This window comes from Rhodococcus mengyinensis, from assembly GCF_048381435.1.
In the GTDB taxonomy this organism is placed as follows: domain Bacteria; phylum Actinomycetota; class Actinomycetes; order Mycobacteriales; family Mycobacteriaceae; genus Rhodococcus_F; species Rhodococcus_F opacus_D.
Window position 1 is genome coordinate 106,898 of sequence record NZ_JBLWIT010000038.1, and the last position, 102,994, is coordinate 209,891.

Annotated in this window: 93 protein-coding genes, 3 tRNA genes, 1 pseudogene and 3 riboswitches (1 of these 100 only partly in view); of the genes and pseudogenes, 48 read left to right on the forward strand and 49 right to left on the reverse strand. The window is 68.1% G+C overall.

All coding sequences use genetic code 11. The annotated features are described in order from the left end of the window. Together ACNJ7E_RS05240 and ACNJ7E_RS05245 are read right to left on the reverse strand one after the other, a co-directional pair. On the reverse strand, positions 1 to 375 hold the 5' portion of the coding sequence (locus ACNJ7E_RS05240; protein ID WP_005244136.1) for an Rv0880 family HTH-type transcriptional regulator. It extends 57 nt beyond the left edge of the window; the window shows 375 of its 432 coding nt (coding positions 1–375); its start codon is at positions 373 to 375; the stop codon falls past the left edge of the window. Positions 376 to 408: 33 nt separating this feature from the next. After that, on the reverse strand, positions 409 to 1,863 hold the full coding sequence (locus ACNJ7E_RS05245) for an NCS2 family permease (protein WP_105414310.1): 1,455 nt from the start codon (positions 1,861 to 1,863) through the stop codon (positions 409 to 411). A 76-nt stretch (positions 1,864 to 1,939) separates the two neighbouring features. Here ACNJ7E_RS05245 and ACNJ7E_RS05250 point away from each other — a divergent pair, with 76 nt between their 5' ends. Next, positions 1,940 to 2,188 (forward strand): DUF2530 domain-containing protein, encoded by a 249-nt coding sequence (locus tag ACNJ7E_RS05250; protein ID WP_009478020.1) that lies wholly within the window; start codon positions 1,940 to 1,942, stop codon positions 2,186 to 2,188. On the opposite strand, the gene ACNJ7E_RS05255 is transcribed toward ACNJ7E_RS05250, so the two are convergent. The 3 genes from ACNJ7E_RS05255 to ACNJ7E_RS05265 all read right to left on the reverse strand — a co-directional run bounded on the left by ACNJ7E_RS05255 (position 2,185) and on the right by ACNJ7E_RS05265 (position 6,312). Continuing rightward, a complete protein-coding gene (locus tag ACNJ7E_RS05255; RefSeq protein ID WP_418339314.1) occupies positions 2,185 to 2,736 on the reverse strand; it encodes a phosphatase PAP2 family protein in 552 nt (183 codons plus the stop codon). The two genes, ACNJ7E_RS05250 and ACNJ7E_RS05255, sit on opposite strands and share 4 nt — an antisense overlap. Beyond that, positions 2,726 to 5,290, reverse strand: coding sequence for an ATP-binding protein (locus ACNJ7E_RS05260; RefSeq protein ID WP_418339315.1), 2,565 nt, complete (start codon positions 5,288 to 5,290; stop codon positions 2,726 to 2,728). Before ACNJ7E_RS05260 ends, ACNJ7E_RS05255 begins: the two co-directional genes overlap by 11 nt. A gap of 176 nt (positions 5,291 to 5,466) precedes the next feature. Continuing rightward, a complete protein-coding gene (locus tag ACNJ7E_RS05265) occupies positions 5,467 to 6,312 on the reverse strand; it encodes a DUF3027 domain-containing protein (RefSeq protein WP_280778620.1) in 846 nt (281 codons plus the stop codon). Between the two features lie 38 nt (positions 6,313 to 6,350). Between ACNJ7E_RS05265 and ACNJ7E_RS05270 the strand changes: the two genes are divergently transcribed. The 3 genes from ACNJ7E_RS05270 (at position 6,351) to ACNJ7E_RS05280 (ending at position 9,379) form a co-directional block, all read left to right on the forward strand. Then, positions 6,351 to 7,145: a glutaminyl-peptide cyclotransferase gene (locus ACNJ7E_RS05270; RefSeq protein WP_418339316.1), complete on the forward strand. Its 795-nt coding sequence runs from the start codon at positions 6,351 to 6,353 to the stop codon at positions 7,143 to 7,145. Between the two features lie 71 nt (positions 7,146 to 7,216). After that, positions 7,217 to 8,887: an MFS transporter gene (locus ACNJ7E_RS05275; protein WP_280778622.1), complete on the forward strand. Its 1,671-nt coding sequence runs from the start codon at positions 7,217 to 7,219 to the stop codon at positions 8,885 to 8,887. A 6-nt stretch (positions 8,888 to 8,893) separates the two neighbouring features. Next, on the forward strand, positions 8,894 to 9,379 hold the full coding sequence (locus tag ACNJ7E_RS05280; protein WP_283330731.1) for a DUF2771 domain-containing protein: 486 nt from the start codon (positions 8,894 to 8,896) through the stop codon (positions 9,377 to 9,379). Between the two features lie 60 nt (positions 9,380 to 9,439). Here ACNJ7E_RS05280 and ACNJ7E_RS05285 read toward each other — a convergent pair whose 3' ends face one another. Next, the gene (locus ACNJ7E_RS05285; protein ID WP_005255275.1) at positions 9,440 to 9,850 is read right to left on the reverse strand and encodes a cold-shock protein; all 411 of its coding nucleotides are present in this window, start codon (positions 9,848 to 9,850) and stop codon (positions 9,440 to 9,442) included. A 153-nt stretch (positions 9,851 to 10,003) separates the two neighbouring features. Here ACNJ7E_RS05285 and ACNJ7E_RS05290 point away from each other — a divergent pair, with 153 nt between their 5' ends. The 3 genes from ACNJ7E_RS05290 (at position 10,004) to ACNJ7E_RS05300 (ending at position 11,689) form a co-directional block, all read left to right on the forward strand. Beyond that, positions 10,004 to 10,243 (forward strand): hypothetical protein, encoded by a 240-nt coding sequence (locus ACNJ7E_RS05290; protein WP_280778624.1) that lies wholly within the window; start codon positions 10,004 to 10,006, stop codon positions 10,241 to 10,243. Positions 10,244 to 10,273: 30 nt separating this feature from the next. Continuing rightward, a complete protein-coding gene (locus ACNJ7E_RS05295; RefSeq protein WP_280778625.1) occupies positions 10,274 to 10,651 on the forward strand; it encodes a YccF domain-containing protein in 378 nt (125 codons plus the stop codon). Positions 10,652 to 10,885: 234 nt separating this feature from the next. After that, positions 10,886 to 11,099, forward strand: a riboswitch (cyclic di-AMP (ydaO/yuaA leader). Positions 11,100 to 11,107: 8 nt separating this feature from the next. After that, entirely contained in the window at positions 11,108 to 11,689 is a 582-nt protein-coding gene (locus ACNJ7E_RS05300) for a transglycosylase family protein (RefSeq protein ID WP_005255273.1), read from the forward strand. Positions 11,690 to 11,756: 67 nt separating this feature from the next. On the opposite strand, the gene ACNJ7E_RS05305 is transcribed toward ACNJ7E_RS05300, so the two are convergent. After that, positions 11,757 to 11,945, reverse strand: coding sequence for a hypothetical protein (locus ACNJ7E_RS05305; RefSeq protein ID WP_025431899.1), 189 nt, complete (start codon positions 11,943 to 11,945; stop codon positions 11,757 to 11,759). Positions 11,946 to 12,005: 60 nt separating this feature from the next. Here ACNJ7E_RS05305 and ACNJ7E_RS05310 point away from each other — a divergent pair, with 60 nt between their 5' ends. Next, positions 12,006 to 14,324, forward strand: a complete 2,319-nt coding sequence (locus tag ACNJ7E_RS05310) for a helicase-associated domain-containing protein (RefSeq protein WP_418339317.1) — start codon at positions 12,006 to 12,008, stop codon at positions 14,322 to 14,324. Positions 14,325 to 14,470: 146 nt separating this feature from the next. Next, a complete protein-coding gene (locus ACNJ7E_RS05315) occupies positions 14,471 to 15,454 on the forward strand; it encodes an alpha/beta hydrolase (RefSeq protein ID WP_280778628.1) in 984 nt (327 codons plus the stop codon). Positions 15,455 to 15,496: 42 nt separating this feature from the next. Here ACNJ7E_RS05315 and ACNJ7E_RS05320 read toward each other — a convergent pair whose 3' ends face one another. The 7 genes from ACNJ7E_RS05320 to ACNJ7E_RS05350 all read right to left on the reverse strand — a co-directional run bounded on the left by ACNJ7E_RS05320 (position 15,497) and on the right by ACNJ7E_RS05350 (position 25,670). After that, the gene (locus ACNJ7E_RS05320) at positions 15,497 to 19,255 is read right to left on the reverse strand and encodes an ABC transporter ATP-binding protein (protein WP_418339318.1); all 3,759 of its coding nucleotides are present in this window, start codon (positions 19,253 to 19,255) and stop codon (positions 15,497 to 15,499) included. After that, a complete protein-coding gene (locus ACNJ7E_RS05325) occupies positions 19,252 to 20,613 on the reverse strand; it encodes an LLM class flavin-dependent oxidoreductase (RefSeq protein ID WP_418339319.1) in 1,362 nt (453 codons plus the stop codon). The genes ACNJ7E_RS05320 and ACNJ7E_RS05325 overlap by 4 nt, the downstream gene beginning before the upstream one ends. Before the next feature lie 12 nt (positions 20,614 to 20,625). After that, positions 20,626 to 21,360, reverse strand: a complete 735-nt coding sequence (locus tag ACNJ7E_RS05330; RefSeq protein WP_280778631.1) for an ABC transporter ATP-binding protein — start codon at positions 21,358 to 21,360, stop codon at positions 20,626 to 20,628. Continuing rightward, a complete protein-coding gene (locus ACNJ7E_RS05335; RefSeq protein ID WP_418339320.1) occupies positions 21,336 to 22,193 on the reverse strand; it encodes an ABC transporter permease in 858 nt (285 codons plus the stop codon). Before ACNJ7E_RS05335 ends, ACNJ7E_RS05330 begins: the two co-directional genes overlap by 25 nt. Continuing rightward, the gene (locus ACNJ7E_RS05340; RefSeq protein ID WP_280778633.1) at positions 22,190 to 23,257 is read right to left on the reverse strand and encodes an ABC transporter substrate-binding protein; all 1,068 of its coding nucleotides are present in this window, start codon (positions 23,255 to 23,257) and stop codon (positions 22,190 to 22,192) included. Before ACNJ7E_RS05340 ends, ACNJ7E_RS05335 begins: the two co-directional genes overlap by 4 nt. A gap of 292 nt (positions 23,258 to 23,549) precedes the next feature. Further along, positions 23,550 to 24,761, reverse strand: a complete 1,212-nt coding sequence (locus ACNJ7E_RS05345) for an ROK family transcriptional regulator (protein WP_418339321.1) — start codon at positions 24,759 to 24,761, stop codon at positions 23,550 to 23,552. Positions 24,762 to 24,908: 147 nt separating this feature from the next. After that, positions 24,909 to 25,670, reverse strand: coding sequence for an LppU/SCO3897 family protein (locus ACNJ7E_RS05350; protein ID WP_418339322.1), 762 nt, complete (start codon positions 25,668 to 25,670; stop codon positions 24,909 to 24,911). A gap of 174 nt (positions 25,671 to 25,844) precedes the next feature. On the opposite strand from ACNJ7E_RS05350, the gene ACNJ7E_RS05355 reads away from it, so the two are divergent. Both ACNJ7E_RS05355 and ACNJ7E_RS05360 read left to right on the forward strand, forming a co-directional pair. Continuing rightward, positions 25,845 to 27,524 carry a DNA repair helicase XPB gene (locus tag ACNJ7E_RS05355; RefSeq protein ID WP_009477999.1) on the forward strand — a complete coding sequence of 560 codons (1,680 nt, stop codon included), beginning with the start codon at positions 25,845 to 25,847 and terminating at the stop codon, positions 27,522 to 27,524. Positions 27,525 to 27,561: 37 nt separating this feature from the next. Further along, a complete protein-coding gene (locus ACNJ7E_RS05360; protein ID WP_271210701.1) occupies positions 27,562 to 28,230 on the forward strand; it encodes a DUF3239 domain-containing protein in 669 nt (222 codons plus the stop codon). Between the two features lie 7 nt (positions 28,231 to 28,237). Here the strand turns inward: ACNJ7E_RS05360 and ACNJ7E_RS05365 are convergent, their stop codons facing one another. Genes ACNJ7E_RS05365 through ACNJ7E_RS05400 form a run of 8 tightly spaced genes read right to left on the reverse strand, consistent with a single transcriptional unit; the run spans position 28,238 to position 36,328 of the window. Continuing rightward, positions 28,238 to 28,798: a GNAT family N-acetyltransferase gene (locus tag ACNJ7E_RS05365; protein ID WP_280778637.1), complete on the reverse strand. Its 561-nt coding sequence runs from the start codon at positions 28,796 to 28,798 to the stop codon at positions 28,238 to 28,240. A 36-nt stretch (positions 28,799 to 28,834) separates the two neighbouring features. After that, a complete protein-coding gene (locus ACNJ7E_RS05370) occupies positions 28,835 to 29,824 on the reverse strand; it encodes an LLM class F420-dependent oxidoreductase (RefSeq protein ID WP_280778638.1) in 990 nt (329 codons plus the stop codon). A gap of 13 nt (positions 29,825 to 29,837) precedes the next feature. Beyond that, entirely contained in the window at positions 29,838 to 31,064 is a 1,227-nt protein-coding gene (locus ACNJ7E_RS05375; protein WP_418339323.1) for an MFS transporter, read from the reverse strand. Then, positions 31,061 to 32,404, reverse strand: coding sequence for an LLM class flavin-dependent oxidoreductase (locus ACNJ7E_RS05380; RefSeq protein WP_418339324.1), 1,344 nt, complete (start codon positions 32,402 to 32,404; stop codon positions 31,061 to 31,063). The genes ACNJ7E_RS05375 and ACNJ7E_RS05380 overlap by 4 nt, the downstream gene beginning before the upstream one ends. A gap of 25 nt (positions 32,405 to 32,429) precedes the next feature. After that, positions 32,430 to 33,305 (reverse strand): ABC transporter permease, encoded by an 876-nt coding sequence (locus ACNJ7E_RS05385; RefSeq protein ID WP_317571010.1) that lies wholly within the window; start codon positions 33,303 to 33,305, stop codon positions 32,430 to 32,432. Then, positions 33,298 to 34,134, reverse strand: a complete 837-nt coding sequence (locus ACNJ7E_RS05390) for an ABC transporter ATP-binding protein (RefSeq protein WP_005244194.1) — start codon at positions 34,132 to 34,134, stop codon at positions 33,298 to 33,300. The genes ACNJ7E_RS05385 and ACNJ7E_RS05390 overlap by 8 nt, the downstream gene beginning before the upstream one ends. Next, on the reverse strand, positions 34,131 to 35,219 hold the full coding sequence (locus tag ACNJ7E_RS05395; protein WP_418339467.1) for an ABC transporter substrate-binding protein: 1,089 nt from the start codon (positions 35,217 to 35,219) through the stop codon (positions 34,131 to 34,133). The genes ACNJ7E_RS05390 and ACNJ7E_RS05395 overlap by 4 nt, the downstream gene beginning before the upstream one ends. 38 nt (positions 35,220 to 35,257) lie before the next feature. Next, positions 35,258 to 36,328 (reverse strand): ABC transporter substrate-binding protein, encoded by a 1,071-nt coding sequence (locus ACNJ7E_RS05400; protein WP_280778642.1) that lies wholly within the window; start codon positions 36,326 to 36,328, stop codon positions 35,258 to 35,260. Positions 36,329 to 36,608: 280 nt separating this feature from the next. On the opposite strand from ACNJ7E_RS05400, the gene ACNJ7E_RS05405 reads away from it, so the two are divergent. Further along, positions 36,609 to 37,529 (forward strand): sigma-70 family RNA polymerase sigma factor, encoded by a 921-nt coding sequence (locus ACNJ7E_RS05405; RefSeq protein ID WP_054247106.1) that lies wholly within the window; start codon positions 36,609 to 36,611, stop codon positions 37,527 to 37,529. Here ACNJ7E_RS05405 and ACNJ7E_RS05410 read toward each other — a convergent pair. Further along, a pseudogene (locus ACNJ7E_RS05410) lies at positions 37,504 to 38,104 on the reverse strand (carboxymuconolactone decarboxylase family protein). The gene ACNJ7E_RS05405 and the pseudogene ACNJ7E_RS05410 sit on opposite strands and share 26 nt — an antisense overlap. A 120-nt stretch (positions 38,105 to 38,224) precedes the next feature. On the opposite strand from ACNJ7E_RS05410, the gene ACNJ7E_RS05415 reads away from it, so the two are divergent. Together ACNJ7E_RS05415 and ACNJ7E_RS05420 are read left to right on the forward strand one after the other, a co-directional pair. Further along, the gene (locus tag ACNJ7E_RS05415; protein ID WP_054247104.1) at positions 38,225 to 39,412 is read left to right on the forward strand and encodes a pyridoxal phosphate-dependent aminotransferase; all 1,188 of its coding nucleotides are present in this window, start codon (positions 38,225 to 38,227) and stop codon (positions 39,410 to 39,412) included. Further along, positions 39,409 to 40,446 (forward strand): AraC family transcriptional regulator, encoded by a 1,038-nt coding sequence (locus tag ACNJ7E_RS05420; protein ID WP_283351493.1) that lies wholly within the window; start codon positions 39,409 to 39,411, stop codon positions 40,444 to 40,446. The genes ACNJ7E_RS05415 and ACNJ7E_RS05420 overlap by 4 nt, the downstream gene beginning before the upstream one ends. Positions 40,447 to 40,453: 7 nt before the next feature. Here ACNJ7E_RS05420 and ACNJ7E_RS05425 read toward each other — a convergent pair whose 3' ends face one another. From ACNJ7E_RS05425 to ACNJ7E_RS05435, 3 genes are all read right to left on the reverse strand, one after another. Further along, on the reverse strand, positions 40,454 to 40,879 hold the full coding sequence (locus ACNJ7E_RS05425) for a VOC family protein (RefSeq protein ID WP_280778644.1): 426 nt from the start codon (positions 40,877 to 40,879) through the stop codon (positions 40,454 to 40,456). A 63-nt stretch (positions 40,880 to 40,942) separates the two neighbouring features. After that, the gene (locus tag ACNJ7E_RS05430; protein WP_418339468.1) at positions 40,943 to 41,986 is read right to left on the reverse strand and encodes a zinc-binding dehydrogenase; all 1,044 of its coding nucleotides are present in this window, start codon (positions 41,984 to 41,986) and stop codon (positions 40,943 to 40,945) included. A gap of 80 nt (positions 41,987 to 42,066) precedes the next feature. Then, a complete protein-coding gene (locus tag ACNJ7E_RS05435) occupies positions 42,067 to 42,714 on the reverse strand; it encodes a LysE family translocator (RefSeq protein WP_418339325.1) in 648 nt (215 codons plus the stop codon). Between the two features lie 145 nt (positions 42,715 to 42,859). Here ACNJ7E_RS05435 and thpD point away from each other — a divergent pair, with 145 nt between their 5' ends. The 3 genes from thpD to ACNJ7E_RS05450 all read left to right on the forward strand — a co-directional run bounded on the left by thpD (position 42,860) and on the right by ACNJ7E_RS05450 (position 46,908). Further along, a complete protein-coding gene (thpD, locus tag ACNJ7E_RS05440) occupies positions 42,860 to 43,771 on the forward strand; it encodes an ectoine hydroxylase (RefSeq protein WP_418339326.1) in 912 nt (303 codons plus the stop codon). 169 nt (positions 43,772 to 43,940) lie between these two features. Beyond that, complete coding sequence (locus ACNJ7E_RS05445) at positions 43,941 to 46,091, forward strand: MMPL family transporter (RefSeq protein WP_418339327.1); 2,151 nt, start codon at positions 43,941 to 43,943, stop codon at positions 46,089 to 46,091. 169 nt (positions 46,092 to 46,260) lie between these two features. Then, on the forward strand, positions 46,261 to 46,908 hold the full coding sequence (locus tag ACNJ7E_RS05450) for an alpha-ketoglutarate-dependent dioxygenase AlkB (RefSeq protein WP_280778648.1): 648 nt from the start codon (positions 46,261 to 46,263) through the stop codon (positions 46,906 to 46,908). Here the strand turns inward: ACNJ7E_RS05450 and ACNJ7E_RS05455 are convergent, their stop codons facing one another. Continuing rightward, on the reverse strand, positions 46,909 to 47,997 hold the full coding sequence (locus ACNJ7E_RS05455; protein ID WP_280778649.1) for a 3-deoxy-7-phosphoheptulonate synthase: 1,089 nt from the start codon (positions 47,995 to 47,997) through the stop codon (positions 46,909 to 46,911). 281 nt (positions 47,998 to 48,278) lie between these two features. Between ACNJ7E_RS05455 and ACNJ7E_RS05460 the strand changes: the two genes are divergently transcribed. From ACNJ7E_RS05460 to metE, 5 genes are all read left to right on the forward strand, one after another. Then, positions 48,279 to 49,226: an ABC transporter ATP-binding protein gene (locus ACNJ7E_RS05460; protein ID WP_283354441.1), complete on the forward strand. Its 948-nt coding sequence runs from the start codon at positions 48,279 to 48,281 to the stop codon at positions 49,224 to 49,226. Further along, the gene (locus ACNJ7E_RS05465) at positions 49,226 to 50,002 is read left to right on the forward strand and encodes an ABC transporter permease (RefSeq protein ID WP_418339328.1); all 777 of its coding nucleotides are present in this window, start codon (positions 49,226 to 49,228) and stop codon (positions 50,000 to 50,002) included. The genes ACNJ7E_RS05460 and ACNJ7E_RS05465 overlap by 1 nt, the downstream gene beginning before the upstream one ends. A 19-nt stretch (positions 50,003 to 50,021) precedes the next feature. Further along, positions 50,022 to 51,137 (forward strand): sensor histidine kinase, encoded by a 1,116-nt coding sequence (locus ACNJ7E_RS05470; protein WP_418339329.1) that lies wholly within the window; start codon positions 50,022 to 50,024, stop codon positions 51,135 to 51,137. Beyond that, positions 51,134 to 51,742, forward strand: coding sequence for a response regulator transcription factor (locus tag ACNJ7E_RS05475; protein WP_061043544.1), 609 nt, complete (start codon positions 51,134 to 51,136; stop codon positions 51,740 to 51,742). The genes ACNJ7E_RS05470 and ACNJ7E_RS05475 overlap by 4 nt, the downstream gene beginning before the upstream one ends. 123 nt (positions 51,743 to 51,865) lie before the next feature. Further along, positions 51,866 to 52,077, forward strand: a riboswitch (cobalamin riboswitch). A 127-nt stretch (positions 52,078 to 52,204) separates the two neighbouring features. Beyond that, the gene (metE, locus tag ACNJ7E_RS05480; RefSeq protein WP_418339330.1) at positions 52,205 to 54,466 is read left to right on the forward strand and encodes a 5-methyltetrahydropteroyltriglutamate--homocysteine S-methyltransferase; all 2,262 of its coding nucleotides are present in this window, start codon (positions 52,205 to 52,207) and stop codon (positions 54,464 to 54,466) included. 43 nt (positions 54,467 to 54,509) lie between these two features. Here the strand turns inward: metE and ACNJ7E_RS05485 are convergent, their stop codons facing one another. Continuing rightward, on the reverse strand, positions 54,510 to 55,517 hold the full coding sequence (locus ACNJ7E_RS05485; RefSeq protein ID WP_283330704.1) for an AraC family transcriptional regulator: 1,008 nt from the start codon (positions 55,515 to 55,517) through the stop codon (positions 54,510 to 54,512). Positions 55,518 to 55,686: 169 nt separating this feature from the next. On the opposite strand from ACNJ7E_RS05485, the gene ACNJ7E_RS05490 reads away from it, so the two are divergent. From ACNJ7E_RS05490 to ACNJ7E_RS05510, 5 genes are read left to right on the forward strand one after another with little or no spacing between them, the layout of a single operon-like run. After that, entirely contained in the window at positions 55,687 to 57,126 is a 1,440-nt protein-coding gene (locus tag ACNJ7E_RS05490) for a GntP family permease (RefSeq protein WP_418339331.1), read from the forward strand. A gap of 25 nt (positions 57,127 to 57,151) precedes the next feature. Continuing rightward, on the forward strand, positions 57,152 to 58,405 hold the full coding sequence (locus tag ACNJ7E_RS05495) for a CaiB/BaiF CoA transferase family protein (protein WP_009477976.1): 1,254 nt from the start codon (positions 57,152 to 57,154) through the stop codon (positions 58,403 to 58,405). Beyond that, positions 58,402 to 59,340 carry a hydroxymethylglutaryl-CoA lyase gene (locus ACNJ7E_RS05500; protein WP_105413003.1) on the forward strand — a complete coding sequence of 313 codons (939 nt, stop codon included), beginning with the start codon at positions 58,402 to 58,404 and terminating at the stop codon, positions 59,338 to 59,340. The genes ACNJ7E_RS05495 and ACNJ7E_RS05500 overlap by 4 nt, the downstream gene beginning before the upstream one ends. After that, complete coding sequence (locus ACNJ7E_RS05505; RefSeq protein ID WP_418339332.1) at positions 59,337 to 60,332, forward strand: 2-hydroxyacid dehydrogenase; 996 nt, start codon at positions 59,337 to 59,339, stop codon at positions 60,330 to 60,332. Before ACNJ7E_RS05500 ends, ACNJ7E_RS05505 begins: the two co-directional genes overlap by 4 nt. Beyond that, positions 60,329 to 61,321 (forward strand): glycerate kinase, encoded by a 993-nt coding sequence (locus tag ACNJ7E_RS05510; RefSeq protein ID WP_418339333.1) that lies wholly within the window; start codon positions 60,329 to 60,331, stop codon positions 61,319 to 61,321. Before ACNJ7E_RS05505 ends, ACNJ7E_RS05510 begins: the two co-directional genes overlap by 4 nt. On the opposite strand, the gene ACNJ7E_RS05515 is transcribed toward ACNJ7E_RS05510, so the two are convergent. After that, positions 61,287 to 62,072, reverse strand: a complete 786-nt coding sequence (locus tag ACNJ7E_RS05515) for an IclR family transcriptional regulator (RefSeq protein ID WP_105413000.1) — start codon at positions 62,070 to 62,072, stop codon at positions 61,287 to 61,289. The two genes, ACNJ7E_RS05510 and ACNJ7E_RS05515, sit on opposite strands and share 35 nt — an antisense overlap. A 323-nt stretch (positions 62,073 to 62,395) precedes the next feature. On the opposite strand from ACNJ7E_RS05515, the gene ACNJ7E_RS05520 reads away from it, so the two are divergent. After that, positions 62,396 to 62,863, forward strand: a complete 468-nt coding sequence (locus ACNJ7E_RS05520; protein ID WP_418339334.1) for a DIP1984 family protein — start codon at positions 62,396 to 62,398, stop codon at positions 62,861 to 62,863. 262 nt (positions 62,864 to 63,125) lie between these two features. On the opposite strand, the gene ACNJ7E_RS05525 is transcribed toward ACNJ7E_RS05520, so the two are convergent. Continuing rightward, positions 63,126 to 65,552 (reverse strand): ATP-dependent Clp protease ATP-binding subunit, encoded by a 2,427-nt coding sequence (locus ACNJ7E_RS05525; protein ID WP_418339335.1) that lies wholly within the window; start codon positions 65,550 to 65,552, stop codon positions 63,126 to 63,128. A 326-nt stretch (positions 65,553 to 65,878) separates the two neighbouring features. Beyond that, a complete protein-coding gene (locus ACNJ7E_RS05530) occupies positions 65,879 to 66,202 on the reverse strand; it encodes an arginase family protein (RefSeq protein ID WP_348539579.1) in 324 nt (107 codons plus the stop codon). A 168-nt stretch (positions 66,203 to 66,370) separates the two neighbouring features. Between ACNJ7E_RS05530 and ACNJ7E_RS05535 the strand changes: the two genes are divergently transcribed. Further along, positions 66,371 to 68,395 (forward strand): APC family permease, encoded by a 2,025-nt coding sequence (locus tag ACNJ7E_RS05535; RefSeq protein ID WP_280779167.1) that lies wholly within the window; start codon positions 66,371 to 66,373, stop codon positions 68,393 to 68,395. On the opposite strand, the gene ACNJ7E_RS05540 is transcribed toward ACNJ7E_RS05535, so the two are convergent. Then, a complete protein-coding gene (locus ACNJ7E_RS05540; RefSeq protein ID WP_280778663.1) occupies positions 68,364 to 69,980 on the reverse strand; it encodes an FAD-dependent monooxygenase in 1,617 nt (538 codons plus the stop codon). The genes ACNJ7E_RS05535 and ACNJ7E_RS05540 overlap by 32 nt on opposite strands. A 91-nt stretch (positions 69,981 to 70,071) precedes the next feature. Further along, entirely contained in the window at positions 70,072 to 70,836 is a 765-nt protein-coding gene (locus ACNJ7E_RS05545; protein WP_280778664.1) for an ABC transporter permease, read from the reverse strand. Positions 70,837 to 70,972: 136 nt separating this feature from the next. On the opposite strand from ACNJ7E_RS05545, the gene ACNJ7E_RS05550 reads away from it, so the two are divergent. Beyond that, a complete protein-coding gene (locus tag ACNJ7E_RS05550; RefSeq protein WP_418339336.1) occupies positions 70,973 to 73,294 on the forward strand; it encodes an FHA domain-containing protein in 2,322 nt (773 codons plus the stop codon). Between the two features lie 18 nt (positions 73,295 to 73,312). Here ACNJ7E_RS05550 and ACNJ7E_RS05555 read toward each other — a convergent pair whose 3' ends face one another. Beyond that, positions 73,313 to 73,900 carry a carboxymuconolactone decarboxylase family protein gene (locus tag ACNJ7E_RS05555; RefSeq protein WP_418339337.1) on the reverse strand — a complete coding sequence of 196 codons (588 nt, stop codon included), beginning with the start codon at positions 73,898 to 73,900 and terminating at the stop codon, positions 73,313 to 73,315. A 239-nt stretch (positions 73,901 to 74,139) separates the two neighbouring features. Between ACNJ7E_RS05555 and ACNJ7E_RS05560 the strand changes: the two genes are divergently transcribed. Both ACNJ7E_RS05560 and ACNJ7E_RS05565 read left to right on the forward strand, forming a co-directional pair. After that, a complete protein-coding gene (locus ACNJ7E_RS05560) occupies positions 74,140 to 75,084 on the forward strand; it encodes an alpha/beta hydrolase (protein WP_418339338.1) in 945 nt (314 codons plus the stop codon). Further along, entirely contained in the window at positions 75,081 to 76,580 is a 1,500-nt protein-coding gene (locus ACNJ7E_RS05565) for an FAD-dependent oxidoreductase (RefSeq protein WP_418339339.1), read from the forward strand. The genes ACNJ7E_RS05560 and ACNJ7E_RS05565 overlap by 4 nt, the downstream gene beginning before the upstream one ends. 60 nt (positions 76,581 to 76,640) lie before the next feature. On the opposite strand, the gene ACNJ7E_RS05570 is transcribed toward ACNJ7E_RS05565, so the two are convergent. Next, positions 76,641 to 77,564: a LysR family transcriptional regulator gene (locus ACNJ7E_RS05570; protein WP_280778669.1), complete on the reverse strand. Its 924-nt coding sequence runs from the start codon at positions 77,562 to 77,564 to the stop codon at positions 76,641 to 76,643. Between the two features lie 92 nt (positions 77,565 to 77,656). On the opposite strand from ACNJ7E_RS05570, the gene ACNJ7E_RS05575 reads away from it, so the two are divergent. The 4 genes from ACNJ7E_RS05575 to ACNJ7E_RS05590 all read left to right on the forward strand — a co-directional run bounded on the left by ACNJ7E_RS05575 (position 77,657) and on the right by ACNJ7E_RS05590 (position 82,285). Beyond that, positions 77,657 to 79,021, forward strand: a complete 1,365-nt coding sequence (locus ACNJ7E_RS05575) for an amidohydrolase family protein (RefSeq protein ID WP_283330691.1) — start codon at positions 77,657 to 77,659, stop codon at positions 79,019 to 79,021. A gap of 142 nt (positions 79,022 to 79,163) precedes the next feature. After that, complete coding sequence (locus tag ACNJ7E_RS05580; protein ID WP_317571034.1) at positions 79,164 to 80,429, forward strand: MFS transporter; 1,266 nt, start codon at positions 79,164 to 79,166, stop codon at positions 80,427 to 80,429. A 36-nt stretch (positions 80,430 to 80,465) separates the two neighbouring features. Then, a complete protein-coding gene (locus ACNJ7E_RS05585; RefSeq protein ID WP_418339340.1) occupies positions 80,466 to 81,347 on the forward strand; it encodes a fumarylacetoacetate hydrolase family protein in 882 nt (293 codons plus the stop codon). Between the two features lie 11 nt (positions 81,348 to 81,358). Then, on the forward strand, positions 81,359 to 82,285 hold the full coding sequence (locus tag ACNJ7E_RS05590; protein WP_418339341.1) for a VOC family protein: 927 nt from the start codon (positions 81,359 to 81,361) through the stop codon (positions 82,283 to 82,285). Between the two features lie 15 nt (positions 82,286 to 82,300). On the opposite strand, the gene ACNJ7E_RS05595 is transcribed toward ACNJ7E_RS05590, so the two are convergent. Continuing rightward, positions 82,301 to 82,522 carry a hypothetical protein gene (locus tag ACNJ7E_RS05595; RefSeq protein WP_317570991.1) on the reverse strand — a complete coding sequence of 74 codons (222 nt, stop codon included), beginning with the start codon at positions 82,520 to 82,522 and terminating at the stop codon, positions 82,301 to 82,303. 280 nt (positions 82,523 to 82,802) lie between these two features. Here ACNJ7E_RS05595 and ACNJ7E_RS05600 point away from each other — a divergent pair, with 280 nt between their 5' ends. Beyond that, positions 82,803 to 83,207 (forward strand): C40 family peptidase, encoded by a 405-nt coding sequence (locus ACNJ7E_RS05600; RefSeq protein ID WP_418339342.1) that lies wholly within the window; start codon positions 82,803 to 82,805, stop codon positions 83,205 to 83,207. A 35-nt stretch (positions 83,208 to 83,242) separates the two neighbouring features. Here the strand turns inward: ACNJ7E_RS05600 and ACNJ7E_RS05605 are convergent, their stop codons facing one another. Continuing rightward, positions 83,243 to 83,584 (reverse strand): histone-like nucleoid-structuring protein Lsr2, encoded by a 342-nt coding sequence (locus ACNJ7E_RS05605; RefSeq protein WP_005255167.1) that lies wholly within the window; start codon positions 83,582 to 83,584, stop codon positions 83,243 to 83,245. Positions 83,585 to 83,724: 140 nt separating this feature from the next. Between ACNJ7E_RS05605 and ACNJ7E_RS05610 the strand changes: the two genes are divergently transcribed. Next, a complete protein-coding gene (locus ACNJ7E_RS05610; RefSeq protein WP_418339343.1) occupies positions 83,725 to 83,904 on the forward strand; it encodes a hypothetical protein in 180 nt (59 codons plus the stop codon). Between the two features lies 1 nt (position 83,905). Here ACNJ7E_RS05610 and ACNJ7E_RS05615 read toward each other — a convergent pair whose 3' ends face one another. From ACNJ7E_RS05615 to ACNJ7E_RS05625, 3 genes are all read right to left on the reverse strand, one after another. Continuing rightward, entirely contained in the window at positions 83,906 to 85,315 is a 1,410-nt protein-coding gene (locus ACNJ7E_RS05615) for a CitMHS family transporter (protein WP_283354425.1), read from the reverse strand. Between the two features lie 120 nt (positions 85,316 to 85,435). Beyond that, complete coding sequence (locus ACNJ7E_RS05620) at positions 85,436 to 86,731, reverse strand: LLM class flavin-dependent oxidoreductase (protein ID WP_418339344.1); 1,296 nt, start codon at positions 86,729 to 86,731, stop codon at positions 85,436 to 85,438. 1 nt (position 86,732) lies between these two features. Next, a complete protein-coding gene (locus ACNJ7E_RS05625) occupies positions 86,733 to 87,497 on the reverse strand; it encodes a 3-oxoacyl-ACP reductase (protein ID WP_280778678.1) in 765 nt (254 codons plus the stop codon). A 48-nt stretch (positions 87,498 to 87,545) separates the two neighbouring features. Next, positions 87,546 to 87,650, reverse strand: a riboswitch (TPP riboswitch). Positions 87,651 to 87,722: 72 nt separating this feature from the next. Between ACNJ7E_RS05625 and ACNJ7E_RS05630 the strand changes: the two genes are divergently transcribed. Both ACNJ7E_RS05630 and ACNJ7E_RS05635 read left to right on the forward strand, forming a co-directional pair. Further along, positions 87,723 to 88,175 carry a MarR family winged helix-turn-helix transcriptional regulator gene (locus tag ACNJ7E_RS05630; RefSeq protein WP_007301081.1) on the forward strand — a complete coding sequence of 151 codons (453 nt, stop codon included), beginning with the start codon at positions 87,723 to 87,725 and terminating at the stop codon, positions 88,173 to 88,175. Positions 88,176 to 88,177: 2 nt separating this feature from the next. Beyond that, positions 88,178 to 88,600 (forward strand): organic hydroperoxide resistance protein, encoded by a 423-nt coding sequence (locus ACNJ7E_RS05635; protein ID WP_418339345.1) that lies wholly within the window; start codon positions 88,178 to 88,180, stop codon positions 88,598 to 88,600. Positions 88,601 to 88,620: 20 nt separating this feature from the next. On the opposite strand, the gene ACNJ7E_RS05640 is transcribed toward ACNJ7E_RS05635, so the two are convergent. Next, the gene (locus ACNJ7E_RS05640; RefSeq protein WP_280778679.1) at positions 88,621 to 89,499 is read right to left on the reverse strand and encodes an oxidoreductase; all 879 of its coding nucleotides are present in this window, start codon (positions 89,497 to 89,499) and stop codon (positions 88,621 to 88,623) included. A gap of 40 nt (positions 89,500 to 89,539) precedes the next feature. Next, complete coding sequence (locus ACNJ7E_RS05645; RefSeq protein ID WP_418339469.1) at positions 89,540 to 91,528, reverse strand: CocE/NonD family hydrolase; 1,989 nt, start codon at positions 91,526 to 91,528, stop codon at positions 89,540 to 89,542. Between the two features lie 193 nt (positions 91,529 to 91,721). On the opposite strand from ACNJ7E_RS05645, the gene ACNJ7E_RS05650 reads away from it, so the two are divergent. Genes ACNJ7E_RS05650 through ACNJ7E_RS05660 form a run of 3 tightly spaced genes read left to right on the forward strand, consistent with a single transcriptional unit; the run spans position 91,722 to position 95,133 of the window. Then, positions 91,722 to 92,621 (forward strand): pseudouridine synthase, encoded by a 900-nt coding sequence (locus ACNJ7E_RS05650; RefSeq protein WP_418339346.1) that lies wholly within the window; start codon positions 91,722 to 91,724, stop codon positions 92,619 to 92,621. Positions 92,622 to 92,666: 45 nt separating this feature from the next. After that, positions 92,667 to 94,202 (forward strand): CYTH and CHAD domain-containing protein, encoded by a 1,536-nt coding sequence (locus ACNJ7E_RS05655; RefSeq protein ID WP_418339347.1) that lies wholly within the window; start codon positions 92,667 to 92,669, stop codon positions 94,200 to 94,202. 46 nt (positions 94,203 to 94,248) lie between these two features. Further along, positions 94,249 to 95,133, forward strand: coding sequence for a universal stress protein (locus ACNJ7E_RS05660; protein ID WP_280778682.1), 885 nt, complete (start codon positions 94,249 to 94,251; stop codon positions 95,131 to 95,133). Between the two features lie 13 nt (positions 95,134 to 95,146). Here the strand turns inward: ACNJ7E_RS05660 and ACNJ7E_RS05665 are convergent, their stop codons facing one another. Then, positions 95,147 to 95,884 (reverse strand): VIT1/CCC1 transporter family protein, encoded by a 738-nt coding sequence (locus ACNJ7E_RS05665; protein ID WP_280778683.1) that lies wholly within the window; start codon positions 95,882 to 95,884, stop codon positions 95,147 to 95,149. 140 nt (positions 95,885 to 96,024) lie between these two features. On the opposite strand from ACNJ7E_RS05665, the gene ACNJ7E_RS05670 reads away from it, so the two are divergent. The 3 genes from ACNJ7E_RS05670 to ACNJ7E_RS05680 all read left to right on the forward strand — a co-directional run bounded on the left by ACNJ7E_RS05670 (position 96,025) and on the right by ACNJ7E_RS05680 (position 98,782). Continuing rightward, a complete protein-coding gene (locus tag ACNJ7E_RS05670; protein WP_280778684.1) occupies positions 96,025 to 96,807 on the forward strand; it encodes an SDR family NAD(P)-dependent oxidoreductase in 783 nt (260 codons plus the stop codon). A 26-nt stretch (positions 96,808 to 96,833) separates the two neighbouring features. Continuing rightward, positions 96,834 to 97,895, forward strand: coding sequence for a lysylphosphatidylglycerol synthase transmembrane domain-containing protein (locus ACNJ7E_RS05675; protein ID WP_418339348.1), 1,062 nt, complete (start codon positions 96,834 to 96,836; stop codon positions 97,893 to 97,895). 62 nt (positions 97,896 to 97,957) lie between these two features. Continuing rightward, positions 97,958 to 98,782, forward strand: coding sequence for an SDR family oxidoreductase (locus ACNJ7E_RS05680; protein ID WP_418339349.1), 825 nt, complete (start codon positions 97,958 to 97,960; stop codon positions 98,780 to 98,782). A 9-nt stretch (positions 98,783 to 98,791) separates the two neighbouring features. Here the strand turns inward: ACNJ7E_RS05680 and ACNJ7E_RS05685 are convergent, their stop codons facing one another. Continuing rightward, a complete protein-coding gene (locus ACNJ7E_RS05685) occupies positions 98,792 to 99,445 on the reverse strand; it encodes a TetR family transcriptional regulator (protein ID WP_128970053.1) in 654 nt (217 codons plus the stop codon). A 157-nt stretch (positions 99,446 to 99,602) separates the two neighbouring features. Between ACNJ7E_RS05685 and ACNJ7E_RS05690 the strand changes: the two genes are divergently transcribed. Beyond that, positions 99,603 to 100,454: an alpha/beta fold hydrolase gene (locus ACNJ7E_RS05690; RefSeq protein ID WP_418339470.1), complete on the forward strand. Its 852-nt coding sequence runs from the start codon at positions 99,603 to 99,605 to the stop codon at positions 100,452 to 100,454. Here ACNJ7E_RS05690 and ACNJ7E_RS05695 read toward each other — a convergent pair. Beyond that, positions 100,451 to 101,167 carry a TetR/AcrR family transcriptional regulator gene (locus ACNJ7E_RS05695; RefSeq protein ID WP_418339350.1) on the reverse strand — a complete coding sequence of 239 codons (717 nt, stop codon included), beginning with the start codon at positions 101,165 to 101,167 and terminating at the stop codon, positions 100,451 to 100,453. The genes ACNJ7E_RS05690 and ACNJ7E_RS05695 overlap by 4 nt on opposite strands. Positions 101,168 to 101,239: 72 nt before the next feature. Here ACNJ7E_RS05695 and ACNJ7E_RS05700 point away from each other — a divergent pair, with 72 nt between their 5' ends. Continuing rightward, positions 101,240 to 101,575 carry a nuclear transport factor 2 family protein gene (locus tag ACNJ7E_RS05700; RefSeq protein WP_280778690.1) on the forward strand — a complete coding sequence of 112 codons (336 nt, stop codon included), beginning with the start codon at positions 101,240 to 101,242 and terminating at the stop codon, positions 101,573 to 101,575. Positions 101,576 to 101,638: 63 nt separating this feature from the next. Here ACNJ7E_RS05700 and ACNJ7E_RS05705 read toward each other — a convergent pair. The 4 genes from ACNJ7E_RS05705 to ACNJ7E_RS05720 form a co-directional block, all read right to left on the reverse strand. Then, positions 101,639 to 101,715, reverse strand: a tRNA-Phe gene (locus tag ACNJ7E_RS05705). A gap of 66 nt (positions 101,716 to 101,781) precedes the next feature. Beyond that, a tRNA-Asp gene (locus tag ACNJ7E_RS05710) sits at positions 101,782 to 101,855 on the reverse strand. Between the two features lie 95 nt (positions 101,856 to 101,950). Then, a tRNA-Glu gene (locus ACNJ7E_RS05715) sits at positions 101,951 to 102,023 on the reverse strand. Positions 102,024 to 102,121: 98 nt separating this feature from the next. Continuing rightward, positions 102,122 to 102,778 carry a TetR/AcrR family transcriptional regulator gene (locus tag ACNJ7E_RS05720; RefSeq protein ID WP_280778691.1) on the reverse strand — a complete coding sequence of 219 codons (657 nt, stop codon included), beginning with the start codon at positions 102,776 to 102,778 and terminating at the stop codon, positions 102,122 to 102,124. Positions 102,779 to 102,994: the final 216 nt, after the last annotated feature.

Here is a 102,994-nt window from a genome sequence, read left to right on the forward strand (position 1 = left end):
CAGCTGAGCCTCGTCGAGCCCGGACAGCCGCTCGTTCATCCACGCCTCGCGGGCGTGGGTCTCGTCGGCGATCAGGGCGTGACCGGCATCCGACAGCGTGACGATGATTTGCCGTCCGTCGGTGGGATGCGGTGCCCGCTCGACCAGCCCCAGTTCGACCAGCGACGCGATGACCCGGGTCATCGACGGCGGCTGCACCTTCTCCCGAGCCGCGAGATTGCCCGGCGTCATGGCGCCGTCGCGGGCAAGGGTGGCCAGAGCCGACAGCTGGGTCAGCGATACCTGGGCGTCGACGCGACGCCCACGCAGGTGACGCGTGAGGCGCACGACAGCCAGGGAAAGGTCACTGGCGAGTGCTCGCGTATCCGTGGTCACGGGAATGACAATACGGGACCAATCGGCCGCCGTTTACGTTACTGCGTCGGTGATCGGACCGACCGCGAAGTAGGCCACGAAGAGAAGCGCCACCACCCACATCAACGGGTGAATCTTCTTGATACCACCGCTCGCAGCATTGAGGACGACCCACGACACGAATCCGACGCCGATGCCGTTGGCGATCGAGTACGTGAACGGCATGACGGCGATGGTGAGGAACGCGGGCAGCGCGATCGAGAACTGGGTGAAATCGATGTCGCGGACCTGACCGATCATCATCGCGCCCACCACGACCAGTGCCGGCGCGGCCGCCTCGATCGGCACCACCGAATACAGCGGGGTCAGGAACATCGCGGCCAGGAACAGCAGTCCCGTCACCACATTCGCGAGTCCGGTGCGGGCGCCCTCGGCGATACCCGAAGCGGATTCCACGAACACTGTGTTGGACGACGCCGACGCGCCGCCACCGACGATGGCGCCGGTGCCCTCGACGACCAGAGCCCGTCCGATGTTGGGCAGGTTGCCGTCCTCGTCGGTGAGGCCCGCTTCCTTGCCGAGCCCGGTCATCGTGCCCATGGCGTCGAAGAAGTTGGCGAGCACCAGCGTGAACACCAGCAGGCTGGCCGCGAGTACGCCGATGCGGGTGAACGCGCCGAAGATGCTGACGTCGCCGACGAGGCTGAGATCCGGAAGTTCCGCCAGCACATCGGGTGCGGCCGGGACACTGAGGTTCCAGCCGTAGGGGTTCACGCCCAGCGACGGTCCGACACCGGCGACGGCCTCGATGATCGCGGCAAGCACGGTGGTGACGACGATGCCGATCAGCAGACCGCCGCGCACCTTGCGCACCACCAGGACACCCATCAGCAGCACACCGAACACGAACGTCACGGTCGGCCAGGAGGAGATCGATCCGTTGATGCCCAGGCCGACGGGGACGGTGGTGCCCGCGGCGTCCGGGATGCGCCGCACGAACCCGGCGTCGACGAGACCGATGAACGCGATGAACATGCCGATACCGGCGGCGATGGCGGATTTGAGCTCGGCCGGAATGGCATTGAAGACGGCCGTCCGGAATCCGGTGAGCGCCAACACGACGATGATGACACCGTCGATCACCACGAGGCCCATCGCCTCGGGCCAGGTGACCTGCGGTGCGATGGTGACGGCGAGAAGACTGTTGATGCCGAGGCCCGCCGCGATCGCGAAGGGATAGTTCGCGACGACCCCGAAGACGATGCTCATCAGTCCCGCCACCAGGGCGGTGACCGCTGCCACCTGGTTGACGGGGAGGATGTTGCCGAGGACGTCGGTCTTCGCGACGGCGTCGTCGGCGGAGAAGCTGCCGAGGATGAGCGGGTTCAGCACCACGATGTATGCCATTGCGACGAACGTCACCACTCCGCCGCGAATCTCCGCGCCTACCGTCGAACCACGCTCGGTGATCTTGAAGTAGTTGTCGAGCAGTTTCGGAGCAGCACCCATTGTTCAGTCCCCATCGCCAGAAGTCGCGCGTCGCCCTTGGAGATTAGGGCACCACGGCGAGGGTAGCGTTCATTCGGTGAACGAATCCGCAGATCGCCCACCCCTCACTCAGCGCCTCGCCGACCCGCGACCTGCGCTGATACTGGGAACGCTGGCGTGGGCGGTCGCGATCGTCGTGGTGATCGTCACGGGCGACCGGTGGTCGGATGCGCTTCCGACGTGTATTGCGGGGGTTGTGGTCGGATTCCTCGGCTACGGACTGTTCGCGTTGCAGCGGCGGGCGGCCCGGCGCGGCAGCCGCGGGGCACAGCAGGGACTGCTCTAGATCTCGCTCGAGGTCAGGGCCCGGCGGGGCCGGGTACGGGTCAGCAGGATCCAGAACGCCGCCCACAGCGCGCCGAACGCCCACCCGGCGAGGACGTCGGTCATCCAGTGCGCGGCGAGGTAGACACGCGACAGCCCCACTGCCAGCGTGTACAGCACCAGCAGGAAGACCAGCGCGATCCGGACGTGCACCAGCACGACCCGGAGGGTCACGGCGACGAGAACGCTGGCGAGGATCGCGGTCATCATCGCGTGACCGGACGGGAACGAGAACGTCGAGATCTCCACCAGCCGATCGGGCAGCGGCGGGCGTTGCCGCTCGAACAGATTCTTGAGCGTGGTCATCACGGCCAGACCCGACAGCATCGCGCCGGCCACGAGGACGGCTTCGCGCCGGCGGCCCTGGAGCAGGAGGGTCGTTGTCAGGACGGTGGACACGATCCAGGCCGCGACCGTTCCGCCGCTGTGCGTGACGACGGTGACGACGTCGATCAACCACGGTGTGCGATCCCCGACGGCGCTGTCGAGCACGCTCTGGTCAAACGACACCGGCGCCCCACGTGCCTTCGGCCCACGACTCGGAGCAATGGGTGGTCCCCTGCTCGTCCACCCACCACGGGACCGCGATCTCGGTGTCGACCGCGCCCGTGAGCTTCACCGTGAGCCGGGGATGGACGACGACGGGCCCGTGCGGCAGGTCGCGGCCGAGTGCGGCGAAGGCGAGCACGGCGGCGGGTTCGCGATCCCACGAGGATTCACGGCCGGAACCGGTGACGGTGCCGCGGATGGCCGCGGACGCGAGGGGGAGGTCCAGCAGATCGGCGAGTGCCTCAGCGGTGTCCAGGCTCCCGACCACCAGGCGCGCACGCGGCACCGCGGCGGCCAGCCACGGTGCGTCCAGCACCAGGGCGTCGCCGGGGTCGACGAGTGCGCCCGTCAGGCCGCGCACGTGTTCGGGCAGGTGAAGGTCCTCGAGGTCGAGAAGATGTGCGGCCGCGGCGGCCGCGAGCAGGCTGTGTGCCCGCGCGATCACCGCGGGACTGGGTTCACGGTCAGGGTCGGCCAGTCGATCCAGGAGTAGCTGTGCGAGTTCGGGAGAGTCGACCGTCGACGGCGCCAGGGCCGCCGCGAATACTGCGGACTCCGGGTGCTCGACGGGGTCGAGCAGTCCGGCAAACGTCGCGTCGGACGGATCACGGAGCAGACCGAGCACCTGACCGTCCAACTCTGCGTTGTGACGCAGCCACCAGGCCGTGTACCCGGCGCGGTCGGCGAGCAGCGGACGCGTCGACGGGTCCCGGGCGAGCATCGTCAGCGCCTGCGGCCAGCGGTCCTCGTCCACGAGGTCCAGGTCGCGCACCGCCCCGATCTCGTCGGGGTCGTCGTCGAGTGTGTCCCACCAGCGGTCCTCGTCGTCGAGGTCGTGATCGGGACCGGTGGGGAGTTCGGCGCGCAGCACGGTGAAACCCCAGCCGACCCCCACCGCGCGGAGGGCGTCCTCCCCCACCCGCTCGGCGAACGCGACGTCCACGGACGTGAACGGTGAATCGTCCACCAGGACGTCGGCGAGAGGCGCACCGGGCAACAGCAATTCGTCCGCACCGCGCAACTCCCCGTCGACATCCGGGAGGGGCAGCTGTCCGAGCCACGACGGCAAGGTGCCGGGGTCGACGCGCCCGGCGAGTGCGAGCACCGCGGTCGACAGTTCTTCTGCCGCCGCCGCGTCGTCGGGGTCGAGGTCCTCGATCTCGGCCCGCAACGCCGGATCCGAGAGCAGGTCGACGGCGGTGGCGGTCTTCGCGCCGAGCCGCGACAGCAACGGGTGCGCGGCATCCGGGTGGACGAGCCGAGTCCAGTCGACCCCCAGGACACCGTCGATGTCGTGGCCCAGCAACACTGTTCGCGGACCGGTCACCGTGCGGCCGTCGGACAGCGGCACCGGGATCGATGCCAGTTCCTCCGCCGCGAGGGCGTCGACGGCCAGCGGTTCGAGCGCCGCATACAGGCGATGCCACCAGGACGGTGTCCGTTCGATGCCACTGAGAAGTTCGGTGAGGCGCGCCAGGCCGAGGCGGTGGGCATCGACGGCGGCCAGCGCGGGCGCCCAGCGCGGCCCGGACAGATCCGGGACGACCAGGCCGTCGACGATCTCGGCGAGGAGTTCGGCGAGTTCGTCGGTGAGCCCGGGGACCACCGACGCCCGAACCGGGGCCTTGTTCGTGCCGCCGACGGTCGGCAGCCAGGGCTGCTCCCGGAGTTCGGTGACGAGATGGTCCCGCAACGCCGAGTCCACCTCGCTGCGCGCGAACGCGGGAACGGGAACCAGCGCCAGCCGCTGCCCGGGCGGCACCGCGGCCACGAACTCGGCGTAACCGGACGCCAACTCGGCGATCGCGGCGCCGGGCAGGATGCGCCTGCGGTCGGGTTGCATGGCGATGTCCGCGACGAGGATCGCGGGTATCGACAGTTCCTCGTCCGACCGGGTGGGGGCGCGCAGGACGTCCTCCGTCACGGGTGAGACGACGCCGTCGCGGACCGGGACGAGCCAGCGTGCGCGCCCGGACTCGTACTGCCACCAGCGGTCGTCGCCGATCGCGACCTCGGTCAACCCGGAATCGAGTGGCCGTTCGCGGCGGCGGAACTGCTTGTCGCCCACGGTGATCGAGACGAGCGCCGGCAGTTCGAGCAGAAGGTCGGGCGCCTCGCGGGCCATGTAGGCGAGCAGCGATTCACCGTCCACGTCCTCGCGCAGCGTCAACACGACTTCCGACGCCGCGCCTGCGGCCGGGCGGGTTTCCGTCGGCCACGCCAGCCGAAGGGCAGGCACGTCCGCTCCCGGGTCCGCACCGTCGAGTTCCCGCAGCTCGGACCTCGTCCGTTCCGCGGAGAACAGCACCGAACCGGACGTCGACCGCAGTTCGACCTCGTCGCTCACCGACAGCACCGCCGTGAAACCGACACCGTAGCGGCCGACGGTCGTGCCGGACTTGTTCGACGCCCGCAACGCGACCAGCGCCTGGACTCCCGGCTCGTCCAGCGGCGTGCCCGTGTTGGACACGCTCAGGACGCGTCCGTCGAGTTGCACGGACAGCTCGCCGGGCACTTCGGCGCGGGCGGCGGCGTCGGCCGCGTTCTGCGCCAGCTCGGTGAGGAGCCGGTCGCGGTAGCCGGCGCGGGCCAGATCGGATTCGGCCGCCGCATCCTCCCGCAGACGGGTCGGGGACGTTCGCCACGCCAGAAGCGTCGAATCCCTCAGGGCGGCGGTGCCGAAAGGATCGGCTAGCTGGTCGATGCGGATTCCTCGGCCTCGGTGACCTCGGCAGCAGCTTCGGGCTCGTTCTCCGTTTCGGCGACGGCCCGCTCGACTACCTCGACGGCGCCGTCGTCGTAGGCGTCGAATTGCGGCGAACCGGCACCCGTCGGCAGCAGGGTGTCGGAGTGGGCGCCGCAACCGTAGGCCGCGTCGACAACGTGCCCGTCGGCGGCCATCTCGTTGCCGCACACCCCGAACGACGCGTGCAGCGAACCGGCGAGCGGGAGGTAGAAGCCGCACAGCCCGCACGTCGACGGCGCGGCCTTGGCCATCTCGGAATCGGGGCCGTAGTCGCCGTCGTGCCAGCGTTCAGCAGCGTCGACGCGGCCTTCGAGGCTCATCACCTGCTTGCGGCCCAGGCCGAGTTCGAGGGCGGTCTCGTCGATCTCGGGGTCACCCGTCGCCACATAGCCCGGGACGAGGCGGGGGTCACCGGCCGGCGGTGCCAGCAGATCGCCCGCGGACAGATCGCCGGGGCGAATGCGCTGGTCCCACGGGATCCACTCGGGTGCGACCAGCGCATCGGGTCCGGGGAGGAGGGCGAGTTCGCTGACGGTGGCATGGTCCGCTTCGGGATCGGCAGCCACCACCACCGCCCACTGCCAGCCCCGGTAGCCCGGAAGGTCCGCAACGAAACGGTGAGTCGCGGCGCACGCGTCCTCGGACGTGACGCCCAGGTAGTCGCCGACTCCCCCTTCCTGCAGTTCGACCAAGGCGGTTCGGGCGAGCTCGACGGCGTCGGTCAGTACGGGACGCGCCACTGCGCGCTCGTCGGAAGAAGCAACACTCACACCACCAGTTTGCCGCACCACCGCAAGTGCGTGCCCACCTGGGCTGTCATGCTGGTCCGATGACCGGCCGGAGGCACCTCGTCCCAGCCCTGCTCGCGGTGGCGTGGATGGTCACCGCGTGCTCCCCGCAGAGTCCCGTGGCGGCGGGCGCGTCCGGTGCGGACCTTCGTGTGGAGATCCTCCGCACCCTCGACCACGACCCGAATGCGTTCACCCAGGGACTCGAGATCGACGGCACCGAATTGCTCGAGGGCACCGGCCGGCCCGGTGAGTCCTGGGTGCAGGCCACCGACCTCGACAGCGGCACCGTCCGGACGCGCGCGGAACTGCCGTCGCCCCTGTTCGGCGAGGGCATCACGGTGAGCGGCGACACGGTCTGGCAGCTGACGTGGCGTGACGGGGTTGCCGTCGCCCGCGATCGCGCGACACTCGCCGAACAGCGGCGCGTCCCGTTCGACGGCGAAGGGTGGGGCATCTGCGCCTTGCCCGACGCACTGGTCACGAGCGACGGCTCACCCACCCTCACGTTCCGCGACCCGGTCACGTTCGAACCACGGCGCACCGTGCAGGCGGTGCGGGACGGAAACCTGCTGGGCCGCCTCAACGAACTCGAATGCGCGGACGACGGCGCCATCTACGCCAACGTCTGGACCACCGACACCTTCGTCCGCATCGATCCCTCGGACGGGCGGGTCACCGCGGAGATCGACGCCTCGGCCGTCCGCGACGCGCTCCCGCCCGGCCCGCGGGACGTCGACGTCCTCAACGGCATCGCGCAGATCCCGGGAACGGACCGCTTCCTCGTCACCGGAAAGTACTGGCCGCGCATGTTCGAGGTGCAGTTCGTTCCCTGACAGGCCGATCTGACCAGCATTGGCCGGGGTTGCTGTGGTCGCATGTCTCCCGACTAGGACAGAATTAGGGAGTGACCGGACCGCGCGAACCCTACGAGCCTGACGGCGGTCGGGCTCCTGACGAGAATTCCGGGCCCCCCGTTCATCCCGGCTACGACAAATACCCGCCCGCCGCACGCTCGGGAGGTCGACGCACACCGCTCCCTCCCCTCCATCCGGTCGGCGGCGGGCAGCGTCCCCGTTCCGACGAGGAACGGGCCGACGCCCCCAAAGCGCCGCCGATGCCGCGCAAGCTCACCGTCACCCGGGTCGCGGCGATGCGCAGCCGGGAACTCACCAACAAGGGCATCGCGACGTTCCATCGCGCGGCCAAGGCGGACGGCGCGGACAAGTCGGGGCTCACCGCGCTGACCTACGCGGTGATGGCCAACAACGCGACCGACGCGGCCATCGCCGTCGCCCTGGCGAACACCCTGTTCTTCTCGGCCGCGACGGGCGAGGACAAGACGAAGGTCGCGCTGTACCTACTGATCACCATCGCCCCGTTCGCCGTCATCGCTCCGCTGATCGGTCCGATGCTCGACCGGCTTCAGCACGGCCGTCGCGTCGCGCTGGCCACGTCGTTCGGTCTCCGGACGATCCTGGCGATCGTTCTCGTCTTCAACTTCGACAGCTGGGTGCTGTATCCGGCCGCGCTCGGAATGATGGTGCTGAGCAAGTCGTTCTCGGTGCTCAAGAGTGCGGTCACACCACGTGTGCTGCCACCGGAGATCGACCTGGTGCGGGTCAACTCCCGGCTCACCGTGTTCGGACTGCTCGGCGGAACCATCGGTGCCGGCGCCCTCGCGGGTGGTCTCGCGATGGCCACCGGGTCCGTCGGCGCGCTGTGGCTGGCGGCGGTCATCACCGCCCTCGGCGCGTACCTCAGCATGCGGATCCCGTCGTGGGTGGAGGTCACCGAGGGCGAGGTGCCCGCCACCCTCACCTACCACGGCGACGAGCACCCGACCGAGGTGCTGGGCCGCACCCGCGTGCTGCAGGCCGAAGCCGCGGCCACCGCGAAATCCGGTAAACGCAGGCAACCGCTGGGCCGTGCGGTCATCACCGGACTGTGGGGAAACAGCACCATCCGCGTGCTCACCGGGTTCCTCACGCTGTACATCGCGTTCGTCGCGAAGTCGAAGACCGACCACGAGCCGCTGGTGCAGGCCGCCATGCTCGGCCTGGTCGGCGCCGCCGCAGGCATCGGCAACTTCGCAGGCAACGCCGCGGGCGCCCGGATCAAACTCGGCCGCCCCGCCCTCATCGTGCTGCGCTGCACGGGCGCCGTGTGGATCATCGCGGTTCTTGCCGCGATCACCGACAATCTGCTGACCGCCGCCCTGGCCACCCTCGTCGCGTCGGCGGCCAGCGCCCTGGCCAAGGTGTCGCTGGACGCGTCGCTGCAGCACGACCTGCCCGAGGAATCGATCGCGTCCGGATTCGGTAGGTCGGAGACGGTCCTCCAGCTGAGCTGGGTCGTGGGCGGCGCGCTGGGCGTCCTCCTGCCCACCGAATACTGGATCGGGTTCTCCGTGGTGTCTGCCGTCATGACCATCGGGCTCGTCCAGACCGTCCTCACCTACCGCGGGAGCACCCTCCTGCCCGGGCTCGGCGGCAAACGTCCCGACCTGGCCGAACAAGAAGTGACCGAGCCCCACTCGACCCACCGGGCCGACCGATCGACAGGAAATGTGACGTAAGTGAGAATGCAGGCGCGAACCAAGAAGATCCTGGCACTGATCGTGGTGGGGCTGATGGTGGTCCTGGTGGCCTTCGTCGGAGTCCTGTACGCACTGGTCCGCAACTCCTCGCCCCGCCTGCCCGAGATCACCGCCTTCGCGCACAACCGGGCCGAGCAGATCCCCCCGCTGGCGTACTGCAACCTGTATCTCGAGGACTGCACGACCGGCGACCTCGCCGAACTCGACGTGCCACCCGGCTCCTCGCTGCAGCTGTCGCTGCCACAGGAGATCGTCGACGCGCCGTGGCGCATGCTCGTCGTCTACCAGGACGCGTCGGGGCAGGTCCTCGTCCAGGAACAGGCTCACCGCGCCGGTGAGACCCGCGCCGTGACCGTGCCCTCCTCGGAAGACCTGCAGCTGGCCGGCGTCGAGATCCAGCTGCCGTCCGCCGTCATCGACGAGCAGGGGCTCACGCAGGCCCGGGCAGCCTGGTCGATCAAGACCGCCTGACACGACACACGAAGAAGGCCCCTGCGCCGAAGCGCAGGGGCCTTCCCGTTGTCCGTCGAATCAGCTGTCGAGCTCGCGCGCGACGGCGCGGACCACCTCGGAGATGCGCTGGGCGGTCTTGCGGTCCGGGTACTTGCCCTTGCGCAGATCGGGCTGGACCTTCGCCTCGAGCAGCGTGATCATGTCCTCGACCATGCCGTGGAGTTCGTCCGGCGTGTGCTTCTTGGCGGACGGCTCCTTGCGTGCGGCGTTCTGACGCAGCGACGGCGCCGGGTCGAGCACCTTCAGGCTCAGAGCCTGGGGGCCGCGTCGACCGGCGGCCATGCCGAACTCGACGCGCTGACCGGCCTTGAGGCCCTCGACGCCCTCGGGAAGAGCGGACGAACGCACGTAGACGTCCTCCCCCTCCTCCTGCGACAGAAAGCCGAAGCCCTTTTCGACGTCGTACCACTTCACCTTGCCGGTCGGCACCGCGTTCACCCGCTCATCACTTGGAGTGCAGTTGGTTGCACTTGGTATGCAAAACAGCGCGCCCCACCTCTGGTGCGGGACGCGCAGTGCCCACAGTCTACCTTGCAGAGACCCCCTCCGGCATCCGGGTTTCCAGGCACTATCGTTGCTGGTGTGGCCCACGAACCGACTCCTTCGAGCACTCCTCAGACACCCCGGAGGGGCGACGGACTCCTGCGCGTCGCACTCGCCCTCTTCGCGGTCGGCTTCGTCGCGATCGTGGCGATCTTCCTGACCCCGGTGCTCTCCGATTCCGAACCGGGCCTCGTTCTCTATCTCATCGCCCTCGCGTGCCCGATCGGATTCCTCCTCGGAATCGTCGCGGCACTGAGGCAGGGCAGACGCTCGCGCTGACACACCCGACCACCGACCGATGGGACGATCATGAGAATTCTGCTCAACATCATCTGGCTGATCTTCGGCGGTCTGTGGCTGGCGCTGGGGTACTTCGTCGCCGGAATCCTGTGCTGCATCCTGATCATCACGATCCCGTTCGGCATCGCGTCGTTCCGGGTCGGCGTCTACGCGCTGTGGCCGTTCGGGAAGACCGTGGTCGACAAGCCGACGGCCGGTGTGGCCTCGCTGATCGGCAACGTCATCTGGTTCGTCATCGCCGGTCTGTGGCTCGCGATCGGGCACGTCGTCACGGCAATCGCCATGGCGATCACGATCATCGGGATCCCCCTCGCGGTCGCAAATCTGAAGATGATCCCCATCTCGCTCATGCCCCTCGGCAAGGACATCATCGACGCTCCCCAGTGATGTGAGCTTACTCACATAACGGCCCGGTAACGGAAGGGCAACGGCTCGGCGATACGCACGTCTTGTCGCCACTAGCTGGGAAGAGTTCCTGCGCGCCCAATGAGGCCCCGCAACAGGCGAAGACACTCCGCGTTATCAAATGGTGACACTGCGGCCTCGGCCCGTTACCGTCGTCACCGGCCGAGGAAACATCGGCCACATCCGGCCCGCCGCGCCAAACCTCGTCCCGCGGGTACCGGAGTCCCGACGAAGCATTCCAGGGACGAGGACGGGGGACCCAAAGTCCTCCAGGGAACGCAAGTTCTCAGACGGACACCGGCCCGAATGTGCCTCGCACACTCGGATCTTGGGGTGAAGCCAGACCCTCTCCAGCCAGGAGAGGCGAGGCCGGGCGACCTCTCAGCCCGAACCCGACAGCTGACCTCGCAGGCGCGTGTGGAGAGGATCTCGACCACTATGAGCGGACGCCATCGCAAGCCCACCACCACCGGCCGCACCGTCGCCAAGGTCGCCGTCACCGGCGCCATCATGGGCGTCGCCGGAGCCGCCTTCTCGGGCACCGCGAACGCGGCACCCGACTCCGACTGGGACCGCCTCGCGCAGTGCGAGTCCGGCGGAAACTGGGGAATCAACACCGGAAACGGCTTCCAGGGCGGACTCCAGTTCTCCCCGAGCACCTGGAACGCACACGGTGGCACCCAGTACGCAGCCACCGCCAACCAGGCCTCGCGTGAAGAGCAGATCGTCGTCGCCGAGAAGGTCCTCGACTCCCAGGGCTGGGGCGCATGGCCGTCCTGCTCCTCGAGCCTCGGCCTGAGCAGCGCACCCACCCAGCGCACCGCCCCCGCAACCGTGCCCGAGGCCCCCGCGGCGCCGGCACTCCCCGACCTCACGGGCGGCGTCCCCAGCACCAACGGCACCTCGCAGTACGCCGGTGTCGTCGACAGCGCGATCGAGGCCGTCAAGGCCCAGGGCATCGCGATCGATCCCCAGATCCTGCAGCTCATCGACGCGAACAAGGGACTGCTCCCGCAGTAATCCCCCGCGATTCACAGAAGAGGGGCCCTGCACCGATCCGGTGCAGGGCCCCTCTTGTGTCGTCGGGTCAGCGGTTGATCACGGTGTGCGGATGCGCGTACGGCAGCGAGTCCGCCGGCAGCGGGAACTCGGTGTCCTCGCCGAACGGGGACAATCCGCCCGCACGGCTCGACGACAGTTCGGTCACGGCGCTATCTCCATCGGCGGTTTCGGGCCACCCTGGATCCACGTACTGCTTCTTCGAATTGTTAGCCACGGTGCCATTTTGACAGGAGCATTCGGCGACGTACAGCCCAGGTCTCTAATCTGATAGTCGATGACCGACACCGACGACGCCACCGCGAGCACCAACGGCACCGCTGCCTCCCCGCGCGGCGCCGCGACCCTCGCGGACTGGCTGGCCGCGCGCAGCGACGCCGAACTGACGGATCTGCTCCGCAAGCGACCCGACCTGGCGGTTCCACCGCCTGCCACGATCGTCGTCCTCGCCGGCCGCGCCGAACAGCGGGCATCGGTGGCCCGCGCGGCCGACAACCTGACGTCGCTGGACTTCGGCATCCTCGAACTGCTGGCGCTCGAACGGGCCGACGAGGTCGCCGTGCCGCGGGCCACCCTGCAGGACGCGGTGGGGTCGAAGGCGACGAAGAAGTCCGTCGACGCCACGCTGGACGGCCTGCGGTCCGTGGGGATCGTCTGGGGGGACAAGACGTCGCTGCGCATCGTTCCCGCTGTCGTGGCCACCATCCCGTGGCGGGTCGGACGCAGCGCCGAACCCGTCGAGACGCTGGACGAACCCGGGATCACGGCCGCGCTGGCCGGACTGCAGAGCGTCGAGCGGGACATCCTCGAGACCCTGTCGAAGTCGAGTTCGATCGGACGCACCCGGGACGCCGCCCCCGGAACACCCCCCGACCGTCCCGTGCAGCGGCTCCTCGCGGCCGGGCTGCTGCGGTGGATCGACGACGAAACCGTCGAACTGCCCTATCAGGTGCGGCAGGTCCTGCGCGGGGAGGCCGTCTTCGACCCCACGTCGCTGGCCGCGCCCACCGTGACGGGCCGCAAGCACAAGCCGGCCGACATCAACGCCGCCGCGGCAGGCGAGGCGCTCGAACTGGTTCGCCACTGCGAGGACGTCGTCAAGGCTCTCGGCGAGATCCCGGCGCCCTCCCTGCGGGCAGGTGGGCTCGGTGTCCGCGAACTGCGCCGCATCGCCAAGACGTCCGGCATCGACGAGAACCGGCTGAGCCTGCTCGTCGAACTACTCTCCGCCGCGGGACTGATCGCGGGCGGCACCCCGGATCCGGCGCCGACGTCCGACAGCGGGGAGAACTACTGGGCCCCGACCACCGCGGTCGACAACTGGCTCACCGCGCCGGTCGCCCGGCGGTGGCACGCTCTGGCCGCCGCATGGCTGGAACTCCCGCGCATGGCGTGGTTCATCGGCATGCGCGATGCCAACGACAAACCGGTCGCCGCGCTGTCCGAGGAGGTGCGCGCGCCGTCCGCGCCGCGCGACCGGCAGGCGATACTCGGACTGCTGGCGGAGCTGGGCAGCGGCCACTCCGCGGATCCGGCGGAGGTCAGCCGACTGCTGGCGTGGCGCCGCCCCCGCTGGGGTGCCCGGTTGCGGGTCCACGCGGTCGAACGCACCCTCGACGAGGCCGCGACGCTCGGACTCGTCGCCCGCGGAGCGCTCAGCTCCCCCGGACGCGCACTGCTCCACGGCGGCGACGCCGAGGCCGAGATGCACGCGTCGCTGCCTGAACCCGTCGACCACGTCCTCGTCCAGGCCGACCTCACCGTCGTCGCCCCCGGACCGCTGACTCCGGACCTGCTCGAGCAGATCACCCTGGTCGCGGACATCGAGTCCGCCGGTGCGGCGTCGATGTACCGGATCAGCGAAGACAGCGTCCGGCGTGCCCTCGACGTCGGGATGACGGCCGCCGAACTGCACAGCCTCTTCGCGACCCGGTCGCGCACACCCGTCCCGCAGTCGCTGTCGTATCTGATCGACGACGTCGCGAGGCGGCACGGGCGGCTCCGGGCCGGGGTCGCGGCGTCCTTCGTCCGCTGCGAGGACCCCACCCTGCTCGCGGAGGTCCTGGCGTCGCCGGTGGCCGCAACTTTGGCCCTGCGTGCGTTGGCTCCGACGGTGGCGGTGTCGCAGGCACCGCTGCGGGAAGTACTGGGCGAACTGCGGGCGGCCGGTTTCGCGCCCGCAGGCGAGGACTCGTCCGGCGCCCTGGTCGACCTGCGCCCCCGCGGCGCCCGGGTCGTGACCCGGCGCAAGGCTCCCGCCGGCCGCACCCCGGCCGTCGCCACGGACGCCCAACTCGACGCGGTCGTCCGGACCCTCCGCGCGGGCGACCTGGCCGCGTCGGCCCGGGGATCCGGCAGCATCCGCTCCGACGGGTCGCGGGCCAGTAGCGCCGCGACCATCGCCCTGCTCAACGCGGCGGCGCGGGAACGCACCAGCGTGACCATCGGTTACGTCGACGCTCAGGGTGTGGCGACGCACCGCATCGTCGATCCTGTGAGCGTCGGCGGCGGCCAGCTCGACGCGTTCGACCCGGCGAGCGGCGCGGTCCGGCGGTTCACCCTTCACCGCATCACGTCCGTCGCCCGCGTCGACTGACCCGTGAGTACTTGTTAACCACAGGCGGTTAACAAGTACTCACGGGTCAGATAACGATTCTGCGCAAACGCCGAGGAATTCCGGGACGCGCAATACCGTGATGCTGGTATGTACCTGGCCGGGGACGACTACCAGGAGGCAGAACCGTGATTGTCACAGCAACGAAGCCGTCACAAAGTTGGTTACGAGGCGTCGTCCGGCTGATGGTTGCCGTGGTGATCCTGCCGCTGGCGTTCGTCCTCGTCGGCGGCGGAACGGCCTCGGCGGACCCGTACAGCCGTCTGCGTGAGCACTGGGTCGACGCACCCGGCGGGGTCGGGCAGATCAAGGTGCGGATGTGGCTCGCGAACAACGGCAGCAACAAAGCCCTCTACCTCCTCGACGGCCTCCGCGCGACCAACGACGTCAGCGGGTGGGAGCACGAGACCAACGCCGCGTGGCTGTCCGACCACGGGATCACCGTCGTCGAACCGGTCGGCGGACAGTCCAGCTTCTACACGGACTGGTACGCGCCCAGCAACACCAACGGTCAGCCGTACACGTACAAGTGGGAGTCGTTCCTCACCCAGAACCTGCCCGACTTCCTGGCGAACAACTACGGCATCAGCCGCACCAGCAACGCCATCGCCGGACTGTCGATGGGCGGCAACGCGGCGTTGATCCTCGCCGCCTACCACCGCGACCAGTTCACGTTCGCCGGGTCGATGTCCGGGTACCTGAACCTGTCGGCCCCGGGCATGCGTGAGGCGATCCGTATCGCGATGCTCGACTCCGGTGGCTACAACGCCGACTGCATGTGGGGCCCGCCGTGGGATCCGGCGTGGCTCCGCAACGACCCGTTCGTCGCGGCGCCCCTCATGCGCGGGCTGCCGATGTGGATCTCGGCGGGCGCCGGCCTCCCCGGCCCGCACGATCAGCCGCAATCCGCCATCGACGTCTTCAACGTCGGAACCGGCATGGGTCTCGAGGCCATCGCGCTGGCCCAGAACCGTGCCTTCCAGGTGCGGCTCGACACCCTCGGCATCGGCGCGCACTACGACTTTCCGGCGACGGGAACCCACAGCTGGGGCTACTGGCAGGACCAGCTGTGGGCCATGCTGCCGATGATGAAGGCGTCGATCGGCGCCTGACCATGGCCTCCGGCCCCGTGAGTACTTGTTAACGTCCGGCGGTTAATAAGTACTCACGGGCGGCGAAGCCGCATAGGCGTCCCAGAGTTCCCGGTAGACACCACCCCGGTCGAGCAGCTCGTCGTGTGTTCCGACTTCCGCGACCTGTCCGCCGTCGAGGACCACCACCCGGTCGGCTCGCGCCGCGGTGCTCAACCGGTGCGCCACGACGACGGTGGTGCGCCGCCGGGACAGGTTCTCGGTCGCGAGCCGGACGCGGTCCTCGGTGGCCAGGTCCAGTGACGCCGTGGCCTCGTCCAGCAGCAGGATGTCGGGGTCCACCAGTTCGGCGCGGGCGAGTGCCAGCAGCTGACGTTGTCCGGCCGACAGGTTGCGCCCGTGCTCCCCGATCGGCTGCAGGTATCCGAGGGCGAGGCCGGACACCATCTCGTGGGCCCCGACGGCTCGGCTTGCGGCCTCGACCTCCGCGTCGGTCGCGTCCGGGCGCCCGTAGGCGACGGCGTCGCGGACGGTGGCGCCGAACAGGTGCGGCTCCTGCGGTACGACTCCGAGTCGCTGCCGGAACGACGCGAGGTCGAGTGACCGGGTGTCGATACCGTCGACGCGCACCGCACCCTGCGTGGGGTCGTAGAACCGGGCGAGCAGCTTGAGCACCGTCGACTTGCCCGCGCCGGTTTGACCGACGAGGGCGACCGTCTCGCCCGGTTCGATGCGAAGCGCCACCCCTCGCAGCGCCTCTCCCTTGCCGGATTCGTACGCGAAGTGGACGTCGTCGAACACGATGCCGCCCTGGAGGCGGTCGAGGACGATCGGATCGCCTGCCTGCGGCGTGGTGGTCGGGGTCCTCATCAGCCCCCGCAGTCGACCGAGTCCGATCACCGCCTGCTGGTAGCCGTCGAACACCTGCGAAAGCTGTTGTACGGGCGCGAAGAACAGTTCGACGTAGAGCACGAAGGCGATCAGGGTGCCGACGGTGAGGGTTCCGCCGTGGATCCGCGCCGTCCCTGCGGCGAGCACCAGCCCGGTCGCGACCACCGACAGGAACTCGACGAACGGAAAGTACAGGGCCATGTACCGCTGGGCCCGTAGCCGCGACTCCCGGAAGTCCCAGGCCCGCCGGGCGAACTGGGCCGCGTTGTAATCCTCGCGCCGAAATGCCTGGGTGACGCGGATATTCGTCACGTTCTCCTGCAGGTAGGCGTTGACGACCCCGACGCGATCACGCGCCTCCGCGTAGGCGGGCACGGACTTTCGGCGGAACACCACCGTGGCCGCGACGAGGACGGGCACCACGAGGACCAGCACGAAGGCCAGTTCCGCGTCGATCACCAGGAGTGCCACCAGCACACCGGAAATCGTCAGCCCGCTCACCACCGCCGTCGCCAGACCTGTCTGCAGGAAGTTGGACAGGCTGTCGACATCGGTGGTCATGCGTGTCATGATCCGGCCGGCCAGTTCTCGCTCGTAGTACTGCAACCCGAGCCGCTGCAGCTGCGCGAACGTCTTGACCCGCAATGTGTACAGCAGCCGTTCGCCCGTCCGCCCGGTCACCCGCGCCTGGGCGATGTTGACGGCCCAGTCCAGCAGCACCACCAGAATGGTCGCGGCCGCCGCGAGGAGCAGCAGGTCGCGGGCGCCTTGCAGCACTCCCCGGTCCACCCCGGTACGGACGAGGACCGGCACCGCGATCTGCGCGACGGCGTCCAGCCCGACGAGCGCCAAGCCTGCGACCAGCGGCAGGAGGAGCGGACGCAGCAGTGAGCGGAGTCCGAACGCCGGGTCGGCGGCCCGGGCCTCGTCCGCGGCGACGTCGGGGTCTCCCGTGAGTGGCGGCAGGTCGTCGAGCCGAGCCATTACTTCGGGGCTGGGCGGCGCCGACGAGAGGATGCCGCCCGACGCGCCTCCGCGTGACGGCCCACTGGCACCCGCGGCTGCGGTCGCGAAAGCCGCTGCGGCTCTGGCATCTAACATCCCGGAAGCCTCGTCGCCGTCCTCCCGGCGCCACAGTTCGGCGGTGACACCGTCGACGTCCGGTGGCTCGTTCGACGTGTCCGGAGCGGTCACGTCGTCCGCGCTCGACAGCAGCGCGCGGAACAGGGGGCACCGCTCGTCGAGTTCGGCGCTCGTGCCCACATCGACGATGCGCCCGTGCGCCAGGACCGCGATACGGTCGGCCAATGCGAGCGTCGACCGGCGATGCGCAATGATCAGCGTGGTCCGTTCGCTGGTCGCGACGCACAGTTCGTGGTGGATGGCGGCCTCGACACGGGCGTCGACCGCCGATGTCGCGTCGTCGAGCACCAGGATCCGCGGATCGGTCACCAATGCCCGGGCGAGGGCGATCCGCTGCCGCTGCCCACCCGACAACGTCACCCCCTGCTCCCCCACGACGGTGTCGAGGCCGTCCGGCAGTGCGTCGACGAATTCCTCCGCCTGCACCACGCGGAGAGCCTCACGCACCAGTGCCTCGTCGGCATCCGGCCGGCCGTAGGACACGTTGGCGCGGATCGTCTCGGACATCAGGTAGCTGTCTTCGAAGACGACGCCGAGCGCGGAGCGCAGCGAGTCGAGCGACAGCCGGCGGGTGTCGATCCCCCCGACGGTGACCGCACCCGCGTCGACGTCGTACAACCGCGGAACAAGCATGGCCAGAGTTGATTTCCCTGATCCGGCCGCGCCGACCACCGCCACCGTCTCGCCGGGTGCGATTCGCAGGGACAGTCCGTCGAGGAGGCGATTCGACGGGTCGTATCCGAAGGCCACGTCGTCGAACACCACCTCGAGGGGACCGCGCGGCAAGTCCACGGCGCCGGGTGGGGTCGTGACGGCGGGGGCGTTGTCGATCACCTCGCGGACGCGCTCGACGCTGGCCCGGCCCTGTTGGCTCACGGTCAGCAGCGTGGCGAGCTGACGCACGGGCGAGGCGAACGACGCCAGGTACGTGGTGAAGGCGACGAACGTGCCGAGCGACAGCGTGCCGTGCAGCGCCAGCCATCCTCCGAGTGCCAGGACGAGTGCCTGCCCCAGCATCGGGACCGCTTGCAGTGCAGGGTTGTACCGGCTGGTCAGCCGTGCGACGCGCAGCCGGGAACGGAAGAGGTCCCGTGCCCGCTTCTCGAGGTCTTCGAGTTCGCGGCCTTCCTGGCCGAATCCCTTGACGACGCGCACCCCCGTGACGGCGGCTTCGACTCCCCCGGCCACGATCGCCGCCTGTTCCTGGGCATGCCAATTGGCGGGAAACAGGTCGACGCGGCTGCGCATCGAGATGAACCACAACGCAGGCAGGACGGCCAGGGCGACCAGGGTGAGGATCGGCGACAGCACGGCCATCACGGCCAGGGAGATCGCGAACATCAGCAGGTTCCCTGCCATGTGCGGCAGTAACTGCAGGAGCATCTGGATCAGCGTGATGTCCGAGATCGACCGGCTGACCACCTGCCCGGTCTGCAGCCCGTCCTGCTTGACGCCGTCCAGCCGCAGCAGGGACCGGAAGGCGTCGCCCCGCAGGTCGTACTGCACTCCGAGGGACAGCTGCCCGGAGCGGTACCGTCGCGTGTACGCGGCGGCGAAACGGAGCGATGCGAGAGCGATGAGTACCGCGATCCACGGCGCCAGTGCATGATTCGTGTCGACCGCGGCGTTGTCGATCACGTGCCGGACGGCCAGCGGAATGGTGGCGGTGGCCGCGGCCGCCACCACCGCCGCGCCGTACGCGAGAACGAGATTGCGGCGTTGGCGCAGACAGTACCCGAACAGGTACCGCAGCCAGCCGACGTTCTCCCTCGAAGCTTCCGTCGTCACTGCGCAGACACCAGCGTGGAATCCTTCTCGACCGCAAACTGATTGGCTGGCCGCGGCAAGCCGTAGTGCCCGCGCAGTGTGGTCTCGGTGTAGTCGGTGCGGAAGAGTCCGCGTTCCTGCAGGATCGGGACAACGGAGTCGACGAACTTCTCCAGCCCGGACGGCAGGACCGCGGGCATGATGTTGAATCCGTCGGCGGCGCCGTTCCGGAACCAGTACTCGATCGTGTCGGCCACCTGGAGCGGGGTGCCCGCGAACGTGCGGTGGCCGCGACCACCACCGAGTCGCCCGATCAGCTGCCGGACGGTGAGCTTCTCGCGGCGGGCGAGGTCCACGATCAGCGTGTACCGGCTCTTCGCACCCTCGATCTCGTCCTCGGACGGCAAGTCCTCGGGAAGTTCCTCGTCGAGCGGGAGCTGCTCCGGTTCGAGATTGAACCGCTGCGCCAGCTGCTTGCGGGCGTATTCCGGCGAGATCAACCTCTCCAGTTCGGCCTCGAGCTCGCGGGCCTCCTCTTCAGTGTCAGCGATGACCGGCACGATGCCGGGCAGGATCAGCACCTGCTCGGGGTCCCTGCCCGCTTTCGCGACACGGTCCTTGACGTCCGCGTAGAACGCCTTCCCCTCGTCGAGGGTGGGCTGGGCGGTGAAGATGGCCTCCGAGTACCGGGCGGCGAAATCCTTTCCGTCCTCGGACGACCCGGCCTGCACGAGCAGCGGATATCCCTGCGGTGACCGCGGCACGTTGAGGGGTCCCCGCACCGTGAAGAACCGGCCCTCGTGTTCGATGACGTGCACCTTGGCGGAGTCGGCATGGATCGCGACCTCCTTGTCCGCGACGATGGCGTCGTCCTCCCAGCTGTCCCACAGCTTGGTGGACACCTCCACGAACTCCGCGGCCCGCTCGTACCGGCTCCGGTGCGCGGGAGTGTCGTCGAGACCGAAGTTCTGTGCCGCATCGGCGCCGGCCGTGGTGACGATGTTCCAGCCGGCGCGTCCGCCGCTGACGAAGTCGAGGGACGCGAACCGCCGCGCCAGGTTGTACGGCTCGTTATAGCTGGTCGACGCGGTCGCGATCAGGCCGATCTTCTCGGTGGCCGCGGAGATCGCCGTGAGGATGATCGTCGGCTCCAGCTTGCCGCTCGGCCTGCGTTCCGGATTGCTGAACAGCACCGGGCTGTCGGCGAGGAACACCGAGTCGAACTTTCCGCGTTCGGCGGTCTGCGCCAACGAAATGTAGTGCTTGATATCGAGATTGGCGTTCGGATCGCTCTCGGGCAGGCGCCAGGCGGCCTCGTGGTGTCCGATCGCCATCAGGAATGCGTTGAGATGCAGCCGGCGCTGGGGTGACGAACTCATGGTGTAACTCCCTTACTGTGCCGCTACCTCGACGCCGAGGGCGCCGAGCAGCGTGTTGCGAAACTCGTGGAACTTGCTGTCGCCGAGCGCTCTCGGCTTCGGGATGTCGATGCTCTCGTCGACGACGATCTGCCCGCGGTCGAGAACGAGCACCCGGTCGGCGAGCGCGATCGCTTCGTCGACGTCGTGTGTGACGAGCAGGACGGTCGGGCGGTGGCGGCGGATCAACTCCTGCAGGAGGGCGTGCATCTTGATCCGGGTCAGCGCGTCGAGAGCACCGAAGGGCTCGTCGGCCAGGAACAGTCGGGGCTCGCGGACCAGCGCTCGGGCCAGCGCCACCCGCTGCTGTTCACCGCCGGACAGTTCGCTGGGCCACGCCTTCTCCCGGCCCGCGAGCCCGACTTCCGCGAGCGCCGACGTTCCCTTGCTCGTGCCGCTGCGGCCCAGTCCGAGCGTCACGTTGTCCAGCACCCTCAGCCACGGCAGCAGTCGTGAGTCCTGGAATGCCACCGACACCTCCTCGGGCACCGTGAGGGTTCCGCCGCGGCCCTCGACGTCGTAGTCGAGGCCGGCGAGCGCGCGGAGCAGCGTGCTCTTGCCGGACCCGCTCTTTCCGAGCAGGGCCACGAACTGCCCGTCGGGAATGTCGAGGTCCAAGCGGTCGAGGACGGCCTTGTCGCCGAATCCGCGGACGAGGGATCGCACCTGCACGGCGGCGGGTTCTAGCCGGCGAGCGTCTTGCGCCATGACAGCGACCGCCTTTCGATGTAGCGGAGGACGGAGTCGGACAGGAGACCGAAGATGCCGTAGACCGCGAGCCCCACGAGAATCACGTCGGACTGTCCGTAGTTCTGTGCGTTGTACATCATCTTTCCCAAACCGGTCACCGCGTTGATTCCCTCGACGACGATGAGGGTGAGCCAGGCACCGGTCACCGAGAGGCGCAGTCCCAGAAAGAATCCCGGCATCGCACCCGGCAGTACGACCTTGCGGATGAACGTGGCCCGGGACAACCCGAGGACCTCGGCGAGTTCGACGTACCGGTTGTCGATCGACGTCAACGAATTATGCGTCTGGATGTACATGTGGACGACGACACCGAGCGCGATGATCACGATCTTGAACGTCTCGCCGATGCCGAGCCAGAGGATCAGCAGCGGGATGAGGCCGAGCGTCGGGATGGCGCGTTTGAGCTGGATCGGTCCGTCGATCAGGGCGTCACCGGAACGTGTCAGACCGGCGACGACGGCCAGGGCCGTCCCGATCACCACGCCGAATGCGAAACCGGTGGCGGCGCGGCTCAACGACGCGAGGACGTGTTCCTGCAGGATGCCGGTGGAGATCAGGTCGACGGCCGTGGTGACCACGGTCCACGGCGCGGACAGCTTTCGCGCGTCGATGAGGCCGGTCAGGCTCCCTACCGCCCACACCGCGAGGAGGAGCAGGACACCGGCCAGCCGGGAGAACGGAAACGCCTTACGCAACCCGAGTCGGCGGATCTGCCGATCGGCGACGCCGAGCCTCGGGGCCTCGGGGGCGACGGTGCGCGCCGGTGCCGGCGCGGAGAGAGTGCTGGTCATCGCTGCACACCGCCCCGGTACTCGGCCGGAACAGCGTCGGCGGCGATCGTCTCGAATCGGCGGTCGAACAACTCGTTGGCATCGAACTCACTGAAGTAGCCTGCATCGGAGAGCAATTGGACGGTGTCCTGCGTCCACTCGACGGCGGCGTCCCAGTTGGCCGGGTAGACCGGGCGCTGCCCGACGGAGGCGACGATGCGCTTGCCGTCCTCGGCCGATACCTGTTCGCTCTCCACGTAGTACTTCTGGATCCAGGCGTCCTGGTTCTCCCACGCCCAGATCTCCCCGCGGGCCCAGAACGGAATGAACGCCTTGATCGCCGCGGCCTTGGCCGGGTCCTGGAGAACCTCAACCGGTGCCCAGAGCACGGTGAGCGCGTCCACGGCGTCGGTGGCCAACGCTGTGGCTCCGTCCGGCCCGTACTGGTTCAGGTACTTCGTCACCGTCGGCTCCGACAGCGGCGCGATGTCCACCTGCTTCGACTGCAGCGCGGTGAGGAACTGCGGGCTGGGGAGTTCGACGAGCTGGACGTCCTTCGTGGTCAGACCCTGCGCCTTCAGCGTTCGCAGGATCACCACACCCTGCGCCTGCCCGGGTGAGAACGCAATCTTCTTGCCCCGCAGGTCCGGCAGTTCCGTGATGTCCGAGCCGGGAGCGGTGGCCAGCCGGTACTGCGGCTGTTCCTTCTCCCGGACCGCGACGATCTTCGCGTCGAGCCCGGTGGCGTGCGCCTGGATCGGCGGGATCGCGGCGTTGGTGGCCAGATCGACCGCGTTGCCCCGGAAGGCCTGGATCACGTCGGGACCGGCACTGACGTCCGGCCAGTCCGACACGGTGAACGGGAGGTCCGCGAGCTGGCCGGTCGCCTCGAGCTGAAGCCGGGTGGTCTTGATCGACACGCTGAGCGAGGTTCCGTCCGGAACCTGATCGGGCACAGCGTCATCGAGAGCCAGACCGCCGGAGGAACCGGAGGAGCAGGACGCGAGCCCGAGCGCCACGACGCCGGCGAAGGCGGCGCGTGTGAGGCGACCATACCCGGCGGAAGACACGAGTGAACTGGACATGATTGATCCTTCGAAGGATGTGATCTCCGGTCGGGCACACCGGACGCGGTCGGTCGGGTGCCACAGTGGAGCGAGAAAGGAAGAACGGAAAGGTGTTTCGAGCGTCCGCCGAAGTCAGCGCGGAGGCGTCAGATGCGACCCGGTCGCGTGCGGCGACAACAGGACTCGGAGCGACACGAGGATGTACGCACACTGTCCGCCATGGTGGTGTTCACACCAATATCCTTGCGATCCAGCGCAATCGACGTCAACATTGCTTCCCACCGAATTAACTCCGGCCCTGTGATACACGTCACGATATGCCGGCCAACGGCCGCACGAAGCTGGTGAGAGGCGCCCGGTAGAGCTCCGCGAGGATCACGGAACCGGCGGATACCGGCAGTGCCCGCCCCGGAAAACTGGTGGACAGCACCGACCGTGACGGGTCGTCACATGTCGCCGACGACTCCCCGACTGCTCGCCGAACCGTGTCGAGACTGCCCGGAATCCGGCTCACGCCTTGGTCGCAGACGATCAGGACCTCCGGATTGAACAGATCGAGCAGCCGGGCAGCCACCACCCCCACGCCGTGCGCCCGTTCCTCGAACAGTGCCAAAGCCGCCGGCTGCCGACGTCGACCCGCGTCGAGAAGGTCGCCGAAAATCGGCCGCTCGATGATGCCGAGTTGCATCGCCCTACGCACCAGCACCCGATCCGACAGGGTGGCCTGCACGCATCCGGTACGCCCGCAGGCGCACTCCTCGACGCTGTTCTCGACGGGCACGTGCGCCACCGCGCCTGCCGCCGCGCGCGGGCCGTGGTGGACCACGCCTCCGGTCGCGAACGCGGCGTCCACCACGTTCCCGACGAAGAGCTGCACCACACTGTCCCGTGCCCTCGGCTCCCCGAACAACACCTCCGCGTCGATGAGGGCGCGCGCGTGCGAATCCATCCGCACGTCCAGACCCGTGCGGCGCTCGAGATCCGCCCGGACCGGGTATCCGTTCCACCCGGGGATCGGATGCTCACGCACCACGCCTGATTCCGAGTCGATCCAGCCACCGGCCGCGAATCCGACGCCGATCGGGACAGACACGTCACCGTGTCGGGCGGCCAGCCCCTCGAGGGTCGTCACGGCGTTCCGCAGGATCTCGGCCGGTCCGAGCCCGAAGTGCGGATCACGGGATCGGGCCAGCACCTGCCCGCGCAGGTCGAGCAACGCGGTGGTCACGTGGGTCATCGCCAGGTGGATGCCGTAGACCACGAAGCGGGTGTCGTCGAGGTCCACCGGGACGTGTGGCCGTCCCAGACCGGTGGGACCCGAGATCTCCGGCAGTTCCCGCAGCAGACCGCGTTCGACGAGCTGCGCACTGGCGGTGGTCACCGTCGCGGGTGAGAGTCCGGTTACCCGCGCGATCGTGCTGCGCGCGATCGGCCCGTGGTCGAGGACGGTGCGCAGCACCGTGCCCGCGCTGGCGCCGGAACGACCGGCACCACGCCGGGTGTCGGGCTGGGTTCGCGCCATCGTTCCCACCTTCCCCGCGCGCAGTGATTTCGGTTGATCTCGAACGCTATCGAAGAGGAACGTGCAGTTCAACGGACTCAATTCCCGTGAATTTAACTCCCTGTGAGTACTTGTTAACCACGGGCGGTTAATAAGTACTCACGGGGGCTAGCCACCCAGATTGACCTCGATGCAGTACGTGCGCTCGGGTTCGGAGAACGCGATGGGAAATGCGTTGTCGAACTCGTTGCACAGGGTTTCGTCGTTCTGGCCGTCCGCGCGTCTCACGACCTTGACGGTCTGCATGTCGGTGCAGTCGGACGGCACGATCCGGCCGTCGTCCTCGAGTAGGTAGCAGGAGTCCTCGAGCATGTTCGGAACGAGGCAGAGCGTGGTCTGCACGTCCTCGTCCTCGCTCACGAGGGTGTACGAGAAGTAGTCCTCCGCGCACTGGACGTCGCCGTCGTTCTTCTGCGCCACCTCGTACGTGGCCTCGCTGTCGGAGCAGTCCCGCTTCTCGTGTGAGGTGTCGGCCGCGGTCGTCGACGCGGACTCGAAGAAGAGGCAGTCGCCGACGTCGAGAGCGTTCTTGTCGGCGCTCTTCACGGCGAACACAGCGAACGCGGCGATAGCGGCGAGGATCACGACGGCGACGACGCCGAGGGTGATGAACAGCCCCTTCCGCGATTTCTTCGGCGGCTGCCCGTACTGGCCGGGCGGGTACTGGCCGGGCTGCTGCCCGTACTGGCCGGGCGGATACTGGCCGGGTTGCTGCGCGTACTGCCCCTGCGGGTACGGCTGCTGCGGGTACTGACCCTGCTGGTAGGGCTGCTGCGACGCACCCTGCGGGTACGGTTGCTGCGGGTTGTTCGGCGGTTCGCCGGGGACGTTCGGATCGGGACGGTTGGGGTCGTCGGGGGGCTGGGTCATCGCGAGCCTCGTCTCTGGGTCGATCCATCCGGCTGTCCCTCAATTTAGGCCCCGACCGCCCCGGATGTGCGGGTATCGGGCCGCGTCGAAGGCCGCGACGTGGCGCGGTGTCGCTCAGATCAGGACAATGGACAGGCTGGCTACATCCGGCACCGCATTTTCGAGGAGGCTTCCGTGACCGACGGACCGTTGATCGTCCAATCCGACAAGACCCTGCTGTTGGAGGTCGATCACGAACGCGCGAACGACGCCCGTCAGGCGATCGCGCCGTTCGCGGAACTCGAGCGCGCGCCCGAACACGTCCACACCTACCGGATCACCCCGCTGGCCCTGTGGAACGCGCGCGCCGCCGGACACGACGCCGAGCAGGTGGTCGATGCACTGGTCAACTTCTCCCGGTACGCGGTGCCCCAGCCGCTGCTGGTCGACATCGTCGACACGATGGCCCGGTACGGGCGCCTGCAGCTGGTGAAGAACCCGGCCCACGGTCTGACGCTGGTCAGCCTGGACCGCGCGGTCCTCACCGAGGTGACCCGGCACAAGAAGATCGCCCCGATGCTCGGTGCGCGCGTCGACGACGACACGGTGGTGGTTCACCCGAGCGAGCGCGGTCGTCTCAAGCAGTTGCTGCTCAAGGTCGGCTGGCCGGCGGAGGACCTCGCCGGGTACGTGGACGGTGAGGCGCACGCCATCGACCTGGACTTCGACGGCACGTCCCCCGGGTCCGCGGACGGCACGTGGCACCTGCGCGACTATCAGGAGATGGCCGCCGACTCGTTCTGGGCGGGCGGGTCCGGTGTCGTCGTCCTGCCGTGTGGTGCGGGTAAGACGATGGTCGGTGCGGCGGCGATGGCCAAGGCGAAGGCCACCACGTTGATCCTGGTGACGAACACGGTCGCGGGACGGCAGTGGAAGCGTGAGCTGATCGCACGCACGTCGCTCACCGAGGAGGAGATCGGCGAGTACTCGGGCGAGCGCAAGGAGATCCGTCCGGTCACGATCGCCACGTACCAGGTGATCACCCGGCGCACCAAGGGCGAATACAAGCATCTGGAGCTCTTCGATTCCCGCGACTGGGGTCTCGTGATCTACGACGAGGTGCACCTCCTGCCCGCCCCGGTGTTCCGCATGACCGCCGACCTGCAGTCCCGTCGACGCCTCGGCCTCACCGCCACCCTGGTGCGCGAGGACGGCCGTGAGGGCGACGTGTTCTCGCTGATCGGGCCCAAGCGGTACGACGCGCCGTGGAAGGACATCGAGGCGCAGGGGTGGATCGCGCCCGCCGACTGCGTGGAGGTGCGGGTGACGCTGACGGACGCCGAACGGATGTCGTACGCGGTCGCCGAACCCGACGAGCGGTACAAGTTGTGTTCCACCGCGCACACCAAGATCGCGGTGGTGAAGTCGATCCTGGAACGGCACACCGATGCACCGACGTTGATCATCGGCGCGTACCTCGACCAGCTCGACGAACTGGGTGAGGCGTTGAACGCCCCGGTCATCAAGGGGTCGACCAAGAACAAGGAGCGCGAGGAGCTGTTCGACCGTTTCCGGGCGGGCGAGATCCAGACGCTGGTCGTCAGCAAGGTCGCGAACTTCTCGATCGACCTGCCGGAAGCGTCTGTCGCCGTTCAGGTTTCGGGTACGTTCGGTTCTCGCCAGGAGGAGGCTCAGCGTCTGGGCCGCCTGCTGCGACCCAAGCACGACGGCGGCCAGGCCCACTTCTACTCGGTGGTGGCACGCGACACGCTCGACGCCGAGTACGCCGCCCACCGGCAGCGCTTCCTCGCCGAGCAGGGGTACGCGTACCGGATCACCGACGCGGACGATCTGCTGGGCCCCGCCATCGGGTGACCGCCTGCCACCGGACCGGGGCCTCTAAGCTGGGGCCGTGCGACATTTCGAGTTCACCGTCGACCGGCCCTACGCGAAGTCTGTCAACCAGACGTTCGCCGACATGCGACGCCTGCAGGTGTCGGCGATCGTGGTGGCGCTGCTGTTCGCGGCCGCCGCTGCCGGTCTGATCCTGCTCGCCCACCCCTGGTCGATCATCCTCGGTGTCGTCGTGGCGATCGCCGCACTGACGTCCGTGTGGGTGGCGTTCTGGGTGCCGAAGAAGGTCGGCAGCATCGAGGAGTTGTACGCGAAGAGCCCGCTGGTGCCTGCCGTCGTCTCGGAGGTCCATCCCCGCGCGGTCACCCTGCTGTCGCTGATCGACGTCGCGAAGCCCTCCGCGGGCCGGGCGTCGTACGCCCTCGTCACTCGCAACGTTCCGATCCGGACCGGTCAGAAGCAGAGGGTGGGCGACAGGGTGCCGTCCGTCGCACTCCTGAACGACCGCAGCACCCGCAACGACGCCGCCACGTGGGAGATGGTCAGCCCGATGCCGATCGCGTGGGGCACCCGTGACGCGGCGGTGCGTTCCCGCGCGGAAGACGCCATCGATCAGGTCGAATGGGATTTCCTGCAGAGCCGGATCCCCGAGTCCGAGCACATCCGGACCAGCCCCGAGCAGCGAGTCGCGGTGTCCGAGCACGACCTTCCGGAGGGCCTGCGCTGATCGGCCGCTAGGGCCAGCCTTCGGCCGGTTGCCGCGGGTCGCCGGCGAGCAGGGCGGCCACCCACGAATCACGGCGGACGCCGCGCTGCACGAGTCCGGCGCGCTGGACGCCCTCGAACCGGAAGCCGACCCGGCGGGCGACCGCCGCCGAGTCGAGGTTGCCGACGAACGCGCGCCATTCGATGCGTTCGAGCCCCATACCGTCCGGCCGAAACGCGAAATCGCACACCAGGTTCACCGCGGTCGTCATGAGGCCCTGCGACCGTGCCGCCGGCGACAGCCAGTATCCGATCTCCGCCGCCGTCACATCCCGCGCCATCAGACCGATCATCCCCAGCACGGGACCGTCCTCGCGTTCGCGCAGCGCCCAGGTGGGACTGCGGTCGGCCCAGCCGGACGGCACCGTCTGCCGCACGAACTGCTCGGCGTCCGAGCTTGTGTACGGCGCGGGCATCGTCGTCCACTCGGCGATCGACGCGTCGCTGCATGCCGCGCAGATCTCGTCGACGTCGGTGACGACCGGCGGGCTCAGCCACAGCGTGTCGGCGGCGAGGGTGACGACGAACATGCCCGCCACTCTATGCCCGGTAAGGCGGCCTATGGATCAACGCAGCGCGGGCAGCACTTCCTTCTCGAACAGTTCGATGCCCGACGTGTCGTACGCGGCTTCGGGGAAGTAGAAGACGCCGTAGGACATGCCCTGCTCCTTCAGCGCCGACAGTTTCTCGACGATCTGCTCCGGCGTTCCCACACCGGGCATTCCGCGGAAGGCTCCCAGGGCACCCTCGGCGGCGTCGGCGCCGACGTGGGGGGTGAGCCGGTCCTTCAGGGTGAGCAACCGCTGCTCGACCTCCGCCTCGGTGGTGCCGATCGCGACGTTGTAGTTGGCCGAGCGGGTGATGGCGTCGAAGTCGGTGCCGACGGTGTCGCAGTGCTTCCGCAGGATCTCGGACTTCTGCGCGAAGCCCTCGGGTGTGCCGTCGAAGTTGGTGTACTGCGCGTACTTTGCCGCGATCTTCAACGTCACCTTCTCGCCGCCACCGGCGATCCACAGCGGGATGCCGCCTTCCTGCAACGGAAGTGGGCGGACGATGGCACCGTCGACCTGGTAGTGCTTGCCTTCGAGGGTCGCGATGCCGTTGGCCCAGGCCTGACGCATGATCTGCACGCCCTCGTCGAGGCGACCGAGACGCACACCGGCAGAGGGGAATCCGTATCCGTATGCCCGCCACTCGTGCTCGTACCAGCCGCCGCCGATACCCATCTCGACGCGCCCGCCCGAGATGAGGTCGGTGGTGGCGGCGACCTTCGCGAGGTAAGCCGGGTTGCGGTAGCTCATCGCCGTACACATCTGGCCGAGACGCACCCGCGAGGTGACCGCCGCGAACGCGGACATGAGGGTCCACGCCTCGTGCGTGGCCTCCTCGGTCGGTGCCGGGACGGTATGGAAGTGGTCGTAGACCCACAGGGAATCCCAGGACGAACCTTGATCGGCGCGCAACGCGAAGTCGCGCATCACCGACCACTGATCCGCGGGATCGATTCCGACGAGATCCAGACGCCAACCTTGAGGAACGAACAATCCGAAGCGCATGAAACGAATGTACCTATGCTTCCTGTTTTTCGAGCGGTGAGGATCCGGGCTCCGACGCGGCCGGCGGTGGCCACGGGGAATAGACCGGGATGAACCGGAACAGGAGGCCGGCGCCGACCAGCGCCGCTCCCCCGATCGCGGCGACGGCGACCCCGAGCGGGACCACCGCGGCGAGCGCGCCGACGCCGAAGGGTCCGGCGAACATGCCGGTGTCGTGGGTGAGCCGCCAGGCGGCGAGGAATTCGGCGCGCGTCGCCGGTGGGGCGATGTCGGCGCCGAGCGTCATGATGACGCCGTTGCCGAGCCCGTTGCCGATGCCCATCACGACGGCGACGACCCCGATCGACAGGAGGTCGTGCGAGAACGGCAACGCCAGGTAGGACGCCCCGATCACCAGAAGCGAGGGCACCGCGATGAACCGGCGGCCGTACCGGTCCATCAAGTGTCCGGCCGGATACGAGCACAGCAGATCGACGGCCGCTCCGACCCCGAAGACGAGGCTGACCTGGGCGGCGTCGAGTCCGAGATGGGCAGCCCACAGCGGCAGCACCGCCTCCCGCGAGGCGCGGGCCGCACCCATCAGGAGCGAGCCGGCGCCGAGCGTGGCCAGCAGCTTCCGGTGCCGGCGCAGAATCGACGGCAGCGTCGCGTGGGTACCGGCGGTGCCTGCGTGGCGCCGCGGCGGGTCGGGGACCCTCGACATCAGCCACCCGGACAGCACGACGCCGACGAACTGCACCATGAATCCGCCCCGGGCGCCGACCACCAGGATCACGGCGGCGCCCAGCAGCGGTCCCACGAAGAAGCCGAGCCGCCACATCGCCGCGAACGACGACATCGCCCGGGCCCGCAGCCCGATCGGCACGGCGTCGGCCAGGTAGCTCTGGCGGGCCAGCCCCCACACGGCGTTGGCGAGCCCGGTCAGCAGTGCCCCCACACCCAGCATCCAGGGTGTCTGCGCGAGCAGACAGACCAGCACTCCGGCGGCGCCGACGGTACTGCCGCCGATGATGGACCGCCGCTCCCCGAACCTGGCGACGATCCGGCCCGCGGGCAGGTCGCCCAGGACGGCGCCGAGCCCGACGACCGCGACGATCAGCCCGGACACGGCCACGGACGCGCCCAGTTCGCGGGCCGTCAGTGCCATCACCGGGGCGGCGGCCCCCTGGCCGATGCCGAAGATCGCGGCGGGAACGAAGACGGTGGTGACGAGAGGTTTCAGACCGGTCTCGCCGCTCATACGCTCGCTTCGTCGACCGCACCCGCGAACCGGTTACCGACGTCCGTGAGACCGTAGTGACCGCGCAGGGTGGTCGCGGTGTACTCCGTCCGGAACAGTCCGCGCTGCTGCAGGATCGGGACGACACGGTCGACGAAGTCGTCCAGTCCGCCGGGCAGGTAGGGCGGCATGATGTTGAAACCGTCGGCCGCTCCCTGCTCGAACCACGTCTGCAGCTCGTCGGCGACCTGTTCGGGGGTTCCGGCGAACGTGCGGTGCCCACGTCCGCCGCCGAGCAGCCCGATCAGCTGCCGGACGGTGAGCGAACCGTCCGCCGCGAGGTCCTTCACCAGCTGGTAGCGGCTCTTGTTGCCCTGGATCTCGTCCAGCGGCGGAAGCGGCGGAAGCGGGGCGTCGAGGGAATGCTTCGTGAGGTCGACACCGAGCATCGTGGACAGCTGACGCAGCGAGTACTCGGGCGAGATCAGGTCGGTGAACGACTGCTCGAGCGCCTTCGCCTCCTCCTCGGTGTCCGCGATGAACGGCACGATGCCGGGCAGCACCTTCAGGTCGCCGGCATTGCGGCCGTGCTTGACGACACGCGCCTTGAGGTCGCGGTAGAACTCCTGACCCTGTTCCAGGGTGCGCTGTGCGGTGAAGACGGCCTCGGCGTACCGCGCGGCGAACTCCTTGCCGCTCTCGGACGAGCCGGCCTGCACCAGCAGCGGCCGTCCCTGGGCGGACCTCGGCGAGTTGAGCGGCCCCTTGACCCGGAACTGCGGTCCGTCGTGGTCGATGGTGTGAACCTTGCCGGGGTCGGCGAACACGCCGGTCTCCCGGTCGAGCACCACCGCGCCGTCCTCCCAGCTGTCCCACAGGGCGAGCGTGACGTCGACGAATTCCTCTGCGCGCTCGTACCGTCCGCTGTGTGCGGGGATACCGTCGACGCCGAAGTTCGCAGCCTCGTCCGCACCGGCCGAGGTCACGATGTTCCACCCCGCCCGGCCGCCGCTGATGTGGTCGAGCGACGTGAACTTGCGCGCCAGGTTGTACGGGTCGGAGTAACTCGTGGACGCGGTGGCGATCAGTCCCACGTGTTCGGTGGCGACGGCGATCGCCGACAGCAACGTGACGGGCTCGAAGATCGCCTGGGTGTTGTGCTTGATCCGCGGTCCGACGGCGAGACCGTCGGCGAAGAACACCGAATCGAGCTTGCCCCGCTCCGCGATCCGGCCGAGTTCCTGGAAGTGTGCGACGTCCAGAACGCGGTGCGCCTCGGTGCGGGGATGGCGCCACGCCGCCTCGTGATGTCCCACACCCATGAGAAAGGCGTTGAGGTGGAACTGGGAATCCTGTGACATGTGGAGTTTCTTTTCCGGTAAGTGACTAGACCCGCCAGCGGGACAGCCTGCGTTCGATCAGTACGAGAACGGCGTTGAGTGTCAGCCCGAGAACCGAGATGGCGACGATGCCCGCATACATGTTGGGGATCTGGAAGTTGAACTGGGAGGCCGTGATCAGGTAGCCGAGGCCGGCCTTGGCCCCGACCATCTCGGCGGCGATCAGCACGAGGATCGACGACGCCGCCGCCATGCGGATGCCGGTGAAGATGGTGGGAACGGCGGCGGGCAGCACGACCTTCTGGAACAGGCGCACGGGCGACAGTCCCAGCGACGACGCCGACTTGATCAGCAGCGGGTCGACGGTGCGCACACCGGAGATCGTGTTCAGCAGGATCGGGAAGGTGCACGCGTAGATCACCAGGGCGATCTTGGACTCCTCACCGATGCCGAGGATCAGGATGAACACGGGCAGCAACGCCAGCGCCGCCGTGTTGCGGAACAGCTCCAGGATCGGGTTCAGGAAGTCCGACACCGGGCGGTACCAGGCGATCGCGATGCCCAGCGGGATCGCGATCACGACCGCCACGAAGAAGCCGATCAGGGCGCGGGAGAGGCTGGCGGACACGTGCTGCCACAGCTCACCGCTCTGCACCAGGTCGAAGAATGCCTCGACCACCGTGGTGAACGGGGGCAGGAACACCTCGTCGACGAGACCGACCCGCGGAGCGATCTCCCACAGTGCCAGGAAGGCGACGATCGCGACGGACGGCTTGAGGATCCGCCAGACGACCGGACGCAGTGCCGCACCGGCACGCTGGACGGCACCCGGCTGCGGTGGGGTGGAAGCGGGCGACGGAGCCGACGTCCCGGGCGGATCGATAGCAACGGGAGCTTCCGGTGACGCGAGTGCGCTAGACATGTGCTTCCTCCTTCTCGATTACCTGTGCACGCTCCACTTCGCCGTGCAGCAGCGTCCAGATGCGGTGGCGGTAGTGCCGGAACTGCTCGTTGGACCGGACGTCCTCGCCGCTGCGGTCGATGTCGATGTCCACGAACGTCTTCACCCGGCCGGGCCGCGACGTCAGGACCGCGACCCGCTGCCCGAGGTAGATGGCCTCGTCGATGCCGTGCGTGATGAACAGGATGGTCTTGCCGGTGGCCTTCCAGATGCGCAGCAGTTCGTCCTGCAGCGACTCACGGGTCTGCGCGTCGAGCGCCGCGAACGGTTCGTCCATCAGCAGCACCTCGGGATCGAACGCGAGGCTGCGGGCGATCGCGACGCGCTGCTTCATGCCGCCCGACAGCTCGTGCGGGTACCGGTCGCCGAACCCCTTCAGGCCGACGAGCTCGAGGTAGTGCTCGGCGAGTTCGCGCCGTTCCTTCTTGGGCAGTCCCTTGGCCTCGAGCCCGAACTCGATGTTGTGCCGGGCCGTCCGCCACGGCAGGAGTGCGTACTGCTGGAAGACGATTCCGCGGTCGAGACCGGGCCCGGTCACCGGCTGCCCGTCGAGCAGGATCCGACCCGATGTGGGGGTGCTGAGCCCGCCGAGCAGGTCGAGCAGCGTGGACTTTCCGCAACCACTCGGACCGACGAGGACGAGGAATTCGCCGTCCGCGAGATCGATGTCGATGTCCTCGATCGCGGTGAACTTGTCCTTGGACCCGCGCACGTCGAACTGCTTGGTGACGTGCTCGAGGCGGAGCTTGGGCGTCTGAACCCGATCGGGGTTCGAGGCGGTGGTGCTCATTTCTGTCCTTCCAGTACTTCTCCGTCGGGCCCGCTCTCGGGCTGGAACGTGCCGTTGGCGTACGGGTTGAATTCGTTGGTGTAGAGGTCGGTTGCGGTCAACTTGCCCTCGTCGAGCTCACCGTTGCGGACGAGCCAATCGACCCAGGTCTGCAGCTCCTTCTCCTGGATCACGGCCCCGGCGACGGGAATCCCGGAGCTGCGCCAGTAACCGATGGCCTCGTCGCTCTCGTTGCGGCCACGCTTGTCGATGATGCTCTTGAACCGTGCGACGACCTCCTCACGCGGAGTGACCTGGGTCCATCGGATGGCCCGGGCCGTGCCCTGCACGAAGTCCGCGACGGCGTCCTTGTTCTTCGCCAGGAAGTCGTCGCGCACTGCGTAGGTGCCGTAGCTGAAGGCGCCGAACAGATCCCGGTCCGTGAACAGCGGCCGGATGCCCCCACGCTCCTGGGCTGTTTCGCGGAAGATGTCGTTGATGGCAGCCACGTCGATCTGACCTTCGCGCAGGGCCGTTTCGTTGTTCACCGGCGGGACGACGGTCAGCTCCACCTGCTTGATCTCGTCCTGGGTCAACCCCTGCTGGGCCAGCCACTCCCGGACCAGGAACTCGTGGTGCGCACCGAGCGTGTTCATCCCGACCTTCTTGCCGATCAGGTCGCGCGCCGAGCGGATGGGGCTGCCGTCCAGCACGAAGTATCCCGTGTACTCACCGGCGTCCGCACCGTAGGAACTCAGCACCGACGTGATCGGTGCCCCCGCGGCATTGAGCTTGACGACGGCTCCGTTGAATGCCGCGCCGAACTCGATGTCGCCGGTGGCCGCCGACTGGATGTCCTGCGGGCCGCTGGTGGTGTCGCCGACCCATTCGAGCTTGATCTTGTCGTAATACCCCAGGTCCTCGGCGAGTTCGTGGAATCCCACGTCCCCGGCCCACCCCTGGTAGCGCAGGACTGTCTTCCCGTCCTCGGTGGTGGCAGTATCCGACGAGCCGGCGCACCCCGCCACTCCCGAGGCCAACGTGAACAGTGCTGCGGTCGCCGCGAGGGCGCGCACGGCGCCTCGCCGGAACCGGGAGTGGGACATCGACATCACTTTCTTCTCGTGGGGACCTGGGGTGGAGTTCACTTGGCGGCCAGCGCTTGTCCGTCGGGGCCGCTGTCGGCGGGGTACGTGCCGTTGGCGTACGGGTTGTACTCGTTGGTGTAGACGTCGGCGGGCGTGAGCTTGCCGTCCTCGAGTTCCCCGTTGCGGACGAGCCAGTCGATCCAGGTCTCGATCTCCTTGTCGGTGATCACGCCACCGGGACCCGCCACACCCGGCGACTTCCAGTAGTCCACGAGGTCGGTGGTCTCGTTGCGGCCGCGCTTGGTGATGATGTCCTTGTACTTCGCGATCACGTCGTCGCGCGGAGTCGTCTGGGTCCAGCGGATCGCGCGGGCCGTGCCCTGCACGAAGTCAGCGACGGCGTCCCTGTTCTTCGCGATGAAGTCGTTGCGGAACAGCAGCGAACCGTAGGTGAAGGAACCGAAGATGGACTCGTCGGTGAACAGCGGGCGGATGCCGCCGCGTTCGACTGCCTTGTCGCGGAACACGCTCCCGAGCGTGCCGACGTCGATCTGCCCCTGCCGCAGCGCCTGTTCGGTGTTCACCGGCGGCACCACGGTCAGCTCGACCTGCTTGATCTCGTCCGGGGTCAGCCCCTCCCGCGCCAGCCACTCACGCACGAGGAACTCGTGGTGTGCGCCGAGCGTGTTCATGCCGACCTTCTTGCCGATCAGGTCACGTGCCGACGTGATCGGGCTTCCGTCGAGCACGTAGTACCCGTTGAACGTCTCCTTGTCGGAGCCGTAGTAGCCGATGACGGACGTGATCGGCGAGTCGGCCGCGGCCAGCTTCAGCACCGCACCGTTGAACGCGCCACCGAAGTCGGTCTGCCCGGTGGCGGCATTCTGAATGCTCTGCGGCCCACTGGTGGTGTCGCCGATCCAGTTCAGTTCGACCTTCTGGTAGTAGCCCAGGTCGGCCGCGAGTTCCGGGAACGAGACCTGTCCCGTGGTCCCCTCGTAGCGAAGTACCGTCTTCCCGTCGGCTGTCGTGGTCGTCTCCGAACTGGAGCACGCGACAGCAAGGCTGGTGAATGTGAGAAGGGCGGCCGCTGCGGCCAGAGTCCGCGCGAAACGTGGACGAATCATCGAAGGTCTTCCTAGTGTGTGTTGCCCGCCCACGGCGAAGCGGCGGGTCGTGCGAGCGCACTCCCGAACCCCGCCCGGCGGTCGCCGGACGGGTGAGCAGGACGTGCAGAAGAAAAAGGGGTGCGAAAAAGCCAGGTCAGCTACGACAGCCGAAACACTGGAACATGGCAGACTCCCTGGAGGTGGTGTGGTCGCCACACCATACGTCCGGACCCACCACCAGGGTCAACGGTTACGCACACGACGGATTTTATGTCTGGACCGCACGTAGGATATCGGCATGCCCACTGCCACGCTGGTAGACGAATTCGAGTCCCACCGGCCGCATCTGCTCTCCGTAGCGTACCGGCTGACGGGAAGCGTCAGCGACGCGGAGGACGCCGTGCAGGAGTCGTGGCTACGACTCGACGACGCGGACGCCGCGAACATCCGCGACCTCCGGCCGTGGCTCACGACGGTGGTCGGGCGGATCTGCCTCGACCGGTTGCGGTCGGCGGCGGTGCGGAGGGAACAGTATGTCGGCCAATGGCTTCCGGAACCCATCGTCACCGGACTGTCGCCGTCGGCCGAGCCGGACCCGCTGGAAGCGGTCGTCCGGGACGAGGACAACCGCCTCGCCGCGCTGATCGTGCTCGACACGCTCACCCCTGCACAACGGGTCGCGTTCGTGCTGCACGACGGTTTCGGGGTCCCGTTCGACGAGGTGGCCGGGATTCTCGGCATCGAGACGCCCGCGGCGCGTCAGCTCGCGTCGCGGGCCCGCAAGGCCGCTGCCGCAACCACACCCGCCGTCCCCGACGAGGAGCATGCGCTCGCCGTGCAGCGACTGCTCGAGGCACTCGCCGCCGGCGACCTCGACGCGGTGATCGCGGCGCTGCACCCGGACGCCCTCGTCATCGGCGACGCCAACGGCACCACGAGCACCGCCGTCAACGTCATCCACGGCGCGGACAAGTTCGCCCGCTTCTTTCTCGGCCTCATCAAGCGGTACGGGCCGGCGGTGTTCACCGTCATGCAGCCGGCCCTGGTCAACGGCCAGCTGGGCTTCTTCAGTGCCGCATTCACCGGCGACGAGGCCCACCGCAGCTCGCCGCCGCGAGTGGGTGGGTTCACCGTCCGGGACGGACTCGTCTACGCGGCGTACGACATCGCCAATCCGGAGAAGTTCGGCGGGATCAGGCTGCCGGACCATTCTTCGTGACCGCCGCATCGTCGGCCCACGGCACCCGGCACGAATCGGTGCCGAAACCCTGTTCCGTGATGCCCAGCGCCGAGTACATCCGGGCGCGCATGTTCTCGATGCCGATCTGGTAGGACAGTTCGACGACACCGGCCCGGCCGAACCGGCGCTCGAGGTCCGCCACCTGTTCGTCGGTGACCGTGGTGGGCGTCGCCGTCATCGCGTCGGCGTATGCGATGGCCGCGCGCTCGTCCTCGCTGTACGCGGGCGAGTCGGCGTAGTCGGCGATGTGCTGGAGCCGCTCCACGTCCAGGCCGTCGAGGCGTTGCAGCATCGTGCCGAAGTCCACGCACCACGAGCAGCCGATCGTCCACGCCACGCGGTAGACGGCGATCTCCCGCACGTTCGCGGGAAGCACGGTCGACGCCTTCTGCACCGCCAGCTCGTGCCGGGCCGACGCGACGAACAGCTTGCGGTGATGGGCGAGCACGGTGAACGGTTCGGGTACCTCGTCGAACTTGTGGGGCAGCATATTTGTAGGCGACCTTCACCAGCGGGCTCGCGTCCGCCGGGGCCACTGCGGGAATGCGGGGCATTGCGTCCTCCATCGTCACCGGGCGCCCTTCGCGCGCCGTCTACAGAGAAGACGAGACAGCCCTGCAGAACGTGACGCGGCCGTGTGCAACCCTCGCCGTCACACCGACTACGCTGCAGTAATGCCCGCAACGCCGCGCAACCGCACCGTCCAGCGCTTGCAGCCGTTCGCGTCCACCATCTTTGCCGAGATGACCGCGCTCGCCGTGCGCCACGACGCCATCAACCTCGGTCAGGGTTTCCCCGACACCGACGGTCCCGCGTCCATGCTCGACGCCGCGCGCCGAGCCATCGCGGACGGGCTCAACCAGTACCCGCCCGGCCCCGGCATGCCCGTGCTCCGCCAGGCGGTCGCGGCCGACCGCCTGGCCCGGTACGGGCTCGACCACGACCCCGACTCGGAGGTGCTGGTTACCGTCGGCGCCACCGAGGCCATCAGCGCCGCCATTCTGGGGCTGGTCGAACCGGGTGAGGAAGTGGTGCTGATCGAGCCGTACTACGACTCCTACGCGGCGTCTGTCGCGCTGGCGGGGGCGGTGCGCCGCAGTGTGCCGCTCGCCCGCTCCGGCACGAAGTTCGTCGTCGACCTCGACGCTCTGCGGGCCGCGATCACGCCGAAGACCCGGATGCTGGTGATCAACACCCCGCACAATCCGACCGGCACCGTGTTCACCCCGGAGGAGATCGCCGCCGTCGCGGAGCTGGCGTGCGAGCACGACCTGCTGGTTCTCAGCGACGAGGTGTACGAGCACCTGGTGTTCGACGGCCGGACGCACACCGCCCTGGCCACTCTGCCGGGAATGTACGAACGGACCGTCTCGGTGTCGAGCGCCGCCAAGACGTTCAACGTCACCGGCTGGAAGATCGGCTGGGCGTGCGGTCCGGCGGAACTGATCGACGCCGTCCGGACCGCGAAGCAGTACATGTCGTTCGTCGGCGGCGGACCGTTCCAGCCCGCGGTGGCGCATGCGCTGAGCCACGAGCAGCAGTGGGTGAAGGAACTGCGCGACAGTCTCCAGGCCAAGCGGGACGTGCTGTACGACGCGCTCGTCGCGTCCGGTCTGGAGGTCCATTCGGGTGGCGGCACGTACTACCTGTGCGCCGACATCACCGCGATCGGTGAACGCGACGGCATCGACTTCTGCCGCAGGCTTCCGGAGCGCATCGGCGTGGCCGCGGTGCCGGTCAGCGTGTTCACCGACCATCCGCAGCCGTGGAACCCGCTGGTGCGGTTCGCGTTCTGCAAGCAGGATCACGTGCTCGAGGAGGCGGCGCGGCGGCTCCGGACCCTCGGGGAGCCCGGATCGTGACTGCCCGCACCATCCCCGCCGACTTCGTGCGGCGGTCGCTCGAACTGTCGGCGCGCAGTGGGGTCGATCTCTCCCCCGCGCTGTCGGCGGCGGGAATCACGACGGCGTCGCTGGAGGATCCGCTGGCCCGGTTGACGCCGACCCAGGTCACCGCGTTCACCCAGGCGGTCTGGCAGATCACGGGCGACGAATTGTTCGGGCTTGGCCCGGCCCCGGTCCCCCGCGGCACGTTTCGGCTCGTCTGCCTCGCCCTGATCCACACCGCGGACCTGTCCGCCGCCCTCGAGCGGATGGCCGACATCCTGCGCGCCCTGCCGTCACTGCCCGCGCTGCACATCGGTCCCGGTATCAACGGCGGAACCCGGATGACCATCGACATCCGCCCGGCCGCGGCCGAACGGTCCACCGAGGACGTGCAGTCGTCGCTCGAGGCCACGCGGGTCACCACCGATTTCCTGCTGATCCTGCTCCACCGTTTCGCGGCGTGGCTCGTGGGCAAGAGGGTCCGGTTGCTGGCCGTGGAACTGCCGTATCCGGCGCCGCTGCCGCAGCTCGCCGAGAACTACGATCACATCTTCGGCGTCCCCGTGACTTTCGATTCCGACATTCCCGCAATCGAATTCGACAACGCGGTCATGCGGGCGCCGATCATCCAGACCGAGGAGACGCTCGAGGACTACCTCCGGGAGTCACCGACGCTGCTGATGTCGGAGCGTGACTACGACAGCACGGCGTCGGCGCAGGTGCGCCGGGTCCTCGAGCTGGGCATGAAAGGCCGGACGTCGACGGCCGAGGACATCGCGGAGATGCTGTCGATCAGCGTCCCCCACCTGCGCCGCCTGCTCCGGCAGGAGGGGACGTCGTTGAATCAGCTGCGCGAGGAAGTGCTCCGCGACGCCGCCGTGGCCGGGCTCCGACGCGGCGAGACCGTGGAGGACCTGTCGGCGCGGCTCGGCTTCTCCGAGCCCAGTGCGTTCCGTCGCGCCTTCAAACGCTGGACCGGCAGCACCCCGAGTTCCTACCGCGGAGCGTGACAGCGCGTCAGCTGACGCAGAACTCGTTGCCCTCGGGGTCTGCCATCGTGACCCACTCGCTCGGCCCCTGGCGGCCGCGGTGGAGCACGGTGGCGCCGGACTGCTCCAGCTTCTCGGCGACCTCGTAACGGGCGTCCCCGACCCTGATGTCCAGGTGGAGCCGGTTCTTCACCGTCTTCCGTTCGGGAACCAGCTGGAACAGCACACGCGGGCGCTCCGGGTGCTCCGGATCGCGGATCGCCTGACCCTCCCGCCAGACCAGGACGCCCTCGAACTCCATGGTGTCGGACTCCTGCGCGTGGCCGGCCTCGACGAGCCCGCGGATGAACTCCTCGTTGCTCGGCTCCACCTCCCAGCCGAGCGCCTGCGCCCACCATTTGGCCAGGGTATGCGGGTTCTCCGAGTCCACTGTGACTTGAAATTCATATCCCATGGCCCGACGGTACAGCGGGGCACCGACAGGTCCCGGCGAGCCGAATCCCGGCACCTGCCGGTGTCAGGGTTTGACGAGGATCCGGATGGGATCACCCTCGTGGTGCGCGAGTTTCTCGATGCCCTTCGCGACGTCCTCGAGCGGGACGATCTCGCTGATCGACCGCGACAGGTCGAGCCGGCCACGGGACACCAGTTCGGCGAGGGTTTCGATGTCCACGTTCTTGTATCCCAGGTGGCCGAGTACCTGTTTCTGCGACAGCCCGAACTGCGCGGTGGTTCCCACCGATGCCTCCTGCGCGCTCAGCCCGACCGCGACGAGTCGGCCACCGACCGTCAGGCAGTCGAGTGCCTGCTCGAACGTCACCTTCAGTCCGGCCGCGTCGAACGCGACGTCCAGCATCCGGCCGCCCGTCGCCTCGGCGACCTTCTCCTTCAGGTTCTCGTCCCTGGAGTCGAACGCGTAATCGGCCCCGAGCTCCAGGGCACGTTCCCGCACAGTGGGATTGATGTCGAACGCGATCACCGGGACAGCGCCGACCAGACGTGCCAGCTGCACGATGTGGGTGCCGACTCCGCCCACACCCCACACCCCGACGGTCTCCCCGACCACCACCTTGCCGGTGCGCACGACCGCGCCGAACGGCGTCGACACCGCGTCGGCGAGGATGGCCGCCTGTTCGAAAGGAACGTTGTCCGGGATACGGGTCAGTCCCCCGGCCTGCGCCACCGTGTACTCGGCCCACGCGCCGTCGTAGGCGAACGCCATGAGCTGGATGTTCAGGCAGTTCGTGAGGTCCCCGCGGCGGCAGTTTCGGCACCCGAAGCAGGGCCTGCCCGCGGACGGCACGACGCGGTCTCCCTCGGACCAGCCGGATACTCCGGCACCGAGTTTCGCAATGGTGCCCGACGCCTCGTGCCCCTGGGTCACCTCGGGCAGCAGCGCGGGGAACGTGCCGTCGATCAGACTCAGGTCGGAATGGCAGATGCCGCAGAACTCCACTTTGACGAGCACTTCACCGGGACCGGGTTCCGGAATCGGAATATCCTCCACAGCAATGGTTTTCGTGTCCGCATAGAATCGCTGCGCCCGCATGGTCCCGGCCATCTCTCGCCCCTTCGTCGTCATCGCTTCCGACGGTACCCGCGAAACATGCTCAGGTGTGCATGATTCAGGCCACTGCCGATTCAGACCGTCGCGGGCCGCGTCCGGTCGAGGGCGAGGTGAACGGCGAGGCCGCCGAGGACGCTTCCCATCACGAACTTCTGCACACGCAGCCACACCGGGCGTCCGGACAGGAACGCCACGAGAGTTCCTGCGACGCAGACGATCAACGCGTTCACGGTGAGCGCCACCACGATCTGCACGGTGCCCAGCAGCAGGCTCTGCAACCACACGGGCCCGGCGCCGGGGTGGACGAACTGCGGGATCAGCGCCAGGTACATCACCGCGATCTTCGGATTGAGCAGGTTGGTCGTGAGTCCCATCAGGAACAGCCGGGCGGACGAATCCCGGGGCAGCGCCCGGGACGGAGCGAACGGCGTGTGCCCGCCGGGCCGCAACGCCTTCCAGGCCAGCCAGCCCAGATAGCACGCACCCGCCAGCTTCAGCGCGGTGTAGGCCTGCGGGACGACGGAGAACACCGCCGAAATGCCCAGTGTCGCAGCAGCCAGATAGCACAGGAATCCGAGAGCGACACCGGCCAGCGAGACCAGTCCCGCCGCCCTGCCCTGAGTGATGCTGCGCGAGACCAGATACACCATGTTGGGTCCCGGTGTGAGAACCATGCCGAGGGCGATCGCCGCCACTCCGAGTACCGCCGCCGAATCGATCATGCCCGTGACGATCCCACCGCGCCGCCGCGCCGTCGCGGTCCAGTCCGGCCTCGGTGGACCTGCGTCCGGGTTGCATTCGTCGACGACCAGTGGGAACGTCGGAAGAGTAAAGCGTTGTCCAATCCGAAAGGGTGAAACACGAGTTATGCGTACGGCCGTAGCCGACAACTACCCCACGAGGGACCGCAACGAGTGCACGATGACCGTCCGCCAGGACCCGGTCACCTGGTCGGACGGGAAACGGGGTGATACCCGCTCCGGTCCGCTCACCGCGAATCAGATTGCCGACTACGCCGCAACTGGGTATCACTCCGCCGAGTCGATCATCCCGCCACGCGACGTGTTCAACCTGGTCGACGAGATGACCCGCCTCGCCGAGACCGACACGCTGCGCGGCGACGACCGCGTCGTACGGGAGAACGGCGACGGCGCCGTCCGTTCCGTGTTCGACGTCCACCGCCTCAGCGAAGTCGTCGACGAGATCATCCGCCGCCCCGAGGTGGTGGGTATCGCCCGGCAGATCCTCGGTTCGGACGTCTACGTCCACCAGTCGCGACTCAATTTCAAGCCCGGTTTCACCGGCGGGCCGTTCTACTGGCACTCCGACTTCGAGACCTGGCACGCCGAGGACGGCATGCCCACTCCTCGCGCCGCGAGTATCTCGATCGCGCTCACCGAGAACTACGGGCACAACGGCGGGCTGATGATCATGCCCGGATCGCACCGCGCGTTCGCCTCCTGCGCCGGCGAGACCCCCGAAGACTACTACAAGGAATCGCTGGTCAGCTACGTTCCCCCCACCGGGTCGCCCGATCAGCCGACGCTCACCCGGATGGCGAACGAGTACGGCATCGACATGATGACCGGACCGGCCGGCTCCGCCACCGTGTTCGATTCCAACTGCATGCACGGGTCGAACGGCAACATCACGCCGTTCGCGCGGTCCAACCTCTTCATCGTGTTCAACAGTGTCGAGAACACCCTGACGGATCCGTTCTCGGCGCCCGTCCCGCGCCCCGACTACCTCGGCAGCCGGGATTTCACCCCCTTGCGGTAACGAGCACCATGACGTACCGCGGCCCCGCTCCCTGATGTCGGAGCGGGGCCGCGGTCTGTCGATGCCGTGAAACCCATAGCCTTCGCGCCGCCCTGCATGCGACGATGGCTTGGCACGGTTCGACCGCCCGGCCGGGCGCCGGCCGAACCTTCATCTCCCGGAACGGGGAATGATGTTTGCCTACATCGCGCGCACCGTGGTCGCACACCCGTGGCAGGTCATCGCGGCCTGGGTAGTCGCCGCAATAGCCGTCATCCTGTTCGCGCCGAGTCTCGACGACTACACCACCGGTAACCAGCAGACGTTCCTGCCCAGCACTTTCGAGTCCTCCGAGGCGCAGGCCGTCGGCAACGAATACTTCCCCAGCCTGTCCGGTGCCACCGGCAGCCTGGTGGTGGTCCGTGCCGACGCCGCCCCGCTCTCACCCGCCGATCAGCAGACGGCACTGAATCTCGCGACCTCGCTGCAGAATTCGGCGATCCCGGGAGTTGTGAGCGTGCAAGGGTCGCCTGCGTCGCTGTCCGCCGACGGGAAGGCTGCCGCACTGCAGGTGGTGTTCGACGGACAACCCGGCGACGACCAGGTCAACGACGCCGTGCCGGTCATCCGGGGCGACGCAGAGCAGCAACTGAACGGCACCGGCCTCGTGAGCGGGCTGACCGGGAACGCGGCCATTCAGGTCGACACCACCGCCGCCTACGACAACGCCGACAAGGTCATCACGATCGCCACGGTGATCGTCATCCTCGCCCTGCTCGGCCTGATCTTCCGCAGCCCCGTCATCGCCGTCCTGCCGGTTCTCGTGATCGGCGTGGTGCTGTCGGTGGTCACCGGACTGACCGCCGTGCTCGCCGATCTGTTCGACTTCCAGGTCAGCACGTCGCTGCAATCCATCCTCGTGGTCGTCCTCTTCGGTGTCGGCACCGACTACATCGTCTTCCTGTTGTTCCGCTATCGCGAACGTCTCCGGCAGCAGGCCGCGGCTGGGTCCACCACCGACATGCATCAAGAAGCCCTCGTGTTCTCCACCGACGTCGTCGGGCGCGTCGTGGCGTCGTCGGCGCTCACGGTCATCGTCGCGTTCGCCGCCCTGCTGCTGGCGAAACTCGGCTCGCTCACCACGCTCGCGCCGGGACTCATCGTCGCCGTGGCCCTCATGCTGGTGACGGCGTTGACCCTCATCCCCGCCGTGTTCACCGTGCTGGGACGCCACCTGTTTTGGCCGCTCGGACCGGGGCACGACAGCCCCCACACACCGTTCGCGTCGATCGGCGCCGCGATCGGGCACCGCCCAGCCGTGTTCGCCATCGCGATCGGCGTCGTGTTGATCGCGCTCGCCTCCTTCGCGTCCGGCTACAAGTCGACGTACAACACGCTGGGGGAACTGCCCTCCGACACGCCGTCACAGCAGGCCTTCGACACCCTCGATCAATCCTTCCCCGCGGGTGCGCTGAGCCCGACCCAGGTGTACGTCGTGGCTCCCGGGCCGCTCGATCCCGCGTCGCTGACCCCGCTCGTCACCGCTCTGACACAGGTGCCGGGCGTGTCCTCGGTCGCCCCGCCGCGACCCAGTCAGGACGGTCGCGCCGCGCTCGTCAACGTCGTGCTCGCCGACGACCCCTATTCGAACGCGTCCCTCGACCTCGTCGAGGGCCCGATCCGCGACGCCGCCCACGGCGCGGTTCCCGGCTCGGAAGTCGTTGTGGGAGGGCAGACGTCCACGTTCGTCGACGTCCGCGCGCAACTCGCGGCGGATACGCGCCTCGTGTTCCCCGTCGCCGCAGTCGCGATCGCGCTGATTCTCGCCCTGCTGCTGCTCGCCGTGCTGGCCCCGCTCAACCTGCTGGTGTGCGTGGCACTCACGTTCGTCGCCACACTCGGCGCCGTGGTGCTCCTGTTCCTGCACGGCCTCGGCTACGACGGGATCGACTTCTCGATTCCGATCGTGCTCTACCTGTTCGTCGTCGCGATCGGCACCGACTACAACATCCTGCTGGCCTCGCGACTGCGCGAGGAATTCCGCAACGGGTACACCCCGCGTGAGTCCGCGCGGATCGCCGTCTCCAACGACGCCCCCACCGTCGCCGCCGCCGGTCTGATCCTGGCGCTGACCTTCGCTTCCCTGACCCTCACCGGACTGGCCAACCTCGCCGAACTCGGCTTCGGCGTCGCGATCGGCGTCGCCATCGCCGCCTTCGCGATGGCCCCGATGCTGGTACCGAGCCTGTCTGCACTCGAACGTCGCGCCTTCTGGTGGCCGAGCAGGCAGAAGACGACCGTCGACACCGGCGACGACCGCGAGCCTGCCGTGCCGCGGTAACAACCGCCGCCGTTCCCCGGGCTTCCGTGCAGACGCACCACTTCTCCGCAGCCGCACTACTTCCAGGGCCCGAAAAACAATGCGCGAACCAAGACGGGGTGCGCCGATCGGCGACCGCCGTCTCACAAATGATGTGAACATACGTTCGAATATCGGGTAGCATGGCGGCATGACTTCCGCGGATGCGCGGTATGCGCTCCAGGCTTCACTGTTCGACGACGCGTCGTTCGGTGTCGAGCTGGGCGCGCTCGGGTCGACGGTGCAGCGTCGCACGCTCACGGCGGGAGCGTGGGTCGACGTGCGGCCTGGGTGGCTGACCGGTTCCGACGAGCTGTTCACCACGCTCGCGGAGACGGTGCCGTGGAAGGCGGAGCGGCGCCAGATGTACGACCGGGTGGTCGACGTCCCGCGCCTCGTCCGGTTCTACCCGGAGGGTGAGCGGCTCCCCGACCCGCTGCTGGTCGCGGCACGCGACGCCCTGAGCAGGCACTACCTACCCGAATTGGGCGAGAAGTTCGCCACCTCCGGGCTGTGCTTCTACCGCGACGGTTCCGATAGCGTCGCCTGGCACGGCGACGACACCGGCCGGAGCCGCACCGAAGACACCATGGTCGCGATCCTCTCGCTCGGCGCCGCGCGTCCGCTGCTGCTGCGTCCGCGCGGCGGCGGGCACTCGATCCGGTACTCGCTCGGCCACGGCGACCTGCTGGTGATGGGTGGTTCCTGCCAGCGCACCTGGGAGCATTGCGTACCGAAGAGCACCCGCCCGCTCGGACCGCGGATCAGCGTGCAGTTCCGCACGAGAGGCGTGCGGTGATCACTTCCGACGTGCGGCCACTGCCTGGGCGAGGCGGTCCAGCTGCGCCGCCGTCGTGTTCCAGTCGATGCACGCGTCGGTGATGGACTGCCCGTACGTGAGGTCCTCGGCCTTCCCCAGGGTGAGGTCCTGACGACCGGCTTCGATGAAGCTCTCCACCATCACACCGACGATCCCCTTCTCGCCCTCCTCGAGCCGGGCCGCGATGTCGTTCAGCACGTCGACCTGCTTCTCGTGGTTCTTGCTGCTGTTGCCGTGGCTGGCGTCGATGACGACCCGCTCCGGCAGACCGCCCTTGCGCAGCCGGGCGAGCGTGTCCGCCACCGTCTCCACGTCGTAGTTCGGTCCGTCGCTGCCGCCGCGGAGGATGACGTGGCAGTCGGGGTTGCCGACCGTGCGGATCAGCGCGGCCTGCCCGTCGAGGTCGGTGCCGGGGAACACGTGGCTCGCCGCGGCGGCGCGGGTGCCGTCGACCGCCACCTGCACGTCGCCCTCCGTCGAGTTCTTGATCCCGACCGGCATCGACAGCGCGCTGCACAGCTGGCGGTGCACCTGGCTGGCGGCGGTGCGGGCACCGATCGCGCCGTACGTGACGAGGTCCGCGATGTACTGCGGCATGATCGGGTCGAGGAACTCGCAGCCGACCGGCAGGCCGAGCGAGGACACGTCGAGCAGCAGCTTGCGGCCCATGCGGATCCCGGTGTCGATGTCGAACGTGCCGTCCAGGTGCGGGTCGTTCAGCAGACCCTTCCAGCCGAGCGTGGTGCGCGGCTTCTCGAAGTAGACCCGCATGACGATGTGCAGGTCGTCGCGCAATTCCTCGGCCTTCGCGGCGAGCCGGCGGGCGTAGTCCATGGCGGCGTCCGGATCGTGCACCGAGCACGGGCCCACCACGACGAGCAGTCGATCATCGTCGCCGTTCAGCACGTTCACCGTGTCGGCGCGGCCGGAGCGGACGGTCGCGGACGCGACGTCGTCGGGGGCATGCTCGGCACGGACCACGGACGGGGCCACCAGCGGGCTGATGCTCACGGTGCGCTGGTCGTCCAGCCGATCACTGCTGGTAGTGGTGTCGAGAGTGACAGTCATGGGTTCGGGTTCCTGTTCTCAGGCCGGCCCTCGAAGACTGTGGAGATTCCCGCGAGCCGGTCTGTAATCCGGCTCTGGGGTGGAAGAAGTCAGCGCGTGGTTACGCCGACCGGCCCACCCGGGGCCGGCCTGCTAAACCAGAAATATGCGCGCTGCATGGCGCCCACAGTAACGGCTGCCCCCGATCGGCGCCACACCTACCCCGGCCCCTGACATTTGTCACGGTGAGGTCGTGACGGACGTGTGGGGGTCGGCGGCCGTCCGGATCGCACGCTGAATGCATGACATCGACAGAGCACCGCACCTACTCGAAGGCCTCCGCGTCGCCGGCTCCGGCAGTCAGCCTGCGCGGCGTCCACAAGCACTTCGGTGACGTTCACGCCGTCCGGGGGCTGGACCTCGAGATCCGGCCCGGCGAGATCGTCGCGTTCCTCGGACCCAACGGCGCCGGCAAGACCACCACCGTCGACATCCTCCTCGGACTGTCCCGCCCCACAGCCGGCGAGGTGTCCGTGTTCGGCACCGATCCGCGCACCGCGATCGCGAAGGGGCTGGTCTCGGCGGTCATGCAGACGGGCGGGCTCCTGAAGGAGCTGACGGTCGAGGAGACCGTCCGGCTCACCGCTAGCCTGTTCGCCGACACCCGGCCGGTCGACGAGGTCCTCACCCGGGCCGGTATCGCCGATCTCGGAAACCGGTTGGTGGGCAAGTGTTCCGGTGGTCAGCAGCAGCGACTACGGTTCGCGATGGCATTGCTCTCCGATCCCGAGTTGCTGATCCTCGACGAGCCGACCACCGGCATGGACGTCGAGGGCAGGCGGGACTTCTGGTCGGCGATCCGCGCCGACGCGGACAGCGGCCGGACGGTGGTCTTCGCGACGCACTACCTCGAGGAGGCCGACGCCTACGCCGACCGGATCGTGCTGGTGCGCAAGGGAAAAGTGGTCGCCGACGGCACCGCCGCCGAGGTGAAGGCACTGGCCGCGGGACGCACGGTTCGCGCCCACTTCCCGGGCGCCGACAGGGAACAGTTGTTCGCGATTCCCGGCGCCGACAGCATCGAGGTTCGCGGCGACAGCGTCCTCGTCCACTCGACGGACACCGACGCCGTGGCCCGCCACCTCCTCACGCAGACGCCTGCCTGCGACCTCGAAATCGTCTCCCGAGGACTCGAAGACGCATTCATCGCACTCACCTCCGACGACTCCGCCACGGAAGGATCGAACTGATGACCACCCTCGCGGCACCCCGCCGCGTTCCCCCGCTCGGCGGACTCAATACCACCCTCCTCGGGCTCGAACTGCGCCGGCTGCTGCGCAATCGGCGCACGATGATCATCACTCTCGTCATGCCGGTCGTCTTCTTCCTCATCTTCGGTCTGAACCCCAGCTACTCGGGGGAGAGCGCAGGCAACGGGAACGTCTCGGCGTACGTGATGATCAGCATGGCACTGTACGGCGCGATGATCGCGACGACGAGCGGCGGCGCGATGGTGTCGGTGGAACGGGCGTCGGGGTGGAGCCGGCAGTTGCGGCTCACCCCCCTGTCCCCCGGGGTCTACATCTTCGTCAAGGTGCTCGTCGCGATGATGCTCGGACTCGGGGCCGTCGGCGTCGTCTACCTCGTGGGAGCGTTCACGTCGGTCCACATGGACACGTCCCTGTGGTTCACGACGGCCCTGATCACCTGGCTCGGATCCGCAGTGTTCGCCGCGTTCGGCCTGTTCATGGGGTACCTGCTGCCGAGCGAGAACGTCATGCAGATCCTCGGCCCCGGGCTCGCCGTGCTCGGCTTCGCGGGCGGGCTGTTCATGCCGCTGCAGGACGGTTCGGTGTGGGCGTCGATCGCGCAGTTCATGCCCACGTACGGGCTGAGTCAGCTGGTGCACGCGCCGCTCACCGGTGACGCGATGCAGTGGACGTGGCTCCTCAACGTCGCGGTGTGGCTGGCGATCTTCGTCGGCGGTGCGGCGTGGCGGTTCCAGCGCGACACCGAGCGAGTATGACGGCGGTATCGTGACTGCCGTGACCACCCCCGACGGCCCCGTCGTGACCAGACGATGGGGCCGTTTCGGATTCATTTTCGCCGCCGCCTGGACGGTCTTCCTGTTCCAGCCGTTCCTCGACGGCTGGGCCGCCCGCGATCACGTCCGCGGCTGGATCGGGATGATCGCCACGCTCGCCTTCGCGGTGACGTACCTCGCGATGTTCCGGTGGTCGCATACCCGGCGCGCGCACAACGAGTTTCGGCCGCCGCTGAACCAGGCGGCGCCGCTCGTCGTGGCGCTGTTCGGGCTCGCAGTCGTCATGGTGGTCGCCGTCGGGTCGTCGGGGCTGTCCGCCGCCGTCTTCCTCGCGGTCTCCGCGGTCATGCTGTTCCCCGCGTGGCTCGGCGGGATCACCGCCCTGACCGTCGCAGTTCTCGTGGAAGTGATCTCCACGGTGATGGACTGGGGGTCGGGCACCGGGCTCTCGCTGGGCGTGTGCGCGGCAGCGTTCGCGATGTTCGGCGTGACCAAGCTGATCAACCGCAACATCGAACTGGTCCGGGAACGGGAAGCGAGCGAACGGCTCGCAGTGCAGGAGGAACGCACCCGGATGGCCCGCGACCTCCACGACATCCTGGGGCATTCCCTCACCGTCATCACCGTCAAGGCCGAACTCGTCGGCCGGCTCCTCGACATCGACATCGACCGGGCCCGCACCGAAGTGGCGGACCTGGAACGTCTTTCCCGCGACGCGCTCGCGGACGTCCGGCAGGCCGTGCAGGGAATCCGGGGGCTGTCGCTTCCGGTGGAGATCGCCCGGGCCGGGGAAGCGTTGCGGTCGGCCGGAATCGAGGCGGAGCTGCCCAACAGCACCGAGTCGGTACCCACCGGACTGCGCGAGTTGTTCGCGTGGACCGTCCGGGAGGGTGTCACGAACGTGGTCCGGCACAGCGGCGCAACGCACTGCTCGGTCACGGTGGGCGAACGCGAGGCCACCGTCGTCGACGACGGCGCCGGGTGTCGTGAATCCGTGCACGGGAACGGGCTGGTGGGCCTTCGGGAGCGCGCCGCCGCCGCCGGAGCCCGGGTGGTCATCACCCATCCGCAACCCGGCGGGTTCTCGTTGCACGTGCTGAAGGAAGAGGCCGCGTGACGATCCGGCTGCTGCTCGCCGACGATCAGGCACTCGTCCGCGGTGCCCTCGCCGCCCTGCTCGACCTGGAGGCGGACCTCACGGTCGTCGCGGAGGTCGGGCGCGGCGACGAGGTCGTCGCGGCGGCGCGCGAGCACTCCCCCGACGTCGCGCTCCTCGACGTCGAAATGCCCGGTCTGGACGGAATCGCCGCGGCCGCGGCACTGCGGGCCGAGATGCCGCAGACCCGCGTCCTGATCGTGACGACGTTCGGTCGTCCCGGGTACCTGCGCAAGGCACTGCAGGCCGGTGCGTCGGGGTTCGTCGTGAAGGACACCCCGGCCCGGCAGCTCGCCGACGCCGTCCGGCGCGTCCATGCCGGACTGCGTGTCGTCGACCCCGCGCTCGCCGCCGACAGTCTCGTCAGCGGGGAATCGCCGCTCACCGACCGGGAGACGGACGTGCTGCGGGCGGCGCGGGACGGTGCGCCGGTCGCCTCCATCGCGGCCGCACTGTTCCTGTCCGCAGGTACCGTGCGCAATCACCTCTCCTCGGCGATCGGCAAGACCGGGGCCAGCACCCGAGCCGAGGCCGTCCGCGCTGCGGAGTCGAACGGCTGGCTGTAGGCCCTCCGGGCTCGTGCGCCTTTTTGGTAGTTGNGGGGCTACCAAAAAGGCGCACGGGCCGAAGGCCTATGCTGGCCGGTGCAGCTGGTTCGCCCGGCGCGGTCGTGAGGAGCCCCGAAGACCGCACCTGGCGTCGAAGCACGTCGGACTCCCCGGAGTCCGACGTGTGAGAGGGAACCCGGTGAGAATCCGGGACTGTCCCGCAGCGGTGAGCAGGAACGACCGCCGTCACCATGCACTGGGCAACCGCCTGGGAAGCGACGGCCACTAGGTCCGGTGCGATGTCGCACCGGCTGCCTGCGAGTCCGAAGACCTGCCGACTGTGTCGGGCACGCCGTGCCCGACGGTTACCGCCTCGTGGATTGGGCGTGTAGACCTTCTCGCGCTGCAGCACGTCCCTGGGCTCGAGAGGTGTACCCGTGTGCCGGCGGTGGCCGTACCGCGTACGCAACTGGAGATACCGTGACATTCACTTTCACCGCGACCGTGCTGGGCTCACCTCGCATCGGTCCGAATCGCGAACTGAAGAAGGCCGTCGAGTCGTACTGGGCAGGCCGCCTCGACGCCGAAGCGCTCGACGCGCTCGCCCGGGATCTGCGCCGTCAGACCTGGACGAGCCTGCGCGACGCCGGCCTCGACTCCGTGCCCGTCAACACGTTCTCGTACTACGACCATGTGCTGGACACCGCGGCGATGCTCGGCGCACTGCCCGACCGTGTCGCCGGCATCGAGAGCGACCTCGACCGCTACTTCGCCGCCGCCCGCGGCAACGACACGGTCGCCCCGCTCGAGATGACCAAGTGGTTCGACACCAACTACCACTACCTGGTGCCGGAGATCTCCCCGACGACGACGTTCGCCCTCGACCCGTCGAAGGTGCTCCGCGAACTCGAAGAGGCACGTGCCCTGGACATTCCGGCCCGCCCGGTGGTGGTGGGTCCGGTCACGTTCCTGCTGCTGTCGAAGGCTGTCGGCTCGGACGCACCCCTCCTCGACCGCCTCGACGAACTCGTCCCGCTGTATGCGGACCTGCTCGGTCAGCTCGCCGACGCGGGCGCCGACTGGGTGCAGATCGACGAACCCGCGCTCGTCGCCGACCGCACACCGGAGGAGATCGCGGCGGCCAAGCGGGTCTACGACCGGTTGTCCGCGCTGGAGTCGCGACCGGCGATCCTCGTCGCGTCCTACTTCGGCAGCCTCGGCGACGCACTTCCCGCGATCGCATCGACCGGTGTCGAGGGGATCGCGATCGATCTGGTCGCCGGATCCGACACCCTCGCCACGGTTCCCGATCTGACCCGCAAGCACGTCGTCGCCGGTGTCGTCGACGGACGCAACATCTGGCGCACCGACCTGGACGCGGCCCTGGCGTCGCTCGGCACCCTGCTGGGCAGCACCGGTTCGCTCGCCGTCTCGACGTCATGCTCGCTGCTGCACGTCCCGTACACGCTCGACGCGGAGACCGGCATCGACAAGGCGCTGCGGTCGTGGCTGGCGTTCGGCACCGAGAAGGTCCGCGAGGTCGTCACACTCGGGACCGCACTGACCAGCGGTCGCGAATCCGTCGACGACGAGTTCGCGCTCGCCCGCGCGGCGGCGTCCACCCGCAGCACCGACCCACGTCTGCACGACGCCACTGTCCGTGCCCGGCTGGACGCGCTCACCGCGTCCGATCCGGGGCGCAGTCCCGCGGCGGAACGTCGGGAAGCCCAGTCGGCGCTGTCGCTTCCGGTGCTGCCGACCACGACGATCGGCTCCTACCCGCAGACGACGCAGATCCGCGTCGCGCGCGCGGCCCGGCGCAAGGGTGAGATCGACGAGGCCGAGTACCTGAACCGGATGCGCGCCGAGGTCGCGGATGTGGTTGCGCTGCAGGAGACTCTGGACCTCGACGTGCTGGTGCACGGCGAACCGGAACGCAACGACATGGTGCAGTACTTCGCCGAACAGTTGGACGGGTTCTTCGCGACGGACAACGGCTGGGTGCAGTCGTACGGCAGCCGCTGCGTTCGACCGCCGATCCTGTACGGCGATGTGCGCCGCAGCAACCCGATGACCGTCGAATGGATCACGTACGCGCAGTCGCTGACGCAGCGTCCGGTGAAGGGCATGCTCACCGGTCCGGTGACGATCCTGGCGTGGTCGTTCGTGCGCGACGACCAGCCGCTGGCCGACTCCGCCAACCAGGTGGCGCTGGCCATCCGCGACGAAACGGTGGACCTGCAGGGCGCGGGCATCCGGATCGTCCAGGTGGACGAGCCCGCGCTGCGCGAACTGCTGCCCCTGCGGGCCGCGGATCAGCCGGCGTACCTCGACTGGTCGGTCGGGGCGTTCCGTCTCGCGACGTCGGGTGTCTCGGACTCGACGCAGATCCACACCCACCTCTGCTATTCGGAGTTCGGTGAGGTCATCGAGGCCATCGCGAGGCTCGACGCCGACGTCACCTCCATCGAGGCTGCGCGTTCGCACATGGAGGTCCTCGACGACCTCAATGCCGTCGGCTTCGACCTCGGCGTCGGCCCGGGCGTGTACGACATCCACTCGCCGCGGGTGCCCGGTGTCGAGGAGATCGCGGCGTCGCTGCGGGAGGCGCTGAAGGCGGTGCCGGTGGAACGGCTGTGGGTCAACCCCGACTGCGGCCTGAAGACCCGCGGTCCCGCCGAGGTCGAGGCGTCGCTGCGCAACCTCGTCGACGCGGCGAAGCTGGTCCGCGCGGAGCTGTAGGCGGCTCCGCCGCCCGTGAGTGGTTGAGGAGTCTCTGGACTCGTCAACCACTCACGGGGCCGAAGGCCCTGGTCTGCGACGGATTCTCGCCGAACCGGCGACGATAGGCGGCCGCGAAGAGGCCGAGGTTGACGTATCCCCACGCGCCGGCGATCGAGGCGACGGTCTCCCCCGGCGACGCTGTGAGCAGTTCCTCCCGAATGCCCTGGAGCCGCTGCTCACGCACGTATTCGGCCGGGGTGGTGTCCAGGTATTTCCGGAACGACCCGGACAGGGTCCGGACGCTGACCCCCACCGCGTCGGCGATGTCGGAGGCGGTCGGCAGTTCGCGGGCGTACTCCCGGATGTACTGGACGGCGTGCCGCACATAGCCGGGCGCCGCCGGGCCGGTGGACCTGTCCGGGTCCACTCCGGTGCGGGCCGCCCATTCGGTGAGCAGGTGACCGACGAGCAACTCCTGCAGGTTGAGCCCGATGCGCCCCTCGGTGGCGTGTCCGGGTAGCTCTCCCGTCGTCCGCATGGCGTATCCGAGCAGCGCCTGCCAGCCGGATCCACCGCCCCCGATGACGCATTTGCGTTGCCAGAGAAGATCTCCGGGGTCGAATCCCCACCACCGCACGGCCGTGTCAGCGAGCAGCGTGTGGGGAACGGTGAGATTGAGCTGGACGTGGTCAGGCGAGAACTCGACGAGGTAGTCGACGCGACTGCAGTCGGCGACGAACGTGTCACCAACCGGTGTGTCCGCGGTGGCGTCGTGGTCGAGGTGGTGCCGGGCGTTGCCCCGAATGGTCGTGAGAACGAGCGCGTTTCCGGCGTCGGATGAGAAGTCGCCGACCGAGACGGGAATTCCGTAGGAGAACCGGGTGACGGTGATGTCGCCGATCTTCGTGGAGTACATGCTCGACCGGGGTGACAGCCCGGCACCGAGCGGACGCACGACATAGGGCATGTACACGCGGTCGGACCAGAGTTGGATCTCGCTCCAATCCTCCGACGCTCTGCGCTCGGCGGCCGTCGGCCGTCCCACCGCAAACGGATCCAGCACGACCATGCGTCGAGTATTCCAGGGCCTTCGGCCCCCGTGCGCCTTTCTGGTTGCCGGAACAACCGGAAAGGCGCACGAGGCCGAAGGCCCATTGCTTATATCGTGAGTGTGTGCTCATAATATGGGTGTACCTGTGACACCAGTCACTACCCGCCTCCTCGATAAGGACGCGCACATGTCAGACGTAGCAATCCTGATCAACACCACGGTCGCCGTAGCGGCGGTCGTTCTGATGATCGTGCGTTTCAAGTTCAACCCAGTGGTGTCACTGGTCGTCGGATCCGCCTACCTCGGACTCACGACGGGACTCGGCACGGCCGAAACGGTGGAAGTCATCAGCACCGGTTTCGGCGACATCATGGCCGAAGTGGGACTTCTGATCGCCTTCGGCGTCCTGATGGGCGCCATGCTGAAAGAAATGGGCGCGATCCAGCGCCTGGTCGGGACACTTCTACGCGTGTTCGGGCCGAAACGAATGCCCTATGCACTATCGCTGACGATCGCGACGTTGCTGCAGTCCATCTTCCTCGACGTCCTGCTCGTCATCTCCGCCCCGCTCGCCCGCAACCTCGCACCGAAGGTCGGCCGGGTCGGGACCGCACGCATGGCCACCGCCCTCGCCATCGGCCTCGAGTGCGGCATCGTGCTCATGGTTCCCGGTGTCGGCGCCCTCGCCCTCGCCGGACTACTCGGTGTGCCGCTCGGCAAGATGCTGATCTTCGGACTCATCCTGGTGATCCCGACCGTGGCGATCTCGGTCGCGATCATGTCCTTCCTGTTCACCCGCGGTTGGTGGAACCCGGAGAAGGACGAAGAGCACTTCCATCAGACGGTCGTCGACGATGAAGAGGACCAGTGGACCGACGGCGGCAGCGGCGGGACCACCCCGCGGCCCGATGCCGGCGGCGGCGTCGCCCAGGCGCAACGCGCCGCGACCGTCACCGAGGTCACGGCCGGGCGCGCGGCGCACGACCGCCCCCTCATCCTGCTCCTCGCTCCGCTGCTCGTTTCCCTCCTGCTCATCGCGACCGGCGCGATCCTGGACATCGCCGAGATCAGCAATCCGGTCGTGTCGTTCGTGTCCGAGCCGCTCATCGCGTTGTTGATCGGACTGATCGGCACCAGCTTCGTCGGACGCCTCACCGTCGGCCAGCACCGCGTCCAGAAGGCGATCGCCAGCGGTTTCAGCGAGAGCGGCCAGATTCTCATCCTCACCGGCGTCGGCGGGTCCCTCGCCGCGACCATCGCCGCGGCCGGTCTCGGCGACATCCTCGGCAAGTACTTCACCGCCAATCACGCCGCTCCGCTGCTGATGGTGTGGGTGATCGCCGCCGTCCTGCACGTCGCCGTCGGCTCGGTGACCATCTCCGCGATCACCGCCGCGGGCGTCCTCGCCCCCATCGCCCCGACCCTCGGCCTCGACCCCGTCCTCATCGCCCTCGCGGCCGGCGCCGGCTCCCTGTTCGCGGTGCACGTCACCAGCAACACGTTCTGGCTGCTGCAGTCCTTGATGGGTCAGACCACACGAGGCACGCTGAAGACGTGTTCGGTGGGAGTATCGGTGGCATCGGTCGTCGCAATACTGCTCGTCCTGCCCGTGAGCCTCGTTCTCTGAGCGTCACTATCAGTTAAGGATCACCATGTTCTCCGACAACACCATTCGGCCCCTCGACGGGGTTCGGGTACTCGAGCTCGGTAACTACATCGCCGCTCCGACCGCGGGCCGGATGCTCGCCGACTTCGGGGCCGAGGTCATCAAGGTGGAGCGCCCGAAGACCGGCGACGAACTGCGCAACTGGCGGCTCTACTCCGGCGACACCTCGATGCTGTACCGCACGATCAACCGCAACAAGAAGTCGATCGTGCTGGACCTGCGCACCGAGGAAGGCAGGCAGCTCGTCCTGGACCTCGCCGCCAAGTGCGACATCCTGCTGGAGAACTTCCGGCCCGGCACCCTGGAGAAGTGGGGCATCGGACCGGACGCGTTGAACGCGGCCAATCCGGACCTGGTGATCACCCGCATCTCGGCGTTCGGGCAGACCGGGCCGATGTCGCAGAGGCCGGGGTTCGCCGCGGTCGCGGAGGCCGCGGGCGGATTCCGTGAACTCGTCGGCGACCCGGACCGGCCACCGGTGCGGGTGGGGGTGTCGATCGGCGACTCGATCGCCGGCCTCTACGCAGCGTTCGGTGCGGTGATGGCCCTGTTCCAGCGCGAAGCCGCGAAGGTCGCCGGAACCCCGGGTCCGTCCCTGCCGCATCGGATCATCGACGTCGCCCTCAACGAATCGATCCTGTCGATGATGGAGTCGCTGATCCCCGACTACCTCGCGTACGGCATCAAACGCGAACGCGTCGGCGGCCGGATGGAGGGCATCGCCCCGTCGAACGCATACATCTGCAGCGACGGTGACAGCATCATCATCGCCGGCAACGGTGACGCCATCTTCCAGCGCTACATGGACACCATCGGCCGTCCCGACCTCGGCGCCGACCCGGACCTGTCCACCAACGCCGGACGGTGGGCGCGCCGCGACGAACTCGACACCGCGATCGGCCAGTGGACGATCCAGTACTCGCGCGACGAGGCGCTGAAGATCCTCGATGCGGCCGGGGTGCCGTCGGGTCCGATCAACACCGCCGCCGACATCTGCAGCGACGAGCAGTACGCGGCCCGCAACATGATTCAGCAGTTCACCGTCGACACCGGTGAGGCCGAGCCGAAGCAGGTCGGGTTCCCCGGCATCGTCCCGGTGATCGGCGGCAAGTCGCTGCCCATCCGCAACGTCGGACCGGACCTCGGCGAGCACACCCGGGAGGTCCTGGAAACGGTGCTCGGCAAGACCCCGGAACAGATCGACTCCATCGTCAACGACACGGTAGGTGGCCTCTCATGACGCAGTCCTTCGAATCACGCACCCTGCTCCGCGACGTCACCCTGCGTGACGGGTTGCAGTTGACGGGCAAGATGCTGCCCACCGCCCGGAAGCTCGAGATCGCCCGCCGGCTCCTCGAACTCGGCGTGCCCGCGCTCGAGATCGGGTCGATGGCCCGCCCCGACCTGGTCCCGCCGATGGCGAACACCGTCGAGGTGATCTCGGAGCTGACCCCGGAGGAACTCGATCACTGCTGGGTGTGGGTGGCGACGCCCCGGCACGTGGAGAAGGCCGCCGCGGCCGGCGCACGACATTTCCAGTACTGCTTCTCCGCCTCCGATTCCCACAACCAGGCGAACATCGGTCGCTCCACCGAGGACAGCCTCGCCGCGATGCCCGCCGCGATCGAACTCGCCCAGCAGGTCGGCGGCAGCATCCAGCTGTGCATCGCGACGTCGTTCACCTGCCCGTTCGAGGGCCGGGTGCCCGAGCAGCGGGTCATCGACATCGCCAACGACCCGCGCGCCCACGGCGCCGTCGACGTCGTCGTCTGCGACACCCTCGGCCAGGCCGTCCCCGCCGAGGTGTACTCGCTCGTCTCCCGGGTACGGCTCGAAACCCCGCAGCGCGGCATCGTCTTCCACGGCCACGACACCTGGGGTCTCGGGGTCGCGAACAGCCTCGCCGCGGTCGCGGCCGGCGCGATGACCGTCGACGGCGCCCTCGGCGGACTCGGCGGCTGCCCGTTCGCACCCGGCGCCAGCGGCAACACCGCCAGCGAGGACCTGCTGTTCGCCACCCGCCCGGACTGGCTGAACCCCACCACGTTCGGCTCCCTCGTGGAACTGTCCGAGAAGACCCTCGCCGAACTCGGCGAAGCCAACCGGTCCAAGGCCGCGCAGGGCGCACGCTCCAATGCCACCGCGTTCGAGTGGGTCATCGGAGGCGGCCGATGAGGGCCGCGCGGTTCTACGTCACCACCCCGATCCCCGAACCCGCCCTCACGCTGCTGCGCGCCGCGGGCAGCGTCGACGTTCCCGACGAGCTTCCGGACGCCGCCCGGCTGCGGGAGGTCTGCGTGTCCGGCGACTACGACGTGGTGGTGTCCCAGCTTCGCGACACGTTCGACGCCGATCTCCTGGCCGCCGCGAAGATCCGCGGTATCTCCAACTACGCGGTCGGGTTCAACAACGTCGACATCGGGGCGGCGACCGCGAACTCGATACTCGTCGGCAACACACCCGGTGTGCTCACCGACGCCACCGCCGACGTCGCGATGCTGCTGATCATGGCCACCGCCCGCCGCGCCGTGGAGGCCGACACGTTCGTCCGCGCCGGACAGTTCACCGGATGGGAACCGAACCTGCTCCTCGGCCAGGACGTTTCGGGGCGCACGCTCGGTCTCGCCGGATTCGGCCGGATCGCGCGGGCGACCGCGAAACGGGCACTGGCGTTCGGGATGCAGGTGCTGTTCTGCCCGCGGCCGCCCGGCGACCGGCCGGTCTCGGACGAGGAACTCGGGGAGTTCGCCGGACTCGTCACCCACACCGGCTGGGACACCCTCGTCACCACCAGCGACTACCTGTCGCTGCACGTGCCCCTCAACGCGCAGACCCGCCACCTGGTCGATGCGGGCGTGCTGGCGGCGATGAAGCCCTCCGCGATCCTGATCAACACCGCCCGCGGTCCCGTCGTCGACGAAGCCGCCCTCGTCGCCGCCCTGAAATCCGGGGAGATCGCCGGGGCCGGGCTGGACGTCTACGAGGACGAACCCGCGCTCGCCCCGGGGCTCGCGGAACTGTCGAACACGGTCCTGCTCCCCCACCTCGGCAGCGCCACGGTGTCGGTGCGCGCCGAGATGGCGAGGCTGTGCGCCGAGAACGCTGTGGCTATGGCGCAGAACCGGATTCCCCCGCATCCGGTCAACCCGGAAGCGTGGAACTCATGACGGTTCTGATCGCCCCCGACAGTTTCAAGGGCACCTACACCGCCCGCGAGGTCGCCGACGCGGTCGCGACGGGGGTCGAGTCGTCCGGCGGTACCGCGATCAGGCTGCCAGTCGCCGACGGCGGCGAGGGCACCCTCGACGTTCTCACCGTCCCCCTCGGATTGCGCCCGGTCACCACCCGGTCCCGCAACCCGTGGGGCAGCCCGTGCCGGCCGACGTACGGACTGTCCGACGACGGGACCGCGGTCATCGAGATCGCCGCCGCCTCCGGGATCACCACGCCGCACGACGGCCCCCGTGACCCGGTCACCGCCACCACGTACGGCACCGGGATGCTCGTCGCCGACGCCGCCCGGCGCGGTGCCCGGCACATCGTCGTCGCGGCCGGCGGGTCCGCCACCACGGACGGCGGCACCGGGGCCGTCGCCGCCATCGAGGCGGGCGGCGGACTCCGGGGCGCCGCCGTCACCGTCCTGACCGACGTCACCACCCGGTACGTCGACGCGGCCAGGGTGTTCGGACCGCAGAAGGGCGCCGACGCGGGCGCCGTGCAGGTCCTCACGCGGCAGCTCGAGGCGAAGGCGCGGGCTCTGCCCCGCGACCCGTCGAGTGTCGACGCGACCGGTGCGGCTGGCGGGTTCTCCGGCGGGATGTGGGCGCGGTACGGCGCCGAACTACGCTCGGGCGCCGATTACATCCTCGACGTGATCGGCTTCGACACCCTGGCCGCGGACGCGTCGGCGATCGTCGTCGGCGAGGGCCGGCTGGACGGACAGACGAAAGCGGGCAAGATCATCTCCGCGATCCTCGCCCGCGCGGGCACCACCCCGGTGTACGCCGTCGTCGGCTCCGTCGGCGACGATCTCGGCGACTACCGGTCCCGGTTCGCCGGCGTCCTCGTCGCCACGAACGCCGCGGCCATGCACGACGCCGGCCGCACGATCGCGGCGCAACTCATGACGGGTAGCGGCCACCCAGCGTCCGGGTGACCTGCTCGGCGCTGCCGACGAGCAGATCCACCCATTTCTCGCACTGTTCGCGTGGCATGCGCAGTGTCGGCCCGCTGATGGCCAGAGCACCGATCACGTCGGCGGACGAATCGAACACGGGCGCAGCCAATCCCGAGGCGCTGTCCTCCCGCTCCCCCGCGGTGATGGCGTACCCGTCGGCCCGGGCCTGGTGGATCAGTTCGCGCAGCACCGCGGTGTCGGTGACGGTGCCCTCGGTCATCGGCTCGATGGGGCCGGCGAGGACCTGTTCGGTGAGGTCCGGGTTCCAGGCGAGCAGAACCCGGCCCGCCGATCCCGCGGGCAGGGGGACGATCTTCCCGACGTACATGTTGCGACGCAGCGCGTGCTCGGTCTCCGCGATGGCCACGCACACGCGGTAGCCCTGCTCGACCCGGAAGAAGCTGGCGGTCTCGCCGGTGGCGTCGCGGATCTCCTTCAACACCGGCGTGACGACAGCCAGGATGTCGAGTCCCTTGGTGGCCGTCGCGGCCCAGAACGCCATCTTCACGCCGATCCGGATCTGGTCGCCGGACCGGTCGAGGAATTCCTGCGCCACGAGGTTGCTGACCAGCCGTTGGACCGTCGACGTCGGCAGTCCCGTCGCCTGGTGGATCTCGCCCAGCGTCATCGACGGACGCGTCAGGCTGAAGGCATCGAGGATCTCCGTGATCTTGCTCAGCACCAGCAACGGTTGGTGCTTGGAGGTCAATTCGCCGTCTTCCGCTCGCATACCCTCGACGATAGTCGCCCCCACCAGCACGTGAGTGCCAACGAACGGCGGAACACACTTCGGCACTCACCTGGGGCGAATCGACTGTCGCCACACGGGCGCGAATGTGGTACCTATTGAAGATGCTCGAATTCGACTCGACGAAAGGCGCATGAGCGCCCACCGAGATATCTCTCCGACACGACGGTTCGGGGAATTCACCCGCGCGTTCGACGCGCTTCGATCGCTCCCTTCACGGTGCCGCGACCCGTCCGCCCCCGGGCGGGCACTTTTCCATTCACCATTTACGCTGCCCTACAACGACTTCGAGAAAGGAGGTAACCGTGAAGTTGGCTGAGGCACTGGCCGAACGGGGCGATCTGACGCGTCGGGTGGAGCACCTGAAGTCGCGCATCCTCACGAACGCACGACACCAGGAGGGCGAGTCGCCGGCGGAGGACGCCGCGGCGCTCCTCGTCGAACTCGAGGAGGTCCTGGACCGCCTGGAGGTCCTCGTCCGAAGGATCAATCGGACGAATACCGCTGCACCACTGGGCGACGCGAGCATCACGGACGCACTGGCCCGCCGGGACATGCTGCGCATCCGGCACCGGGTGGTGTCCGCCGCCGCGGATGCCGCCTCCGGGCGTGAGCAGGACCGATACGGCAGGCAACTCCGCTCCGAACTCGTCTTCGTCGCGGCGTTGCCCGTCCGGGATCTGCGGCGGACGGCAGACGATCTCGCCCGGAAGATCCGGGAAATCGATCTGCAAGTGCAGAAGGAGAATTGGGAAGTCGAGTTGCTCGGCTGAACAGGCTGGGTAGTAGGTAACCGTTTCGGAGGCGAGCACACACCGCGAGTCGACGGTAATTCGGCTCTTCTCCGGCGTGGAGGGCAACGCTCCGGGCACACACCCGGATCACATTGCAGCCCTGCACACCGCACAGGTGACGGTGCACGACGCACACCTCATCACCGGGTGCTGATCCGAGACGGCGAGGGCGGGCAAGGGGCTACCCACACACGTGAGTGGCAGAGCGTGCCGAAGCACACTCTGCCACTCACGTCGGGGATCAGCCGACTACGAGATCCAACTCGTCGTCGGACACTCCGACCGCGATGCTGCCACCCTCGACGAGGACGTCGTCGAGCAGCAGATCGGCGATCCGATCGTCGACGGCCCGCTGGATCGACCGGCGCAACGGACGCGCCCCGAACTCGGGCTGGTGTCCGTGCTCGGCAATCCAATCGACCGCGGCCTCACTGAACGAGATCTCGATGCCCTTGGACTGCAGCCGCTTCCGGCTGTCGTCCAGCAGCAGGTCGGTGATCCGGTGCAGCTGCTCGGTGTCGAGCTTGCGGAAGATCACGATCTCGTCGATCCGGTTCAGGAACTCCGGACGCATCGACTCACGCAGCCGGCCCATCACCCGATCCCGCAGCGGCTTCTCCGAAGCCTCCGCGTCACCGGTGCTGAAGCCCAGCGCACCCGACTTGCTGGAGATGATGTCGGACCCCAGATTGCTGGTCATGATCAGAACGGTGTTCTTGAAATCCACCGTCCGGCCCTGACCGTCCGTGAGTCGGCCGTCGTCGAGCACCTGCAGCAGCGTGTTGAACACGTCGGGGTGCGCCTTCTCGATTTCGTCGAGCAGGATCACCGAGTACGGGTTCCGGCGGACCTGCTCGGTGAGCTGTCCCGCCTCCCCGTATCCGACGTAGCCGGGAGGGGCACCGACGAGCCGGCTGACCGTGTGACGTTCACCGAACTCGCTCATGTCGAGTCGCAGCAACTTGTTCTCGTCACCGAACAGCGTGGCGGCCAGCGCCTTCGCCAGTTCGGTCTTGCCGACTCCGGTCGGTCCGAGAAACAGGAAGCTGCCCACGGGACGATCCGGATCGTTCATGCCGGTGCGGCTGCGGCGCACCGCCCGGGCGATGGCCCGCACGGCGTCGTCCTGGCCGATGACACGACGATGCAGTTCGTCCTCGAGCCGGCGGAGGCGTTCCTTCTCCTCCTCGGTCATCTGGCTGGCCGGGATTCCGGTGGCCCGCGACACGACCTCCGCGATCTGCTCGGCAGTCACCTCGGGTGTCGTGTCGTTCGTGCCGACCGCCTTCCCGTCGATCCGGGCCTGAACCTCCATGGCCTCGTCCCGCAGTCGCGAAGCCTTCTCGTACTGCTCGTCGGCGACGGCCTGTTCCTTGGCCTGCTCGAGTTCCGCGAGCTTCGCCCGCAGAGCCTCGACATCGACGCTCGGCATCCGCAGCCGCAACCGGGCCCCCGCCTGATCGATCAGGTCGATCGCCTTGTCCGGCAGGAAGCGGTCACCGATGTAACGGGCCGACAACTCGACGGCCGCCGTGATCGCCTCGTCCGTGTAGCGGACGCCGTGGTGCTCCTCGTACCGGTCACGCAGACCGGACAGGATCGCCACCGCATCCTCCACACTCGGCTCCGCAACCGTCACCGGCTGGAACCTGCGTTCGAGCGCCGGATCCTTCTCGATGTGCTTGCGGTACTCGTCGAGCGTCGTCGCACCGACGATGTGCAGCTCACCACGGGCGAGCTTCGGCTTGAGAATGTTGCCCGCATCCATCGCACCCTCGGCGCCGCCGCCGGCACCGGCGATGGAGTGGACCTCGTCGATGAAGACGATCAGCTCGTCCGAGTGGGCCGAGATCTCGTCGATCACCTTGTTGAGGCGTTCCTCGAAGTCACCGCGGTAGCGGGTGCCCGACACCATGCTCGACAGGTCGAGCTGGACGATGCGCTTGCCCGTCAGGCGGTCGGGGACGTCGCCGTCGACGATGCGCTGGGCGAGGCCCTCGACGACCGCCGTCTTGCCGACGCCGGCCTCACCGACCAGCACGGGGTTGTTCTTGGTGCGGCGCGAGAGAATTTCGATGGTCTGCTCGATCTCGTCGGCGCGCCCGATCACCGGGTCGACTCCGCCGCCGCGTGCGCGTTCGGTGAGGTCGAAGCCGTACTTGTCGAGCGTGGGGGTCCCCGAGTTCGAGGATTCCTCCTCCACCGATCCACCCTGCACGGCGGTCTGCAGGCGCTCCGGGGTGATTCCCTCGGACGCGAGCAGGCGTCCGGCGGCGTGGTCCTGATCCGCGGCGAGCGCCAGGAAGAGGTGCTCGGGATCGATGTAGGTGGACCCGAGGGCGCGCGCGAGTTGGTGCGCCTCGAGCAGCGCCGTCTTCAGCGCGCCGCTCAGTGCGGGTGCTGCAAAGCCTGACGTGTCACGGCTCTGGGGCAGACGCAGTTCGACGGCATCGGCGACGGCCGACGTGTCGGCGCCTGCGCGGCGCATCAGAGAGGTGACGGGTTCGTGTTCTGTCATGACGCGCAGAACGTGGAGCGCATCGAGTTCCGCGTCGCCACGACCTGCGGCGAAGCGGGCAGCAGCAGCCATGAGCTCCTGGGTGGAGCGACTCATGAGCCGACTGATGTCGATGCGACCTGGGCCCTCCGGCCCGAAGAATGCTGGCATTCCTCAGCCTCCTATAAGTTGAGCGTTACTCACTCAACTAACGTGCCAAGCCTGCGATCAATTCCCGGAGGGAGTGGATGTGAGCTCGATCACAAAGCCCGCGGCAGGTGCCGACCCAGTCCAACGACGACAGGAACCCGGATCTTCCCGCTCACGGCAGGGTGCGTCCGAGAAAGTCGAGCACTCGGGTCGCCTGGTCGCCGGTGGGATCGAGATCCGGGGCGGAAGTCGGCGACGCTGACCCCCCACGAGTCGAGGTGACCGCGCCAGTGGTGCGACGACGTCGGCGAGTTGATCCCAGTCGAGGCCTCCCGGCTGGGGGTACGTCACCGCACCGCGAGCTCCATGTCCGCCGTCTCGCCCGTGTCCGAGGACCGTCCGTCGAGATAATTCGGATGCCCGTCGACGAACCACAGTCCCGCCGAACCCAGGTGCCTGCGCAGCGCGGGAAAGATCCCGAGCAGAATGCTGCAGTCGCCTCCGACCACCAGCGGTCGCCGGCCCGGCAGGTCCGCCATCGCGACCGCCAGATCGTCCGCCAGCGCATGAGCGGCCCGCACCGTCTCGGACAGTGCAATCACGCCCGTCGCTTCGTCCCGGTCGGTGCGGTCGATCACGGTCGCGGCGTCGCCGACATCTCGGCCGACCATCGCGGACAGGCCGGCCTCCCGAAACGCGTGCGGCGCCGCCTGTTCGCCACGCGCCGAGCCGGAGCAATCCCACGGTGCACCAGGCGCTCCGCACCCGTGCGCCTTTTCGGTAGCGGGAACAACCGGAAAGGCGCACGGGCGCGAAGCGCCTGGTTCTACGCTGAACTGGTGGTGGCTCTCGTTCGAGCGGTCCGGCGGCTGGCTCTGGGACGCCCGCTGCGCAGTGACGACCTCGGGGAGCAGTTGCTGACCAAGCGTCTGGCGCTGCCGATCTTCGCCTCCGACCCTCTGTCGTCCGTGGCATACGCGACGCAGGAGATCCTGCTGATCCTGTCCCTGGGCGGTCTCGCCTATTTCTACCTGACGCCGTATCTGGCGGCCGGGGTCGTGGTGCTTCTCGCCGTGGTCGCCCTGTCGTACCGCCAGGTGGTGTACGCCTACCCCAGCGGGGGCGGCTCGTACGAGGTGGCGACGAAGAACCTCGGTCCGTCCGCGGGTCTGACGGTGGCGTCGGCACTGCTCATCGACTACGTCATGACGGTGGCGGTGTCGGTGTCGGCGGGCGTCGACAATCTCATCTCCGCCGTGCCCGCGCTGAACACGCACCGGGTGGCGCTGGCCGTGGCGTTCGTCGTGTTGCTGACGGTGATGAACCTGCGCGGCATCCGCGAATCGGGGACCATGTTCGCCTTCCCGACGTACGGGTTCATCGCCGGGGTGATGATCCTGATCGTGACGGGGTTCGTCCGCGTCGCGGCCGGTTCGACACCTGTCGCCGAGAGCGCCGGGTACACCATCGAACCGGAACTGTCCGGGCTGACCGGTCTGGCCCTCGTGTTCTTCGCGCTGCGCGCGTTCTCCTCCGGATGTACCGCGCTGACGGGTGTCGAGGCGATCTCCAACGGGGTGCCTGCGTTCCGTAAACCCAAGAGCGCCAACGCCGCGAAGACACTCATGGCGATGGCCGCGACGGCCATCGTGATGTTCGCGGGAATCACCGCGCTGGCCATCGTCGCCAAGGTGCACGTCGCGGTGAACCCGTGCGATCTGATCGGGTTCGCCGGAAACTGCGAGACCGATCCGCAGCGCACCGTCATCGCCCAGATCTCGGCGGCCGTGTTCGGCGGCACCACCAACATCGGCTTCTTCTATGTCCAGGCCGCGACCGTGCTGATCCTCGTGCTCGCCGCGAACACCGCCTACAACGGTTTCCCGCTGCTCGCCTCGGTGCTCGGCCGTGACCGCTACCTCCCGGTCCAGCTGAACACCCGCGGCGACCGGTTGGCGTTCAGCAACGGCATCGTGCTCCTCGCCGTGACGGCGGGCGGATTGATCGTCCTGTTCGACGCGTCCGTCACCCACCTCATCCAGCTGTACATCCTCGGCGTGTTCACGTCGTTCACCCTCAGCCAGGCGGGCATGGTCCGGCACTGGAACCGTGTGCTGACAACCGAATCCGACGCCCGAGAACGTCGTCGAATCCACGGCCGGCGGGCCCTCAACGGCACCGGCGCCGTCCTCACCGGCACCGTCCTGATCATCGTCACGATCACGAAGTTCACCCAGGGCGCCTACCTCGTGGTGATCGCCATGCCGATCCTGTTCTTCCTGATGCGCGGGGTGCGGCGGCACTACGACCGGATCGCGGCCGTCCTCGTCGTCGACGAGGACAGCTTCACCCTCCCCTCCCAGGTGCACACCATCGTGCTGGTGTCCGTGCTCAACAAACCCACCGCCCGGGCCTTGGCCTACGCCCGCGCCACCCATCCGACGACCCTGGAAGCCGTCACCGTGCTGGGCGACAACACCGGAAAACTGCAGCGGGAGTGGGAGAAGTACGAAATTCCGGTGCCGCTGAAAGTCCTCGAATCGCCCTACCGTGAAGTCACCCGGCCCATCGTGGGGTACGTGAAATCCGTCCGGAAACGGATTCCGGACGGCGTCGTCACCATCTTCATCCCCGAGTACGTGGTCGGTCGCTGGTGGGAACACCTGCTGCACAACCAGAATGCGCTGCGCCTCAAGGGCAGGTTGCTGTTCACGTCCGGCGTGATGGTCACGAGCGTGCCGTGGCTGCTCGATTCGGCCACCCGCGTCGGGGCGCCGCTCGGCAAGCCCGCGCCGGGTGACATCCGGCGCGGCCTGCCCACCACTCCCGAGCTCAGCGGAAAGTCGACTTCAGGTACTCCGTGAGACCGTCGACCGCGACCGGACTCTGCCGGAACCCCAGATAGCCGTCCGGGCGGACGACGAACGCGGCGGAACCCTCCGCGCCGTACGCGTGCGCGAACTCGCCGTCACGGTCTCGGACGAGGGGAAGCACGGTTTCCCCGACCTCGGCGGAAGGCGACGCGACGAGGTACGTGTCGACGAGTCCCCGGGTCGCCGCGCCCACCGACGTCGCCGCGGCCTCGAGCAGTTCCAGCCCGCGCGCGTCGACCGATTCGTCGGCGTACAGCAGCAACGTGTGGTTCCGTCCCGCGAGGAGAGTGAACAGCCGGAGGGGAAACGCGACCGCGGCACGGGTCAGCCCGCGGGCGTCCGGCGCCCGGGTGCCGGGCGCGAGCGCCGCATTCGACTCCGGTTGGGCGACGATCGGACTGTCCGCGTAGCTGATGAGGAGTTGGGCCTCGCGTCGGATCACGTAGTCGGGATCCGACGACCCCGCCCCGATCCCCTCCCGGGCGCTGCGCACGGTGCGTCCCACCACCTCCTCCCCGATGGGTCGCCGTTCGGCGTCGTAACTGTCCAGCAGGTCGGGGGCCGCGGCGCCGGACACGGCCAGCGCGACCTTCCACGCCAGGTTGTGCGCGTCCTGGATGCCGGTGTTCATGCCCTGCGCGCCGGTCGGCGGATGAATGTGGGCGGCGTCGCCCGCGACGAACACCCGCCCGCGCCCGTACGAGTCGACGATGCGGTGGCTGATCCGGAAGATGGACGACCAGCGGAGGTTCGACGCCCGCGTCGGCTCGGGTGACAGGCGGTCGAGCACGGCCTGGATGTGGCTCAGCTCCGGTTTCGGTCCCGCCTCGAAACCGTGCGCGATCTTGTCGGCCGCGGGGGTGCCGGTGCCGGCGAGGTCGCTGGGCACCAGCATCGACATCCGGTAGCGGCGGCGCCCGGGCAGCGGAATGCACACGAGCAGGTCGTCGGTCTCGCCGTCCGTCTGATGCATCGACCGGATCCCGTAGCCGCGGGGCATCGACCAGTCGACTTCGACGTCGCCGAGCATGTACTGCTCGAGGAACGCACCGCCCTCGAAGGTGAGGCCGAGTCCCTTGCGGACCACACTGTGGGCGCCGTCGCAGCCGAAAAGGTACTGGGTTCGGACGGTTTCGTCGCCGTCCGCGCCGGTGACCGTGGCGACGACGCCGTCGTCGTCCTGTTCGAACGCCGTCAGTCTCGTTCCTCGTTCGATCGTGGTGCCGAACGTGGCCAGGTATTCGGTGAGGATGCGTTCGGTCTCGTACTGCGGCAGCCCGATGAATTCGAACGGGACGTCGGCCGGTAGCGACAATTCCAGACGGGCCACCTCGTCGCCGTTGACGTACACGATCTGCCCGCGCATCTGGATCGCCGCGTCCAGGATGTGCCGCAGCACACCCATGCTCTCGAACACCTCGAGGCTGCGCGGTTGGATCCCCACCGCCTTCGCGTACTGCGGTGGCTCGAGCAGGGGATCGATGATGCGGCAGGCGACGCCTCGCCTGCGCAGTTCGATCGCCGCCGTCAGACCGACCGGACCAGCTCCGACCACCAATACCTCGGGATGCACCACAAGACACCGCCTCGTCAGCAGGGACCGACCACCGACCAGTATGCGGGACCGACGATGCACTTGACCGGCGTTCGGGCCAGACCCGGATCCTTCATGTCCGCGCGGTGTGGAGTCTCGGCCGGTGAACGGCTTCCCGGGCCACCAGTTCGATCGTGACGGCCACCGCACACGTCTGCGCGAGCAGCAGCCCGACCAGGACGAGGATCTGGACGGCCCCGGCCTGAACGGCGGAACCGCTTGCCAGCAGCACCCCGACGAACGCCCCCGGCAGGGTGACCAGCCCGACGGTCCGGGTCTGATCGAGTCCCGGGAGCAACGCATCCGAGGCGGCAGACCGGACCACTTCCATGCGGGCATCACGGACGTCGAGCCCGAGACTGAGCCCCGCCTCCACCTCACCCCACCGTTGTTCGACCGCATCGAGCGCGCGTCGCGCGGCGAGTGAGGTGGCCGTCATCGCCCCACCGAGCACGATTCCGCCGACGGGAACGAGAGCGACACCTTCGAGCGGCACCACCTGGCTGACCAGCATCAACGGCAACACGATGCCGACACCCGCGGCGAGGGACAGCGCCAGCCACCCGGCGGACCGCCCGGCTTTCGCACGGCGAGCGGACGTTCCCACCGCCGCCGCGAACATCACGACGAGCACGAGGATCGACGACCACAGATGCGCGAGAGCCGCAGCCAGGATCAGGGACACCGCGGCGAGCTGGGCGGCACCTCGAATCGCCGCACCGGGCACGACGAGTGGGCTACCGAGGTGGGTGAAGCGGTAGACCACCGCCGCGCACACGACCATCACGGTGCACAGCACAGCCAGTCCGACACCGGGATTCGCCAGGGACGTACTCACCCGGCTCAGTGTTCCTCACTTCCTGGCCGCGGGGGTACCGAGAGTGAGCGTTATGCCGACGAATCCCGGGGCGTGCATGCGACCATGGATGGAGTCGACGCTCTACGCCCGATGACGCTGACCGGAGGCCGTGGCGATGGACGACCGGGCGAACACAGCGCACCCGCGGGTCGTGGTCGAGACCGAACACGGCCGGGCGAGCTACCGCGCGGGCAAGGCCGTCCGTATCGGCCGGGATCCGCAATTGGAGATCACGATCGTCGATCCCGTGGTGTCGCGCGAGCATGCACGGCTGACGTGGGACGAGGGATGGCAGCTCGTCGACTCCGATAGCAAGAACGGGATCTTCGTCGACGGCGAGCGCAGAGAAAGGGTTCCCGTCACGAACCCCGTCCTCGTCCGGCTGGGCGACGCGGTCGAGGGGCCGGTCGTCCGGATCTCGGTCGAGGATCCCGACGCGACGCGACAGGATGTGGGCGGTCGATGGGACGAGTCGACGATCGAGGTGGGGGCCTGGAGCGCCCCGCCCCCGACACCGCACGAGGCGGTCCCGACGGGATCACTCACGGTGGGACGGTCACCCGACAACGACATCGTCGTCCGGGACGTGCTGGCCTCACGCCATCACGCCATCGTCCACAACGTGCAGTCCGGCCTCGAGATCGACGACCTGGGGAGCGTCAACGGCACGTTCGTCGGCGGCGCCCGAGTCTCGCGCGCGCAGCTGACCGACGGCGACGTCGTCACGATCGGGAACACCGACCTCAGTGTGAAGGACGGCCGGCTGGTTCCACGGCAGGCGGTGGCTCCGACCGCAGGCGGGCTGCGGGTGGACGGCGTCGGGCTCACCATCGAGGGCGGGCGGCGGCTGCTCGAGGACGTCACGTTCACGGCCCAGCCGGGGAGTCTCACCGCGGTGATCGGCCCCTCCGGCGCGGGAAAGACCACGGTGGCCACCATCATCTCCGGTTCGGAACGCCCCACGGAGGGTGTGGTCGAGTTCGAGGGACGCAGCGTGCACGCCGAATACCAGGTGCTCCGCTCCCGCATCGGGATGGTCCCCCAGGACGACGTCGTGCACCGGCAGCTGACCATCCGGCAGGCGCTCGGCTACGCCGCCGAGCTGAGGCTGCCGCCGGACACCACCCGGGCCGACCGCGAGGAGGTGATAGCGACGGTCCTCGACGAACTGCAGCTGTCCGAACACGCCGACACGAGGGTCGACCGGCTGTCCGGCGGACAACGCAAACGCGCGTCCGTCGCAATGGAGTTGCTCACCGGCCCGTCCCTGCTGATCCTCGACGAACCGACCTCGGGTCTCGACCCTGCACTCGACCGGCAGATCATGGCGACGTTGCGCCGCCTCGCCGATTCTGGCCGCGTCATCGTCATCGTCACGCATTCGCTGTCGTATCTCGAGATGTGCGATCAGGTCCTGCTCCTCGCACCGGGCGGCAAGACCGCCTATGTGGGCCCGCCGGACCGGGTCGGGGCCGCGCTGGGCAGCACCGATTGGGCCGACATCTTCTCCCGTGTCGCGGCCGATCCCGACGGGGTGTTCGCCGAGTACCGCGCCACCCGCCCCGCCGTCGAGGTGCCACCACCGAGCCCGCCCGGACCTCTCGGCAGTCCCGCGCACACGTCGCGGCGTAAGCAGCTGAGCACCGTCGTCCGCCGCCAGGCGCGGCTGATCCGCGCCGACCGTGGGTACCTGATCTTCCTGTCCCTTCTGCCGTTCGTGCTCGGCGGCCTGGCCGTGCTCGTGCCCGGCGACACCGGATTCGGCCCGTCGGGCCTCGACGAATCCGGCGAACTCACCCAGATTCTGGTCGTGCTGATCCTCGGCGCCGCGTTCATGGGTTGCTCACTGACCATCCGCGATCTGGTCGGAGAGCGCATGATCTATCACCGCGAACGTGCCGCCGGCCTGCTCCCGTCCGCCTACCTGACGGCGAAGATCGTCGTATTCTGCGCCGCCGCGATCGTGCAGTCGGTGATCATGGTGGTGATCGTTTTCGTGGGCAAGGGTTTTCCGGGCCGGGGCAGTGCGATCCCCTCCGGCTCCGTCGAATTGATCGTGGACATCGCCGTCACCACCTGCTCCTGCGTCCTGGTCGGATTGGCGTTGTCGTCGGTGGCCCGCTCGAACGAGCAGGTGATGCCGATGCTGGTGGTCACGATCATGGTGCAGTTGGTGATGTGCGGAGGACTGATCACGATCACCGGACGCGCCGTGCTCGAACAGGTGTCGTGGCTCTTCCCGTCCCGCTGGGGGTTCGCGGCCGCCGCCTCGACGGTGGACCTGCGCACGAACGCCACGGGCACCGAGCCCGATACGCTCTGGCAGCATGCCGCATCGTGGTGGCTGCTCAGCATCGCCATGCTGGTGCTCATCAGTTGCGTGCTTGCGGCCGTCACCTACAGCCGGCTCCGGCTGCGCCGTTCCCGCCGACGCTGAAACAGATGCTGCGGTGTTCTACTCGTCTTCGAGACCCGCAGGTGCCCCGACGTCGAAGACGTTCATCATCTGAGACAGGGTCCGGTAATAGCCCACGAGCACCACGAGTTCGAGCAGCGCCGAGGAACCGAGGTGGGCTTCGAATCGGCGGAATTCCTCGTCTCCGAGGGTGTTGGCGCCCCCGAGCAGATGACGGCACACGTCGTACGCGGCCTGTTCGGTGGCGTCTTCGGAACCGAAGTCGCCACCCCGAAGTGCCGTCATCTCTTCGTCGCTCAGTCCGATGGCGTGTCCGACCCGTTCGTGGGCGTAACGTTCGAATTGGCTTTCCGTTGCGGCCGCGACAGCGAGTATCGCGATTTCTCTGATCCGGGCGGTCATCGCCGTCCGATAGCGCACCGCACTTCCGAGTTCCTGCAACGCAGAGCCGAGCCCGGGCACATGCAGCATCAACCCGAACGGCCCGTTGAGCCTGCCGTGGTCGTCCTGAAGCGCGAACAGCTGAGGTCCCTGAGCCCGCGGCCCCGTCACGATGCTGTCGTACAACGCCTTCTGCTCGACGTCCAGCTCGGCGGGTGTCAGGGACGCGATCCGTGAATCTGCCATGTAAGTACCATCTTTCAACGATTTCGGCGCGGGGAGGCGCGGTGACGAGTCAGAGTATGCCGCGCCCGGCGCTGTGGCCCTCCGCCGGCATCGAATCACACCCCGACCTGAAGCTATTCGCCCGGTGGATTCCCGCCATATCGAACTGCCGATTCCCGAATACTCCCTGATCCGCCACCCTTGAGCCACGGGCCACCTCGCCGAGTGGACCCGCGACCAGGCGAAGAGGTGACGTCAACGTGAGAACCCCGGTCGGGCAGCCCGCCCGTTACGAGATCCAATCCTGTCCCGACATCGAATTCGGGCGTCCCGGGGGGCACATCCTCCGCCTGGATCTGACTCTGCCGATCGACGTTGCCGCCCCCGCCGTCGTCCTCTACCTGCACGGCGGTGGTTGGATGATCGACTCTCGCAAGAGTCATGCTGCGCGGGCGGAACGGCTCGCGCGGCACGGATTTGCCGTCGCGAGCATCGACTACCGCCCCTCCACCGCCGCTCCCCTCCCCGCCCAGATCATCGACATCGCGACCGCGCTCGAGTGGCTGAAAGGTCCCGGGCAAGGCTTCGGTGTCGACGCGACTCGGGTCGCGCTCTGGGGAGCATCGGCAGGTGCCCATCTCGCGCTTCTGGCCACCGCCACTCCGGCGGTTTCACGGACACCGCACGATCTGCCCGGTCCAGCCGTGCAGGCCGCTGTCGGCTACTTCGGCTGTTACGACCTCACCTCGCGGGGCGACCTCGACCGTCCGGACGCCGGCTCGCCGATACCGCGTGAGATCCTCGAGCAGGACTGGCCGCCAGGGGTCCCCGCACCGCCGTCGTCTCGCTACCTGAGGGCCCGATTGCTGGGAGTCGAGGAGTCGACTATGAGCGATCGCGACCTCGCCGCCATCAGCCCATTTGCGAACGCGCATGACATCCACGTGCCGGTCTTCCTGCTCCACGGAACACGCGACTCGGTCACGTCGGTGCAGCAGAGCCGGCGGATGGCACAGGAACTTCGACGCCGCGGGGAGACGGTGCGCCTGCGCCTTCTCGAAGGCGCCAATCACGAGGACCCCGCGTTCGACACGGACACCACGATCGCCGAAGTCGCCGCGTTCCTGCACGAACACCTGGACCGGTCCTGCCACACGACCTCACCTCCCACGATGCCGTACAACAAGGAGATTGATTCGAAATGACCGCTCGAGTAATAGTCGTCGGCGGCGGACCGTCGGGTCTGACGGTCGCGACCGAACTGGCCCGGGCCGGAGTCGACGTCGTCGTCCTCGAACGTCGAACGCAGCCGGTACAGTCGCGAGCCGGGACCGTTCTGCCGAGAGTTCTCGAGCTCCTCGATTCTCGGGGCCTTGCGCAGAAGTTCATCGACAGGGCCGCGACGATTCGCTCCAATCCGCTTATTCCCGTTCATATCTGGGCCGGGATGCAACCCGTCGAATGGCGCCACCTCGAATCGAGGTTCGGGTTTCGGCTGGTTCTTCCCCAGAACCACACCGAGGAACTGCTGCTCGAGGAAGCCCTCCGTCTCGGAGTCGTCGTCAGGCACGGCGTGACCGTCGAATCCGTCGTCCAGCAGTCCACCGCCGTGACCGTGACCGCGACGGCCGAGGACGGACCCGTGAGCCTGTCAGCCGACTACCTGGTCGGCGCCGACGGTGGGCGAAGTATCGTGCGATCGCAACTCGGTCTCGATTTCGAAGGCCATGGGCCGACATTCACCGGAATCGTGGCAGACCTGAGGATGGACCGGCCCTGGCCCGAAGCGCGGCGGATGATCGACAACGACAAGGGGTGGGTCACCTCGTTTCCGTTCGGCGAGAACGAATCCATCACCCGGTTCAACATCGTGCACGCCGAGCGCAGGCACGCCCCTGCGGCGGAGCCGGTCACGGCCGACGAGGTTCGCCGATGCCTCACCGATGTCCTCGAGAAGGACCTGCCGTTCGACGATCTGGTGTGGGCGTCCCGCTTCACCGATTCGCTCAGAATCGCAACGAAATTCCAGCAGGGCCGGGTGTTCCTCGTCGGCGAATCGGCTCGCATCCACTACCCTGCCAGCGGCGTCGGGATGAACTTCTGCATCCAGGATGCATTCAACCTCGGGTGGAAGCTCGCCGCGGTGATCAACGAACACGCGGGACCGGCACTCCTGGAAACCTATGAGGCCGAACGGCGCCCGGTGGCCGAGGCGCTGCTGAGAAGTGTCGCGGCTCAGTGTTCGGTCCAGTTCGACTTCACACCGGAGGGGGTGGAATTCAAGCGGATGTTCGAACGCGACCTGTTGCCCATTCCGGAGGTCAATCGCCGAATCGGGCTCGAACTCAACGGGCTGTCCTTCCCCTACCCTGCTGAGTCACACCATCATCCGATGGTCGGATACCGCTGCCCCGACCTGGATCTCGTCACCGCGATCGGTCCGATCAGGATGGGTGAAATGCTGCGCGATTCTGCACTCGTCCTCATCGACGCCACCGGGGCGGACACCTACGCGGACCTCGCACTGCAGGGCGCGCCGGTACGCGCACACACCGGCCACATCGTTCTCGCACCCACCGGGCTGGGTGAGGTCACGAGCCTCCTGGTCAGACCCGACGGATACATCGCGTGGGCCAGCGCCGACGCCCCCGCGCGCGAAGATGCTCAGCTGGCGATCAAGCGGTGCCTGGCCGTCGACTGAAATGCCGGGAGGGTCGTCTCGCGTGTACCCGAGACGACCCTCCCGGGCCGGGTTCGGCACTCACTCCAGAGACTTGACGAGTTGCGCTCGGAGCCAGCGGTGTTCGGGATCCGCGTTGTACATCGGGTGCCACCACAGGGCATGGTTCAGTGGGGCGAGATTCAAGGGGAAGTCGACCGACCGAATTCCCATTCCGCCGCTCATCCGGGCCGCCAATCGCTCCGGCAGAAGCGCGATCCGATCGGTGTGGGCGACGAAATACGGCAGAGCCAGATAATTTTCGCCGACAACCTGCACATACGGTTCGACCCCCTGCGCCCGGACCTGATGCAACGGTGTCGTCGCGGCGTGGGGGTGCGTCTGAAACACAGCCCACGGGTATTCGGTGAGCTGGTCCAGCCGTACGGCGTCCCCGATGTGCTCGTTGTCCTCGGCCACCACGCAGACCCACCGGTCGGAGAAGAGGTCGACCGAGGGCAGGTCGCTGACGAAGCCGCGGGGTACGACCAGGGCATCAGCGGTACGGAGGCTGTCCGATGCACGGTCGACGATCTCCGGTCGCAACTGGACGAAGTTGATGCGCAGGTGCGGAGCCTGCGCCAGCAGATCGCGGGTGATCGTGTCCCCGACGGCGGCGAGCATGTAGTCGGACATGATCAGGGTGAACTCGCGGCTGGACCGTTCGATCTCGATACCCGGCTCGGCGTCGAGCACTCGATCGACCGCCGAGATCGCCACCGTCGTGCGCTCGACCAGGCTGCGGGCGAGCGGCGTGAGCTGATACGAGTTGCCGACCCGGGCCAGTAGCGGGTCGCCGAAGTACCTCCGAAGCCGCGCGAGCGCCGCACTCATTGCCGGCTGACTCAGACCGACTTCGATCGCCGCGCGGCTCACGCTTCGCTCGCGCAGAAGCGCGTCCAGAGACACGATGAGGTTGAGGTCCAGCTTGGCGCGATGGCCGGAGATCCGCTGTATCGAGCTCATGGATACAAACTATAGGCAACCCGGCGTTCCCAAATAACCGCGGGAAAATGAGACTGAGGCGGACACTCTGCCTCTCTCCGAACAGGACACTCATGGACCCGAGTCATGCCACACCACGCCGCACCCTGCTCCGGGGCGCAACGGTCGTCAGCGTCGATCCGGCCATCGGAAACTTCGACCGAGCCGACATCTTGATCAGCGACGATCTGATCGCAGGAATCGACACACGGATCGACGTCGAGCCGGACGTCGAGGTCGTCGACGTCGACGGAATGATCGCGCTTCCCGGATTCGTCGACACTCACCGCCATACCTGGCAGAGCGTCATGCGGCACGGATACGCCGAACTCGATCCCCTCCAGTACTTCGACGAAATGCTCAGGGGAATCGGAGCGGCGTACGAGCCCGAGGACGTCAGGATCGGAAACCTCCTCGGCGCGGTGTCGGCGTCGAGCGCCGGGACGACCACCCTCTTCGATTGGTCCCACATCCAGAATTCACCCGAGCATTCCGACGCTGCGGTCACCGGTCTGCGCGAGGCGGGTATCCGTGCCGTCTTCGGCCACGGATGGCCACTGCAGGGCAACGGCCGGTGGACCGAGAACAGCATGCTCACCCACCCGGCCGACATCGAACGGCTGCAGAAGCAGCACTTCTCCGACCCGGGCGGACTCGTGACGTTGGCCATGGCGGCCAGGGGCCCCGAGATGGCGGCGCCCGGCGTGTGGCAGGCCGACCTCGCCCTCGCGCGCGACCTGGGCATCCGCACGTCGGTGCATGCCGGTGCGTACCCGCACAACGAACCGGTCCACGCCGTGGCCCAGTACGACGAGGCGGGCCTCCTCGCCGACGACCTGACGTTCGTGCACTGTTGCCGCTCCTCCGACGCCGAACTCGCGATGATCGCCGATGCCGGTGCCACCGTGTCGATCGGCGTGCACTGCGAACTCAACTCGCAAGGCATCGGCGACATCCCGCTCGACCGGATGCTCGCCGCGGGTGTACGACCGAGCCTCAGCGGGGATACCGAGACCAAATGCAGCGGAGACATGTTCACGCAGATGCGAATGCTCTTCGGCTATCACCGTTCGTGGATGGGCGGCGGGCACAGCTCCGTCGCGGCCGACCGTGCGCAGCTGTTCCTGCAAGATGTGCTGGCATTCGCCACCATCGAGGGGGCGAGAGCGATCGGACTCGACGACCGGATCGGCTCGCTCACTCCCGGCAAGCAGGCCGATATCGTCCTGGTGCGTGCAACGGACCTGAACCTGGTGCCCGTACTCGATCCGGTGGCATCGGTGGTTCTCGCCGCTCACGAGGGCAATGTCGATTCGGTGCTCATCGGTGGCCGATTCGTCAAGCGCGGCGGAGTCGTGCTCGGGTGTGATCCGTCCGCTCTCGTGAAAGCGGCGGCGGCATCGCAACGACGGATTCTGGGAAGACGCGCCGGCCGCTAGCACTCGTGGGCGCGTACCCCGCCCGAACAGGGTGTATTCGCCGCACGAATTCCCTCCATCACGAACTGCCGCTTCCCGGATAACCCGAGAACAGGAACAGTGATGGTCATCACCACCGCAACAAAGGAGCAAGGCATTGACCATGTCACGCGGGGACGAATTCCGGCGCGGGTGGCCGACTCTGTCAGCGGCCGCCGTGGGTGTCGGCACTGGGGTATCCGGGCTCGCCATCTACTCGGCGGGTCTGTTCACCAGCGATCTCGGCAGGGAGATCGGCCTCAGCGCTGCGATGTACGGGCTGTCCATCACCTTGCTGACCTTCGGGATGGCGCTCGCCGCCCCCGTCGTCGGCTACGCCGTCGACAAGTTCGGAGTGAAGGCCCCGACGATTGCCGGAGCACTGTGCCTGGCAACCGGATTCGCCGCACTGGGAACGGTCGTGCACTCGGTGCCGGCCTACATGACAGCGATGGCGTTGATCGGATTCTTCGGTGCAAGTTCCGGACCGATTGCCTTCACCCGGGCGGTGAGCAGCTGGTTCGACCGCGCCAGGGGCCTCGCGCTCGGCATCACGATGATGGGGATGGGACTCTCCGGCGCCATCATTCCGGTCGCCATCGGCCGCGTCATCGAACTCGAAGGATGGCGGCTCGGCTACCTCACGTTGGCCTGCATCGCGCTCGCCGGAACCCTCCCCACCCTCTTCCTCCTGAAGGTCGCACCCCGAAGCGTAAGCACGCTGGGCACGCCCGGACTGGCGGCCGACGACGGTGACGACTTCGCCGCCATCCGCCGGAACCCCCTCTACTGGCGGTTGGTCCTCACATTCGGCCTGATGTCGGTCGCCTTCACCGGCCTCATCCCCTACCTGGTCCCGATGCTTCGGCAGTACGGGATGAGTGTCGGCGGTGCGGCATCGATCGCATCGATCATGGGACTCGCGGTCATCCTGAGCCGACTGGTGATCGGACTGCTCATCGACGTCCTCCGGCCGACCGCGGTCGCGGCCTCGCTCTGCGTGCTGTGTGCCACCGGCGTCGTGCTGTTCGCGGTCGGCGGAGTCGGGTTCGCCCCCGTCCTGGCCTTCACGCTGGGGTGCATGCTCGGCGCCGAGCTGGATATGGTGGGCTACTTCACGTCCCGCTACTTCGGGCTCGCCGCCTTCGGAAAAGCTTATGCAGGCCCCTACATGGCGTTCGTCCTCGGCGGCGGCATCGCGCCCCTGTGGGTCGGTGCCGTGGTGGACCGAACAGGAAGCTACACCGCAGTCCTCTACCTCGTTGCCGCGCTGACGGTGCTGTGCGCCGTCGCCTTCGTGGCCCTGCCGTCCCCGCGGGGACCGAGGCAGGTAACCCCCGGCCCTTCCGATACGAGGCCCACGCCCGCCACCGTCAACGCAGATCTCTGACCACACCACAGACAACGCTCCAGGAGAACCACTTTCATGCGTATCGCCAACATCGACAACCGTGCCGCTCTCGTCTTCGGAGACGAGGGTTCCGAACGGGCCGTCGACATCGCCCACGCCTCCCGCGGCCGGTTCGGCCCCGAACTTCCCGCCGTCTACCAGGCTTGGGACGACGTCACCGGATGGGTGGCGGAACAGGACACCCACGCGCTGACGGGGAACAGCGTCCCGATCGACCGGTCCCTTCTCCGGGCACCGTCGCCGGCTCCCCGCCAGGTGTTCGCGGTCGGGCTGAACTACCACGCGCACGCCGCCGAATCCGGCTTCGACTCCCCCACGCACCTGCCGCCCGTGTTCACCAAGTACGCGTCCAGCTTCACCGGCCCCGACACCGACGTCGTGATTCCCGCCGGCGGCAACGTCGACTGGGAGATCGAACTCGTCGTTGTCATCGGCCGCGAAACAAGCAACATCGACGAGGCCGACGCCTGGTCCCACATCGCCGGTCTCACCGCCGGACAGGACATCTCCGAACGCGTCTCCCAGCTACGCGGTCCCGCACCGCAATTCGGTCTCGGCAAGTCCTTCGCCGGGTTCTCCCCGCAAGGTCCGTGGCTGGTGACCCCGGACGAGTTCGCCGACCCCGACGACCTCGAACTCGGCTGCACCGTCGACGGCGAGGAAGTGCAGAAGGGCCGCACCCGCGACCTGATCTTCCCGGTCTCGAAGCTGGTCGCCGCCCTCTCCCGCACCGTCACCCTCTACCCCGGGGATGTGATCTTCACCGGCACCCCGGCCGGCGTCGGCGTCGGCCGCGATCCGCAGCGGTTCCTGCAGGCCGGTGAGAAGCTCGACAGCTGGATCGACGGCATCGGCGCACTTCATCAGTGTTTCGTCGCCGATCCCGGCGCGAAGTAGAGGACGCGATCATGGCACTGCACGGACTGGGCAAGGTCACCCTCGGCGTCCCCAACGTCGACGAGACCATCTCCTACTACGTCGAATTCGGACTCGAACACCGCGGGGGCGGGGTGTTCGCCACCCGCAACGGCGGCGAACAACTCGAGATCGTCCACGCGCCCGCGCGTCGACTGGTCGAGTTGACGGTCGCCGCCGACGACCCCGACGACATCGCCTCCATCAGTGCGCGGCTGGCCGGGCTCGGTGTCGCGACCCGTCAGGACGGCACGTCCGTCAGTGCCGTGGAACCGGTCACCGGCACCCGGGTGCGGGTGCAGGTCCGGTCCCGGATCGTCATCGAACCCGCCGTCGCGGCCACCCCCTACAACGGGCCCGGGCGCATCGACCGCTGGGGACGGGCCCCGTTCCTCACCCGCACCGAGCCGGTGCGCCCCCGCAAACTCGGGCACGCGGTGCTCGGGTCCACCGACCTCGAGACCACGACGAAGTTCTTCACCGACGGTCTCGGATTCAAGGTCAGCGACTACATGGGCGACAAGGCCGCGTTCCTGCGCTGCTCCGTCGAGCACCACAACGTCCTCGTCATGGCCGCACCGGTGAGCTTCATGCATCACACCAGCTGGCAGGTCGACGACATCGACGAGGTCGGCCGCGGCGCCCACACGATGCTGGAGAACAACCCCGAACGCCACATCTGGGGTCTCGGACGGCACTACGCCGGTGCGAACTTCTTCTGGTACCTCAAGGACCCGGCGGGGAACTTCTCCGAGTACTACTCCGACATGGACACCGTCCCCGAGGACGAACTCTGGAGCCCGGAAGTGCTGCACGGCCTGCAAGGTCTGTACGCCTGGGGGCCGCCGCCGCCCCCGTCGTTCCTCGAACCGGACGACCTCGCCGCCCTGATGACCGGAGCTCACTCCGGCACCGGGTGACGAGCGGGTCGCCGGCTAGATCAGTTCGACGACGGTTCCCAGGTCGTGCACATGCTCGCTGTCCGACGGCCCGGTGGCCGGCGTGATGTCGCCCCGTGCCGCGTGTGCCATCGATCGCGCCTCGCCCGCGGCGAAGGCAACGGGTACCGCCACGGCAACGGACAGGAGGGCAGCTCCCGCATCGAACACCAAGCGTGCGACACCGAAAGCACAGTTCGCCGATTCTCGGATCGTCATCGTCCGCTCCTTCATCCCAGTCCACGGGACGCAGCGGACCACTCCCTTTGACCTGACAATTACTCCTCGACGTTACGAGCGGCGTGCACTACTCGCGAGTACCAAACCGACCAGATCGAATGGTTTACCCGGCAGCCGTCGAGTCCGGGGCGGCAGAGGCAGAGAAGACAGGCACGTACCCGGGTAGTTCGGCCGATGCGTCCGGACCGCACCGGGACCACTCTGTAGACGGGCGTCCCCCGCGACGCGACACCACCGAGTGCACTGGAGCAACGACGGCATGAACCCACACACCGGGAACCACGGATATCACCTGGTTCACACGTTCCGCCCGCCTCCGGTACGGCCGGGACGCCATGCACTGCACGCCGCCGCGTCCAGAATCGGAATCCCGTGCACCCGCGGCGCCGGTGACCACCGGGCCTTCGACAGCTCCGGCCTCGTTCAATGGGCATACAAACAGGCCGGCATATCGGTTCCGCGCACCACCTACGAGCAACTCCGACACGGGACCGCCGTGGACGAGTGCGACCTGCAGCCCGGCGACGTCGTCCTCTTCTACGGGGGCGGGCACGCGGCGATCTACGCGGGAAACGGCATGGTCGTCCACGCACCCGCTCCGGGACGCCCGGTCACGCGAGTAGCGATGAGCTCCATGTCATTTCACGCAGCGCGCCGGTACTGACGACGGACCAGGCGACCACCCGCGGCATCGTGGACTCAGTGAGCGGCGTTGTACGCTTCCTCGATCTCGGCAGGAATACGTCCACGCGTGGACAACTCGTAGCCCTGCGACGTCGCCCATTCTCGAATTTCCTTCGCCTGGCTACGCCCCTGCGACGGTGCCACTGCAGGAGTCGACCGACGCTTCCTTCCACCGACCCGCGTTGCATGCTCGATGTAGTAGTCGAGAGTCTTGTGGAATTCCCTGGCGTTCTTGACCTTCAGATCGATCTCGTAGTCGACGCCGTCGACAGAGAACGGAATGGTCTCCCCCTTACCGTTCTTGATCGGAGTTCCGTCGATGTCGTCGATGCGTTCGACAACAACTTTGCGCGCCACAGTTCCACTCCTTCATCGTCGATAACCCGGGGAACACTACGTCGAAGTATTGTTCACCTGCCAATCCCCGACGGAGTTTTCGAACTGCTGACCCGGGTCCGCCTGATTGGAGCACCCCGCTGTCGGGGTATCCGTCGGACATGACACCGAAGGATGCATCCGGACCGAAGACCACGACCACCGACAGCGGCGCCCCGGGCGCGGACAAGGACGTGGTGTCCGATCCGGCCGAGGACGACAAGAGTTCGGGCGCCGACTGGAGCAGCGAAGGCGGCGCGACCTCTGAGGGGCCCGCCACCGACACCGACACCGAGGACTAGGTCACCAGGGGATCTGTCCGAGGACCACACCGATCACCAGCATCGACAGCGACACCAGCGCCGCGCGCCACAGCACCTTCTTGTGATGATCCGCCAGCGGGACACCCGCCAGGGTCACGAGCAGGAGGATGGCCGGGACGAGGGGGCTCTGCATGTGGAACGTCTGGCCGGTGATGGATGCGCGGGCCATCTCGACCGGCTCGATGCCGTACGTGGCCGCCGTCTCGGCGAGCACGGGCATGATGCCGAAGTAGAAGGCGTCGTTGCTCATGAAGAACGTGAACGGCAGGCTCAGGATGCCCGTGATGACGGCCAGGTGCGGTCCGAGCGAGGCCGGGATGATTTCGAGCAGCCACTGTGCCATGGCCTCGACCATTCCGGTGCCCTGGAATACGCCGGTGAGCACGGCCGCGGCGAACACCATCGCGACCACGGAGACGATGCTCGACGAGTGGCGGGTGATCGCTTCCTGCTGTTCCTTGACCCGCGGGAAGTTCACCGTCAGCGCGATCGATGCGGCCACCATGAACAGGACCGGAATCGGCAGTACGTCCATCACGAGCACGACGAGGAGCGCCACGGTCACGAGCGCGTTGAACCACAGCAGCTTCGGGCGCAGCGTGGGCCGCTCGGGGTCGAGACCGTCGACGAAGCCCTGGCCGTCGTCCGATCCGGCGTCGCCGGAGCCGCCACCGGTTCGGGGTGCGTCACCGTTGCCACCGGAGCCGGAGCCGGTCGCGGACCGCCGGAGGCCGGAGCCCGCGGAGACGAGGAGGCGCTCGTCAGTGAGTTCGAGCGTGCCGATGCGGCGGCGTTCGCTGTAGCCCAGTTGCACGGCGAACAGCAGCACGACGAGCAGTCCGACCACCAGTGACGGGATCATCGGGACGAACACGTCCGACGGCGAGATACCCAGCGCAGCGGCGGCCCGGACCGTCGGTCCGCCCCAGGGGACGATGTTCATCGCGCCGTTCGCCAGGCCGGCGACCACCGTGAGGACCACGGGGCTGACCTTCAGCTTCATGTACAGCGGCAACAGCGCGGACGTCACGATGATGAATGTCGTGGATCCGTCACCGTCCAGCGACACCACCATCGCGAGCACCGCGGTGCCGACGACGAGCCGCATGGGGTCGTTGCGGACGAGCCGGAGGATGAGTTTCACCAGCGGGTCGAACAGGCCGACGTCGATCATGATTCCGAAGAAGATGATCGCGAAGAACAGCAACGCGGCCGTCGGTGCCAGCGCCTTGATTCCGTCGGTGATCATGTCGCCGATGCCGAGGCCCGCTCCGGCCGCGATCCCGAATGCGACCGGGACGGCGATCAACCCGACCACGGGAGTGGCCCGTTTGGACATGATCAAGAACATGAACACGGCCACCATCAGAAAGCCGAGTGCTACCAGCATTGCCACTCCTCGTCCGAACTCGCGTCGTGGTGTGATCGCGATAACAGCCAGTGTCGGGGGGAGGGACGCTCACAGTCACTGTTGCGTACTTAGAGAAGGTTGTGTTCTTTGTGGTGGCAACTACGGGCGCCCCCGGAGATGGTCGCGCAGAGTCTCTGTCTCATACTCCGCGCGGAACAGCCCACGCTTCTGCAGGACGGGGATCACCTCGTCGACGAAGTCTGCGAGGCCGTTCGGGTAGAGCGGCGGCATCAGGTTGAAGCCGTCGGCCCCGCCGCGGCGGAACCACATCTCGATCTCGTCGGCGATCGATTCCGGGGTTCCGATCATGGTGCAGTGGCCACCGCCGGCCGCCAACGTGCCCAGCAGCGACCGCACGGTGGGACGGTCCTTCTCGATGATCCGCAGGATCGTGTCGTACCGGCCCTGCGGCCCGGTGAACTCCGACAGCGGCGGCAGCGCGGGAACGGGAGCGTCCAGTTCCCAGGCACTGCAGTCCTGCTGGACGAACATCGACAACTGCGCCAGCGACTGTTCGACGGGCAGGAGCGCGTCGAGTTCCGCCTTCTTCTGCCGGGCCTCCTCGGTGGTCGAACCGACATAGGTCACGAGACCGGGCATCACGGTCACCGCGTCGGCGTCGCGGCCCGCCGCGCGGATGCGCCGCTTCACGTCGTCGTAGTAGCTCTGCGCGGCCGTGAGGTCGTAGGCGACGGCGTAGATGCCCTCGGCGCACCGGGCGGCCAGGTCGCGGCCCTGATCGGACGCGCCCGCCTGGAACAGCACGGGACGACCCTGCGGCGAGTGCGGCACGTTCAGCGGACCGTCCACGAGGAAATGCTTTCCCCGATGCTCGACCGGCTTCACCTTGGCCGGGTCCGCGAAGATGCCGTCCCGGTCGAGCACGAGCGCGTCGGGCGCCCACGAATCCCACAGGGCGAGTGCCACGTCGACGAATTCCGCGGCACGCGAATAGCGTTCGTCGTGCGGCGGCATCTCCTCGAGCCCGTGGTTGCGCGCTTCGGCGTCGAACATCGACGTCACCACGTTCCAGCCGGCGCGCCCGCCGCTGATGTGGTCGAGCGACGCCAGCATCCGGGCGGCGTGGAACGGTGTGTAGAACGTGGTGGACACCGTCGTCACCAGTCCGACCCGCTCCGTCGCCCGCGCCATCGCGGACAGCGCGGTGAGCGGTTCCAGGAACCACATGCCTCCGGACGCGGGGTCGCGCACCGAATGCCCGTCCGCGAAGAACACCGCGTCGAGGCAGCCCCGCTCCGCGGTCTGCGCCAACTCCTCGTAGTAGGCGATGTCGCAGAGTCGCTCCACCTGGGACGAGGGGTGCCGCCACGCGGCGCCGTGGTGCCCGCAGCTGTAGAGGAATGCGTTGAAGTGCAGTTGCCGGACGTCGGTCATGTCAGTCCTTGACCAGTCCGCCGTCGACGACGAGGTTCTGGCCGGTCACCGACCGCGACCACGGGGACGCGAAGAACAGCACCGCGTCGGCGAATTCGTCCGGGGTGGTGACGCGCTGCAGCGGGGTGCCCGCCGCGATGAGGTCGAATACCTCGTCGGGAGTGGCGGCGCTCGCGTCGGTGGTGCGGAGCAGCCCGCCCGAGACCATGTTGACGGTGATGCCGTCGGGACCGAGGTCGGCGGCGAGGGTGCGGGTCAGCGACAGCGCGGCGGCCTTGGCGGCCGTGTAGTCGTGGTACGGGACGACGGGGTTCTGGAACAGGTTGGTGCCGATGTTCACGATCCGGCCGAACCCGAGCGAACGCATGCCCGGCAGCGCGGCCTGCGTCGTGTGCAGCGTCGCCTTCACGCTGCCACGCAGCTGCGAGTCGAAGGACTCCCACGTGATGACGTCCGCCTTGTCGCGTGCGTCGCCGTTGAAGGAGAAGTCGGCGAGCGCGTTGTTGATCACCGTGGTCACCGGGGAGCCGAAGTGCTCCTCCGCCGCGGAGAACAGGGCCGCCACCTGTCCGGCATCGGTGACGTCTGCCCGGAGCGCGACCGCACGGTCCGCGCCCAGGGACGCCGCGAGTTCTTCGGCCGCGTCCCGGCTGTTCCGGTAGTTCACGATCACCCGCGCGTTCTGCGCCGCGAACGACCGCACGATGGCGGCGCCGAGGCCCCGCCCACCGCCGGTCACCAGGACGATCTGCTTGTCGAGCTGCATGCTGTCACCTTCCGTTCGGTCGGCGACGAGACATCGGATGAGCGCATACGGGCGTCTCCGCGACATCCCTTCGCCGGCATTACCCAGTTCAGGTTCGACGGGTCTGTTCTCAGCCGTCCGGCTCGTCGCCGGGCAGCACCCCGTGTCACTGGCCAACAGTGTAAGCGCAATCACCGATTCCAGTTCATAGTTGTGCACAACCTAGTTGTGTGCAACTATTCAGTGGTGACCGACAACCTCACCCTCGACCGCCAGGTGTGCTTCGCCCTGTACTCGGCTTCCCGGGCCATGACGGCGAGATACCGGTCGATGCTCGACTCGTTGGGAGTGACCTACCCGCAGTACCTCGTGCTGTTGGTGCTCTGGGAACGGGACGGCCGCGGAGTACGTGAGATCTGCGACGCCCTCGACCTCGACACCGGCACGCTGTCTCCACTGCTCAAGCGGCTCGAAACCCTGGGCCTGGTCGAACGCCGGCGCTCCTCGGCCGACGAGCGCCGGGTCGGGATCCACCTCACCGAGAAGGGTGCGGCCCTCCGCGCCGCCGCGGAGGGCATCCCCGCCGAACTCGCCGACTCGACGGGAATGGAGATCGACGAACTCGTCGCCCTCCGGGACACCCTGTCGCGGCTCACCGAGTCACTTCACAGCTTCACCACCCCTACAGGAGAGAAGTAACCATGAAGATCGTCTACACCGCCGAAGCCCTCGCGACCGGAGAAGGCCGCAACGGCCACGCCCGCACGTCCGACGGCAAGCTCGACCTGAACCTCGCGATCCCCACCGAGATGGGCGGGTCCGGCGACGGCACCAACCCCGAGCAGTTGTTCGCCGCCGGATACGCGGCCTGCTTCCACTCCGCGCTCCAGTTGGTCGGCCGTCAGGCGAAGGCGAACGTCGCCGACTCGGCCGTCGGCGCCCGCGTCGGCATCGGCCCGACGGACAGCGGCGGATTCGGTCTCGCCGTCACTCTCGAGGTTTCCCTGCCCCACCTGCCCCGCGCCGAGGCGCTCGAGTTGACCGAGAAGGCACACCAGGTGTGCCCCTACTCCAACGCCACCCGCGGCAACATCGACGTCTCCCTCGAGGTCACCGAAGACTGAGCAACCTGACGGGCGTCGCGTCACCCGAACGTGAACTCGACGCCCGTCAGGTCCTCCGACAGCGCCCACAGCGCCCGCGCGGTGTGCTCGTCCCGCGACTTCTTGTTGGAGCCCACCACCTTCGGGTGGCCACGCTGCTCGAACAGGCCGTCCGGCCCGATGTAGCTGCCACCGATCACGTCGGATGCCGTTGCCGCGTACAGCATCGGCAGCGCCCCCATCTCCGCCGACTGCGCGAAGATCCGGTTGCCGACGGCCATCAGCTTGTCCTGCACCGACTCGGTGTGGGCCTGCAGATTGGTCGATGCGTAACCGGGGTGCGCGGCCACCGCTTTGACGGGTGACCCCGCCGCGGACAGCCTGCGCTGCAACTCGTACGTGAACAGCAGATTCGCGAGTTTCGACTGCCCGTACGCGCTCCAGCGGTTGTACTTGCGGCGTTCCCAGTTGAGGTCGTCGAGGTGAATCGTTCCCGCCTGATGTGCCGCACTCGACATCGTGGCGACCCGATCGGTGATCTTGTCGAGCAGCAGGCCGGTCAACGCGAAGTGCCCGAGATGGTTTGTGCCGATCTGCATTTCGAATCCGTCGGCGGTCGTGCGCTGCGGAACCGCCATCACGCCGGCGTTGTTCACGAGCACGTCGACGGACTCGACGCCGGCGGCGAACTCGCGCACCGAGGCGAGGTCGGACAGATCGAGGCGGCGCACCTCGGCGTTGTCACCGATCGACCGTGCGACGACCTCCCCCTTGTGGGTGTTACGGCAGGCCAGCACGACGTGCGCCCCCGCCTTGCCCAGGGCCCGCGCGGCCACCTCCCCCAGACCACTGTTGGCGCCCGTGACGACGAACGTGCGGCCGCTCTGATCGACGATGTCCGAAGCTGTCCACTTGGTCATGGCGTCAACCCTACGGATCTCGGGAGTTGGCGTGAACCTTTCACCACGCCTGCGCTCCGACCAGCGGCAGATTGAGGAAACTCGGCCGATCCGGGGACAACGCGACGTGCTGCGGCTTCAGTTGGCTGTCGGCCAGAATCGGTCCGAGCGGCAGGTATCGGGGGACGCTCCCCGCGTACACGTCGACGCGCAGCCGGTGCCCCGGCGCGAGGACGGCGTCGGTGGGCACGAAGTTGATGTCCACCGGTGTCACTTCACCCGGCACCAGCGGCTGACGCGCGTCCACCGTCAGATAGTGGTGCGGTTCGGTGTAGTCGCCGTTCGCCGACTTGGTGCTCTTCGAATCGTCCACGGCCCGCATGGAAGCGGTGAGCGCACCATTGGTGAGCGGGGTCGACGTGCCGTCCGGTGCGACGTCGTTCAGTGTCACCGCCCAGAATCCGTCCGGGGCGTCGAGCACCGTTTCGAGGTGCAGATTGACCGGACCCGACAGCTCGGTCGGCTGCGCGACGGGGGCGCTGGTGAACGTCAGTCCCTCGGCCTCGGCGAACCGGGAGTCCTTGCTGCACACCGATCCGAAGACGACGGCCGCGCCTGCGGTGCCCTGTGCGCCGTCGCGGGAACAGAGCCCGCGAAGGCCGGGTGCGACGGTGAGTCGTGCTGCGCCGCCGGGTTTCGCCGACACCAGGCTGCCGTCGTGGGCGGCGTGCCCGGCGGTGCCACTGGGGGCACCCGACAGGTACATCCGCTGGTAGTCGACACCGGCCCGCGGGAACTGATCGGTGGTGGTCCAGCCGTTGCCCTGCTGGTACAGCGTGACCGGGCCGTACTCGTCGATGCCGTTGTCGATGCCCTTCAGCCACTTGTCGAACCAGGCGCGTTCGAGGACGTCGAGTCGTGGCGGCGCACCCTGTTCACCGAAGCCGCCACCGAACGAGATGTGGTAGGCATCGCTCATGATCAGCTGCTTCTCACCGGCAGGCAGCGGGATGTCGTTGTAGACCCGCGGCTCGCTGTTCGCGAAGATGTCGTGCCACGCGCCGTAGAGCATCGTCGGCACCTCGATGTTCGCGGCCTGCGCCTTCCGCTCCTCGTAGAACTGGCCGTCCTGCGCCACCCGCAGCGTGCCGGGGTCGAGACCGTTGATGTCCGGCGCGGTCATGGCCTCGATCAGTGCGGGGAAGAGCGTCAGCGGATCCCGCAACCGATCCTGCAGCCACTGCTGGTCGAAGCGTCCCTGCGCGATGGCCTGGACGTCGGGAACGAACTTGAGACCGTTGACCAGCGACAGCCACAGCGGCATGAATCCCACGCCGAGACCACCGCCCGTTCCGACGATGTCGCGGAGCAGATCGTTGCCCGGTTCGGTCGGGAAGATGGCCTTCAACGCCGGCGGCTGATGCCCCGCGGCCTGCAGCGAGTTGATTCCCGAATAGGACACCCCCGCCATGCCGACCGTGCCGTCGGACCATTCCTGCTTGCTCATCCAGTCGATGATCTCGACGGAGTCCTGTTGCTCGAGCGGACCGAGCGCCTGCCATTCCCCCTGGGAGAAGCCGGTGCCCCGCGCATCGACCACCACCTGGGTGTACCCGTTCCGGACGAGGTCGCGGTTGATGCCGAAGACGCGCATGCCGCCACCGGTGAGCACCTTCGCCGCTTCGCCGACACCGTCGAACGGGGTTCCGGCGAGATCGAACGAGTTCACCAGGTCGACGACGGTGTCCTCGAGTCCCGGCACCGCGAACACGGAATCGACGACGTTGCCGACCAGCTTCGTGTACGGCGTGACGCCCAGAACCGACGGCATCCTGGTGTCGATCGGCGTGCCGGAGGCGTCCGCGGGGCGATAGACGTTGGCCTTCAGCACCGTTCCGTCGCTCATGGTGATGGGGACATCCCAGTCGATCGCGATCACCGGGTACTCGGGCGGCGCGTCGACCGCCGCGTTCCACGCGGCCCCGGCCGCCCCACCCGTCGGATCCGCCGACGCCGTCACCGTGGGCACCACCGCGAGCCCCACCCCCATCGCCAGAGCGACTGCCACCGCACCCGGTCGAAACGCCCATCGACGCACGATCACTTCGAACCCCCGTGAAATCCCGATGACGCGCCTCAGCGGCCAGTCAGGGTGGCCCGCGTCACAAACTTACCGGATAGTAACCTCGAGTCCCCCGGCGGTCAACGGCGGATTTCCGCAGCCTGTCGACTACCGTGACGAGGTGCCCGACGCCCCGCTTCCCGTCCGCGACGGCCTCAACCCGACGCGGCTGAGGATGCCGGACGACGGCGCGTGGCCCACCGTGCTCGAGTACCTGGTCGCACGTTTTCCGCACGACGAGACCCGCCTCCGCGAGAAGGTCGCCACAGCGGAAGTCGTCGACGAGCGCGGGCAGCCGATCACCGAGGACACCCCGTTCGCCCCCCGCAGATTCGTGTACCTGTACCGGGATCCGCCGGTCGAGAAGCGGGTCCCGTTCGAGATCGAGATCCTGCACCGCGACGAGGATCTCCTCGTCGTGGACAAGCCTCACTTCCTGGCCAGCACCCCGCGCGGCGCGTACATCGCCGAGTCGGCGCTGGTCCGGTTGCGCCGAGACCTCGACCTCCCGGAACTGACACCCGCGCACCGGCTCGACCGGTTGACCGCCGGGGTGCTGATCTTCACGGTGCGGCGGGAGGTCCGGCGCGACTACCAGTCGCTGTTCGACCAGCGCCGGGTGGTCAAGGAATACGAGGCGGTCGCGCGTTACGACCCCGATCTCCCGCTACCCGCCACCGTCCGCAGTCGAATCGTCAAGGAGCGGGGCGTCCTGAAGGCGTACGAGGTGGACGGTCCCGCCAACAGCGAGAGCCGCATCGAACTCCTCGAGGTCGACGGCGACGCGGCCCGGTACCGGCTGCTGCCGCACACCGGCAAGACGCACCAGTTACGGCTGCACATGAGTTCGCTGGGTATCCCGATCCACGGCGACAACTTCTATCCCGACTTCTACGACGTTGCCGCCGACGACTATTCGACGCCGCTGCGGCTGCTGGCCCGGTCCGTCGAGTTCGTCGACCCCTACTCCGGCGTCACGCGACGCTTCGCGAGCGTCCGGAGCCTCGACTGGCCGAGCTGACCTCGGATTCTTTCCCCCGGCCCGCTCAGCCGGAAGGATGGTGACATGAGTACCGCGACGTCCGTCTCCGAAGTGGAACGCAAGTACGAGGCCGGTTCGGAGCAGCAGATACCCAGCCTCTCGGGACTGCCCGGTGTGGACGGCGAACCTCTGCTCGACTCGATCCAGCTGTCCGCCCTGTACTACGACACGGGCGAACTCCTGCTGCTCCGCGCCGGAATCACCCTCCGCCGCCGGGAGGGCGGCGACGACGCCGGCTGGCACCTGAAGATCCCGGCAGGTGCGGACGAGCGGACCGAGCTGCAGCTGGCGCCCGACGCCGAGCTCCCCGAGACGGAAGTGCCCCGGGAATTCGCGGAACTGCTCACGGCCGTCACCCGCGGCGCCGCCCTGAACCCGGTTGCGCTCATCAGCACCGACCGCGAACGGCAGCGGCTCGTGGACGCGGCGGGGACGACGCTCGCCGAGGTCGTCTCGGACGTCGTGATCGCCGCCGTCCCCGAGACGAGGACCGGATCCGACGAGCGGGTGTGGCGCGAGATCGAAGTGGAGCTCGGGGCCGGAGACCGAAACCTGTTCGACGCCATCGACTCCCGGCTGACGGACGCCGGGATAGCCCGGTCGGACGCGCCGTCGAAGTTGCGGCGGGCGCTCGGCGAGGCGGTGACCGGCACCCCGCGCCCCGCGCGCAGGAAGAAGGGGTCCACTCCCCGGACACTGCTACTGGAGTATCTGGCGGCGCAGAAGGATTCTCTCGTGACGGCCGACCTCGGCGTGCGGCGCAACCTCGAGGAGTCCGTCCACGACCTCCGGGTCTCGGCCCGGCGTATCCGGAGTGTCCTCCAGGTGTACGGGTCCAGCCTGCGTGACCAGGAAACGGTCGACGAGTTGATCGTCGAACTCCGCTGGGTCGGTCAGGCCCTCGGCTCGGCGCGGGACACCGAGGTGCAGTGGAGCCGGCTCGTGGATCGGCTGGGCGGCGCCGAGGAAATACCCGACCGCGAGGTCGTGCGGGCGCGCCTCGACGAATACTTCTCGGGACTCGCCGCGACGGCCCGGCCCGCGGCCCTGGCCGCCCTCAACTCCCAGCGCTACCTCGACCTGCTCGCCGGGCTCGACACATTCCTCGTCGCCGTCGAGGCGTCCGGGGACGGCGGCCCGTCGAAGAAGGCCGTGACGAAATCCCTGCGCACCTTGTCGAAGTCCGTCCGTAAGCGCGTGCGGAAGACTGCGGCCGCGACCACCCGGGCCGAGCGCGATGAACTGACACACCGAGCGCGCAAGCGCGCCAAACGAATGCGCTATGCGATCGAGGCGACGCGGTCGCTGGCACCGAAAGCCTCCGACCGCGCTCAGACGAAGTTCAAGGGCTTTCAGGACGTGCTCGGCGAATACCAGGACGCGGTCGTCGCACGGGACCACATCCTCGCGATGGTCGCGGAGGATCAGCACTCCGCCGAGTCGAGCCTGGGCCTCGGAATGCTCTTGCAACGTGAGCTCGATCGCGGCGACACCCTGACGCCGCTGGTGAAACCCGAGTGGAAGACCGCGAGGAAGGCGGCCCGAAAAGTCTGGAAGTAGGGCACAGTCGGGGAGTACCCAACAGCGTGAGCGAAGGGAGCCAGACGTGAGCACACCCGCCAGTCATTCCGTCGTCGTCGGCCTGGACGGATCCGACGCCTCCACCGCCGCCGCCCTGTGGGGCGCCGCAGTCGCGTCGAAGTGGGGTGCCACGCTGTCCCTCGTGCACGCACTGCCACAGGACGGTCCGCTGTACAGCCCCGCTGCGATCATGCTGGAGTCGCAGTTCCTCAGTCAGCTGCGTGAGGACGGTGAGGCCATCATCGGGACGGCGAAGCGGCTGCTGGGACCGAAGTTCCCCGGTCTGGAAATCGAGACGACCATCAGTCCCGGTCCGGCGGGCACCGCACTGCTCGAGGCCGCCGACTGGGCGCGGTTGATCGTGCTCGGATCCACGGGAACGGGAGCGATCCGATCGGTGCTGCTCGGCTCGACGGCGCTGCACGTCGTCAACCGCGCACCCTGCCCGGTGACCGTTCTCCGGGGTGAAGTCACCACACCCGACCAGCGTCCGGTTGTCGTCGGGGTCGACGGAAGCGACCTCAGCCGCGACGCGGTGGCCCACGCATTCGAGTACGCGTCGTTCTTCGAGGCGCCGCTGAGCGCCGTCCACACGTGGCAGGGCTCCCCCACGCTCGGCGCGGGCGGCACCGGCATGCTCGTCGACTGGGACGCCGTGAAGCAGGAAGAAGAGGCGCTGCTCTCCGAGGCCCTCGCGGGCGAATCGGAACGATACCCGGACGTGTCTGTGACCAGGGTGGCCGAACAGGGCGCCGCAGCCGACGTCCTCCTGCGGCATGCGGGGGACGCTCAGCTGATCGTCGTCGGCAGCCACGGCCGGGGACCGTGGCTCGGCGCATTGATGGGCTCGACGAGCCAGAATCTGCTCCACCACGCGAAATGTCCGGTCATGATCTGCCGGAGCGAGTGACTGTCGCCCGAAGCTAGGCGATGCTCGTCCCCACCAGCTGGCCGATTCCGTACGTGACGATCATCGCGAGTGCCCCGCCCAGCACGACGCGGAGCACTGCCCGGGTGCGCTGTGCGCCGCCGAGAGCCGCGCTCACGGTGCCCGTGAGCGCCAGCGCGACCAGCACCGCGACGAACGCCACCGGAATGCGCAGGTGCACAGGCGGTAGGAGAATCGCCAGCAACGGGATCAGGGCGCCGAGCGTGAAGGACAGCGCCGAGGACCCGGCGGCCTGCCAGGGGTTGGTCAGATCGTCCGGGTCGATGCCCAGTTCGACGTCCACGTGGGCGGCGAACGCATCGTGATCGGTGAGTTCGCGCGCGACCGTCCGGGCGGTGTCGTCACTCAGCCCCTTGGCCTCGTACATCGCGACGAGTTCCTCGAATTCGGCGTCGGGGGTCTCGGTGAGTTCGCGCCGTTCTTTCGACAGCAGCGCGCGTTCGGTATCGCGCTGGGTGCTCACCGAGACATATTCGCCCAGCGCCATCGACACCGCGCCGGCCGCGAGACCCGCGAATCCGGCGGTGAATATTGCCGCTCGCTCGGTGGTTGCCGCGGCCACGCCGACCACCAGCCCGGCGGTCGACACGATGCCGTCGTCGGCGCCGAGGACACCGGCCCGCAACCAGTTGAGGCGGCTCGCCAGACTGGGTGCGTGCGGCTCGTCGGGATGCCCCGAGGGCTCGGCCCGCTCGGCGTTCTCTGCTGACATGCGTTCAGGCTAAGGCGAAAAGGCCTGGTCGGATAGCCAGGCTAGGCTGCGCTCGGCCGGGGTGAACCGTTTCCCCGCACACCGAAACCAAGCAGTTGCTAGGTTAGGGACGCTCGTCCCTCACACGCTTGGAGTTCCTCATGGCGACACCCGCCACCAGCACCCCCCGACGTCGTTGCGCCGCACTCGTCACGGGCGGCACCGGCGGCATCGGCTCCGCCATCGCACGGCAACTCGCAGCCCTCGGCCACGACGTGGCCATCACCTACCGATCCAATGCCGACGTCGCCGCGGACCTCGTCGGCGAACTGGAAGGCCGCGGCGTCGGAGCGCAGGCGTTCTCCGCCGACCTCACCGACCAGCCCCGCGTCGCGAGTGTCGTCAAGCAGACCGTCGAGCACTTCGGCGGCATCGGCATCCTCGTTCACGCCGCGGGACCGCACATTCCGATGATCCACCTGTCCGAGGTCGCTCCCCGGGACTACGCCGAACACCTCGAACAGGAGGCCGTCGCCTTCTTCACCGTCGTCAAGGCCGCCCTGCCCGCGCTGCGGGAGGCGTCCGGATCCGTCGTCGCGGTCACGACCGCGGCCACCAGCCGATTCCCGGTGCGCGACGGACTGTCGCCGGGCACGAAGGGCGCAATCGAACAGCTGGTCAAAGGATTCGCCGCCGAGGAGGGCCGCTACGGCGTCCGCTTCAACTCGGTCGGCCCGGGAATGCTCACCGACGGCATGGCCGAGCGGCTGATCAGCTCCGAAGAACTCGATCAGCGCGCACTCGACGCCGCCACGAGCCGGATACCGTTACGCCGATTCGGCACCGCCGTCGATGTCGCCGAGGCGGTCTGTTTCCTCGCGAGCGACCGGGCCGGGTTCGTCACCGGACAGAAGCTCGACGTCGACGGCGGATACACGGTGTGATCACCGGCCATGTGTAATGGACGCGTATGACTGACGCCGAAGACGCCCGCCCGACGCCCCGCAGGCGTCGTGTCGAATGGGTGATCGGCGGCCTCCTCGTCGTCGTGCTCACGGTGGAGATCGTCCTCATCTGGCCGGACCTCTCGGAGAGCGTCCAGAACCTCGGCGACCTCCACTGGGGATGGGTGGCCGCCGCCGTCGTGGCGTCGCTGGCGTCGATGTCCAGTTTCGCCCGCGTCCAGCGCTGCCTGCTGGGCGTCGCGGATGTGCACGTCAGACAGCGGCAGTCCCTCGCGGTGACGTTCGCCTCCAATTCGATGAGCGTGACACTGCCCGGCGGCCCCGTTCTGGCGACGACGTTCACGTACCGGCAGACGCGCCTATGGGGTGCATCACCGGTGGTCGCGACGTGGCAACTGGTGATGGCCGGCGTCCTCCAGGCGATCGGCCTGGCGCTCGTCGGACTGGCGGGCGCACTGCTCGTCGGGGCGAAGACCAACCCGTTCTCGCTGATCTTCACGTTCGGCGGCCTGTGCGCGTTCCTGGTGGTGGCCCAGTACGCCGCATCGCGACCCGACGCCCTCGAGGGTGTCGGCATCACCGCGCTGCGCGGATTCAACAGACTTCGAAAGAAGCCTCCCCTGAACGGTGTTCGCCAGTGGAAGCACATCGTGAACCAGATGAGCGCCGTCCGGATGGATCGCCGCGACACGGCCCGCGCGTTCGGGTGGTCGCTGTTCAACTGGATCGCCGACGCCTCGTGCCTCGCCTTCGCGTGCTACGCGGTCGGCGCACATCCCGGGTTCGCCGGACTCGCCGTCGCGTACGCGGCGGGCAACGCCGCGGGGTCGGCCATCCCGCTCCTGCCCGCAGGACTCGGTGTCATGGACGCGGTGCTCGTCCCCGCACTGACCGCCAGCGGAATGACCGGTGCCGAAGCGGTATCCGCGATCGTCGTCTACCGGCTGGTCAGCTTCCTGCTCATGGCCGCCATCGGCTGGATCGTCTTCGCGGCACGTTTCCGGGGCGCGCAACAGCAGGGCGAGGAGGGCCCGGACCTCGAACCGCTGTGGCGTCGCGGCATGTGAATACCTCCCGCTGAGAGAGAAACCCGGGCCGACTCGGCCGGCGACGGCCCTACGGTCGAGCCGTGACGGAACCGGAAACACGTGAGAAGCAGGTTGTCGTCGTCACCGGCGCGGCCTCGGGAATCGGGGCGGGGATCGCCCGGCACGCGCACGCCCGCGGTATGACCGTGGTGCTCGCCGACATCGACACGGCCGCACTGGACCGTCTGGCCGCGGACCTGGGCGGAGCCGCCCTCACGTGCGCAACGGACGTCGCGGACTCCGGGTCCGTCCACGCCCTGGCCGATCTCGCGTTCGACTCGTTCGGCCGGGTGGACCTGCTGTTCAACAACGCCGGAATCATGCGCGCCGGGTTCCTGTGGCAACTCGGCGAATCCGACTGGGACGCCGCCCTCGGTGTCAACGTCACGGGTGTCGTCAACGGGATCCGGGCGTTCGTTCCGCGCATGATCGACCAGGGCGACGGCCGCGTCGTCAACACGGCGTCGGTCGGTGGATTCGCGCCCGGTCCGATGATGTCGCCGTACAGCGCATCGAAATTCGCGGTCGTCGCGATCACCGAGTGCCTGCAGATGGAGTTGAGCATGGTCGGCGCCCCCGTGTCCGCGAGCGTGCTCGCGCCGGGGCCCGTCGTCACGTCCGTGTTCGACAACCCGTTCGGGGCAATCTCTCATCCGGCCGTCGACCGGATGGTCGCGCAGATGCGCGAACTGCTGGGCACCGACGGACTCGACACCGACACGTTCGCCGAGTTGGTCTTCGCAGGCATCGATCGGGGCGACTTCTGGCTCGCACCGCAGGGTGAGCACCTCGACGCCATGGTGCGCCAGCACACCGCCACCATCCTCGAGCGGCGAGAACCGGTGATCCGGCAGTCGTTTCGCTGAGCGCGCGAACTAGCCGCCGAGGCGCCGGAACACGAGACGGACCGCGAGCCCGAGGTGAGCCATCACCTCGTCCACCGAGATGCGGCCGGCGACCCAGGACACCAGGCTCGACATCCAGACGTCGCCGATCACGCGGATGGCGTTCAGCTGGTCGTCGGAGATCTGCTCGACGCCGATGGTCTTGGCGAACATCTCGGTCATCAGGGCGCCGAACGCATCCAGTTCGGCCGAAGCCGACGCGTCCGCGAACATGAACGCCCGCACCAGCGCCTCGTAGCGGGGCCGGTCCTTCTCGAGGACTTCCGTGTTCTTCCGGAGGACGAACAGGATCCGCTCGGACGGCGTGTCCCCCGGGATCGCGACGTCCTCGAACCGGGACCGCATCCCCTCGAACACCATCAACAGGCCCATCACCAGCATGTGGTTCTTCGACGGGAAGTAGCGGTACACGGTGCCCAGCGCGACTCCGGCCCGATCGGCGATGGCCCGCATCTGCACGGCGTCGTACCCGCCCTCGGAGGCGAGTTCCATCGCCGCGGCGACGATCCGCTGGTAACGCTCCCGCTGCGGGGCCTTGGCCCCCCGCGAGGGCAGCTGCCCGTTGCGAAGCAACGACAGTAGTCCGTCGCGGCCCGCTGTCAGCGGCTCTTCAGCACTGCTCATGGACGTCAGCCTAGCGACAGTCACCTCGGTGTCGTCCGGCGACGGCACCGGTTCCGGTCGTCACGATGTCCGGATTGCGTGGGCCTCCCCCGGATAGACTCGCCTCGACCGCCGGAGGTTTCCCGTGCCCAGAGTTCATGTCGGACCCGAGGATCGTGTGATCCGGCTGCGCGACGGACGCCTGATGGGTTTCGCGGAGTACGGCGACCCCGGTGGATTCACCGTCGTGAACGCGCACGGCGGACTCGCCGGCCGCCTCGACGTCGCGGCCGCCGACCGGAGTGCTCGCGACGCGGGCATCCGTCTCCTGTCCCCCGACCGTCCCGGGATCGGACTGTCGGATCCGCAGCCGGGCCGGACGGTCCTCGACTGGGCCCGGGACGTCGAAGACCTCGCGAATCACCTCGGTGTCGGCCGTTTCGGTGTCATGGGGTGGTCGATGGGCGGACAGTACGCGCTCGCGGTGGGCTCTAGGGTCGCGTCGCGCGTGACCAGTGTCGCGGTGATCGCCGGTGCCCTGCCCCTCACCGAATCCGGGGTGTTCGCCCAGCTTCCCGCCGGGGACCGCGCGTTCACCCGGCTGTCCCAGCACGCCCCGCTGGTGGCGCGGAGCTGCTTTCGCGTCATGGGCGCCGTTGCGCTGCGTGCTCCGCGGCTGTTCCGGCGACTCGGCGCCCGCGACCTCGGTGCTGCGGACGCGGCCGTTCTCCGCTCCGAGCCCGTCCGGAACTTCTCGCTCATGTCCGGTGAGGCACTCCGGACGGCCCCCGGGATGGTGGAGGACTACCGCGCGTGGATGCGGCCGTGGGGGTTCGCGCCCGAGGATCTGACCGTGCCGGTCGACGTCTGGGGTGGAAGCGACGACGAACTCGTGCCCACGCACTGGCCGCCCGCGCTCGCCCGCCGAATTCCCGGTGCCACGCTGAACATCCGCACCGGTGGCCATTTCATGGCTCACCTGCACTACCGCGAGATCCTCGGCACCCTGCGGCAGCGCTCGGAGGGCTAGGTCGCTGCCGCCAGCTTGTCGAGCCATTCCCGCATCAGGAGCAGTTCGCCGGCGCTCAGCCCGGACCGCCCCGCATCGGCGTCGAGGGCGCGTGCGAGCGCGTCCGCCTTCTCGACCACCTCTCGGGAGGCCTCCGACCTCACAGCGTCGGGTGCCGGCCGGATCAGCCCGGCGATCACGTTGTCCCGCAGTTCCCGTGACAGGGAGAGGTCGGCCCGGCCCTCCGGCTGAGCGATGAGGTGCAGGGTCATGCCGACGTTCGCCGCCACGAATTGTCCGGCGGCGACTGCCGGCGTCACCCGCAGGCGGCCCTGCTGCGCGATCTCGGTCAGCAACTCGAGGAGCTTCGCCGCGGCGACGGAGGTCACCGCACACGGCTCCCCCGGGGCGATCCGGCCGTACAACAGAACGTAGAACGAGGGATTGTCGAGCCCGTAGCGGACGTGATCGTCCCAGCCGTGCCGCAGATCGTCGACCGGGTCGTCCTCTCGCCGATTCGTGCCCCGGATGTACTGGCCGAACCCGTACTCCACGACCGCGTCGAACAGGCCCTGTTTGCTGCCGAAGTGGTGGTACAGCGTCGGGGCCTGAACGCCGGCGAGGTCGCAGACGGCCCGGGTGGACACGGGCTTGCCTTTGGCCTCGTCGAGCAGTTGGGCCGCCGCCTTCAGCAGACGGTCCCGGGCGTTACCGGCCACACTCCTTGTTGTCACACCGCTATGCTACTTCTATAGCGTTGCTATACACGCCGTACTGCCTCACCCGGCAGGGACAGGGAGAACCCCATGAGTACCACCACGACACCCGAGATCGTCTCGCGCTACTTTCGGGCAGCCGACGCAGGAGATCTCGATGCGCTCACAGCCTGCTTCACCGAAAACGGGGCCGTGACCGACGAAGGCCGGACCGTCCGAGGGCGCGACGGCATCCGGCAATGGCGCAGGGACCTCGAATCGAAGTTCACCTACACGGTCGAGGTGACCGGAACGGAGACGGTTGCCGACGACAGCTACGTGGTCACCACCACGGTGGACGGTAATTTCCCCGGAAGCCCGGTGGAACTGAAGTACGAGTTCGTTCTCAGCGACGGCCTCGTCGACACACTGCGGATCGCGCCCTAGCCATGCGGGACAACGAAAAAACTCCGCTGTCGACGTTCTCGACAACGGAGCTTCGGTGAATCGTGGTGGCCAGGGCCGGGATCGAACCGGCGACCTTCCGCTTTTCAGGCGGACGCTCGTACCAACTGAGCTACCTGGCCGGACGGCACCCGAACCGAATGCCTATCGCATTGTGTTGCCGATACTCGGTATCGGCAACACACTTGCGACCCTGACGGGACTCGAACCCGCGACCTCCGCCGTGACAGGGCGGCGCGCTAACCAACTGCGCCACAGGGCCTTGCTTGTCCTGCTGTGCTTTACAAGTGTAAAGCGTTACTGCGTGTCACTTTTACTGCCGTCGAACCATACCGCATGCTCGACACCGGTCAAACGTACCCCCTACGGGATTCGAACCCGCGCTACCGCCTTGAAAGGGCGGCGTCCTAGGCCGCTAGACGAAGGGGGCCCGCCGGATTTCTCCGAACCAGTACCTCAACGGCGTTCCGTTGGGAGCTTGGATAGCTTAGGACACGGATCGAGAATTTCCCAAATCGCCAGGTCAGACTACGAATCGGGCAGTTCCGAACCGGAATCCGGCCATCCTTCCCTCGCGAACTTCTCCCACCATTCGGGTGAAGCCATCGCTTCGAGGATCACTTCGAGCGATTCCGCGAACCGCTCGCCGAGGTCACCCTCCAGTGCCGTCATGTCGGACATGTACCGCTGGCCGGCGAGAGACGCCGCCAGGACCCGGGTGAACTTCTCGGGGTCGGCGTCGGCGCGCAGCAGACCGTCGCGCTGAGCGCGGATCGCGAACTCGTGCGCGGCGCGCCCCCACACCTGCGAGCCGCCGGACTGCACGTCCGGATAGAACTCGGGTTCGACGATCAGCCGGAACTCGGCCCGCACGATGACGCTGGAATGGAAGAGCTTCGCCAGGTCGATCACGAAACCGTGGAGGGCTTCGAACGGCCCGATGTCCGTGCGACTCGTCCACCTGTCGGTCAGGGCGGTGAATTGCTCCACTCCGGATTGAAGGACGGCACGGGCGAGTTCCTCCTTCGATTGGAAGTGGAAGTACATCGCCCCCTTGGTGGCGTTCGAGCCCTCGAGGATCGTGTTGACCGACGCCGCCGCATAGCCGCGCTTCGCGAACTCGATCGCGGCCGACTCCACCAGCGCAGCGCGAGTGCGTCGCGCACGCTCCTGCTGACGTGCCATGACGGTGAATCCCTCTCCCAGATGTAGTAACCCCGCTTTTCGCCCGTCCGGGACGAGCGTGGAGCCATACATAACAGTATCCCCGTTTTGAAAGAACCGACAGAGCAGTCTGTAGATCATGGAAACTTCTCAGAAACCAACCCGAAGACCTTTATGGAGTTGAAACCGGACCGCTGCCGAAAACACACCAAGTGGTATAATTTGGGTCGGCTCGGG

Bases quoted from the DNA above. Each gene is read 5' to 3' on its own strand.
- ACNJ7E_RS05580 (WP_317571034.1), top strand. From the start codon at position 79,164: ATGTCACGCGGGGACGAATTCCGGCGCGGGTGGCCGACTCTGTCAGCG.
- ACNJ7E_RS05270 (WP_418339316.1), top strand. From the start codon at position 6,351: ATGACCGGCCGGAGGCACCTCGTCCCAGCCCTGCTCGCGGTGGCGTGG.
- ACNJ7E_RS05555 (WP_418339337.1), bottom strand. From the start codon at position 73,900: ATGGCAGATTCACGGATCGCGTCCCTGACACCCGCCGAGCTGGACGTC.
- ACNJ7E_RS05600 (WP_418339342.1), top strand. From the start codon at position 82,803: ATGAACCCACACACCGGGAACCACGGATATCACCTGGTTCACACGTTC.
- ACNJ7E_RS05370 (WP_280778638.1), bottom strand. From the start codon at position 29,824: ATGCGCTTCGGATTGTTCGTTCCTCAAGGTTGGCGTCTGGATCTCGTC.
- ACNJ7E_RS05405 (WP_054247106.1), top strand. From the start codon at position 36,609: ATGCCCACTGCCACGCTGGTAGACGAATTCGAGTCCCACCGGCCGCAT.
- ACNJ7E_RS05295 (WP_280778625.1), top strand. From the start codon at position 10,274: ATGAGAATTCTGCTCAACATCATCTGGCTGATCTTCGGCGGTCTGTGG.
- ACNJ7E_RS05380 (WP_418339324.1), bottom strand. From the start codon at position 32,404: ATGTCACAGGATTCCCAGTTCCACCTCAACGCCTTTCTCATGGGTGTG.
- ACNJ7E_RS05465 (WP_418339328.1), top strand. From the start codon at position 49,226: ATGACCACCCTCGCGGCACCCCGCCGCGTTCCCCCGCTCGGCGGACTC.
- ACNJ7E_RS05570 (WP_280778669.1), bottom strand. From the start codon at position 77,564: ATGAGCTCGATACAGCGGATCTCCGGCCATCGCGCCAAGCTGGACCTC.
- ACNJ7E_RS05460 (WP_283354441.1), top strand. From the start codon at position 48,279: ATGACATCGACAGAGCACCGCACCTACTCGAAGGCCTCCGCGTCGCCG.
- ACNJ7E_RS05685 (WP_128970053.1), bottom strand. From the start codon at position 99,445: ATGAGCAGTGCTGAAGAGCCGCTGACAGCGGGCCGCGACGGACTACTG.
- ACNJ7E_RS05610 (WP_418339343.1), top strand. From the start codon at position 83,725: ATGACACCGAAGGATGCATCCGGACCGAAGACCACGACCACCGACAGC.
- ACNJ7E_RS05390 (WP_005244194.1), bottom strand. From the start codon at position 34,134: ATGAGCACCACCGCCTCGAACCCCGATCGGGTTCAGACGCCCAAGCTC.
- ACNJ7E_RS05515 (WP_105413000.1), bottom strand. From the start codon at position 62,072: ATGCGAGCGGAAGACGGCGAATTGACCTCCAAGCACCAACCGTTGCTG.
- ACNJ7E_RS05550 (WP_418339336.1), top strand. From the start codon at position 70,973: ATGGACGACCGGGCGAACACAGCGCACCCGCGGGTCGTGGTCGAGACC.
- ACNJ7E_RS05595 (WP_317570991.1), bottom strand. From the start codon at position 82,522: ATGACGATCCGAGAATCGGCGAACTGTGCTTTCGGTGTCGCACGCTTG.
- ACNJ7E_RS05525 (WP_418339335.1), bottom strand. From the start codon at position 65,552: ATGCCAGCATTCTTCGGGCCGGAGGGCCCAGGTCGCATCGACATCAGT.
- ACNJ7E_RS05635 (WP_418339345.1), top strand. From the start codon at position 88,178: ATGAAGATCGTCTACACCGCCGAAGCCCTCGCGACCGGAGAAGGCCGC.
- thpD (WP_418339326.1), top strand. From the start codon at position 42,860: ATGCGTACGGCCGTAGCCGACAACTACCCCACGAGGGACCGCAACGAG.
- ACNJ7E_RS05330 (WP_280778631.1), bottom strand. From the start codon at position 21,360: ATGGCGCAAGACGCTCGCCGGCTAGAACCCGCCGCCGTGCAGGTGCGA.
- ACNJ7E_RS05640 (WP_280778679.1), bottom strand. From the start codon at position 89,499: ATGACCAAGTGGACAGCTTCGGACATCGTCGATCAGAGCGGCCGCACG.
- ACNJ7E_RS05615 (WP_283354425.1), bottom strand. From the start codon at position 85,315: ATGCTGGTAGCACTCGGCTTTCTGATGGTGGCCGTGTTCATGTTCTTG.
- ACNJ7E_RS05280 (WP_283330731.1), top strand. From the start codon at position 8,894: ATGCAGGCGCGAACCAAGAAGATCCTGGCACTGATCGTGGTGGGGCTG.
- ACNJ7E_RS05415 (WP_054247104.1), top strand. From the start codon at position 38,225: ATGCCCGCAACGCCGCGCAACCGCACCGTCCAGCGCTTGCAGCCGTTC.
- ACNJ7E_RS05645 (WP_418339469.1), bottom strand. From the start codon at position 91,528: ATGGGGGTGGGGCTCGCGGTGGTGCCCACGGTGACGGCGTCGGCGGAT.
- ACNJ7E_RS05495 (WP_009477976.1), top strand. From the start codon at position 57,152: ATGTTCTCCGACAACACCATTCGGCCCCTCGACGGGGTTCGGGTACTC.
- ACNJ7E_RS05490 (WP_418339331.1), top strand. From the start codon at position 55,687: ATGTCAGACGTAGCAATCCTGATCAACACCACGGTCGCCGTAGCGGCG.
- ACNJ7E_RS05585 (WP_418339340.1), top strand. From the start codon at position 80,466: ATGCGTATCGCCAACATCGACAACCGTGCCGCTCTCGTCTTCGGAGAC.
- ACNJ7E_RS05325 (WP_418339319.1), bottom strand. From the start codon at position 20,613: ATGAGTTCGTCACCCCAGCGCCGGCTGCATCTCAACGCATTCCTGATG.
- ACNJ7E_RS05625 (WP_280778678.1), bottom strand. From the start codon at position 87,497: ATGCAGCTCGACAAGCAGATCGTCCTGGTGACCGGCGGTGGGCGGGGC.
- ACNJ7E_RS05245 (WP_105414310.1), bottom strand. From the start codon at position 1,863: ATGGGTGCTGCTCCGAAACTGCTCGACAACTACTTCAAGATCACCGAG.
- ACNJ7E_RS05400 (WP_280778642.1), bottom strand. From the start codon at position 36,328: ATGATTCGTCCACGTTTCGCGCGGACTCTGGCCGCAGCGGCCGCCCTT.
- ACNJ7E_RS05310 (WP_418339317.1), top strand. From the start codon at position 12,006: ATGACCGACACCGACGACGCCACCGCGAGCACCAACGGCACCGCTGCC.
- ACNJ7E_RS05445 (WP_418339327.1), top strand. From the start codon at position 43,941: ATGATGTTTGCCTACATCGCGCGCACCGTGGTCGCACACCCGTGGCAG.
- ACNJ7E_RS05590 (WP_418339341.1), top strand. From the start codon at position 81,359: ATGGCACTGCACGGACTGGGCAAGGTCACCCTCGGCGTCCCCAACGTC.
- ACNJ7E_RS05575 (WP_283330691.1), top strand. From the start codon at position 77,657: ATGGACCCGAGTCATGCCACACCACGCCGCACCCTGCTCCGGGGCGCA.
- ACNJ7E_RS05655 (WP_418339347.1), top strand. From the start codon at position 92,667: ATGAGTACCGCGACGTCCGTCTCCGAAGTGGAACGCAAGTACGAGGCC.
- ACNJ7E_RS05530 (WP_348539579.1), bottom strand. From the start codon at position 66,202: ATGGTCGGCCGAGATGTCGGCGACGCCGCGACCGTGATCGACCGCACC.
- ACNJ7E_RS05430 (WP_418339468.1), bottom strand. From the start codon at position 41,986: ATGGCCGGGACCATGCGGGCGCAGCGATTCTATGCGGACACGAAAACC.
- ACNJ7E_RS05435 (WP_418339325.1), bottom strand. From the start codon at position 42,714: ATGATCGATTCGGCGGCGGTACTCGGAGTGGCGGCGATCGCCCTCGGC.
- ACNJ7E_RS05700 (WP_280778690.1), top strand. From the start codon at position 101,240: ATGAGTACCACCACGACACCCGAGATCGTCTCGCGCTACTTTCGGGCA.
- ACNJ7E_RS05670 (WP_280778684.1), top strand. From the start codon at position 96,025: ATGGCGACACCCGCCACCAGCACCCCCCGACGTCGTTGCGCCGCACTC.
- ACNJ7E_RS05500 (WP_105413003.1), top strand. From the start codon at position 58,402: ATGACGCAGTCCTTCGAATCACGCACCCTGCTCCGCGACGTCACCCTG.
- ACNJ7E_RS05455 (WP_280778649.1), bottom strand. From the start codon at position 47,997: ATGACTGTCACTCTCGACACCACTACCAGCAGTGATCGGCTGGACGAC.
- ACNJ7E_RS05510 (WP_418339333.1), top strand. From the start codon at position 60,329: ATGACGGTTCTGATCGCCCCCGACAGTTTCAAGGGCACCTACACCGCC.
- ACNJ7E_RS05720 (WP_280778691.1), bottom strand. From the start codon at position 102,778: ATGGCACGTCAGCAGGAGCGTGCGCGACGCACTCGCGCTGCGCTGGTG.
- ACNJ7E_RS05425 (WP_280778644.1), bottom strand. From the start codon at position 40,879: ATGGGATATGAATTTCAAGTCACAGTGGACTCGGAGAACCCGCATACC.
- ACNJ7E_RS05620 (WP_418339344.1), bottom strand. From the start codon at position 86,731: ATGACCGACGTCCGGCAACTGCACTTCAACGCATTCCTCTACAGCTGC.
- ACNJ7E_RS05300 (WP_005255273.1), top strand. From the start codon at position 11,108: ATGAGCGGACGCCATCGCAAGCCCACCACCACCGGCCGCACCGTCGCC.
- ACNJ7E_RS05505 (WP_418339332.1), top strand. From the start codon at position 59,337: ATGAGGGCCGCGCGGTTCTACGTCACCACCCCGATCCCCGAACCCGCC.
- ACNJ7E_RS05450 (WP_280778648.1), top strand. From the start codon at position 46,261: ATGACTTCCGCGGATGCGCGGTATGCGCTCCAGGCTTCACTGTTCGAC.
- ACNJ7E_RS05385 (WP_317571010.1), bottom strand. From the start codon at position 33,305: ATGTCTAGCGCACTCGCGTCACCGGAAGCTCCCGTTGCTATCGATCCG.
- ACNJ7E_RS05350 (WP_418339322.1), bottom strand. From the start codon at position 25,670: ATGACCCAGCCCCCCGACGACCCCAACCGTCCCGATCCGAACGTCCCC.
- ACNJ7E_RS05345 (WP_418339321.1), bottom strand. From the start codon at position 24,761: ATGGCGCGAACCCAGCCCGACACCCGGCGTGGTGCCGGTCGTTCCGGC.
- ACNJ7E_RS05375 (WP_418339323.1), bottom strand. From the start codon at position 31,064: ATGAGCGGCGAGACCGGTCTGAAACCTCTCGTCACCACCGTCTTCGTT.
- ACNJ7E_RS05395 (WP_418339467.1), bottom strand. From the start codon at position 35,219: ATGTCCCACTCCCGGTTCCGGCGAGGCGCCGTGCGCGCCCTCGCGGCG.
- ACNJ7E_RS05365 (WP_280778637.1), bottom strand. From the start codon at position 28,798: ATGTTCGTCGTCACCCTCGCCGCCGACACGCTGTGGCTGAGCCCGCCG.
- ACNJ7E_RS05335 (WP_418339320.1), bottom strand. From the start codon at position 22,193: ATGACCAGCACTCTCTCCGCGCCGGCACCGGCGCGCACCGTCGCCCCC.
- ACNJ7E_RS05340 (WP_280778633.1), bottom strand. From the start codon at position 23,257: ATGTCCAGTTCACTCGTGTCTTCCGCCGGGTATGGTCGCCTCACACGC.
- ACNJ7E_RS05675 (WP_418339348.1), top strand. From the start codon at position 96,834: ATGACTGACGCCGAAGACGCCCGCCCGACGCCCCGCAGGCGTCGTGTC.
- ACNJ7E_RS05665 (WP_280778683.1), bottom strand. From the start codon at position 95,884: ATGTCAGCAGAGAACGCCGAGCGGGCCGAGCCCTCGGGGCATCCCGAC.
- ACNJ7E_RS05565 (WP_418339339.1), top strand. From the start codon at position 75,081: ATGACCGCTCGAGTAATAGTCGTCGGCGGCGGACCGTCGGGTCTGACG.
- ACNJ7E_RS05485 (WP_283330704.1), bottom strand. From the start codon at position 55,517: ATGGTCGTGCTGGATCCGTTTGCGGTGGGACGGCCGACGGCCGCCGAG.